Source organism: Geodermatophilus sp. URMC 62 (assembly GCF_052931475.1).
Genome location: NZ_JBRFHY010000001.1, coordinates 4,172,308 through 4,284,094, shown reverse-complemented (window position 1 = coordinate 4,284,094; position 111,787 = coordinate 4,172,308). Strand labels below are relative to the sequence as shown.

The following is a 111,787-nucleotide window of genomic DNA, read 5'->3' as shown; positions in this document are numbered from 1 at the left end:
CGACGGCGACCAGGGCGAGCAGCGACCCGGCCGCGGTCGCCAGCACCACCGGGCTGCGCCGTCCGGCCCACGCGGTCTGCCCGAGCTGGGTGCTGATGAGCGCGGCGAGCCCCATCGTGCCGGCGCGGCGCCGGCCGGTCAGCCGCCCGGTGGCCCACGCGCCGGTGGCCCCGGCCGCCGTCGCCACCCCGCGGACGGCCACCAGCTGCCGCACCGACGCGGTGAACCCCCGCTGCGGGCCGGCCAGCAGGACCGGCGCCAGCGGGTGCCCGGCGAGCGGGCCGTCGTCCGAGGTGGTGGCCGGGCTGCGCGGCGCGGCGACGGCGACCGCCAGCGCCGGGAACATGTCGGTGAGCAGGTTCACCAGCAGCAGCTGGCGGGTGCCCAGCGGCGCCCGCCCGCCGAACGCGGTGCCGAGCACGGTGAACGACACCTCGCCGGCGTTGCCGCCGACGAGGATGGCCACCGCGTCGCGCACCCGCGACCACAGCGCCCGCCCCTCGGCCACGGCGTCCACCAGCCGGGTGAGGTCGCAGTCGGTGACCACCAGGTCGGCCGCGCTGCGGGCCGCGGGCGACTCCGCGCCGGCCACGCCCACGCCCACGTCGGCCAGCCGGATCGCCGCGGCGTCGTTGACGCCGTCGCCGGTCATCGCCAGCGTCGCCCCCGCGCGGCGCAGCGCACCGACGAGCAGCACCTTCTGCTCCGGGGAGAGCCGGGCGAACACCGCGGCGTCGGCCACCAGGCGGGCCCGCTCGGCCTCCGAGGCGCGCGCCAGCTGCGCGCCGGTGACCACCCGGTCGGCGTCGGGGATCCCCGCCTGCGCCGCGATCGCCGCGGCGGTCTCGGGGTGGTCGCCGGTGGCCACGAGCACCCGCACCCCGGCGGCGCGCAGCTGCTCGACCGCCGCCGCCGAGGAGGGCCGCACCGTGTCGGCCAGGCCCACCAGCCCGCGCAGGGTCAGCCCGTCGGCGGCCGCCTCGAGGTCGTCGGGCCGCCCGTCGACGGCGCGGTCGGCGACGGCGAGCACCCGCAGGCCGGCGCAGGCCAGCTCCTGCACCCGCGCGGCGGCGTCGCCGGCGTCGGCGCACCGGCGCAGCACCACCTCGGGGGCGCCCTTCACCACCAGCCGGCCGGAGCGCAGCGCCGCGGAGAAGCCCCGCCCGGTGGCGAAGGGGACGCTCGCCTCGGCCTCGCCCTCGGCGGCCACGCGGCGCTCGCGGGCGGCGGCCACCACGGCGCGGTCGGTCTCGTGCGCCTCGTCGTCGCCGGCGCCGACGGCCGCCGCGGCCAGGCCCAGCAGGTCGTCGTCGGCCAGGCCGTCGCCGGCGAGCGGGACGAGCCGGACCACCTGCAGCCGGTTCTCCGTCAGCGTGCCGGTCTTGTCGAAGCAGACGGTGTCCACCCGGCCCAGCGCCTCCAGCACCCGGGCGCTGCGGACGACGGCGCCCCGCTTCGACAGCCGCCGGGCGGCGGCCTGCTGGGCGACGGTGGCCACCAGCGGCAGGCCCTCCGGGACGGCGGCGACCGCCACGGCCACGCCGGCGCCGACCGCCTCGCGCAGCGGGCGCCGCCACAGCACGCCGAGCGCGGTGACCGCACCCCCGCCGGCCAGGGTCAGCGGCAGCACCGACCGGGTGAGCTCGGCCAGCCGCGCCTGCACGCCGGCCGGCGGGGCGCCGGTCCCGGCGGCGCGCGCCGCCCGCCCGGCCTGCGTCGCCGACCCGACCGCGACGACGACGGCGCGCCCGCAGCCGGCCACGACCGTCGTCCCGTCGAAGAGCATGCAGCGGCGGTCGGCCACCTCGGCGCCCGGTGTCGCGGGCACCGACTTGGCCACCGCCAGCGACTCGCCGGTCAGGCTGGACTCGTCGACCTCCAGGTCGTCGGCCTCGAGCAGCCGGGCGTCGGCGGCGAGCACGTCGCCGGAGGAGACGGTGACGACGTCGCCGAGCCGCAGCTCGCCGCCGACCACCTCCTCCACGCCGCCGTCGGCCTCCCGGCGCACCCGCACGTCCTGCTCGAGCAGCAACGACTCCAGCGCCGTCTCCGCCCGCATCCGCTGGAAGGCACCCAGCAGCGCGTTGCCCACCGTCACGCTGCCGACCAGGACGGCGTCGGCGCTCTCCCCGAGCACCGCGGTGGCACCCGCGCCGGCACCGAGCACCGGGGTGAGCGGGTCGGCCAGCTCCGCGGAGACGGTGCGCACGAACCGGGCCGGGCCGCGCAGCAGCGCCGCGCCGGGCACCGCCCGCCGCACCCGCGGCCGGGGTGCCTCGGGCAGCGCGGCCAGCCGGCGCACGACGTCGTCGGGGTCGAGCGCGTGCCACGGCGTGTGCACCGACGGGGCGGGATCCGGCCGGCGGGCGACCCGCAGCGCCGTCCACGTGCCGTCGAGGATCGCGGCGACCGTCGCCGTCTTGCCCGGCGTCGTGGCCTTCCGCTGGCCGTACAGCGGCGAGCCGACGGCGGCCAGCAGGGTGCCGAGGACGTTGCCGGTCAGGCCGGTCTGCACCGACCGGCGGCTCACCGCGCGGGCGTCGGCTGTGGCGGCGACGACGCGGCAGACCGTCGCCAGACCCGATCCGGTGAGCAGGTCGGCACCCCAGGCCGGGGTGGCGCCCGTGCCGACCGGCGCCACGCCGACGTCGGCGGCGAGCAGCCCGGCGGGGTCGGCCGCCGAGACCAGCAGCACGCCCCGCCCGTCGGCCTGCAGCCGGCGGACGACGTCGGCCGTCCGCTCCCCCGCCGGCGCGACCTGCCCGGCCATGCCCGCGACCTCCCGGGTGCCGGCGTGCGCGGTGAGCACCAGCAGGTGCCCGGCCGCGGTCGCCGCACCCAGCAGGGCCTCCGCGTGCGGGTCGAGCTCCCGGGCGACGACGACCGTCCCCACCCGGCGTCGGCCCGCCAGTAGCGTCCGCACCTGCGCGCCGGGCGCCTCCGGCGTCTCGCGCGGCGGTCCGAGGCGGGTGCCGCCGTCGGCCCCGTCCGCGCCGAGGAGGCGGGAGGCCGCCGTCCACACCCGCGCGTCGTCCCAGTCCGCGGCCTCCGCGGTGGCCTCCAGCACCACCGGCGGGCCGGTGCACAGCGTGGCGCCGTCGACCACCACGCAGTCGACCCGGTCGAGGCGGCGGTAGACCGACCCGTCCATGGGCACGACCCCGGCGCGGCACATCAGCAGGTCCAGCGTCGCGGCGAAGGACTCCCGCCCCTGCAGCGCGGCCCTGGGGCTGAGCGCCTTGACCAGGTCGGCCGACCGTCCCGGCCGGCGGGTGAGCGCCAGGACGGCGAGCGCGGCGGCCGTCGTCGCCGGGCCCAGCCGCGCCTGGTACCGCTCGAGCACGCCGGGCGGCAGCGGCACCGGGCGCGGACCGACGTCCTCGACCCCGGCGGGCTCGTCGTCGCCGGGGTGGGGCCGGCACAGCTCCTCCTCGCGGCGGCACCAGACCTGCCGCCGGGCCCGCGCCTCCAGCGCCCGCTGCACGGAGGTGACGGCGTTGAGCGCCGGGATCGTGGAGCTCTGGGTGAGCGCGTGCAGCAGCGCGGAGAGCGCGTCGAGGGCCAGGCCGGTGCCGACCCCGCCGATCCGGCGGGTGAGGGCGCGGGTCAGCCAGTCCTGCGCGTCGAGCAGCGGGATGACGAGGGTGGCGTGCCGCGAGAGCGCCGGCACGGGCAGGGCCCGGCCCGCGGCGGCCACGCCGACGGCGAGGAGGTCGACGGAGGCCGACACCAGCGCGGCGAGCACCGGCTCGAGGTCGGCGGGGTGGTCCTCCCGCTCGGGCAGCCCGGCGTCGCCGGCGACCGCCCGGTGCAGCGCGCCGACGGTGTCGACGACGTCGTCCACACCGACCCGCCGCTCGTCGACGGCGACCAGCACCCGGCCGACGACGTCGTTGACCGCCGCCCACCGCACGCCCTCGAGCCGCTCGAGCTGCTCGCGCAGGCTGCGGCCGGCGTCCGGCGGCGCGTCCGGGCCGCGCTCGGGGACCTCGACCTGCACCACGCCGGGAGCGGCCCAGACGCGCGGGGTCCGGCGGGCGCCGGGCGGCTCGAGCATCCCGCGGGCGACGTCGGCCAGCTCCCGGACGTGCCCGCTGGGCATCGGGTCGGCGCCGGTGACCAGCGTGCCGACGGCACGGACGCCCGGCCGGGCCACCGCCCGGGCGAGGGAGACCGACCGGCCGCTGACCGCGGAGGCCAGCTGGGCCGACGTGCGCGTCGAGGCGCCGAGCAGGTCCGCGGTGACCAGGGCGGGCACGGCGGCCAGCGTCGCGCCGGTGACCGCCACGCGGACCGTGGCCGTCACGGCGGCCCGGGCCACCCCGAACCGCGGCAGGAGGCTCATCGTCATCGCCGACCTCCCCCCTCCTCGGGCTCATCGTGGACGGTCCCGTCCGGATGCGCACCCGCTGCCCGCGCGCCGCTCCCGTCAGCCGGCGGCCCCGCGCCAGCGGAGGACCTCCAGCGCCGCGGCGACGCCGAGGACGTCGTCGGCCAGCGGCCGCGGGAGCAGCTCGTCGGCGCGGGTCAGCCGGCGCAGCACGGTGTTGCGGTGGGTGTAGAGCCGGGCGGCCGTGCGCGAGGCGTTGCCCAGCTCGCGCACGTAGGTGAGGACGGTCTCGCGGGTGTCGGCGTCGGCGGTGAGCAGGCCGCCGAGGGTGTCGGCGAGGAACTCGTCGACCGCGGTGGGCTCGCTGGTGAGCAGCGCGACCAGCTGCACGTCCTCGAAGCGGGCCACCTGCTGCGGCGAGGTGAGGCGGGCCAGCATCCGCTGGGTGGTGGCGGCGTCGAGGTGGCTGCGCCGGAAGCCCTCGACGTCGCGCCCCGGCCGGCCGACGGCCACGCGGACGTCGGGGGCGCCGGCCAGCTCGGCGGCGAGGTCGGCCGGGCGGGGCGCGGTGCCGACGGGCAGCCACACCCACAGCGCCGCGGCGCTGGCGACGACGGTGAGCCGGTGCGGGGCGCCGCCGGCCCGCACCGCCGCCTCGGCCGCGGCCTCGAGCTGCTCGGGAGCCGCGCTGCCGGAGCCGCTCCACACGATCGCCGCCGTGTGCGGCCCGGCGAGGCGGTAGCCGAGCTGCGCCTCGGCGCGGGCCCGGCCCAGCGGCGCGCCCTCCAGCAGCAGCGTCACCGCGGCCCGCCGGTCGGCGTGCGCCCCGCGGGTGAGCTCGGCCCGCTCGGCGAGCATCCGCTCCGACACCGCCGCCACGGTGTCGTCGACGAAGGTGCTGATCGACAGCGCCGAGACGTCGAGCAGCTCCCGCAGCTGCCCGGGGTCGCGGGTGAGCCCGAAGCAGATCTCCATCCACCGGCGCCAGGCGACCCCCTGCGCCGTCCGGTAGGCGTCCAGGCCGCTCTGGTCCAGCCCGCGCCGCACCAGGTCGCGCGCGGCCTCGAGCACCTCCGGCCCGAGCGCGACCGGCACCCGGACGGCCGGGTGCTGGACGTTGGCCGCGGCCCAGTGCAGCAGGTTGGCGAGGGTCGACCGACGGGTCGCCGCGGCGAGGACCGGGTCCTCCGCCACCGGCCGCATGCGGCTGCCGCCCAGGGCCGCCGCGTGCACCTCCTCCACCCAGGCGGCGCGCGGGTCCAGCGCCACCTCCGCACCCCGCCGGAACAGCTCGCGCACCGCTGGGGAGACGGCGGGCCAGTCGTCGCTCACGCGGGCAGTGTGCACCACGGCCGGGGGATGCTGGTGCACGTCGTCCTGGCGGTCGGTGACCCCGGCCCGGATCGTGGAAGGCGGTGTCCCTCGCAGTCCCCTCTCCTGGAGCCTCCGTGACCTCTTCCGCGACGCCGGTCGAGCACCTCGACGTCGTCATCGTCGGTGCCGGCATCTCCGGCATCGGTGCCGCCTACTACCTGCAGCGCGACCACCCGCAGCGCTCCTTCGCGCTGCTCGAGGCCCGCGGCACCTCGGGCGGGACGTGGGATCTGTTCCGCTACCCCGGCATCCGGTCGGACTCCGACCTGCACACCTTCGGCTACGAGTTCAAGCCGTGGCGCGACCGGCAGTCCATCGCCGACGCCCCGCGGATCCTGTCCTACCTGCGCGAGACGGTCGCCGAGAACGGCCTGGAGGAGCGGATCCGCCACCACCGCAAGGTGGTCGGCGTCTCCTGGTCCTCGGCCGAGGCCCGCTGGACCGTCGACGTCGAGCACACCGACACCGGCGAGCGGAGCACGCTCACCGCCGGGTGGGTCTTCGTGGCCGGCGGCTACTACCGCTACGACGAGGGCTTCACACCGCACTTCGAGGGCCGCGAGCGCTTCCGCGGCCCGATCGTCCACCCGCAGCACTGGCCGGCCGACCTCGACCACACCGGCAAGCGGGTCCTCGTCATCGGCAGCGGCGCCACCGCCGTCACCCTGGTGCCGGCCATGGCCGGCACCGCCGCGCACGTCACGATGCTGCAGCGGACGCCGAGCTACGTGCTGCCCGTCCCGCGCGAGGACAAGATCGCCCCGCTGCTGCGGAAGTGGTTCGGCGAGGAGCGCGGCTACGCGCTGACCCGCCGCAAGAACATCGCCCAGCAGCGGCTCATCTGGAGCTTCTGCCAGAAGCACCCGAAGGCCGCCCGGAGGCTCATCCGGAAGATCAACACGAAGATGCTGCCCGAGGGCTACGCCGTCGACGAGCACTTCAACCCGCCCTACGACCCGTGGGACCAGCGGATGTGCGCCGTCCCCGACGGCGACCTGTTCCGCGCCATCCGCGCCGGCGACGCCTCGGTGGTCACCGACCGGATCGCCACGTTCACCGAGAACGGCGTGCTGCTGGAGTCCGGCCGCGAGCTGGAGGCCGACGTCATCGTGACGGCGACCGGGCTCAACGTGCAGGCCTTCGGGGGCCTGCGGCCGGTGGTCGACGGCCGGCAGGTCGAGCTGTCGGAGACCGTCGCCTACAAGGGCATGATGCTGTCCGGCGTGCCGAACCTCGCCTTCGCGATCGGCTACACCAACTCCTCCTGGACGCTGAAGGTCGGCCTGCTCTGCGAGCACTTCTGCCGGCTGCTGCGGTACATGGACGAGCACGGCTACGACACCTGCACCCCCGAGCCGGCCGACCCGGACATGCCGACCCGGCCGTTCCTCGACTTCGCCGCCGGCTACATCCAGCGCGCCGTCGACGCCCTGCCCCGCCAGGGCGACCGCATGCCGTGGCTGACCTCCGTGCACTACCACTCCGACGTCAAGCTGCTCCGGGCCGACAGCGTCGCCGACCCCGAGCTCTCCTTCACGCGTGCCGCCGTCCCCGCCGCGGCGGTGTCCGCGTGACCGCGACCGGGCAGGCCTCCGTCGGCGTCGACGAGGACCGGTTCGTCGACCTCCCCGCCGGTCCGCGCCTCTGCCACCGCGTCGACGGCCCGGCCGACGGCGAGCCGCTCGTGCTGATCGCCGGGCTGGGCATCGACCTCACGTCCTGGCCGCAGCCGATGGTCGACGGCCTCGTGGCGCGCGGCTTCCGGGTCGTGCGGTTCGACAACCGCGACGTCGGCCGGTCCAGCTCGATCGGGACGCCGCCGCCGGGTCGGCTGCGGCAGCTGCTCGCCCGCCCGCGGCCCGGCGCCTACGACCTCGCCGACATGGCCGCCGACACCGTCGGGCTGCTCGACGCGCTCGGCCTCGGGCGGGTGCACCTGGTCGGGATGTCGATGGGCGGGATGATCGCGCAGGTGGTCGCGGCGAGGCACCCGGACCGCGTCGCCACCCTGACGTCGATCTTCTCCACCACCGGCTCGCGGCGGGTGGGGCAGCCGGCCCGCTCGACGATCCTCAGGCTGGCCGCCCGGGCCCCGCGCAGCGTGGAGGAGTCGGTGGCCCGGCACCTGGCGATGCTCGGCCACATCGGCTCGACGACGTTCCCGCCCGACGACGAGCTCGAGCGGGCCTGGGCGGCCGGGCTGTGGGAGCGCGGCGGCGGCGCCGTCGCCCGCGCCGGGGTGGCCCGGCAGATCAGCGCCATCCAGGCCTCCGGCGACCGGACCGCCGAACTGCGGCGCATCACCGCCCTGACGCTCGTCGTCCACGGCGACCGCGACCCGATGGTGCACCCGACCGGGGGGCGGGCCACCGCCGACGCCGTCCCCGGCGCGCGGCACGTCGAGATCGCCGGCATGGGCCACCACATCGCGCCGGGCGTCGTCGACCGGCTCGTCGCGCTCGTCACCGACCACGCCCGCACCACCACGACAGGAGCAGCCCGATGAGCAGCGTCCACGGCAAGGTCACGGGCAAGGTCACGGGCAAGGTCGCCGTCGTCACCGGCGCGGGGTCCGGCATCGGCCGGGCGCTGGCCTTCGAGCTGGCCAAGCGGGGGGCGCGGCTGGCGCTCTCCGACGTGGACGAGCTCGGGCTGACCGAGACCGCCGACCGTGCCAAGGCGCTGGGCGCCGAGGTGCACACGGCGCGGCTCGACGTGGGCGACCGCGCCGCCGTCCTCGCCCACGCCGACGCGGTGGCCGGGCACTTCGGCGTCGTGCACCAGGTCTACAACAACGCCGGCATCTCCGGCGGCGGCACGGTGCTCGACAGCGAGTGGGAGGTCTACGACCGGGTGCTGCGGGTGAACCTCTTCGGCGTCATCCACGGCACCAAGGCGTTCCTGCCGCACCTGGTGGCCTCCGGTGACGGGCACGTCGTCAACATCTCCAGCCTCAACGGGTACCTGGCCCAGCCGTCGCTGTCGGCCTACTGCACCAGCAAGTTCGGCGTCCGCGGGTTCACCGAGACGCTGCGCGGCGAGATGCTCGCCGCCGGGCACCCGGTGCAGGTCAGCGTGGTCCACCCCGGCGGGGTCAGGACCGACATCGCCAACGCGTCGCTGCGGCAGGCCGAGGAGCTCGGCCACGAGGTGACCGAGGAGCAGCGCGCGCGGGTCCGGACCTACAACGAGAAGCTGCTGCGGATGCCGGCCGAGCAGGCCGCGACGATCATCGTCGACGGCGTCGAGGCGGGGCGCCCGCGCATCCTCGTGGGCAACGACGCCAAGGTCATCGACCGGCTGGTGCGGCTGTTCCCCCGCCGCTACCCGCGGCTGTTGGTCCGCCTCGAGCGCCGCTTCTCCGGCTCCTGAGGCCCGGGGAGGAGGGCGCGGCCGCGCTACCGTCCGGCCGTGTCCTCCTCCCCTCCCCCGCTGCTCACCGGCGAGCTCGATCGGCTGCTCGCCTTCGCCGCGGGCGCCCGCCGGGACGACGGCGGCTTCGGCTACCTGGCCGCCGACGGGTCGCTCGACCCCACGAAGCCCCGCGAGACCTACGTGACGGCGCGGATGACGCACGTCTTCTCGCTGGCGGTGCTGCTGGGCCGGCCGGGCGCCGCCGACCTGGCCGCGCACGGGGTCGCCGCGCTCACCGGACCGTTCCGCGACGACGCGCACGGCGGCTGGCCGGCCTCCCCCGACGGCGACGACACCAAGGCCGCCTACGTGCACGCCTTCGTCGTCCTCGCCGGGGCGAGCGCGGCGGCCGCCGGCGTGCCGGGCGGCGCGGCCCTGCTGGCCGAGGCCCTGTCCGTGTGGGACGAGCACTTTTGGGACGACGCCGCCGGGATGGCCGTCGAGGAGTGGGACGCCGCCTGGACGACGTGCGCCGACTACCGCGGCGTCAACGCGAACATGCACGGCGTCGAGGCGGCGCTGTCCGCGGCCGACGCGCTGGAGGACGCGCTGGACGACGCGTCCCGGGCCGACGAGCTGCGGCGCCGCGCCCTGCGGGTGGTCGAGCGGGTCGTGCACGGCGAGGCCCGCTCGCGCGACTGGCGGCTCCCCGAGCACTTCGACGCCGCGTGGACCGTGCTGCCCGAGTACAACGCAGACTGCCCCTCCGACCCGTTCCGGCCCTACGGCGTCACGGTGGGCCACCAGCTGGAATGGTCCCGGCTGGCGCTGCACACCCGCGCCGCGCTCGGACCGGCGGCTCCCGAGTGGCTCCTCGCGGACGCCGCGGCCCTCTACGCCGCCGCGGTCGACCGGGGGTGGCGGGCCGACGGGCACGACGGGTTCGTCTACACCCTCGACTGGTCCGACCGCCCCGTCGTCGCCGCCCGCATGCACTGGGTGCTCGCCGAGGCGGTGGGCGCGGCCGCCGTCCTCGCGCGGGTCACCGGCGACCCGCGGTACGACGCCGACCTCCGCCGCTGGGACGAGCACGCCACGCTCTTCCGCGACGACGCCACCGGCAGCTGGCACCACGAGCTGACCCCCGAGGGGCAGGTGGGGACGACGACCTGGTCGGGCAAGCCCGACGCCTACCACGTGGCCCAGGCGCTGCTGCTCCCCCGGCTGCCGGTGCGCGGGAGCGTGGCCGCCGGCGTGCGCGCGGCGCTGGCCGGAGACCAGGCCAGGTCATAGCGGCCGTCGTCGGTATCACGGCCCCGGCGCGGGGATTTCACGGCCACGCCGGGGCCGGTTGGTCCCTGAGTGCCCGCTGGGAGTGGCCTCAACCACACTGTGCAGAGAGATCTGCGCAGAGAAGCTGGCGGGCGGGGCGCACCCGGGGTCGTCCCCGGGGCCCCGCCCGGCCTCAGCATGCGGGTCTCGGAACAGCGCCGCAACAGATGTCTCAGACGTCTACCCCGGTGGGCGCCGCCGGACCGCAGCCGACCCGAGCGAGCGCGGTCGTCGGCTCGTCCGGCGGCACCGGTCAGGGGCGCCACTCCTCCCGGTAGTCGGGGTGGCCGGCATAGGGCAGGGCCAGCAGGGCGAGGGTCAGCGCGGCAAGCTGGTGGACGTCGGTCGGGGTGAGCGGGAAGTCGGGCAGCCCGCCCGGACGGGCACCGAGGAAGGCGGTGTCCGGCCGCACGTCGCGGCATGCCTGCACCATCCACCGCTTGGCGGCGCACTCGTCGAGCACCCGCGCCGGGCCGAAGCGGGCGACGTGCTCGGCGGCCGCGGAGTGCAGGGCGGTCGCGGCGGCCGGACCGGACCCCGACCGCGACGGCGCCCGGTCCGCGAGGTCCCCGGCGCGCGCCGCGCCGAGGCCGTGCTCGTCGGCGGCCCGGGCGGCGATCCGCTTGTCCTCGGCGATGCGGGCCATGACGAACTCGTCCAGCTGCGGCGTCATGTCCGGTGCGAGCCCCGACTCGAACTCCATGCGGGGATCCTCCCGCCGACGAGCCCCCGGGAGGGCACTCCCCGGCACGGGCGACGGCGGCCGCACGGACGCCGGGCCGGGTGGACGCCGGGCCTCTAGCGTCGGCGCATGGCTGTCATCCACCGCGCCGAGCTGTCCCCCTCCAAGATCGAGCTGGTGAGCGGCTGGGTGGGCAGCCGGCCGTGGGGGCGCGGCGCCGGGGCCGACCTGCAGCGGGTGGCGGCCTACCGGTTCGACGACCCGGACGGCGAGGTCGGCATCGAGGCCCACCTGGTCCGCGGCGCCGACGGCCGGCTGCTGCACGTCCCGCTCACCTACCGCGGCGCCCCCGCACCCGGCCAGGAGGCGCACCTCGTCGGCACGCTGCAGCACTCGGTGCTCGGCCGGCGCTGGGTCTACGACGCCTGCGGTGACCCCGTCGCCGTCGCGGCGTACCTGCGCGCCGTCGTCGAGGGCGGCACCGGCGCCGAGGAGCAGGTGGTGACCGACGACGGGTTCGCCCCGCGGGCCACCGACGCCGCCGTCGTCGGCAGCGGCGCGCCGGGCCTGCACCTCGGCCCGCTCGACGGCCTGTCCGTCAGCGACTCCGGCAACGCGACCACCGTCCGCACCGGGCCGCTGACCCTGCTCGTGCACCGGGTGCTCGACCCCGCCGCCGAGGCGGCCGGCGCCGTGCTCACCGGCACCTGGGCCGGGCAGGCCGCCCCCGTCGTCCTGGCGACGGTCCAGCCGCTCACCTGACCGGCGTCAGCGGCGGGCGGCCAGCCAGCACCGCGGCCGCGTTGGCCACCGCCAGCCGGCACATCTGGCTGCGGGTGACCGACGCCGCGCTGCCCAGGTGCGGCGTCAGCACGACCTGCTCGAGCTCGAGCAGCCGCGGGTCGACGGCCGGCTCGTCCTCGAAGACGTCGAGCGCAGCCCCGCCGATGCGCCCCTCCCGCAGCGCGGTCACCAGCGCGCCGGTGTCGACGACGCCGCCGCGCGCGGTGTTCACCAGGAGCGCGTGCGGCTGCATCAGGGCCAGCGTGTCGGTGCCGACGAGGTGCCGGGTCTCCGGCGTGAGCGGGCAGTGCAGCGAGACGACGTCGCTGCGCCGCAGCAGCTCGGGCAGCTCGACGAACTCCGTGGCCGCGCGCTCGTCGTCGTCCAGCTCGGCGCGGGTCGGCGTGGCCACCACCCGCAGGTCGAAGGCCCGTGCCCGGCGGGCGACGGCCCGACCGATGCGGCCGAAGCCGACGATGCCGAGCGTCGCACCGGCCGAGAGGTCGAGCCCGACCATCATCCGCGGGCCCCAGACCCACGGCGTCCCCCGGCGCAGGAACCGGTCGCCCTCGGCGATCCGCCGCGCCGCGGCGAGCACGAGCCCCATCGTGAGGTCGGCGGTGGCCCGGTCCAGCACCCCCGGGGTGTTGGTGACGACGACGCCGCGCGCGCGGGCCGCGTCGACGTCGACGTTGTCGAAGCCCACGGCGGTGTTGGCCACCACCAGCAGCTGCGCCCCGGCCGCGTCGAGGACCGCAGCGTCGACCCGCTCGGTCAGCGTGCAGACGACGGCGGCCGCGCCCGCGACGCCCTCGAGCAGCTCCTCGCGGCCCGGCGGCTCCTCCCGGCCGACCCGCAGCGGGCGGTCGAGGGCGGCCAGCTCGGCCATCGCGTCGTCGGTGAGCAGCCGCGGGACGTAGACGTGCCCGGTGTCCATGGGCGCCATCCTGCCGGGGCGCCGGGCCGGGCCCGGCGGGTGACACTGGGACGGTGACCTCCCCCAGCGACGGCCTGCGGGCGGCGCGGGGTGTCGTCCGCCTGCTCAACACCGCCGGTGGCGGCGTGCTGTGCCTGGCCGGTGCGGTCGACGACGCCGCCGTCGCCTCCTTCCACCGCCGCTACGGCCGCGAGCCGGCGCGGGTCGAAGTCATCGACGCCCGCTCGGTGACCTCGCTGTCCCCGCCGGTGGTCGAGCTGCTGGTCGAGCACCTGGCGGCCGGGTACCGCGCCGGGCGGCCGGTGCTCCTGCGCCGTTCCGTCCCGGTCGCGCAGGCGCTCGCCGCTGCCGCGCCGGGCCCGTGCTGAGCATCACGGGCCTCGTTCACGACGCGTTCACCCACACTCCACCCCGGCGCCACGGGCCTGGTTACCGTGGGAAGAGGCTGCACAGCAGCCGACGGACGACGACGTCCCCTCACGACCGCACACCCGAGGAGACGACATGACCTCCCGTACCACCACCCGCACCCGCACCTGGCTGCGCCGCCTCGACGCCTACACGCTCGAGGTCTTCAACCCCGGCCTGCCCTACCGGCCGCGCCGGGACCGCCTCTCCGCACAGGGCTGACCCCGGCCGGCGAGGGACTTCCACAGGGCCGTACGGCGGCCGCCGCGACCACGTCGCCGTCGACACCCACGGCCACCGAGCACCCCGCACCTCGCGGTGAGCACCCGCTCGAGCCGATCGTCGCTGCGGGCGGTGCTGCCCGCGACGTCGGCCCGGTCGTCGTCCGGACGAGGCGTGGGAGGAGCGGCGTCCGTCTAGTCCCTTCAGCCGGCCACTGCGGTGACCGGGAGGCACGCGGCGAACGGACCCGCGGTGCGGGGCGACCGGGTCCGCGCTCACTGCGTAGTGTGCACGGACCCCTCGGCGCCGCTGGTGCGGCCGTTCTGGCGCAGCGAGTCTTTGCTGAGCAGCACCGCGGCGGCTTCCACCGTCCTCGGCTCCGCCGGGCGAGCCGGCGCGACGGGAGGCGTCCCAGGAGGTGACGGCGCGGCCGCAGACGGTGTTTCACCTGGCTGCGATCCCTGTTGCAGGAGGCGGCCCGGAGTGCCGGCCGGCCCGCCGGGCACGCTGGCCGGGTGCGCGGCACCCCACTGACGCTCGACGTCGTCAAGCAGAGCCTCGAGGTAGGACCGCAGCTGGACGCGGCACGCCTGGCTGAACGCCTGTAGGTAGACCACCTGCTCCTGCAGCTCTGCAGCGGTCCGGGAGTCCCCGGCCGCGCTGTGGGCGGCGCCCTGGACCGAGATGCGCGCGGCCGCCTCCTGAGCCCCCTGGATCATCGCGCCGACCTTCTCGCGGGCCTGCCGCACCTGCTCCTCGTAGTGCTCGCGGGCTTCGGTGGTCATCACCCGGCTGAGGGCCTCGGCCTCGGCCACGTACTGGTCGGCGGTCTGCTGCGCGGCCGCGAGGATGCCCACGGCCTGCGCCGAGGGCGCCTCTGGACGGGACTCGCCGTCGACCCGGGCCTGCAGGGCGTGCACCCGATCGCGCAGCTCGGCCTTTTCTGCGTGCAGCTTGTCCAGCTCCTCCCCGACGCGGTCGAGGAAGCGGTCGACCTCGGTGTCGTCGTACCCGTGGCGGAAGACGGAGGACCGGCTGAACCGCACGTCGCGGACGTCCGCCGGGGTCAGCCGCCGGCCACCGCTCCACGCGGTGGACTCGGTGGTCGTGATCATGAGGTCACCTTTCCCTCGACATCGGGCCCCGGGCGGCTGGGACTGAACACCTCGGAGCGGATGCGGTTGCGGGGCAGACCGTGCTCGAGCAGGCGCCCGACGGTGTCGTCGACCATCGCCGGAGGACCGGCGACGTAGGCCTCCCGGCTCGCCCACGGCCCGGAGCGTGCGACCACGTCGCCGACGTCTCCGTGCGCCAGCCCCGAGTCCCCGTCCTCGGAGACGGCGAGGGTGACGGTGAGCCACGGGTGGTCCTGCTCCAGCCGCGCGAGGTCTGCCCGGTCGTAGAGGTCCTCCTCGAGCCGGGCGCCGACGAAGAGGTCCACCCGCCGTGGCGGGCCGTTGCGGGCGACGTGGTCGACGATCGCCTTGAGCGGCGCCAGTCCCGTCCCGCCCGCCACCAGGAGCAGGTCGCGGTCGGAGTCGGGGTCGAAGCGCAAGGAGTCCACCGGGGGTCCGAGGCGCAGCATGTCCCCGACGTCGACCTGCCGCACCAGCGCGGTGCTGACAGGCCCGCCGGGCTGCGCCCGGGCGTGGATCTCGAGCTCACCGTCGGGCCGTTCGGCGTTGGCCGGCGAGTAGTAGCGCCACAGCCGCGGCCGCCGCTCCGTCTCCAGCGAGATCGACGCTCCCGGGCGGTGGGACAACGGGACCTTGGGTCGCAGGCGCAGGACGGCGGTGTCGACGCTGCGCCGCTCGTGCGCGACGACCTCGGCGTCCCACCAGGGCGGCTGGTCGGCCATCTCCTCGGCGGCCTGGACCATCACCGAGGCAACCAGTTCGTAGGCCGCCGTCCAGTCTGCGGCCAGCGCGTCGTTCCACTCGTCATCGAAGTGCTTCAGGGTGGCCAGCAGGCTCGCTCCCACCGCCGGGTAGTGCTCGGCCACCGTCCCGAACTTGCGGTGGTCGCGGCCCAGCTCCTGCAGGATCGGCACGAGGGAGTCTAGGTCGTCGACCCGTGCCACCACCTCACCGAGGGCGGCGAACAGCCGGTCGCGCTGGTGTGCCATCGAGACCGGGAACATCTGCCGCGTCTCGGGGTGGGCGATGAAAAGGTGCGAGTAGAACCACAGCGGCGCCTCGTCCCCGGCGGCCGCGGCCTTGGCGAAGTTCGCCCGCATCGCGGAGATGTCCACGCTCGCCCCCCCCGTGAGCCGTTGGTCCTCGTCCCGCCGCCGCGTCGTCCCGCCGCGGGCTACCGCTCGGTGAGAACCGCTCCTGGCCGCTGTGCTCGGGGCTCCGACGAGCGGACGACGAGTGGTCCCGGCGCGCACTCTAGCCATGTCCCGCCGGTACCGACTAGGTGTACCCAGCCAGGACGTTGGTGACGGCGGACTGGGCTTGAAGGAAGGAGAACCTCCGAGTGGGGTGTGGCTTGTCGAAGGCCCAGTCCCTGCTCGGAGGTTCTCGTGTCCCACGCTAATGCCCGCACCACCGTGCATGGCCGGCTGCTGATCGTCGAGCGGTGGCGCAACGGCTGGAAGAAGGCGCACATCGCGGCGGCGATGGGGATCTCGCGGAAGTGCGTGCGGACCTGGCTCACCCGCTACGCCGAAGAAGGCGAGGCCGGGTTGGTCGACCGGTCCTCCCGCCCGCACAGCAGCCCGCGGCGCACGGCTGCCGAGGTGGAGGACCGGATCGTCGAGCTGCGTGAACGGGAGCGGCGCGGGCCGGCGTGGATCGGTGCCGAACTCGGGGTGCCGGCGCGCACCGTCTCCCGGGTCCTGGTCCGCCGCGGGCTGCCGCGGCTGGCCGCGCTGGACCCGATGACCGGTCACGTCATCCGCGCCTCCAAGGCCACCGCGGTGCGCTACGAGCGGTCGGCGCCCGGCGAGCGGGTGCACATGGACGTCAAGAAGCTGGCCCGCATCCCCGACGGCGGCTGGCGTGCCCACGGCCGGGCGGCCACCGCCGACCACCGCCACAAGTCGGTGCCGACCGGCTTCGACTACGTGCACTCCCTCCTCGATGACCACTCCCGGCTGGCCTACGCCGAGATCCTCCCCGACGAGAAGGGCGCCACCTGCGCGGCGTTCCTGACCCGCGCGGCGGCCTACTTCGCCGGCCACGGCATCGACCGGATCGAGCGGGTGATGACCGACAACGCCTGGGCCTACAAGTGGTCCCTGCGCGAGGTCATCACCGCACTCGGCGCCCGGCAGAAGTTCATCAAGCCCTACTGCCCCTGGCAGAACGGCAAGGTCGAACGCCTCAACCGCACCCTGGCCACCGAGTGGGCCTACCGGCAGGCCTTCACCAGCAACGCCCAGCGCGCCGCCGCTCTTGCTCCGTGGCTGAAGCACTACAACACTCACCGCCGCCACTCAGCACTCGGCGGGCTCCCACCGATCAGCCGCCTGGCACCAACCTGATGGCCGAGTACAACTAGGCCCTGTTTGAAAGGTCGCGCAGCCAGATGTCGATGTCGCTGATCTGGACGGTGGCCTCGTAGCGGACGGCGAGCTTGTCGTAGCGGGTGGCGAAGCCGCGGTGCTGTTTGTGCAGGTTGATGCCGCATTCGACGGCATGCCGCTGCCGGTAGCGGGCCGGGTCGAACGTCGGCGGTCGACCGCCGACGGAGCCCTTCTTGCGCCGGTTGGCCTGCTGGTCGGCCTTGACCGGGATGGTCGCCGGGATGCCGCGGCGGCGCAGATAGGCGCGGTTGGCCCGGCTGGAGTAGGCCTTGTCGGCCAGCACCCGATCCGGTCGGGTGCGCGGGCGACCCGGACCGGTGCGGTGTGGCACCCGGATCCGCTCGAGCACGGTGGTGAACTGCGGGCTGTCGGCCGCCTGCCCGGGGGTGAGCGCGGTGGCCAGCGTCTTGCGGCCGGCCTCGACGGCCAGGTGCACCTTCGTCGACAAGCCACCGCGGGAGCGGCCCAGCGTGTGATCGGGCGGCTCCCCGGCCGGCGGAGTGCGTTGGGCTTCGGGATGGCGGCGGGCGCCGGCGGCGTGCTGATGCGCCCGGTTGACCGTGGAGTCCACCGACACCACCCACTCGATTCCTCCGGCCTCCTCGCCCAGCGCCCGTAGTCCGGTGAGGATCGCGGGCCATCGGCCGGCCAGCTGCCAGGCGCGGAACAGGCCGTAGATGCTCTGCCAGGTGCCGTAGCGCTCGGGCACGTCCCGCCAGGGACAGCCGGTCCGGGTGCGGAAGCGGATGCCGTCGACGAGCTGGCGCAGGGTCCATTTCCGGGGTCTGCCGGGCTTCCTGCCGACCGGGAGCAGCGACTCCAGCAGCGCGGCGAGGATCGCCCACTGCTCGTCGGTCAGGTCATGGCGGGCACCGGCGGGTAGGGTGCCGTCCACGAGGTCTCCGTGGTGAGGGTCTTCTTGGTCGTTGATCCCTCTACCGGAGACCTCGCCTTTTCTCCGGCACCGACACGCCGCCCCCGGCCCCCGAGCGACTTCTCAAACAGGGCCTAGGGCGCGTTATGTGGGTTGGGTTACGCCAGCCTGAGGTCGGTGGAATGAACGCGTAGCAGGGTGTGCGCGGCGATGGTGGCGGCGGTGCGGGTCAGCAGGCCCCAGAAGGTGTGGGCGCCGTGGCGGGCCAGCTCCATCCGGTCGGTGAGCTCGCCGAAGGTGACCTCGATGTGGTTGCGCCAGCGGGCGATCACCTGGCGCAGGGCGCTGGGCATGTTCGGGCGCTGGGCCTTGGTGGGCGGGGTGAGCACGGCGGTGCCGCGGGCGGCGCAGGCGGCGGTGAAGGCCCGACCGGTGAAGCCCTTGTCGACCAGCAGGTCACGCGGTGCTGGCCCGGCGGCGAGCAGATCGGTCGCGACGTCGCGTTCGTTGACCGCGGCGGGCACGATGCTCCAGGCGCGCACCAGCCGCGATCCCAGATCGGTGCGGACGGCCAGCCGGAAGCCGTAGAACCACTCTCCGTGCGCGCCGTCGCGGCCGAAGCCGGCGACCAGCTCGTGCGGGCCGACCCAGCCATCGGGGCCGCGGACCCGGGAAGGGTGCTTGACCGGCAGCGCGCTGGTGTCGATCTGGGCGCAGTCATCGAGCGGGCACCGGGCCACCAGCGCGGCGCGCAGCTGCTCGAAGGCCGCCCACAGCCAGCGGATGCGCCGGTTGGCCTCCGACTGGTGGGGCAGCCGGGGAAACAGGTGCGCGAAGTCGCGGGCGACCTCGGCGAGGAACCCGGCTTCGCTGCGCCGGCCCAGCAGATGGCGCACCAGCGCGATGGTGAGCAGTTCGGCGTCGCTGCAGGCCGGCGCCGGACCCGGCCGCACCGGAATGGTCACTTCTGCGGCGGCGATGGCGTCGTCGACGAGCACGTAGACGTGGACGAGGAGGTTCTCGGTGGGCAGCATGAGAGGCGCCTCTGCGGACGAGGGGTCTTCGACAACCGCCACGTTCCGCAGAGGCGCCCTCATGTCAAGCCATCAGTTGCCGCGGGCAACCCACATAACGCGCCTAGGAGCCTGCTGAACAAGCAGGGCCTTTTAGCCGGGTCGGCGCGGCGGGACGATCGGGGTCGTGCAGGGGACTTCCCACCCTGAGCATGTGGTGATGGATGCCGAGTCGGTGTCGGGTCACCTATTGCCCTCGGGCAGTGTGTTCGCGTTCTTGGCCGAGCGTCGCCGGGCGCTGTTTCCCGATGCGATGTTCGCCGACCTGTTTCCCTCGCCGCTGGGCCGGCCGAGCGTGCCGGCGGACGTGGTGGCGACGGTGCTGGTGCTGCAGGCGCTGCAGGGGCTCTCGGATCGGGAGGCGGCCGAGGCGCTGACGTTCGATCTGCGGTGGAAGGCCGCGACCGGGTGGCCGATCGCGGCGGCTGGGTTCCACCCGACGGTGTTGACCTACTGGCGGCGGCGGCCGGCCCGTTCGTCCCGGCCGAACCGGGTCTTCGATGCGGTGCGCGAGGTCATCGCGGCCACCGGTGCTCTGGCAGGAAAAATGCGGCGGGCGCTGGACTCCACGGTGCTGGAGGATGCGGTCGCCACGCAGGACACCGTGACCCAGTTGATCGCGGCGATCCGCCGGGTCCGCCGGGAGGTGCCCGGCGCGGCGGAGGTGATCGCCGCGCAGTGCACCGGGCACGACTACGACGACCCGGGAAAGCCGGCGATCGCCTGGGACGACGCGCAGGCTCGTGCGGCGCTGGTCGACGCCCTGGTCGGTGACGCGCACCGGCTGCTGGGGCATCTGCCCGACCAGCAGCTGGGGCCGCCCGCCGCCGAAGCGGTGGCGCTGTTGGCGCTGGTCGCCGGGCAAGACGTCGAGCCGGCCGAGGACAGCGACGGCACCGACGGGCGGTGGCGCATCGCCCACCGGGTGGTCGCCGACCGGGTGATCTCAGTCGTGGACCCCGACGCCCGGCACGCCCACAAGACCGTGGAACGGCGCATCGACGGGTGCAAGGCTCACCTGGTGGCTGAACCAGACACCGGCCTGATCACCAACTGCGCGCTCACCAAGGCCAGCGGCGCGACGACCGGGGACGGGGCCGTCGGTTTGGAGCTGCTCACCGCTGACCCGACGATCGCAGAGCCGGTCGAGGTGCTGGCCGACTCGGCCTACGGCACAGGGGCGATGCTTGCCGGGCTGGCCGCCGCCGGGCACACCGCAGTGATCAAGCCCTGGCCGGTTCGCACGCTGATCGCCGGCGGATTCAGCACCGCTGACTTCCTCGTCGACACCGCCGCCGACACGCTCACCTGCCCCGCCGGACACACCGTGGCCCTCGCCCCGGTCAAGCGCAGCGCCCACTTCGGCGACCGGTGCGCCGACTGCGGCCAGCGCGCTCGCTGCACCACCAGCCCACGCGGGCGCACCGTGGTCCTCAGCGAGCATGACGCCCTCCAACGCGCGCACCGCGCCCGAGCCGCTGACCCCGGCTTCCAGGCCGACTACCGCCGGCACCGGCCGATGATCGAGCGCAGCATCGCCTGGCTGACCCGCGGCAACCGGCGAGTGCCCTACCGCGGAGTGGCCAACAACGACGCCTGGCTGCATCTGCGCGCCGCAGCCCTCAACCTCCGCCGACTGCTCGCCCTCGGACTCACCGACATCAACGGCCACTGGGCACTGGCCCCTTGACCCACCTCATCACCGGCGCCACGGTGAACAGCGGGCAGGGCGACCTCCGTCGCACCCCCGGGTGCTGACACCCACTGCAGCGAGACTGCCGCGAGGCGCCCTGCCCCCTTATTCAGCAGGCTCCTAGGCGTACCGACACCGTTCCGGTCGACGTCTGGAGCCTCTCCTGGCAGGGTCGGTCGCCGCGGAGTGCCGGTCGCGGCCGACTCCACCTCCGGCCTCCCGGGACGGGCGGGCGCGGTCGCGAGGGGCTCCCCGCGGGACGACAAGCGCGGCGTCCATCGACCGTCCGAGGAGGCACGATGCTCTCGAACCGTTCCCGCCCCGTCATCGAGGCGACCCTGCCGGTGGTCGCCGACCACGTCGGGGAGATCGCGAAGCGCTTCTACGCGCACCTGTTCGACGCCCATCCCGAGCTGTTCGACGGGGTCTTCAACCGCGGCAACCAGGCCGAAGGCACGCAGCAGGTGGCGCTGGCCGGCTCGGTCGCGGTCTTCGCGAGCGCGCTGGTGCAGACCCCGGAGCAGATCCCCGATCGCCTGCTGTCCCGGATCGCGCACAAGCACGCCTCCCTGGGCATCACCCCGGCGCAGTACGACGTCGTCCACGAGCACCTGTTCTGGGCCATCGCCGACGTCCTGGGCGACGCGGTCACACCGGAGGTGGCCGCCGCCTGGGACGAGGTCTACTGGCTGATGGCGTATGCGCTCATCAACCAGGAGCGCGGCCTCTACAGCGCCCGGGGGGTGCGCCCGGAGACCGTGTGGCGCGAGTGGGAGGTGATCGAGCGGGTCGAGGAGACCCCCGAGGTCGTCACCTTCCGCCTGAAGCGGACCGACGACCGGCTGGTCAAGACCTCGCTGCCCGGCCAGTACGTGACGGTCCAGGTGCCGATGCCCGACGGCGTGCAGCAGCCGCGCCAGTACAGCCTCACCCGGGCCGACGACGGCGAGCACCGCCAGTTCTCGGTCAAGCGCGTGCGCGGCGGGGACAAGCCGGACGGCGAGGTCTCCAACCACCTGTGCGACCGCGTCCGGGTCGGCGACCGGCTGACCATGTCGCTGCCCTTCGGCGACGTCGTCCTCGACGACTCCGGCCGCCCGGTCGTCTTCGCCAGCGCCGGCATCGGCGTCACGCCGATGGCCGGGATGCTCTCCCACCTGACCGCCGCAGGGTCGCACCTGCCCATCACGCTGCTGCACGCCGACGTCGACGAGGAGTCCTTCGCGCTGCGCCGGCAGGTGCTCGAGGACGTCCGGCGGCTGCCGGGCGCCCGGGTGCACACCTTCTACGAGCGGGGCGCGTACAGCACGCTCCCGGTCGACGGCTTGCACGCCGGCGTCATGGACCTCGACGCGGTGGACCTGCCCGAGGGCGCCGTCTACTACCTCTGCGGCCCGCTGCCGTTCCTGCAGGCCGTGCGGAGCGCGCTCCTCGACCGCGGCGTGCCCCCGCGGGACGTCCAGTACGAGGTCTTCGGCCCCGACCTGTGGCAGGCCGACTCGCAGACCGAGCCGATGCCCGACGCGGTGCACGCCGGGATGGCCTGACCACGTGGGCCGGGGCCCGGTCCGCCCTACCGGCCGCACCCGCGGCCGGTGGGGCGGCCCCGGCCAGCGCCCCCGAGGATGCGGTGCGGGTCGGTGGCCGAGGCGAGCGCGGCCAGCCGGTCACGGACGGCCGACGTCGGGGTCCGTGCGAGGACGTCGGGCGACCGGCGCCAGCCGTGCGCGGGCTCCCGTCCGCCGGTGTCCGCGCCGAGGGCCGCGGCGAGCTCCTCGACGCAGGCCCGGGTCGCCGCCCGCTCCTCCGCGCCGGCGCCCCCGACCACCCGCACCGCCAGCCGCGCGTCGCGGTGGCACACCGCGCTGGAGCGCTCGGGCACCCAGCCGACCGCCCCGCCGAGCAGCCGCAGCTCCACCGTCCGTGGCGCGCCCCGGCCGGCGGCCCGCAGCAGCAGCCCGGCGCCGTGCTCCGACAGCCGGTCGAGCAGCAGCGAGGACTCCACGCCCGAGGCCGGTCCGGCGGCGTCGACCGGCCGCATCGGACCGCGGACGCCGACGTCGTCGCGCACCGGTCGTACCAGGGTCCGCAGCCCGTCGAGCACGGCCGCGCCGTCGCCCGGGTCGCCGGTCCAGTCGAAGCGCACCGACAGGGCCGGCTCTCCTCCCGGCGGCCGCTGCAGCACCAGCGACGTCCCGGCCTGTGCGGGCAGCGTCGCCGACCACCCCCGCCAGCCCTCCACCACGGCGGCCGCGTCGTCCGCCGCCCACGACAGCTCCCCCGCGTAGGGCGACCCCGCGGCCAGCAGGTCCAGCTCCACCGCGGTGACCACCCCCAGCGCCGCGCCGCCGCCGCGCACGCCCCAGAACAGCTCGGCGTCCTCGTCCGGCGCGGCCCGGCGCAGGACGCCGTCGCCGGTGACCAGCTCCACCGCGCGCACCCGGTCCGACGCCGGCCCGTAGGTGCGCGCGAGCAGGCCCAGTCCCCCGCCAGCGACCCCGTCGGCGACCCGTTCGTCCCCCGACGCGCCTTGCACCGGCGCCAGTCCGTGCCGCGCGGCCGCCGCGGCCAGCTTGCGCCACCGCACCCCGCCGCCGACCCGCGCCCAGCCCCCGGCCGACACGACGAGCTCGCCGAGCCCGTCGACGTCGACGGCCAGCCCGCGGGAGGCGTCCCCGTGGGCTCCCGCCGTCAGCGCCACCCCGTGCCGGCCGGCCAGCCGCACGGTGGCGACGACGTCGGCGGCGTCGGTCACCGACACCACCGGCCCCCGGACGGCGGCGCCCGCCGACAGCCGGTCGCGCAGGGAGGCGCCCAGGTCGGGGGGCAGGACAGGGGGCGCGGACAGCGGTGGAGGGGACATCACGGGCTCCCGACGGGAGGGGACGGTGCCCCCGCAGCCTGCGCGCGCGGCCTTGCCGTGACCTTGTCGCGGACTTGGGGAACCGGAGGGGTCCACAACGGGTCGCGGGGCCCTAACCTGCGTCCCGATGTCCGCGACCTCGTTCCGCGTCCTCGGGCCCGTCGAGATCTGGCGGAACGGCCGCCTGCTGGCGCCCTCGTCCCCGCGTCACCGCGCCGTCCTGGCCGCGCTGCTCGTCGACCCGGGACGCACCGTCCCCGTCGACCTGCTCGTCGACCGCGTATGGAGCGGCCGGCCGCCCACCGCCGTGTCCGCGACGCTGCAGTCGATCGTGTCGCGGCTGCGCCGCGAGCTGGAGCCGGACACGACGAACGGCCGGTGGACGCTGCTGGTCACCCGCGAGCCGGGCTACCGGCTCGACGTCGCGCCCGGCGACGTCGACGCCGTCCGCTTCGTCCAGCTGCTGCGCACCGCCCGCGACCTGGCCGCGCGCGACGACGTCGAGCCGGCGCGGGCGGCGGTCACCGAGGGGCTGGCCCTGTGGCGCGGTCCGGCCTACGCCGACGTGTCGGCCACCTTCGCCGCAGAGGAGTCCGAGCGCCTCGAGCAGCTGCGCCTGGCCGCCCGGGAGCTGGCCGCCGAGCTCGACCTGCGGCTGGGCCGGCACGCCGAGATCGTCGACGACGTCCGCGAGCTGCTGCGGGCCGAGCCGCTGCGGGAGGGCCTGCGGGCCTCGCTGGTGCTGGCGCTGTACCGGTGCGGCCGGCAGGCCGAGGCGCTGGAGGTCTACGCCGAGGGGCGCCGGCTGCTGGCCGACGGGCTCGGCGTCGACCCCGGCCGGCCGCTGCAGGAGCTGCACGAGCGGATCCTGCGGCAGGACCCGGCGCTGGCCACGCCGGCGTCCGCGGTGACCTCCCCGGCTCCCGGGGTACCGGCGCCCGCGCCGCCCGCGCCGCCCGCGCCGCCCACCGCCCCTCCGGTGCGACCGCTGCCGCTCCCGCTCACCGCCTTCGTCGGCCGCACCGGGGAGCTGGACGCCGTCGCCACGGCACTGGGCGGCCGCCGGCTGGTCACGCTGGTCGGCCCCGGCGGCGGCAAGACCCGGCTGGCCCTGGAGGCGGCCCGCCGCCGGCCCGCTGGCTCCCCGCCGGCCGCCCTGGTCGAGCTGGCCGGCGTCGAGGACCCCGACCTGGTCGCCGCACAAGTGGCCACCGTGCTCGAGGTCAGCCTCACCGCCGGGGACCCCGTCGGCGCGGTCGCCACCGCGCTGCAGGACCGCCCGCTGCTGCTGGTCCTCGACAACTGCGAGCACGTGGTCGAGGCCGCGGCCGCGGTGTGCGCCGACCTGCTGCCCCGCTGCCCCGACCTGCGGGTGCTGGCCACCTCGCGGGAGCCGCTCGGGCTGCCCGGTGAGGCGGTGCTGCCCTGCGGGCCGATGCCGGCCGGCGCCCCCGGCAGCGACGCCGAGCAGCTGTTCCTCGACCGCGCGCGGCTGGTCGCCCCGCACCTGGCCGACCCCTCGGCGGAGGAGCTGGGGCGGGTCCGCGAGCTCGTCGCCGCCCTCGACGGCCTGCCGCTGGCCGTCGAGCTGGCCGCCGCCTGCCTGACCACGCTGCCGCTGGCCGAGGTCGCCGCGCGGGTCGACGACCGCTTCACACTGCTGGCGGGCGGCTGGCGCACCGCCGTCCCCCACCAGCGGACGCTCGCGGCCACCGTGCAGTGGAGCGTCGACCTGCTCACCCCGCCGGAGCTCGCCGTCTTCCGGGCCGTGTCGGTGCTGCCCGGCAGCTTCGGCGCCGACGCGGTCGAGGCGGTCGCCGGACCGGACGTCGACGGCGGCGCGCTGGAGCTGCTGCGGGTCCTGGTGTCCAAGTCGCTGGTCGAGCTCGACCACGCCGCGGGCCGCTATCGCGTGCTGGAGACGCTGCGGCAGTACGCCGAGCAGGGGCTGGACCAGGGGTGGTCGCGGCAGCTGCGCGACCGGCTGGCCGGCTTCGTCGTCGCCCTCACCGAGCGGCTGGAGCCGACGCTGCGCCGTGCGGAGTGGACGCGCAGCGCCCAGCGGCTCGACGCCGAGCAGCCGGCCGTGCGCGCGGCGCTGGCGCACGCGCTGGCCACGGGTCAGGGTGAGCCGGCGCTGCGGATCGGCGCGGCGCTGTCGTGGTGGTGGTACCGCCGCGGCCACGTGCAGGAAGGCCGCCGCTGGCTGTCGGCCGCGCTGGAGGCCACCCCGGACGCGTCGCCACGGGTCCGCAGCGGGGCGCTGCTGGGCGACGCGCTGCTGGCCTACCTCTCCGGCGACGTCGCCTCGATCTGGGCGCGCACCAACGAGATCGTCGGCGCGGCCCCCGGCGAGCGGGACGAGGTCCTGGCGCTGGCGCTGGTCCTGCGCGGCTTCGTCCGGGCGATGCTGGGTCAGGCCGACCCCGGCGGCGAGACCGCCCGCGACATCGCCCGCGGCCTCGAGCTCGCCGAGGCCTCGAGCATCGAGTGGGTGCAGGCCGAGATCGCGATGACGCTGGGCCAGTTCGCCCGGGTGGCCGGTGACGCCGAGGGCGCGCTGCAGCACCTGGCGCGGGCCGAGCGGCTCGCCCTGGGCCTGGGCCACTCCTGGGCCTCCTCGTCGGTGCTGTGGATCCGCGCCCAGGTGCTGACCGAGCTCGGCCGTGCCGACGAGGCGCTGGGCGACCTGTGGCGCATGGTCGACCTCACCCACCGCGAGGGCGATGCCACCGGCACCCTGGCCGGGCTGCTCACCGCGGTCGGCGCGGCCACCGCGGCCGGGCGCGCCCGCGACGGCGCCGTGCTGCTCGGCGCGCTGCGGACCGGCGCCCGGCTGGTCGGCTACGACCCGCTGCGGATGGACCCCACGGACGGGCAGCGCTACGTCACGGCCGTCGAGTCCGCCCTCGACCCCGGTGAGCTGGCCGCGGCGCTGGCCGAGGGGTCCGTCCTCGACACCGGAGACGCCGTCGCGCTGGTCGGTCAGCTGGCCGTGGAGGCCCGAGCGCTGCCGGCGGGACGCTCACCCCCACCGGACCGGGCGGACGGCTCAGCCCGGTGGCTCCCGCAGCCGGCCGTAGAGCCGGGCGAGGTCCGGGAGCTGGTGGTGGGCGTTGAGGCCGCTGGGGTTGGGCAGCACCCACGTCCGCGCACCGCCGAGCCGGTGGTCCTGCCGGCCCCACCCGGCCCGGGCGCGGCCGGTCGCCAGCCGCCAGGCGGTGATGCCGAGGACCGCCACCACCCGCGGGCGGTACCGCGCGACCAGCTCCTCGAGGGCGGCCACGCCGTCGCGCAGCTCCTCGGGCGCGAGCTCCGCCGCCGTCCGGGTGGGCCGGTCGACGAGGTTGGTGACCCCGAGCCCGTACCGCGGCAGCTCCCGGTCCTCCTCCGGCGCGAGCCGGCGCGGGGTCAGCCCGGCCAGGTGCAGCGCGGGCCAGAACCGGTTGCCCGGGCGCGCGAAGTGGTGCCCGCGGGCGGCCGACAGCAGTGACGGGTTGATGCCGCAGAACAGGACGTCGAGGTCGGGGGCGACCACGTCGGGCAGGGGCTTGCCCGGTCGGCCGCCGTCGGTCGCCGTCTCCACGACCCCCAGTGTCGGGCAGCCGGTCGGCGGCGGCACCGGCGCGGTCTTGTGCCGGCCGGTGGCGCTCCCTAGCCTCCGGACGTCCCGTGACCGCGGTCACCACGCGCAGGGCCGAGACCAGGAGCCCCCGGTGAAGAAGCTGCTCAACGACCCCGCCGACGTCGTCGCCGACGCGCTGCGCGGCATGGCCGCCGCCCACCCGGAGCTGCGGGTCGACCACGAGAACCGGGTCGTCTTCCGCCGCGACGCGCCGGTGCGCGGGAAGGTCGGGCTGGTCTCCGGCGGCGGGTCCGGGCACGAGCCGATGCACGCCGGCTTCGTCGGCCCCGGGATGCTCGACGCCGCCTGCGCCGGGGAGGTGTTCACCTCACCCGTGCCCGACCAGGTCGTGGCCGCGACCCGGGGGGTCGACGGCGGCGCCGGGGTCCTGCACATCGTGAAGAACTACACCGGCGACGTCATGAACTTCGAGATGGCCGCCGAGCTGGTGGCCGCCGAGTCCGACACCGAGGTCGCCACCGTCGTCACCGACGACGACGTCGCGGTGCAGGACAGCACCTACACCGCAGGCCGGCGCGGCGTCGGCGTCACCGTGCTGCTGGAGAAGCTGGCCGGCGCGGCCGCCGAGGAGGGCCGGCCGCTGGCCGAGGTCGCCGAGGTCGCCCGCCGGGTCGACGCCACCGGCCGCAGCATGGGCATGGCGCTGACCTCGTGCACGGTGCCCGCGGCCGGGCGGCCGACGTTCGACCTGCCCGAGGACGAGATGGAGATCGGCATCGGCATCCACGGCGAGCCCGGCCGCCGCCGGGTGCCGCTGGCGCCGGCCCGCGAGGTCGCCGAGATGCTCGTGGAGCCGATCCTCGCCGACCTCGACCTCACCGGCGGCGACGGCGTCATCGCCTTCGTCAACGGCATGGGCGCCACCCCGCTGCTGGAGCTGTACCTGATGTACGCCGAGGTGGTCGCCGTCCTGGACAAGGCCGGCATCGGCGTCGCCCGCAACCTGGTCGGCTCGTACATGACCAGCCTGGACATGGCCGGCTGCTCGGTCACCCTGCTGCGGGCCGACGACGAGCTGCTGCGGCTGTGGGACGCACCGGTGCGCACCCCGGCACTGCGCTGGGGCGCATGAGCGCCGTCGACGCCGCGGGCCTCACCGCCTGGGTCACCGAGTTCGCCCGGCTGGTGCACGAGCAGCGCGACGAGCTGACCCGCCTGGACGCGGCCATCGGCGACGCCGACCACGGCGCCAACCTCGACCGCGGCATGACCGCCGTCGTCGCCGCCCTGCAGGCGCAGCCGGGTGACGACCCCGCCGCCGTCCTCAAGACGGTGGCCACGACGCTGATCAAGACCGTCGGCGGCGCCAGCGGACCGCTCTACGGCACCTTCTTCCTGCGGGCCGCGGGCGCGCTCGACGGAGACGACGGCCGCTCCCTCGCCGCCGCGGTGCGCGCCGGGTACGACGGCGTCGCGGCCCGCGGCAAGGCCGAGCCCGGGGACAAGACGATGCTCGACGCGCTCGGGCCGGCGTGCGACGCGCTGGACGCCGCGCTGGCCGACGGGCGCGACCTGGCCGACGCGCTGCGGGCGGCCGCGGAGGCGGCCGCGGGAGGACGGGACGCCACGGTGCCCCTGGTCGCGCGCAAGGGCCGCGCGAGCTACCTCGGCGAGCGCAGCGCCGGCCACGCCGACCCCGGCGCCACCTCGGCGGCGCTGCTGGTGCAGGCCGCGGCGACCGCGCTGGCCGGCGGCTCGTGACCGTCGGGCTGGTGGTCGTCTCGCACAGCCGCGCGCTGGCCGAGGCGGCGGTGGAGCTGGCGCGCGGCATGCTGCCCGGTCGCGAGCTCGCCGTCGGCGTCGCCGCCGGGGACGTCGACGGCGGGCTGGGCACCGACGCGACGGCGATCGCCGACGCGGTCACCGCCGCGGACGGCGGGGACGGCGTGGTCGTGTTCATGGACCTCGGCAGCGCCGTGCTGTCGGCCGAGACCGCGCTGGAGTTCCTCGACGACGACCTGCGGGCGCGGGTGGTGCTCTCCCCCGCGCCGCTGGTCGAGGGCCTGGTCGGGGCGGCGGTGGTGGCGGCCACCGGGGCGTCCCGGGACCGGGTGGCCGCCGAGGCGCTGCGGGGGCTGGCGCCCAAGCAGGCCCACCTGGGCGGCTGACCGGCCGCTCAGCCGCGGGACGCCGTCGCGCCCGGGCCGCCCAGCCGCGCCTGCAGGTCGTCGACGAACCGGTCGACCGGGCGGGCCTCCTCACCGGGGCCGAGGGGCTCCTGCGGGACCAGCACCCACAGCAGCAGGTACAGCAGGACGCCGACGCCGCCGGCGACGGAGAGGCCGACGAACCCGACCCGCCACAGGACGGGGTCGGTGCCGGTGTGCCTGGCCAGGCCACCGCTGACGCCGCCCAGCACCGCGTCGGTGCGGCTGCGCCGGAGCTCCGGTCGCGCGGACGGCGGGGGGACGGCCTGCGGGGGGACGGAGTAGGGGGTGGAGGACGGGGTCGATGTCATGCACCGAGCCTGGCGCCCCCGGGTCGCCCGGGACATCGGGGACCGCCCGGAACCGACCCTGGTCCTGCGGCCTGGACCGGTCCGGGGATCCCCTGCCAGGCGTACCGGACGGGAGCGTGCCGCCGTGCGGGAGCCGGAGCACACTCCCCCCATGGCGGAGGTGCGCGGCCTCGGGTCCGTGACGGGGAGACCACGGCGGAGCGACGCGGCGCCGGACGACGCGGTCTCGCCGCACCGCATCTCGCTGCGGGGCTGGTGGCGGGTCGTGCGGCGCTCGGTCGTGCACGCGCTCGACGAGCGGCTGATGGCGCTGTGCGCCGCGGTGGCCTTCTTCGCCATCCTGTCCATCGCCCCGGTGCTGGTGACGGCGCTGTCGATCTACGGCGCGGTCACCACGCCCGCGGAGGCGCTGGAGCAGCTGTCGGCCGTGGCCGGGATGCTGCCGGAGGACCTGCGGCCGCTGGTGGCCGACCAGCTGACCACCATCACGGCCGCCTCCGGCCAGGTGCTCACCTGGCGTGGCCTGGCCGGGCTGGCCGCGGCACTGTGGACGGCGACCACCGCGGCCACCTACCTCGTCGACGCGCTCACCCTCGCCTACCACGAGCAGGAGACCCGCAGCTTCCTGCGCCGCAGCGGGCTCGGCCTGCTGCTGGTCCTCGGCGGCGCGGTGCTGCTGGGAGCGGTGATCACCGTCGCGGGCCTGGTCTCGGACGCGCTCGACGGCGCGCCCGGTCCGGTCCGCGCCGTCGCGCCGGTGGCCGTCTGGCTCGGCCTGGCGCTGCTCATGACGGCGGTGCTCGCCGTCCTCTACCGGTGCGCCCCCGACCGGAAGGACGCGCGCTGGCGGTGGATCAGCGGCGGCGCGGCGCTCACGACGGTCCTGTGGCTGGCGACGTCGGCCGCGCTGTTCGCCTACGTGCAGAGCCTCGGCAACTACCAGGCCACCTACGGCTCACTGGCCGGTGTGGCGATCAGCATGGCGTGGCTGTGGCTGAGCGTGTTCCTCGTCGTGCTGGGCGCGGTGGTGAACGCCGAGGCCGAGCGGCAGACCGTCCGGGACTCCACGGTCGGTCCGGAGCGGCCGCTGGGCGAGCGGGGCGCCGTCGTGGCCGACGACGCCCCGCCCTTCACGGGTGAGGGGTGACCCCGGTCGGTCGGCGAGCGGCGTCGTGCCGGACACCGGCGCGCGGCGCGGCTCCGCCCTCGGGTGCGCGGGCGTGCGGTCAGCGCATCGCGCGGATCGCCAGCGCGGCCGCCCCGTAGACGGCGGAGCTGGTGACCGCCCGCACCGTGGTGGCCCGGCCCGACCCGCGGGCCGCCCCCAGCGCGGTGAGCACGTCGAGCAGGTTGGCGGCGGCGACCAGGGCCAGTCCCCGGTCGACCTCCTCCTCGGTGCGCGCGGTCAGCGCCGTGGCCGACAGGGCCAGCGCCCGGCTGCCGAACAGGCGCTGCAGCTGCAGGCCCTGCGGCGTCGGCGGGACGCCGTACCCGGCGGCCACCACCCCCGGGGCGAGGACGCTGAGCGCCCCGAACGCGGCTCCCGCGGCGCCCAGCGCCCGGGCCAGCGTCTGCTTCGACGTGCCTGCGATGGTCCTGGCCACGGCCTTCTCCCCTCGGCGACCCCGGCGGCCGGCCTGCTCGGGCCGCCTGCCCGGAGCCAACCAGGCACCCGCACGCCGCGCACCCGGGAGCCGGCGCGGCCACACTGGCCTCGGTGCGGGCCGCCCGGGTGCGCCCGCCGTGGGGTCGTCCGGAGGTGCCCGCTGTCGACGGAGCCGGCGACGACCGACCGCGAGACCCCCTTCGGGCGGGTGCGCAGCCGGACGGTGGGCCGGCCGCGGGACGGCGTCGCCGAGGTCGTCGTCGTCCAGGGCATCGGGGTGGCCGACTACCTCGTCCCCGGACTGCGGGCGCTGGGGACGTGGACCCGCGCCCACCTGGTGGAGCTGCCGGGCTTCTCCGGCAGCGGCGAGCCGCCGCACGAGCTCGACGTCGTCGAGTTCGGCGACGCCGTGGTGGCCTGGCTCGGGGCCGCGGGGCTGGACCGCGTGGTGCTGGCCGGGCACTCCGGCGGCACGCAGGTCGCCGCGCGCGCGACGCTCCGGCGTCCCCCCGGCGTGCGGGGACTGGTGCTGGCCAGCCCGACGGTCGACCCCCGGTTCCGCAGCCTCGGCGGCGTGCTGCGGGCCTGGTACCGCGACCACCGGCTCGAGCCGCCGGACCTCGACGAGGCGCACCGGCCGGAGCGGCAACGGGCCGGGATGCGCCGGGTCGTCCACGCCGTGCGGGCGCACCTGGCCGACCGGCTCGAGGACGTCGTCCCGCAGGTCCGGGTCCCCGTGCTGGTGCTGCACGGCGAGGACGACCTGCTGTGCACGGCGCAGTGGGCCCGCTCGCTGGCCGACCTCGCCCCCGACGGCCGGTTCGCGTCCGTGCCGGGAGCGCACAGCTTCCCCTGGACCGCGCCCGCCGCCTGGTCCGACCCGGTCCGCCGGCTCGCCGAGGAGGTGGGCTGAGCGGCCCGTTCGCCGCGGTGCGGCGGCCGGTCAGCCGACCACCCAGTCGGCCGCCTCCCGGGCCACCTCCGGAGGCACGACGTGGCCGCCGTCGAACTCGCGGTAGGTGACGTCGTACCCGTCGTCGCGGAGCGCGGGCACGATCTCCCGGCTGGTCTGCCCGATCGGCAGGACGTCGTCGGCGGTCCCGTGGGAGACGAAGACGAGCGGCCGGCCGGTGCGCCGCCCTGGCAGCACGAAGCCCGGGGAGAAGGCGACGACCCGCCGGAACAGCCGGCCGTTGGCCAGCCCCAGGCCGAGGGCGTAGGACCCGCCGTCGGAGAAGCCCGCGACGGCCACCCGCTCGGGGTCGACCGGGACGGTGGCGAAGACCTCGGTCAGCGCCCGGTCGACCACGGCCGCGTCGGAGCCGGAGCCGCCGGTGACGGCGTCCCAGGTCGACCCCCGCGACGCGGGCGCCAGGAGCAGCAGCCCCCGCTCGTCGGCCGGCGCCCGCAGCAGCGCGAGCCCGGACTCGGCGTCCCCTCCCGCGCCGTGCAGCACGACGACGAGCGGGGCCGGCCCCGCCAGGCCCGGAGCCGGCACGTGCAGCAGGGGGTCTCGGGTCTCCTCCAGGCCGAGCGGGGAGGTGCCCGGCGGCGGGAGCGGGGCGTCGGCCGGCGGCTCTGCCGGGCGCGCGGTCAGGACGGCCGCCTCCCCGGTCGCCGGCAGCCGGAGACCGCAGCCGGTCAGCAGGCCGGCGGCGGCCAGCCGGCCGGCCGCCGCGAGGAGACGGCGCCGGGTGAGCACGGCCCCGCGGTACCCGTTCCGGGGGCGGTTCCCGCCCGGGTCAGGCGCTGACCTCCTCGTGGGTGTCGACGCCGGGGATCCGGCGCACCGAGCCCCCGCCGAAGCGCACCCAGGCGACCAGCAGGGCGGCCCCGACGAGGGAGCCCCGGGTGTCGCGCACCAGGTCGCCGTTGGTGTCGTCGTTGCCCTCCGACAGCCGGGTGCCCAGCCACGCGTCGGACCGCCACTCGTAGACCTCCCACAGCGCGCCGATCGAGATGCCGCGGGCCAGCGTCACGACCCCGATGCCGACGTGGTGCCGCAGGTGGGTCTCGTCCCGGGGGTCCGGGACGACGTCGAGGCGGGCGAGCGCGATGGACACGACGGGCGCGGTGAGCATCGGCAGGGCGACGTGCACGAGGTCGTCGAAGCGGACGAACTCGTCGTAGGCGCCCAGCGTCTCGCCGAACCCCTGCAGCGCCATGCCCACGGTCAGCGCCAGGTCGTGGACCCGCGGCACGTCCACCAGGCGGGCGACCACGGTGACCGCTCCCGGCACCAGCAGCACCGCGGCGGCGCCCGTCCGCCCCGCCGCTGCCCCGCCGTCGGCCGCTCCCCGCGGTCGAGACGGCGGTCGTTGCCGCCGACACGGCAGGAGACGCCGCCCCGAACGGCCACGTGCCTCCGCGGCGGGCGGAGCCGGTGTCGGCGGCGGCTGCCAGCATGTCCGCGTGCTGCTCGCCGACGTCGTCGCCGCCTCCGCCGCCGTGGCGGCGACCCGATCGCGCACCGCCAAGGCACGGGCCGTCGCCGACGCACTGCGCGCCGCGGCGCCGGAGGACGTCGGGCCGGTGACGGCCTGGCTGGCCGGCGATCCGGTGCAGAGCCGGCTCGGCGTGGGCTGGCGGACGCTCACCCGGCTCGCGCACGACCCCGCGGACACGCCGGCGCTCACCGTGGCCGACGTCGACGCCGTCCTCACCGCGCTGGCCGCGACCTCCGGCGCCGGGTCCGCGGCACGGCGCGACGAGCTCCTCGGCACGCTGCTGCGCGCCGCGACGGCCGAGGAGCAGCGCTTCCTCGTCGGGCTGCTGACCGGTGAGCTGCGGCAGGGCGCGCTCGAGGGCGTCGTCCTCGACGCGGTGGCCGCCGCGGCCGGCGTGCCGGCCGACCTCGTCCGCCGCGCCGCGATGCTGTCGGGCTCCCTCCCGGCGACCGCGGCCACCGCGCTGGCCGGCGGTGCCGGGGCGCTGGAGGCGGTGCGGCTGCAGGTGGGCCGCCCGGTGCGGCCGATGCTGGCCAGTCCCGGCTCCTCGCTCGACGCCGCCCTCGCCGACCTCGGCGCGGAGGTGACGGTCGAGCACAAGCTCGACGGGGCGCGCATCCAGGTGCACCGCGACGGGGACGACGTCCGGGTCTGGACCCGCACACTGCGCGAGGTCACCGGCGTCGTCCCGGAGCTGGTGGCGTGCGTCCGCGCGCTGCCGTGCCAGACCGCCGTCCTCGACGGCGAGACCCTGGCGCTGGACGACGACGGCGCGCCGCGGGCCTTCCAGGACACGATGAGCCGCTTCGGCAGCGAGACGCCCGACGCCGCCGTCGCGCTGAGCCCCTTCTTCTTCGACCTGCTGCACCTCGACGGCCGCGACCTGGTCGACGAGCCGCTGTCGGTCCGCCTCGACGCGCTGGCCGGGCTGCTGGCCGCCGACGAGCACGCGCCCCTGCGGATGCCCGGCGTCCGCCGGCCGACGCCGGAGCAGGCCGCCGCGGTGCTCGACGGCGCGCTGGCCGCCGGCCACGAGGGCGTCGTGGTCAAGGCGCTGGACGCGCCGTACGCCGCCGGCCGGCGCGGCCGGGCGTGGCAGAAGGTCAAGCCGGTGCACACCCTCGACCTGGTGGTGCTCGCCGCGGAGTGGGGCTATGGCCGGCGCACCGGGAAGCTGTCGAACATCTCCCTGGGCGCCCGCGACCCCGACGGCGGCGAGCCGGTGATGGTCGGCAAGACGTTCAAGGGGATGACCGACGAGCTGCTGGACTGGCAGACCCGGACCTTCCCCGGGCTCGCCGCCGAGGAGACCTCGTGGGGCGTGCGGCTGCGGCCGGAGCTGGTGGTCGAGGTGGCCCTCGACGGGGTCCAGCGCAGCCCCCGCTACCCGGGCGGGGTCGCCCTGCGCTTCGCCCGCGTCGTCCGGTACCGGCCGGACAAGACGGCGGCCGAGGCCGACGACGTCGCCGCCGTCCGGGCCCTCCTGGCCGGGAGCTGACCCCTCGCGCCTTCCGGAGTGACGCTCTAGAGTGCCGCTCCATGAGCGGACGCGGGGCGGCCCGGAGCCTGATCGTCGAGGCGGCGCTGTCCAGCGCCCGGGAGAGCGGCTGGGACGGGACCTCGATGCAGGACGTCCGGCTGCGCGCCGGGGTCAGCAACGGCAGCCTGTTCCACCACTTCCCGACCCGGCAGGACCTGGAGTCGGCCGTGGTCGCCGCCGGGCTGCTCGACCACGACGCGGTCGTGCTGGCGGCGCTGGCCGCGGCGGCCGGGGCGCCGGAGGGGGTCCGCGCCGTCGTCCACCGGCACCTGGGCTGGGTCGCCGACAACCCGCGAATCGCGCTGCTGCTGCTGTCGGCGCGTCCGGCCGCGCTGCGGGAGGCGGTGCCGGCGGCGGTCACCGAGGACAACCGGCGGCTGTTCGCCGAGGTGGCCGGCTGGCTGCGGCGGCACGGGTGGACCGGCGAGCCGGCCCTGCCGGTCGTCACCGCGCTGTGGCTGGGGCCGGCGAACGAGGTCGCCCGCGGCTGGCTGACCGCGGACGGCGCGGAGCCCACCGGCGCGGTGGCCGCCGTCGTCGCCGACGCGGCCTGGCACGCGCTGCGGCCGCACCTCGGGGAGCGGGCGTGAGCACCGCGCGCGACCGGTACCTGCGGGCGCTCGACCGGGTGGACGGTGTCGTCGCCGGCGTCCGGCCCGACCGGTGGGGGCTGCCGACACCGTGCTCGGCGTGGGACGTGCGCGCGCTGCTCGGCCACCTGGTCGACGGCCAGGTGCAGGTGACCGCCCTGCTGCGCGGCACTCCTCCCCCCGCCCCGACGACCGAGCCTGCCGACCTGGCCCGGCTGGCCGGACCCGACCCCGCGGCGAGCTGGCGGCGGGCCCGGCAGGAGGCGGCCGCGGCGCTGGCGGCGGTGCCCGACGACGCGGTCGTGGCCAGCCCGATGGGCGAGGTGCCGGTGGCGGTGCTGCTGGGTACCGCCGTCGTCGAGCCGCTGCTGCACGGGTGGGACCTGGCCACCGCGCTCGGTGTCGCCGCCGACCTCGACCCCGAGACGGCCGAGGTGACCTTGGCCGGCGTCCGCGCCCTCGGCCCGCAGCTGGCCGCCACCGGCATGTACGCCACCGCGCTGCCCGTGCACGACGGCACGAGCGCGGCGGGGCAGCTGCTGGCCCTCACCGGGCGCCGGGCCGAGGGTTAGGCGTCCGCCACCCGGGGGGCGACCTCGGTGCCCAGCAGCTCGATGCCGCGCAGCAGGTCGGCGTGCGCCAGCCGCGGGTTGGTCATCTGCAGCGAGATGCGCTGCACTCCACCGAGCTGCTCCGACACCCGCCGCAGCTTGGCCGCGATGCTGTCCGGGTCGCCCATGAAGAACGCCCCGTTCGGGCCGCTGGTGGCGTCGAACTGGGCGCGGGTGGGCGGGGCGAAGCCGCGCTCGCGGGAGATCTTGGCGAACATCTCGTGCCAGCCCGGGTAGATCGTGTCGGCCGCGGCCTGCGTGCTCTCGGCGACGTAGCCGAACACGTGCAGGCCCACCTGCAGCGTCTCGGGCGCGTGCCCGGCCTGGGCGCCGGCGCGGCGGTAGAGGTCGACCAGCGGCGCGAACTGCCGCGGCTCGCCGCCGATGATCGCCACCATCAGCGGCAGGCCCAGCAGCCCGGCCCGGATGAACGACTCCGGCGAGCCGCCGACGCCCACCCAGATCGGCAGCGGGTCCTGCACCGGGCGGGGGTAGACGCCCTGTCCGGTCAGCGCCGGGCGGTGCCGGCCCGACCAGGTCACGGTCTCGGACCCGCGGATGCGCAGCAGCAGGTCGAGCTTCTCGTCGAAGAGCTCGTCGTAGTCGGCCAGGGAGAGGCCGAACAGCGGGAAGGCCTCGGTGAACGAGCCGCGCCCGACGACCCAGTCGATGCGCCCCTTCGAGATGAGGTCGAGGGTGGCGAACTGCTGGAACACCCGGACCGGGTCGGCGGCCGACAGGACGGCGACGGCGCTCCCGAGCCGGATGCGGGAGGTGCGGGCGGCGGCCGCGGCGAGGATGACCGGCGGCGCCGAGTCGTAGTACTCGGGCCGGTGGTGCTCGCCGATGCCGAAGGAGTACAGGCCCACCCGGTCGGCGAGCGCGATCTCCTCCAGCAGGTGCTCCATGCGCTCCGCCGGACCGACGACGCGGCCCGTCGAGGGGTCGGTCACCGCCGCCACGAAACTGTCGATGCCGAGGTGCACGGCGCTCCCTCCGGGTCGCGGGCGCCGGGGCCCGCCTGTGGTCAAGCGTTCAACGGCCAGTGAACCAGGGGGAGCGGTCGCGCTTCCCGGCCGTGCCGGGCCTCCTGCGGGGACGCGGGCGGGACCGGTTCCTCCGCCCGCAGGGGTGCACGCGGCAGTGCCCCCCGCGGCCGGGCCGTGGGGGGCGCTGTCGGGTGTGCGTCAGGCCGCGGGGGCGACGTCCTCGCCGGCCTGCCGGGCTGCCGCCGCGCTGCCGCGACCGGTCCTGAGGCCGGCGAGGTACCAGGCGGTGCAGTCCGGGCAGCTGGCGATCCAGACGTGCCGGGGGTGACGCAGGCACGTGGTCGGGTGGGTGGTCGGGCGGGTGGTCGGACGGTGGGTCATCGTGGTGCTCCCTGCCGCCTGTCGTGGCGGCTCGTGACGTTCGGTGCGCTGGTGCAACGCCGTCGCCCGGTCCGGCCATCCGGCCCGGTGGGGTGAGCCCCGTCGCGGTCGCCGGCCCCCGTCACTCGGCCAGCGGCACGACGTCGCGCGTGCAGAACATGCACACCGAGGCGTCCACCGGGATGAAGCTCCTGCAGTGGTCGCACTCCCGGTTGCCCTGGGCGCCGGCGGTCTCGCGCCCGGTCGCCCGCCGGATCGCCTGCACGAGGAACATGATCGTCAGCGCCAGCAGCAGGAAGGACACGAACGCGGTGAGGAACGAGCCGTAGCGGATCTGCGAGCCGTTCACCGTGAGCACGAGGGCGTCGAAGTCCGGCTGCCCGAACAGCGCGGCCACCAGCGGCAGGATCACGTCGCCGACCAGTGACTCGACGACGCCCGCGAAGGCCGCGCCGATCGCCAGGCCGACGGCGAGGTCGACCAGGCTGCCGGAGAAGGCGAAGTTCCGGAAGTTGGTGAACAGCTGACGCACGGGGGTCCTCCTCGCTCGGCGGTGGGCGGGAGCCTAGGGCGGGCGGCGGCCGGCGGCGGAGCAGGCAGGTCGGTGTCGTGGACACCTGCCAAGGGCGGTGGTCGCACTTCGTCGATGCTCGCCTCGCAGCTCCCGCGGCGGGTCTGCCGATCTGGGATGCATGTCCGCTCGACTGGTCGCGGCCGGCACCGGCGCCGCTCCGCAGCAGGTCTCCTGGCCGTCCGCCCCGGGGCAGCTCCCCGAGGACGCGTGGTGGCGTTCGGCCGTCGTCTACCAGGTCTACCTGCGCTCGTTCGCCGACGGCAACGGCGACGGCATCGGCGACCTCACCGGCCTGCGGGCGCGCCTGCCCTACCTGTCGTGGCTGGGCGTCGACGCGCTGTGGATCAACCCGCACTACCCCTCCGGCGGCGCCGACGGCGGCTACGACGTCGTCGACTACCGGGCGGTCGACCCCGAGTACGGCGACGTGTCCGACGTCGAGGCGCTGGTGGCCGACGCCCGGCAGCTGGGCCTGCGCGTCGTGCTCGACGTCGTCCCCAACCACACCTCCGACCGGCACCCCTGGTTCCAGGCGGCGCTGGCCGACCCCGACTGCCCCGAGGCGTCGCGCTACCACTTCGCCCCGCCGTCGGAGGAGCCGCCCAACAACTGGCGCTCGCTGTTCGGCGGCCCGGCCTGGTCGCGCACCCCCGACGGCCGCTGGTACCTGCACCTGTTCGCCCCCGAGCAGCCCGACCTCAACTGGCGCGACCCCACCGTGGCCGACGACTTCGAGCGGACCCTGCGCTTCTGGCTCGACCGCGGGGTCAGCGGCTTCCGCGTCGACGTCGCCTACGGCCTGTACAAGGACGCCGGCCTGCGCGACAACCCGGGCAGATACTCCCCCACCCTGTTCGGCCACGGCCCCGAGCAGGCGATGACCTGGAACCAGCCCGAGGTGCACGACGTGTGGCGCCGCTGGCGGTCGGTGTGCGACGAGTACCCCGGCACGATGCTGGTCGGCGAGGTGTGCCTGGCCGACCTCGACGAGGTGGCCCTCTACTCCCGGCCCGACGAGCTGCACCAGTCGCTGTCGTTCCGGCTGCTCAAGTCGCGGTGGGAGACGGCGGCCTTCGCCGAGGCGATCGGCAGCGCGCTGGAGGCCTTCGGCCGGGTGGGCGCGCCGGTGTCGTGGGTGCTCGGCAACCACGACAAGGACCGCATGGTCAGCCGCTTCGGCGGCGGCGACACCGGCCTGGCCCGCGCCCGCGCGGCGGCGCTGCTGCTGCTCTCGCTGCCCGGCTCGGCCTACGTCTACGCCGGCGACGAGCTCGGCCTGCCGCAGGCCGACGTCCCCGACGAGGCCAAGCGCGACCCGATCTTCTTCCGCAGCAACGGCGAGCGCGCCGGCCGCGACGGCTGCCGCGTGCCGATGCCGTGGAACGCCTCGGCCGGGGTGGGCTTCTCCCCCGCCGGCTCGGCCCGGCCCTGGCTGCCGGTGCCGTCGGCCTGGCGCCAGCACGCGGTGTCGAGGCAGACCCGCGACTCCGGCTCGGTGCTGCACCTGTACCGCCAGGCGCTGGCGATCCGCGCCGAGCACCCGGCGCTCGGCACCGGCGAGGCGACGGTGAGCACCCGCGGCGACGTCCTCACCGTCCGCTGCACCGGCGGCGGCCGCACGGTCCGCTGCGTGGTCAACCTGGGCGCCGACACCGTCCTCGTCCGCTCCCGTGGCGAGGTGCTGCTGGCCTCCGGCCCGGGCGTGCACGCCTCGGCCCGCTCGGTGGCCCTCCCCGCCGACACCGCCGTGTGGATCGCCGACGACCAGGGGTGAGACTGCGGGCATGGCCCCGCGACGCTGTCCCTGCGGCACCGGGCTGCCCTACGCCGAGTGCTGCGGGCGGCTGCACGACGGGACGGCGGCCGCCGCCACCGCCGAGCAGCTGATGCGCTCGCGCTACAGCGCCTTCGCCGTCGGTGACGCCACCCACCTGCTGGCGACGTGGGACCCGGCCGCCCGCCCCCGGTCGCTGGAGCTCGACCCCGCGGTGCGCTGGACCGGGCTGGAGGTGCTGGCCACCACCGGGGGCGGCCCGTTCGACACCGAAGGCACCGTCACCTTCCGCGCGCACTCGCGGGTGGGCGGCGAGGAGCACGTGCAGGCCGAGCGCAGCCGGTTCCGCCGCCTGCAGGGCCGCTGGGTGTACGTCGACGGCGACCTCGGCTGAGTCCTACCGCCAGCGGTACTCCAGCTCCGGGCGGCCCGCGCCGCCGTAGCGCGGCACCCGGTCGACCAGCCCCGTCTCGGCGAGGTACTCCAGGTAGCGGCGCGCGGTGATCCGCGAGGCGCCGATCAGCTCCGCGGCCTCCGCGGCCGACACGCCGGACCCGCCGCGGACGGCGGCGACGACGGCGTCCAGCGTCTCGCGGCCCATGCCCTTGGGCAGCGCCGCCGAGCGGGGCGGGCGGACGGTGCCCAGCACGCGGTCGATCTCGGCCTGCCCGGCCGCCTCGCCGCCACCGGTCAGCCGCGCCCGGTACTCGGCGTAGGCCACCAGCCGGTCGCGCAGCCCCGGGTAGGTGAACGGCTTGAGCAGGTAGCCGACGACGCCGTGCACCGCCGCGGCACGCACGGTGGCGAGCTCCCGCGCGGAGGTGACGGCGAGGACGTCGACGTCGGCGCCCGCCGCCCGGATCCGCCGGCAGAGGTCCAGGCCCGAGGCGTCGGGCAGGTGCAGGTCGAGCAGGACGAGGTCGACCGCCGTGCGCCGGAGGGCGTCCAGCGCCGCCGCGCCCGTGCCGGCGACGCCGACGGTGACGAACCCGTCGGTGCGGTCGACGTAGGCGCGGTGCGCCTCGGCCGCCACCGGCTCGTCCTCCACCACGAGCACGCGGATCACCGCGCCCCCTCCTGCGCCGGGATCGCGGCGGGCACCGCGAGCGGCAGGGACACGCGGAACTCCGCGCCCGGCCCGGGCCGCACCGTCACCGTGCCGCCGTGCCGCCGGACCGCCTGCTCCACCAGCGCCAGCCCCAGCCCGCGGCCCAGCCCCGCCGGGGCGCCGTCGGGGTCGGTCTTGGTCGACCAGCCGCGCCGGAAGGCGTGCCGCGCCTCCTCCTCGGTCAGCCCGGGGCCGCTGTCCTCCACGCGGATCTCCAGCCGGTCGCCGTCGGCCCAGACGCCCACCTGCACCTCGCGCGGCGGCTCACCGGCCAGGGCGGCGTCGATGGCGTTGTCGAGGAGGTTGCCCACGATCGTCACCAGGTCGCCGCCCGGCAGGCCGGTGACGCCCACCGACGTGCCGGGGTCGACGTCGAGGTGCACCCCGCGCTCGGCGGCCGTGGCGGCCTTGCCGAGCAGCAGCGCGGCGAGCACCGGCTCCTCGACCGCGCCCACGACCCGGTCGGTGAGCTGCTGCGCCGAGGCCAGCTGCGCCGTGGCGAACTCGACGGCCTCCCGGCTGCGGCCCAGCTCCACGAGCGAGACGGTGGCGTGCAGCCGGTTGGCCGCCTCGTGCGCCTGGGCGCGCAGCGACTCGGCGAAGGCCCGCACGCTGTCGCGCTCGCCGGTGAGCGCCTGCAGCTCGGTGTGGTCGCGCAGGGTGACCACCGAGCCGGCCGCCCGCCCCGAGGCACGCGTGGGCGAGCGGTTGACCAGCAGCACGCGGGTGTCGGTCAGGTGCACCTCGTCCACGCCGCGCTCCGGGCCGGCCAGCGCCGCGGCCAGCTCGGGAGGCAGGCCCAGCTCGTCGAGACGACGGCCGGCGGGGTCACCGTCCAAGCCGAGCAGCCGCCGCGCCTCGTCGTTGGCCAGCCGCACCCGCTGCTCCCGGTCGAGCAGCAGCAGCCCCTCCCGGACGGCGTGCAGCACCGCCTCGTGGTGCTCGAGCATCGCGGCCATCGTCGTCGCGTCCAGGCCGCCGGTCTGCCGCCGCAGCCGGCGGCTGACCGCCCAGCTGCCCAGCGTGCCGACGGCCAGCGTGACCGCCGCCGTGCCGAGGATCCCCGGCACCGCCGTGGCGAGGTCGGCACCGACGACGTCGACGGTGAGGCCGGCCGACACCACCGCCACCACGGCGCCGCCGGCGTCCAGCACCGGGCCGGTGGTGCGCACCGAGGGGCCGAGCGTCCCGGTGTAGGTCTCGGTGAAGGTCTCCCCGGCCAGCGCGGGCGCGATCGTGCCGACGAAGGGCCGGCCGATCTGCGCCGGGTCGGGGTGGGTGAACCGGGTGCGGTCGGGCGCCATGACGGTGATGAACGACAGCCCGGTGTCGGCCCGCACCTGCTCGGCGAAGGGCTGCAGGACCGCGGTCGGGTCGGGCCCCGTCACGGCGTCCACCACCAGCGGCGAGTCGGCCAGGCTCTCGACCACGGCGGTCGTGCGCTGCCCGGCGGCCCGCTGGACACCCTCGCGGGCGTCCAGGTAGGCGACCACCGTCGCCGTGGCCACCACGGTGAGCAGGACGAGCGCCTGCAGCCACATCAGCTGGCGGGCCAGGCTCGTCCTCGTGCGGGCCCGCGCCCGTCGGAGGAGGATCGGCACGCTCCGCAGTGTCCCCGCCCGGCGGCCCGGCACCGACCCCTCTCCATCCCCGTGAACGCAATGAACGCATGCGTGACCCCCGTCACGGCGTCCGGCCCACTGGGAGCGACCACCGCCCGCCCTCCGGGCGCCGTCCCCACCCACCAGGAGCACCCATGGCAGCTGGCACTGCGGCCGGCAAGCGTGACCGCACGCACTGGCTCTACCTCGCCGTCATCGCCGCGGTGGCCCTCGGCATCGCCGTCGGCTTCGCCTTCCCCGAGTTCGCCACCGGCCTCAAGTGGCTGGGGGACGCCTTCGTCGCGCTGATCCGCATGCTCATCGCACCGGTCATCTTCTGCACGATCGTGCTGGGCATCGGCGCCATCCGGCAGGCGGCCAAGGTCGGCCGGATCGGCGGCCTGGCCCTGGGCTACTTCCTGCTGATGTCCACCGTCGCCCTGGCCATCGGCCTGGTCGTCGGCAACATCCTGCATCCCGGTGGCGGCCTGCAGCTGTCCGACGAACTGCGCGGCGCCGGCGCCGACCTGGCCGACACCGCCCACGAGAGCGGCGGGACGACCGAGTTCATCGTCGGGATCATCCCGACGACCCTGGTCTCCGCGCTGACCGACGGCTCGGTGCTGCAGGCGCTGTTCGTGGCCCTGCTCGTGGGCTTCGCGATCCAGGCCATGGGCAGGGCCGGCGAGCCGGTCCTGCGGGGCGTCGGCCACTTCCAGAAGCTGGTCTTCCGCATCCTCGCCATGATCATGTGGGTGGCCCCGATCGGTGCCTTCGGCGCCATCGCCGCCGTCGTGGGCGAGACCGGCCTCGACGCGCTCAAGAGCCTCGCGATCATCATGCTGGGCTTCTACGCCACCTGCGCCATCTTCGTGTTCGTCGTCCTCGGCCTGATCCTGCGGTTCTTCGCCAAGGTCAACATCTTCTCGCTGCTGAAGTACCTGGCCCGCGAGTTCCTGCTGATCGTCTCCACCTCGTCCTCGGAGACGGCACTGCCGCGGCTGATCGCCAAGATGGAGCACGCCGGTGTCAGCGCGCCGGTCGCGGGCATCGTCGTGCCGACGGGGTACTCGTTCAACCTCGACGGCACCGCCATCTACCTGACGATGGCCTCGCTGTTCATCGCTGAAGCCCTCGGCGACCCGCTGTCGATCGGCGAGCAGATCGGCCTCCTGGTCTTCATGATCGTCGCTTCCAAGGGTGCCGCGGGCGTCACCGGGGCCGGCCTGGCCACCCTCGCCGGCGGCCTCTCGGCCCACCGCCCGGACCTGCTGGACGGCGTCGGGCTGATCGTCGGCATCGACCGGTTCATGTCCGAGGCCCGCGCGGTGACCAACTTCGCCGGCAACGCCGTCGCCACCGTCCTGATCGCCAACTGGACCAAGGAGCTCGACCGCGAGCAGCTCTCGAGCGCGCTGTCCGGCGAGTCCCCGTTCGACGAGGCGAGGATGATCGACGACCACGGCGGCCCGTCCGAGGCCGAGCTGCCAGCCGACGCGACCAACGCCGGCCCCGGTCAGCGCGATGCCGGCGACGCGCTGAGCAAGGCGGCGGCGGGCTCTCCCCGCTGACGCACACCCCTCCGGTGCCCGTCGTCCCCCTCGGGGCGGCGGGCACCGTCGCGTCCGGGGCCGGGAGTGCGCGGCCGCGGCGGGTGTGGTCGGCTGCGGCGGTGCCCGCCGCAGCCGACGTCGTCGTCGCGGGGGCCGGACCGGCGGGGCTGTCGGCGGCGGCCGCCTGCGCCGCCGCGGGGCTGCGCACCACGCTCGTCGCGCCGTCGGTGCAGGTCTGGCCGGCCACCTATTGCCTGTGGGCCGACGAGCTGGAGCGGGCGGCTCCGGCGCTGGGCCTCGATCCGGCCGCGGTGGCCGCGACGTACGCGCCCACCGTCGTCCGCACCGCCGCCGGCGGCGAGCGGCGGCTGACCCGGCGGTACGCGCGGCTGCGCAACGACGTCGCCCACGCCGCCCTGCTCGACCGGCTGCGCTCCGCCGGCGGGGAGGTCGTGCCCGGCCGGGTGACGGCGTTGCGCGCCGAGGGTGGGCGCGAGGTCGCCGTCCTGGCCGACGGGCGCGAGCTGGCCGCAGAGCGGGTGCTCGACGCCCGCGGCGGCGGCCCCGGCACCGCGCAGCAGCGGGCCTGGGGCGAGGTGGTGGCCGGCCCGGTGGAGGACGTCGTCCCGGCCGGCGGGGCGCTGCTCATGGACTGGGCGGCGCTGGCCGACCCCGCGCTGCCCCCGGCCTTCCTCTACGGTCTGCCGCTCGACGACGGCACGGTGCTGCTCGAGGCGACGTCGCTGGCCGCCCGCCCGCCGGTGCCGCCGGCCGACCTGCGCGCCCGGCTGGCCGCCCTCCTCGAGGCGCACGGCCTGCGGCCCGCCGGCGAGTCCGAGCGCGTGGCCATCCCGCTCGACGCCCCGCCGCGCGCCGCCGGTCCCGGCACGCCGCTGGGCGCGGGGGGCGGCCTCGTGCACCCGGCCACCGGCTACAGCGTGGCCGCCTCGCTGCGGCTGGGCCCGCGCGTGGCCGCGACCCTGGCGGCGGGGAAGGACCCCCGGCCGGTGCTGCGCGCGGCCCGCCCCCGGACGACGGCGGCGCTGCTCGGGCTGGGTCTGGAGGTGCTGCTGCCGCTGGACACCGCGGCCACCGACGCGTTCTTCGCCGCCTTCTTCACCCTGCCCGAGCGGACGTGGGCGGCCTACCTCGACGTCGGCTCCTCCCCCGCCGCGGTGGCCGCGGCGATGGGCCGCACGTTCGGCGCCCTCCCGCCGGGGCAGCGCGCCCACCTGCTGCGCACCGTCGCCCGGCTCGGCGCGCGCGGGACCGCGGCGCGGCTGTCCCGCCGCCCGCCCGCCGTGCGCTGACCCCGTCCTCGGCAGGACGTGCGGGGAGCCGGGTCAGGGGCGCCCACTGTGGCGGGCCAGCCGGTGCAGCCACGGGTGCCGCCGCTCGGTCGGCGCCTCGTGCGCGGGGGTGGCGTCGGCGGGCGGGCCGTCGGCCGGTGTGTCCTCCGCGGGGCGGGTCCGCTCGCCCGGCGACACCTCCCCCGGCCACTCCCGCGACGCGCGGGGCTCCGACGGGTCCACGTCCCTCTCCCCTCGACCGGCCCGGGGCCGGCCCGGGCGTCCTCGGTGCAGGCTGTGCGCCGGCGCCGGCTCAGGCGCGCACCCCTCCCGGCCGGCCGGGTCGCGGCGCGGCGCGGCGCCCGACCGCACGACGGTCACCGGGCAGTGCGCCACCCGCAGCACCGAGGAGGCCACCGAGCCCAGCGGCCGCCCGTGCGCACTGCCCCGCCCTCGTGCGCCCACGACCAGCAGGTCGGCACCGGAGGAGGCGGCGACGAGCGCGTCGACCGGGGCGCGGTGCTCCGCGCGGCAGTCCACGGCCAGGCCCTCCGGCAGCGCCGCCGCGGCGACGTCCTCGGCCAGCGCCTCCCGCACCGCCCGCTCGTACTCACCGACCGGCGGCACGTAGCCCGGCTCCCAGCAGTCCGGCCGCGGCGCCGTCGGGATGCTCCACGCCCGCACCACGGTCAGCGGGAGGCCGGCGCGCCCGGCCAGGACCCCGGCCCAGGCCAGCGCCGCCCGCGCGCAGGCCGAGCCGTCCACCCCGACGACGACCCCGCCGTCGCGCTGCGCCCCTGGAGTGGGCTCCACGGCGCGACCTCCTCCGTCACCGGTCCGGACGGCCGGCTCGCCCCCATCCAGGCAGCAGGACCGGCCGGCGGGAAGGGTCCGAGGTCCCCGGTCCCGAGCGCGCCGTCAGTGGGCGAAGCCGAGCACGTCGCCCACCGGACGGCGGTTGGTGGACGGGGTCCGGTCGCCGACGGGGTACCCCAGCCGCAGCAGCATCTGCGGGTGCCCGGCGAGCGACAGCCGGGAGCGCAGCTGCGCCCGCGTGGCCGGCCAGTCCAGCGCCTGGGTGAGCGGGGAGGCCGCCAGCCCGGCCGCCGTGGCCTCCAGCAGCACCCGGCCCAGCGCCCGGCCCGCGGTCAGCCAAGCCGACCGGTCGTCGGCGTCCGTGCCCAGCAGCACGACGGCCGGGCGCTCCACCACCGGAGGCGGGGCGTCCGGGTCCGGGTCGTGCCCGTGCGGCCGGTCGGCCGGCCGCGACCCGACGACGAAGTCCCGCACCAGCCAGTTCGACGGCCGGGTCGCCGGGTCCTCGCCCGGGACCGCCTCGACCGGGATCCCGTCGACGGCCGCGGGGTCGGTGCGCATCCACCGCTCCAGCTCGGCGAGGTACTCCGGCTCGCCCCGCTCGATCTCCTCCGCGCGGGAGATGAGGAACACCGTGGCCACCTCCTCCTCGGACCCGCTGACCGGCCGCAGCCACACGCGGAAGGCCCCGGCCGTCGCCTGCAGCCGGTCGAGGAGCTCGTCGGGCACGGCCCGGGGCAGGAACGGCGCCCGCTCGGTGTGCCGGGCGGCGATCGCCTGCCCGAGCACCCGGTCCTCCTCGTCCGGCTCGTGCCGGCCCGGGACGGCCACGGTGGCCAGCAGGTCGGGGTCGGCGGCGTCGGGCAGCACGTCGACCTCCGTGGCGTACCCGGCCGCGGTCAGGGCGACGACGGCGAACTCCACGGCGACGCCGCAGCTGAGGACCCGCTGGCGGCCGCTCGGGTCGAGGGTCGGCAGCGCCCGCGCGGGATCGGTCCACACCTCCAGCCGGTCGCCGTCCACGCGGAACAGCCACGGCTGGGTGTTGTGGATCGACGGCGCCCGCGTCGCGGCCTCCACGACCCGGGTCCACTCCTGCTGGTCCATGCCGGTCCCTCCTGTCCTCGGTCGGGTCGGCCCCGTCCGCGTGAGCGGAGCCGCCCCGGGGCCGCGGGTCCCGCGGACGCCGGACGCACCGTCCCGCCTGACCGTCCCGGGCCGCTGGCAGCATCGTGCCCCGTGACCGTCCCCGAGCGAGGGATGCCCCCGCTGGCCGCCGACGAGCGGGCGACCCCGACGGCCCCGACGGCGGCTTCGACCTCTCCGACGACGTCTCCTCCGCCGAGGCCACCGCCGTGTGGCAGCGCGAGGTCGACGCCGCGCGCAGCGCGGTGGCCGGCCGGGATCTCGGCTCCCGCAGCCCCCTCGCCGGCGCCGAGGTCACCCTCCGCTGGATCCACTCCCACACGGCCGCCGAGCACGCCCGGCGCTGCGGGCACGCCGACCTCCTGCGCGAGCGGATCGACGGCGCCACCGGCGTCTGACCCCGCACGCCCGGGCTCAGACCTCCTCGGTCGCCAGCCCGCCCACCGACCGCTGCAGCGAGCCCGCAACCACGACCGCGACGGCCAGCGCGGCCAGCGCACCGACCACGACGACGGCCGGCAGTTCGAGGAGCACGTCGAGCAGGGCGATCGCCGCGGCGGCCACCGGCCAGTACCAGCCGCGGCGCGCGTCGCCCGTCATGGCCGACGCCGTGAGGCTCGCCGAGACCAGATAGGCCGCCACCCCGCCGGCCACGAGCAGCCGGGTCCCCGCCGGCACCTCGCCGGCCGCGGCCTCCACGACCGCGAGCTCGACCCCCGCACCGACGGAGGCCAGCGCGAGGGTCAGCGGGAGGTGCCCGAAGACGTAGACGTCGTGGGAGTACGCGCTGTTGGACTCCCCGGCCTCGCCGAGCAGCCGCTTGGCGCGTGCCCCGGCCAGGTCGAAGTAGCTCCACCACAGCGCCGCGGCGAGGACGAAGGCCAGCACCGCCACCGGCAGCGCCGAGCCCGACCAGTCGGCGTCGTAGAGCCCGTGCGCCACCCCGGCCACCGGCTCGCCCAGCACGAGGATGACGAACAGCGCGAACCGCTCGGGCAGGTGCTCGACGTGCAGCGGGACGTCGGCCGAGGACCGCGTGGCCAGCAGCGGGACGAGCGCCTCGACCAGGACCGCGGCGGCCCACAGGGCGAACGCGGCCGGCCGGGGCACGACCAACGACACCGCCCAGAGCACCGCCCCCGCCGCCGCGCCGGCCAGGTAGAGCCGGGTGAGGGGCCGCGCGTGGGGCACGTGCCGGTGCGCCCGGTGGTACTGCAGGAGCAGCATCAGCCGCAGCAGCACGTGGCAGACGGCGAAGGCGGCGAACCGCTTTCCGGTCGCCTCCGACGCCGAGGCCGCCAGCCCCACGACGGCGGCCATGCTGCCGAGCTTGTACAGCCGGTAGACGACGTCGTCGTGGTCGAACCGGTTGGCGTACAGCGTCGAGCTCACCCACGACCACCAGACCGTGGCGAACAGCCCCGCGAAGACGGCGAAGCCGTGCCAGGTCACGTCCTCGCGCAGCGCGATGGCCAGCTCCGCCACGACCAGGACGAAGGCCAGGTCGAAGAACAGCTCCAGGCGGGAGGCCGAGCGGCCCTCGTCGGTGCGCAGCTCCGGCGCCCGGACCGCGTCGCCCCGCCCGGGGAGGACGTCGGCGAGCCGCCGGGCGAGCCCTCGGTCTGCCACGCGTCCCCCAGGTGCCGCTCCCCCGTGCCGGGTGGTCCTTACCCCGGCCGGTGCGGTCCACGCGGAGCGGCCCGGTTCAGGGGACGCGCGTCGGCTCCGGTATCGGCGTCGACCGGGACAGCCGCCGCCAGATCCAGCTGGTCGGCACCTGGCGCCCGGTGACCAGGTACTCCACGACGCCGTCGACCAGGAACGTCGTCTCCAGCGCCCGGCGCGTCGAGGCCCGCCCGGCGCACAGCAGCTGGTCGTCCGGTGCGAGCACGAGGTCCCCGCCCGGGGCGAGCAGGGTCTCGTCGTCGCGCAGCACCAGCAGGGGCACCACCGCCAGGGGCTCGTCCCGCTGCCCGGGGCTGCGCAGCAGGTCGCCGAGCTGAAGCCGCCTCGCGGTCAACCAGGGCCAGAGCGCCGGTGCCTCGGTCGCGGTGAGCCGCACCTTCCACAGCGGCTCGAGGTGCGTGCCGCAGGCGTCGACCAGCCGGTCGACGACCCCGGCCGACCACTCGTCGGTCTGCCCCGGCAGCTCCCGCAGGAAGCGCCACAGCAGCGGCGTGCTCAGCCGGGCGTAGGCGTCGTGGGCGACCACCTGGGTGGGGACGAGCAGCGCGTCGGGCTCCATGGCCGCGAACAGCGCCGCGTTGGTCGGCTGGTTCTGCCGCGCGGCGATGAACAGCTCCCGGTTGGCGCGCCGCGCCTCGGCGACCAGGGAGAGGTTGGTGGTGTCGTTGTCGGTGCCGGCGACCAGGCCGACCGCGGTCACGAGGTCGGCCCGCCGGATCACCTCGGGCTCCGACGCGTCGCCGACCACCGTGGCCTCGTCGTCCTGCGGGTCGACGGTGGTCACCTCCAGGCCCTCGGCGCTCAGGTCGGCGGCGAACTGCCGGCCGAACCGGCCGTAGCCGCACACCACCCACCGGCCGGGGGCCGGGGCGTCGGCACGCGGCGGCAGCTCCGCGCCGGGACCGCTCTCCAGCCAGGTGGTGAGCTGGTAGGACGCCGGGGCGCGCAGGGCCAGTCGCAGGTGGTCACCGAACCGGTCGAAGGGGTTGATGACCGTCGGCCGGCCGAAGGTGCGCATCCGCTCGGCCACCACCGACGAGGTCGTGCGGGTGACCACGGTCAGGTCGGGGCGCAGCAGGGCCGCCGCCATCGTGACCGCCAGGTTCGCCTCGTCGTCGTTGGTGAGGGCCAGCACGCCCTCGCAGTACGGGTGCCCGAGGCCGGCGACGCCGAGCACGTGCGCGTCGCGCGCGTCGCCGACTAGGCCCGGGACGTCGGCGTGGGAGGTGTTGAGCTCGAGGGCGTCGATGCGGGCGTCGGCGATGTCGACGACGGTGAACCGTCGGCCCAGCGTGTCGAAGGAGCGCCCGAGGGTCTCCCCGGTCTCCCCGTAGCCGGCGATGAGCAGGAACGGCTCCCGCAGCGCCGTCACCTTGCGCGAGACGTGCCGCAGCGCCAGCGCGTGCCGGAACGCCCGGTCCTGCAGCAGCGCCAGCAGGGCGCCGATCGCGTAGGCCCAGCCGATGACGCTCAGGTAGATGGTGACGGTCACCCACATCCGCTGCGCGTAGGAGAACGCGTTGGGGATCTCGCCGAAGCCGATCGTCGTGGCCGTGTAGCTCATGACGTAGAAGGCGTCGAACACGCTCATCCGCGCCGGCTGCCCCTCGGCGTCCACCCCCGGGATCAGCGACAGGCCCAGCACGCTGACGGCGAAGATGACGATGAGCGTGATGAGCGGGGCGCGCATGCGCCGCAGGACCACGAACACCGTGGCCGACCCCTCGGCCCGCGGCACGACCGGCATCCGCCGTCGTCCGCGCCGGCCGGCCCGCGCTGCGCTGGCCACCGGTCAGTGCCGCTGGAAGGAGACGGTCTCCACGACCAGCAGGACGATGGAGACGACGTTGGCCAGCAGCGCACCGCCCGAGAGCGAGACCATGCTGGCCGTCGCCCCGGCGGTCAGCCCCTCGCTCGAGATGTACTGCGCCCAGGCCCAGGTGAGCGAGGCCGCGATCAGCTGCAGGTCGGCCACCAGGCTGGTGGCCAGGTGGACGGCGCCGATCTGCGTCCGGTCGCCGAACTTGAGCACCGTGGCGATCAGGTTGACCACCACCGCGGCGAACAGCTCGTAGACGTTGTGCAGCTCGGGGTCGGAGATGTCACCGATGAAGAAGCCGAAGTTCAGCGTGGCGGCGAGCACCACGAAGAACCCGAAGACCACCTTCTCGAGGTTCATGCGACTCCCGCGGCTGGCTGGCGACCGGCCGACAGTATCGCCGCGCAGGACTCGGCGCCGTCGGTGCGGCGAGCACCGGCGCCGGGGGGCGCGACGTCCCCCCGGCACCGGGCGGCTCACCGGGTGTGGTGCACCTCCTGCAGGCCGTGCACCGGCGTCGGGATGCCGGCGTGCCGGGCCTTGAGCTGCAGCGCCAGGTAGAGCGAGTAGTGCCGCGACTGGTGCAGGTTGCCGCCGTGGAACCACAGCGCCTCCTGCTGGGTGGGCTTCCACATGTTGCGCTGCTCGCCCTCCCACGGGCCGGGGTCCTTGGTGGTGTCCGACCCCAGGCCCCACACCTTGCCCACCCGGTCGGCGACCTCCTGGCTGATCAGGTCGGCCGCCCAGCCGTTCATCGACCCGTAGCCGGTGGCGTAGACGACGAGGTCGGCGGGCAGCTCGGTGCCGTCCTCGAGGACGACGGCGTCCTCGGTGAGGTGGTCGACCTGCCCGTGCGCCAGCTTCACCTCGCCGTTCGCCACCAGGTCGGCGGCACCCACGTCGATGTAGTAGCCCGAGCCGCGGCGCAGGTACTTCATGAACAGGCCCGACCCGTCGTCGCCCCAGTCGAGCCAGAAGCCGGCGTCCTCCATGCGGCGGTAGAAGTCGGCGTCGCGCTCCTTCATCTGCTCGTAGAGCGGGATCTGGAACTCGTGCATGACCCGGTACGGGATGGAGGCGAAGACCAGGTCGGCCTTCTCGGTGGTGACGCCGTTGGCCACCGCCTCCTCGCTGTAGAGCGCGCCGAGGCCGATGTCCATGAGGCTGTCGCTCTTGACGATGTGCGTCGAGGTGCGCTGCACCATCGTCACGTCGGCGCCGTGCTCCCACAGCGCGCCGCAGATGTCGAAGGCGGAGTTGTTGCTCCCGACGACGACGACCTTCTTGCCGGCGTACTCGTCGGGGCCCGGGTGGGCCGAGGAGTGGTGCTGCTCGCCGCGGAACACGTCCTGCCCGGGGATCACCGGCACGTTGGGCTTGCCGCTCATCCCGGTGGCCAGCACCAGGTGCTTCGGCCGCAGCGTCAGCGGCTGCCCGTCGCGCACCAGCTCGACGGTCCACTCGCCGTCCTCCGGCGAGTACTGCGCGCTGCGCACCTCGGTGCTGCCCCAGTAGGGCACCTCCATGACCTTCACGTACGACTCGAGCCAGTCGCCGATCTTGTCCTTGGGGGCGAACACCGGCCAGTTGTCGGGGAAGGGCAGGTAGGGCAGGTGGTCGTACCAGACCGGGTCGTGCAGGCACAGCGACTTGTAGCGGCTGCGCCACTGGTCGCCGGGGCGGGCCCGCTTGTCGACGACGAGCGCGGGGACGTCGAGCTGCCGCAGCCGCGAGCCCAGGGCGATGCCGCCCTGCCCGCCGCCGACGACGAGCACGAAGGGCTGGGTGGTGACGCCGAGCTCGGCCGCCTCGCGGGCCCGGCGCTCGGCCCAGGTCTGCCGCTCGCGGTTGACGCCGTGCTCGGCGCCCTTGGGCCGGCCCGGCCCGCGGGGTTCCTCGTGGCCCTTGAGCTCGTACAGCGTGGTGAGGAACGTCCAGGCCCGGAGCCGGCCGTCCTCCTCGACCAGCCGCGCCAGGCCCCGGCCGCGGCCGACCGCCGTCTCGAAGGTGAACCAGGCGGTGGTGACGCCGTCGGCCTCCTCGGGCTCCTCGCTGACCGCGAAGCCCGACGGGTCGGTGCGGTCGAGGGTGGCGGTGAGCAGGTCGGTCACGCCGGCGGGGTCCTCGACCGTGGTGATGTTCCAGGTGAACGCCACCAGGTCGCGCCAGAAGCTGGTGCGCGCGAACATCCCCGCGGCGCGGGCGACGTCGCGGGCGCGCAGCGCGTCCTCGAAGCCGGTGAACCAGTCCCGTGCCCGCTGGGCGGCGCCGGTGGGCGGCGCGTCGAGCGTCTGCGTCATGGAGGTGGCCTCCTCGCCGTCGTCCTGACCTGCGGTCGTGCGCACGGCACTCGCGCACGTGGTGTGATGGGGAGCACAGCGCACCACCGCTGCAGGCGGGAGCGTTGCAGCGGATTGCACGGAGGTGCTGGTGACCGGCTGGTCGGCGGTCTCACCCGGGACGGACCTCTCCCGGCACGCCCGGGTCCTCACCCGCGTGCACGACGCGGTCATCGGCGGCGGCCGGCCCCCGGTCGCCCCGCGCCGGGTGGTGCAGCGCTCCTGGTCCCGGGTGCTCGGCATGGGCCTGGACCCGGGCCGGCCGAACGCCCGCGACCCGCTGTCGGCGGACGCGGTCGAGGCCCGGCGGCGCCGGTCGGCGCTGTCGCTCGTGGTCGACGAGCTGCGGCAGGTGCTGGTCAGCGTCGCCGACGCCTCGCACTTCCTCGTCGTGGTCACCGACGCCGACGGCGTCGTCCTCTGGCGGGAGGGCGCGGCCGCCACCCGGCTGCGCGCCGACCGGCTGGGCTTCGCCGAGGGCGCCACCTGGACCGAGGCGGCCGTGGGCACCAACGCCATCGGCACGGCCCTGGCCGAGGCCGCGCCGGTGCAGCTGTTCTCCGCCGAGCACTTCGAGCAGGCGCAGCACCCGTGGTACTGCAGCGCCGCGCCGATCCACTCGCCGGTCACCGGGGAGCTGCTCGGCGTCGTCGACGTCAGCGGCCCGGCGCTCACGCTGCACCCGGCCATCGGCGCGCTGGTCGAGACGTCGGTGCGGCTGGCCGAGTCGCGGCTGGCGCGGCGGCACGAGCAGCGGCTGGAACGGCTGCGGCGCAGCGCCGACCCGGTGCTGACCGGCGTCCGCGGGCCGCTACTGCTGGTCGACGACGACGGCTGGGTGGCCCACGCCTCCGGCGTCGCCGTCCGGCCGCGGGTGGCCGCCCCGCGCGCCGACCGGGTGATGGCCGTCGCCGGACTGGGACTGTGCACGCCCGAGCGGCTCGCCGAGGGCTGGCTGGTGCGGCCGCGCGGCGCGCGCGAGCCGGTGGCCGCCGAGCTCGACCTCACCGGCTCCCCCGTGCTGCGGGTGCGCGCCGGCGGAGCGCCCTGGACGGCGGCGCTGACCCGACGGCAGGCGCAGGTGCTCGTCCTCGTCGCCGACGCCGGCCGGGCCGGGTTGTCGGCCGGCGCGCTGAGCCGGGGCCTGTTCGGCGACGACCAGCACGTCGTCTCCGCCCGCGCGGAGGTGTCGCGGCTGCGCCGGGTGGTCGGCGACCTGGTCGGGACCGCGCCCTACCGGCTGGCCGACGGGGTGACCCTCACGGTGGCGCGCCCCGGCTGAGCCGCGCGGGGCGGGGTCCCGCGCGGCTCCGTCCCGGAGGTCAGCTCGGCGGCGCGGGCGGCGTCCCCCCGGCCGGCGGCGTCCCCCCGGCCGGCGGCGTCCCCCCGGCCGGCGGCGTCCCCCCGGACGGCGGCGGTCCGCCGGGGCCACCGCCCGGCGGCGCGCCGGACGGGGCGCCGTCGCCGGAGAGCTGCCCGCCGGTCGGCGTCGTCGTCGCGTCCACGGCGACGGCGAGGGACACCGCGTAGCCGCCGCGGACGTCGCCGGTCACGGTGGCCAGCTGGCTCGCCCCGCCGTCGTCGCCGAAGACGTTGTCGCCGTCGAGGCTGACGGCGGCGAGGTTGCCCCCCGAGGCCTCGTAGCCGGTGGTGGCGTAGACGGCGTCGCAGGCGTCCTGCGGCAGCGCGACCTGCGAGGTGGCGAGGGCGCTGGTCGAGTCGGTGATCGACGCCTGGTCGGGGTAGACCTCGAAGTGGACGTGCGGCCAGCGCCCGGTGTAGCAGGCCGGGAAGACGCTGGTGAAGCGGACCTTCCCGTCGGCGTCGGCCACCTGGACGCCGCGCAGGTAGTTCTGGTCGGTGATGCCCTCGGAGTACAGCGAGTAGCCGCCCTTCCGGTTGCAGTGCCACACGTAGACCGCCACGCCCTCGAACGGCGCGCCACCGTTCGCCAGGTCGCTGATCGTGAGCTCGAGGGTCATCGGGACGCCCTCGGCCGTGCCGCTGGCGCTGCCGAAGCTGGAGCGGATGTCGCTGCGGACGATGCCGCTCTGCTCGAGGACGTCGGGGCCGTTGGAGCCGTCGCCGGGGTAGGGGCCGGCCGTCTCGTCGGGGATCTCGCTGCCCGCCGCCGTCGCCCCGGCGCCGGAGCCGCTGCTCGTGCCGGCCGTGCTGCTCGCGCCGCTGCTGGTGCCGCTGTCGGCGCCGCAGGCGGCCAGCCCGACGGCGGCGGCGCCCAGGCCGAGCCAGCGCAGCACCTGGCGGCGGTCGACCACGGTGCCGAGGTCGAAGGCCAGGCCCTGGTCGACGACCTCGTCCGCCGGCCGCGGCAGGGGCCGCCCCTCGTACGTGGCGTGCTGCTCGGTCGTCATGCGGCTCCCCCGGGGTCGGTGCGTGCGGGTCTCCATCCTCGCTGCTGACTCTGGGTACCCGCTGGGTGACCCATGGCAATACCGTGGCCGAGGGGACGACGGCGGTGCGGCACGGGCCGGCGACCACGGAGTCGCGGTGGCGACGCGTCGTCGTCCACCGGCGTGTCGCCGCGCCGGCTCCGTGATCGGCCGGGTCAGTCCGGCGGCTCTCGGTGCGGAACCGGGCAGTAGTCGGCACCGCGCTGCACGAAGTTGGGCCGCCGCTCGTAGTCGGGCGGGTCGAACAGCCGGTGGAAGGTGGGCGTCGTGCTGGCCGACATCGGCGGGTTCACCCACGACCACTCGGTGGGGACGTCGCGGCCGGCCCGGTTCTCGCACTCGACGTGCCGTACGAACTGCGCGGCCACGGTGTGGTGGTCGACCATCCGCACGCCGGCCTGCTGGTAGCTGTGCAGCACCGCCCGGTTGAGCTCGACGAGCGCGCGGTCGCGCCACAGCGTCCGGTTGCCGGAGGTGTCCAGGCCGAGCACCCGCGCGACGGCGGGGAGCACGTCGTAGCGGTCCCGGTCGGCCAGGTCGCGCGCCGCGACCTCGGTGTTGACGTACCACCCGGAGAACGGCGCGGCCGTGTACCGCAGCCCGCCGACCTCCAGCACCGCCGACGACACCGCCGGCGTCGCGTGCCACCGCAGCCCGAGGTCGGCGATGCCCGGCACCTCCGGGTGCTCGATGGCGACCTCCAGCACGCAGTCGGCCGGCACCTCCTCGAGGTGCACCGACCCGTCGGGCAGGTCGACGACCAGCGGCAGGACGTCGAACGGCGTCCCCGCTCCGCGCCACCCCAGTGCCTGCGCCTGCTCGGTCAGCCCCACGTGCGCCGGGTCCCCGACGACACGGGCGCCGGCGCGGTGGCCGGCGTACCGCACCAGCTGCGGGTTGCGGATGGACAGGCACCGGCCGTCGGGCGCCTCCGGGGCGAACGCGGTCAGCACCGTCCGGATGGCACCGCCGTTCGTCGACTCGCGCAGGTGCCGCCAGCACGCCGCGGCGACCTCGGGACCCGTCCTCGCGTCCCGGGCGTCGATCAGCGTCAGCGCCCGCCAGTGCCGCCGTCCCACGCACCGCACGTGGTTGCGCCAGGCCAGCTGCGCCCCGACGAGCAGCTCGGCCGCCGTCTGCGCATAGGTGCCCGTGCGGGCGATCTCGTCGAGCACCGCGTCGAGCCGCCGGCCACCGGGGTCGAGCGCGCGCACCTCCGGCAGCCGCTGGAACTCCGCGGCGGCCGCGGCGGTCCGCTGCGCGTCCGGTGCGTGGGCCGGCGGGCCGGCGTCGGCAGCGGTGGTCACGGCAACGGTCACGGCGAGCTCCCCCCGTCGCCTACCGACGGCGATGTGCCCGGCACCGTACGCACGCGGGATCCGCGCCGTCGCCCGCGTTCCGGGCCGTCGTCCCCCGCGCCCGCGCGTCGCCACGCCGGGACGCGGGGAGTCGTCACACGGCACGCTGGGCCGGTGACCGACACCTCGCAGCCGATCAGCCGCTTCCCCGTCGCCGACCCCGCCGACCTGCCCGGCGACCTCGCCGAGCGCTACGCCGACGTGCAGGAGCGCTCGGGCTTCCTGCCCAACGTCTTCGGCGCGCTGGCCTGGCGGCCCGCGGAGGCGCGCGCCTTCTTCACCATGCACGACGCGCTGATGGACAAGGACACCCCCGGGCTGTCCACCGGCGAGCGCGAGCTCATCGTCGTGGCCACCAGCGCGGCCAACAGCTGCGCCTACTGCGTCGTCGCGCACGGCGCCATCGCCCGCATCCGGATGCGCGACCCACTCCTGGCCGACCTGGTCGCCGTCGACTGGCGCAAGGCCCCGCTCGACGACCGGCAGCACGCGATCCTCGACGTCGCCGTCCGGCTGTCCACCGACCCCGCCGCGGTGACGCCCGCCGACCTCGACCGGCTGCGGGCGCACGGCCTGACCGAGGACGACGTGTGGGACGTCGGCGCGATCACCGCGTTCTTCGCGCTGTCCAACCGGCTGGCGCACTTCGCGGCGATCCCGCCCAACCCGGAGTTCCACCTGCTGGGCCGCCTGCCGCGCTGAGCGGTCCCGTCCCCTCCCCGGACTACCGTTGGCGCGTGAGCAGCACGGACGGCGCCGCCGACGACCCGGCGATCGCCGACGCGGACTTCGACGGGTTGGTCGCGCTGGTCCGCACGCTGCTCGACGTGCCCACCGCGCTGGTGACGCTGGTCGGCCCCGACGAGCAGGTCTTCCCCGGCGCGGTCGGCCTCCCGCCGCCGTGGCAGGCCCGCCGCCGCACCCCGCTGTCGCACTCGTTCTGCCAGTTCGTGCGGCAGAGCGCGCAGCCGCTGGTGGTCGGCGACGCCCGGCGGGTGGAGGTGCTGGCGGACAACGGCGCCGTCGCCGACCTCGGCGTGGTCGCCTACTGCGGCGTGCCGCTGCTCGGCCCGGACGGCGAGGTCGTCGGCGCGGTCTGCGCCATCGACGGCCGGCCGCGCGCCTGGACCGAGACCGACGTCGCCCTGCTCACCCAGGTCGCCGGCCTGGCCGCCTCGGAGCTGCGGCTGCGCGCCGCCACCCGGGACGCCGAGGCGGCGCGCCGGACCGCCGAGCAGGCCGGCGAGCAGAACCGCCTCCTGCTGCGCTTCGCCGAGGCCCTGGCCGACGCGGTCACCCTCCCCGACGTCGCCGCCGCCGTCACGTCGGCCGCCACGGAGGTCCTCGGCACCGCGTGGAGCTACGTCGGGCTGGTCGACCCGCGCACCCGGCGGCTGCGGCTGGTCCCCGTCGCCGGGCGCCCGGGCGACGGGGACCGCGACGGGGACGAGGAGTGGCTGTCGCTGCCGCTCGGGACCGACCACCCGCCGACGGCGGCCCTGGCGACGGGCCGCCCGGTGTTCCTGCCCGACGCCGGCACGACGCTCGCGCGGTTCCCCGCCACCTGGTCGGTGACCGAGGGGCCGGTGCACGTCGAGGCGTCGGCGCACCTGCCGCTGAGGGTGGCCGGCGACGCACCCGGCACGCTCAGCCTGGTCTGGGACCGGCCCCGCACTCCCACCCCCGCCGAGGAGGGCCTCGTCCTGGCCCTCGCCCGGTACACGGCGCAGGCCGTCGCGCGCGCCGTGCTGCTGGCCGAGCAGGAGTCGGTCGCCACCACGCTGCAGCGGGCCCTGCTCGGCGAGCTGCCCGCCCCGGCCGGGCTGGAGCTGGCCGCCCGCTACCTGCCCAGCAGCGCCGGGGCGCAGGTGGGCGGCGACTGGTGGGACGCCTTCGAGGACTCCGACGGCGCCCCGGTGCTGGTCATCGGCGACGTCACCGGCCACGACGTGCGCGCCGCGGCGACCATGGGCCAGCTGCGCGCGATGCTGCGCGGCTTCGCCTTCGAGGCCGGCGAGCCGCCCGCCCACGCGCTCGGCCGCCTCGACGCCGCCGTGGCCGGGCTGCGGGTCGGCGCGCTGGCCACCGCCGTGGTGGCCCACGTCGACCCCGGGGACGACGGCGGCCGGGTGCTGTCGTGGAGCAACGCCGGCCACCCGCCGCCGCTGCTGCGCTCCCCCGACGGCACCGTCGAGGTGCTCGCCTCTCCCCCCGACCTGCTCGTCGGCCTGGACCCCGCCCGCCCGCGCTCCACCTGGCGGACGCCGCTGCCGCCGGGCAGCACCCTGCTGCTCTACACCGACGGGCTGGTCGAGCGCCGCCGCACCGACCTCGACAGCGGCATCGCCCAGCTCGCGGGGGCGCTGGCCGGGGACGACCGGGGGTCGCTGGACGACCTGCTCGACCGGCTGCTCGCCGGCGTGCGCGGGTCCACCGACGACGACGTCGCGCTGCTGGCCCTCCGGGTGACGCCCGGCCGCTGAGCCGCCAGCAGCCCGCTTCGCCCGGCGCGCCCCCGCCGGCCGTTGCGGGCAGGATCGCACCCATGCCCGCCCCCGGTACGCCGCTCGAGCAGCTCGGCTTCCTGACCATCGGCACGTTCGACCCGGCCGACCCCGCCGCCGGCCACGAGACCACGCTGCGGATGGTGGAGCTCGGTGAGCGGCTCGGGTTCGACAGCGCCTGGCTGCGGCACCGGCACCTGCAGTACGGCATCTCCTCGCCGGTCGCCGTCCTCGCCGCCCTCACCCAGCGGACCTCGCGGATCGCGCTGGGCACCGCGGTGACCCCGCTGGGCTGGGAGAACCCGCTGCGGCTGGCCGAGGACCTCGCCACCGTCGACGTGCTGTCCGGGGGCCGGCTGCAGCCCGGTGTGAGCGTCGGCCCGCCGATGCACTGGGACGACGTGAAGGAGGCCCTCTACCCCGACACCGCCGAGGTGGAGGACTTCTCCTACGGCCGGATCGAGCGGCTGCTGCGCCTGGTCGCCGGCGAGCGCGCCAGCACCTTCGCCGGGCGCGAGGGCGTCGTCGAGGAGTTCTCCGACCGGGTGCAGCCGCACTCCCCGGGCCTGCGCTCGCGCCTGTGGTACGGCGGCGGCAGCACCCGCTCGGCGCAGTGGGCCGGGCAGGCCGGCATGAACCTGCTGACCAGCAGCGTGGTGCGCGCCGAGCACGGGTCGACCGACTTCGCGCAGATCCAGGCCGGCCAGATCCACGCCTACCGGGAGGCCGGCGGCACCGGGCGGGTGTCGCAGGGCCTGGTGGTCGTGCCCACCGACACCGCGACGCCCGCGCAGCGGGAGCGCTACGCCGCCTACGCCGCCGCGCGGGCCCCGCGGGTCGGCGTGCCGCAGGGGCCGGGCCGGATGCTGTTCGCCCCGGACCTCGTCGGCAGCTCCGAGCAGGTCGCCGAGGCGCTGTACGCCCACGCCGGCTTCCGGGAGGTCACCGAGGTGGTGTTCGCGCTGCCCTTCAGCTTCGCCGAGGAGGACTACGAGCAGATCCTCACCGACACGGCCGAGCGCCTCGGCCCGCTGCTGGGCTGGTCGCCCCGCGGCTGAGGGCGGCTCACGCGGGCACGGGCACCGACCACGCTGCGGGCGCCACCCGCCACGTGCGCGCGTCCACCGCGGGCTGCAGCTCGCCGTCGGCGTCGAGCTCGACCGGCTCGCCCTCCACCGTCACCTCCCGCCCGCGGACGACGACGACGTCGTCGCGGGCGGGGTGGCGCCCGGTGAGCAGGGCCGCGGCGAACGCCGCCCGCGCCGCCGGCCCGGTCGCGGTGCTGACCACGACGTCGGCCAGCCCGTCGCCGGGGTCGGCACCGGGGCCAGCGCGGTGCCCCCGCCGATCGTCGGGCCGTTGCACACGCCGGCCACCAGCACCGGGGTGTCCCCGTCGGTCACCACCGCGCCGTCGACGGTGACCCGGAGCCGCCAGCCGGCGGTGGTGGTGCCCGCGACGGCGGCGCCCACGGGGTAGGCCAGCGCGCCGAGCCGGTCCTTGAGGCGGGCGGCCCGCGCTCCGGCCTCGGCGCCCACGCCGGCGTGGACGGCGTTGACGACGACGCCGCCCGCGTCGTCGCGCAGCAGGTCCAGCGCCCGCGGCACCCCGTCGAGGACCACCCGGGCGGCCGCCGCCGGGTCCAGCGGCAGCCCGAGCGCCCGGGCGAGGTCGTTGCCGGTCCCCAGCGGCAACACCCCGAGGGGCCGGTCGAGCGCCCCGGCGCGGTCGAGGGCGGCCACCGCGGCGTGCACCGACCCGTCGCCGCCGGCCACCACCGGCCCGCGGCCGTCGAGACCGGCCAGCACCCGGTCGAGCTCGCCGGCGTCGGCGGTGGCGGCCACCTCGACGTCCGTGCTCCCCCGGAGGACGGCGAGCGCGGAGTCCAGCGCCTCGTCGTCCGCCGTGCCGGCCGACCGGTTGACCACCAGGAGCAGCGCCATGCCCGGATCGTCGCAGCCGGGCAGGATCGGCACGTGGCCGACGACCTCATCGAGCGACTGCGCGCACGCGGCGGGCTGAAGTGGACCCGCCACCCCGGCGCGCTCGGCGCGTGGGTGGCCGAGTCGGACCTCGGGACGGCGCCGGCGGTGACCCGCGCGCTGCACGAGGCGGTCGACCGCGGGCTGCTCGGCTACCTGCCCGACTGGCTGGCCGAGGACATGGCGCGGGCCACCGCCGGCTTCCTGCTCGACCGGCACGGCTGGGCGGTGCCGCCGGAGCGGGTGCGGCCGCTGCCCGACGTGCTGGCCGGGCTGGCCGCCGCGATCACGCACCTCTCCCGCCCCGGCTCGCCGGTCGTGCTGCCCACCCCGGCCTACATGCCCTTCCTCGAGGTGCCGCCGGCGCTGGGCCGGGAGGTGCTCGAGGTGCCGATGGCCCGCGACGGCGACCGGTTCGTCTACGACCTCGACGCGCTCGACGCCGCCTTCGCCGCGGGCGGGCACCTGCTGGTGCTGTGCAATCCGCACAACCCGGTCGGCCGGGTGCTGGAGCCCGCGGAGATGCTGGCCGTCGCCGAGGTGGTCGACCGGCACGGCGGGCGGGTGTTCGCCGACGAGGTCCACGCGCCGCTGGTCTTCCCCGGGCACCGGCACGTGCCCTACGCGTCGCTGGGCGAGGTGCCCGCCCGGCAGGCGGTGACGGCGACCTCGGCGTCCAAGGCGTGGGACCTGCCCGGGCTCAAGTGCGCGCAGCTGGTGCTGACCGACGACGCCGACGCGGCGCTGTGGGCCGAGGTCGGCCACCCGGTCGAGCACGGCGCCTCGACCCTGGGCGCGGTCGCCAACACCGCGGCCTACACCGACGGCGTGGACTGGCTCGACGAGCTGCTCGTCGTCCTCGACGGGCACCGCCGCCTGCTCGCCGACCTCGTCGCCACGCACCTGCCCGGCGTCCGGTACACCCCGCCGGAGGGCACCTACCTCGCCTGGCTGGAGGGCCTCGGCACCGAGCCGGGCGACCTGCTGCTGGCGCGGGCCGGGGTCGCGGTGGTCGACGGCGCGCGGTGCGGCACGGCCGGCACGGGCGCGGTGCGGCTGAACTTCGCCACGCCGGCGCCGGTGCTCGAGCAGGTCGTCGAGCGGATGGGCGCGGCGCTCCGCTGACCGGTCAGCCGCGGGTGTCGGCCTCCACCGCCTCGAACGCCTTGCGGGCGGCGATGAGCACCGGGTCCCACACCGGCGCGAACGGCGGGGCGTAGGACAGGTCGAGGGAGAGCACCTCGTCGACGGTCATCTCGTTCCAGATGGCGATGGCCAGCGCGTCGACCCGCTTGGCCGCGCCCTCCCGGCCGACGACCTGGGCGCCCAGCAGCCGGCCGCTGCGGCGCTCGGCGATCATCTTGACCCGGATGGGGCTCGCGCCCGGGAAGTAGCCGGCCTTGGTCGTGGAGTCCACCGCGGCGGTCACGTAGGCGTACCCGGCCGCCTCCGCCTCGGCCTCCGACAGCCCGGTGCGGGCGGCCTCGGTGGCGCAGATCTTGGTGATCGCCGTCCCGATGACGCCGGGGAAGGTGGCGTACCCGCCACCGATGTTGATGCCGGCCACCCGGCCCTGCTTGTTGGCGTGGGTGCCGAGCGCGACGACCACCCGCTGCCTGGACAGGCGGTGCACCGACTCGACGCAGTCGCCGGCCGACCACACCCCGGGCACCTGGGTGCGCATCCGCTGGTCGACCGCGACACCGCCGGAGGTGCCCAGCGGGATGCCGGCCTCCCGGGCCAGCCGCACGTTGGGCCGCACCCCGAGGCCGAGGACGACGAGGTCGGCGGGCAGCTCGCGGCCGCTCTGGGTCACCACCGCGCGGGCCCGGCCGTCGGGGCCCACGTCGATGGCGGCGACGCCGTCGGAGAGCACCAGCTCGATGCCCTCGCAGCGCACCGCCTCGGCGATCACGGCGCCCACGTCGGGGTCGAAGGTGCCCACGGGCTGCGCCGAGAGGTCGACGACGGTCACGTCCAGCCCGCGGATCCGGCAGGCCTCGGCGATCTCCAGCCCGATGTAGCCGCCGCCGACGACGACCACCCGCTGCACCCGCCCGCTGTCGAGCTCGGCGCGCAGCGCGACGCCGTCGTCGAGCACCTGCACGCCGTACACGCCGTGCGCGTCGATGCCCTCGACCGGCGGGCGCATCGGCACGCTGCCGGTGGCGTAGACCAGGTCGTCGTAGGGCTCGGTGCCCTCGGCGCCGGTCTCCAGGTCGTGCCAGTGCACGACCCCCTTGTCGACGTCGATGCCCACCACCTCGGTGCGCATCCGGACGTCGAGGCCGGCGGCGCGGTGCTGCTCGGGCGTGCGCGCGACCAGCTGCGCCTCGCGCTCCACGGTGCCGGCGATCCAGTACGGGATGCCGCAGGCCGAGTACGACGTCGCCCGCCCGCGTTCGAACAGGACGACGTCCAGGTCGGGCTGCCGCTTCTTGGCCTGCGACGCCGCGCTGCCGCCGGCGGCGTCCCCTCCGATGACGACGAGGCGCTTGCTCACACTTCGGAGGCTATGCGCTACAGGCTCACCGCGACGGTCGCGGCGAGTTCGCGGACGGCCTCGAGGTCGTCCTTCGCCGGCGCGCCGGTGAGGGACAGCGGCGCGGCGACCTGCTTCCAGCGCAGCGCGCCGGTGATGGTGGCGATGGCCTTGAGCGCGCCGGCGGTGTCGTCGCCGCCGTGCACCCAGACGCCGTAGGGCAGGCCGACGGTGGCGTCGAGGCACGGGTAGTAGACGGTGTCGAAGAAGTGCTTGAGCGCGCCGCTCATGTAGCCGATGTTGGCCGGCGTCCCGAGCAGCACGCCGTCGGCGGCGAGCAGGTCGGCCGGCCCCGCCGACAGCGCCGGCCGCTCGACCAGCTCGACCTCCTCGACCATCGCCACGCCCTCGCGCGCGGCTTCCAGCACCGCCTGCAGGTTCGGCGACGGGGTGTGGTGGACGACGAGCAGCTGCGGCATGCCGCCATCCTGCCCTGCCGGCGCGGCGCGCCCTGGGGGCTCAGTGGCCGGCCGGCTCGGCCCTGCGCCGGCGGAGGGCGAGGGTCACGACCAGCACGACGACCGCGCCGACGACGAGCCCGACGAGTGCGCTGGCCAGCGTGTTGACCAGCCACCCCACGACCCCGCCGAGGGCCCCGGTGGCCTCGTGCGCCGCCTCCTCCAGGTGGTGCACGACGCCGTACACGGCGTGCAGCCCGAGCTCGTCGCTGCCCACCAGCAGGATGTGCCCGCCGACCCACAGCATCGCGGCGGTGCCGACCACGGTGAGGGCGGTGAGCAGCCGGGGCATCCCCTTGACCAGTCCGCGGCCGAACCCGGCCACGCCCTTCGCCGACGAGCGGGACAGCCGCAGCCCGGCGTCGTCCATCTTCACGATGAGCCCGACGACGCCGTACACCAGGATCGTGATGAGCAGGCCGACGACCGCGAGGATGACCGCGCGCGCCCAGAAGCCCTCCCCGGCCACCTCGTTCAGCGAGATCACCATGATCTCCGCGGACAGGATGAAGTCGGTGCGCACGGCCCCGGACACGATGGTCTGCTCGTCGGGCATCGCCTCCTCGCCGGAGGCGTGGTCGTCGTGGTGGCCGCTGAGCCGGTGCCACACCTTCTCCGCGCCCTCGTAGCAGAGGTAGGCGCCGCCGACCATGAGGATCGGGGTGAGCAGCCAGGGCAGGAACTGGCTGAGCAGCAGGATCGCGGGCAGGATGATCAGCAGCTTGTTGCGCAGCGACCCCACCGCGATGCGCCGGATGATCGGGATCTCGCGGTCGGCCGACAGACCGCGGACGTACTGGGGCGTGACGGCGGTGTCGTCGACCACCACGCCGGCGGCCTTCACGCCGGCCCGCCCGGCGGCCGCCCCGACGTCGTCGATCGAGGCGGCAGCGGCACGCGCGAGCAGCGCGACGTCGTCGAACAGGGCTACGAGTCCACCGGCCACGGGACGTCCTCTCGGTTGGTCAGCACTCGTGTGCAGTCTCGGTGATCGTGGCCGGTCCGGCCGTCTCGTGCGCGACCGCCGGCCCGGCGTCCCCCGCGTGGTACCCGCCCGCGGCCGCCGGACGCGCGGGTGTCCCGATCGTCCCGGGTCAGGCGGGACCGCGGTGGGCGGACCACAGCTCCGCGGCGCGGGCGGCGGCCCCGGACACCAGGGCCGCCAGCTCCGCCCGGTCGGGGACGGGGAAGGACACGTAGGCGCCGCGGCCACCGGCGGTCGGCCGGCCGTAGGCCTTCGCCGCGAGGTGCCCGTCCGGCAGGAGCCGGACGTTCAGCGTGGTCAGCAGGAACTCCTCACCACGCCGGGTGTCGGTCCAGCGCAGCGCCTCCGGGACGACGACGTTGACGGCCAGGGCGGTCACCTCGACGTCGACCTCGCTGCTCATGCCGCATGGTGGCACGGCACCGGCTGCGGCCGGGTCGCTCCCGGGGACGGGACGGCCGGGTGGTGCCGGCCGGAGGGCACTGGTCTCATGAGCGGCGTGTCGGGAGCAGCGGGCAGGGTCCTCGTCGGCAGCGTCTGGGCGACGCTGGACGGGCGCGTCGCCGACGCCGGCGGGGACCTGGACTGGGTCGCACCGCACGCGCGCAGCGGCGCCGTGCTCGACCAGCGGGAGCGGCTGCACACCGCGGCGACGACCGCCCTGATGGGCCAGGAGGAGTTCGAGCGCTCCCGCGCGGCGTGGCCCCCGGTGGCCGGAGACCCGACGGCCGATCCGCGCGACCGCGCCTACGCCGGCTGGGTCGACGCGGTCGAGAAGATCGTCCTGTCCACCACGATGACCGACCCGGGGTGGCGCAACAGCTGGGTGCTCGAGGTCGACGCCTCCCAGGTCGCCGCCCACCTGCGCCGGCAGCGCGGCGGCGACGTCCTGGTCCTCGGCGGCGGCGTCGTCGCCCGGCTCCTGGCCGCCGACGCCCTCGACCGGCTGGCCGTGGTGTGGGTTCCCGAGGTGCTCGGCGGCGGCGCGCGCCTGTTCGACGACGGCCTGCCCCGTTCCCGCTGGCTGCCGACCGGCAGCGCCGTCTCCGACACCGGCGCCACCTGCACCACCTACGACCGGGTGCGTTGACCCGGCCGGCCGGGTCAACGGCGCTGCTGTCGCTGCGCGTGGGCCGTCCTGCCGGAGCCGCGGCGCACGGCGACGTGCACCTCCGCACCGAGCAGCTCGGTGAAGCGGTGCACCAGGCCGGCGGCCCTCGGACCCACCTCGCTCAGTCGAGGAGGACGAGGCCGCGGACGTTGGTGCCGGCGCGCATGTCGGCGTAGCCCTCCGCGACCTCGTCGAGCGAGTAGGTCCGCGTGACGAGCTCGTCGAGCTTAAGCGTGCCCGCGGCGTACTGCCGGAGCAGGTTCGGGACGTCCCACCGCGGGTTGCACCCGCCGAACAGCGCTCCCTGCAGCCGCTTCTGGAAGACCGTGAACATCGTCGGGTTGATCGGGATGCCCGCCGAGCGCATCCCCCCGGTGCCGGTGAGGACCACCGTCCCGGCCTTGCGGACGGAGTCCACCGCCTGGGCGATGTGCTCCCCGGTGACGACGCCGACGGTGACGACGGTCGCGTCGGCTCCCTGCCCGTCGGTCATGCTCCGGGCGAGGGCGGTGCCCTGCTCGATGGTCTCGGCGGTGTGCGTCGCGCCGAGGTCCAGGGCGGTCTTCCGCTTGAGCTCGACCGGGTCGACGGCGATGACCGCGCGCGCCCCGATGGCCCTGGCGGCCTGGACGCTGTTGATGCCGACCCCGCCGACGCCCATGACGATCACCACGTCGCCGGGCTGCGCGTCGGACATGTGGACGACCGAGCCCCACCCCGTGGCGACGCCGCAGCTGACCAGCGCGGCCCGCTCGAGCGGCACGTCAGGGTCGATCCGCACCGCCGAACGGGCGTCGACCACGGTGTGCTCGCTCAGCGCCGAGACGCCGTGGGCCTGCACGACCGGCCGGCCCTGGTAGGTCATCCGGAAGCTGGTGGGGTCGTCGATCCGCCCGCCGGAGAACAGCCGGCCACCGAGGTCGCAGAGGTTCTGCCGTCCGGTCGAGCACATCCGGCACTCCCCGCAGACCGCGGTGAACGTGAGGACCACGTGGTCGCCCTCGGCCCAGCCCGGGGTGTCGGGGCCGACGCCGACGACCACGCCGGCCCCCTCGTGGCCGCCGGCGATGGGCAGCCGGAAGGCGGGGCTGTCACCGACCGCGACGTGGTCGTCGGTGTGGCAGAGCCCGACGGCGACCATCCGCACCAGCAGCTCCCCCCGGCGGGGCTCGTCGAGGTCCACCTCGGTGACCTCGTACTGCCCGGGCTGGGTGTGCAGGACGGCGGTGCGCGTCTTCACGGCTGTTCCTCTCGTCGGGTCCGCGGTGGGCGGGAGGGGGCGCGCTGCTGCAGGACGACGGTGCTGAGCCGCAGGGTATCGACGGGCACCCCACAGCCTGCTCCTCGTCGTGATCAGCTCGTGACCAGACCGTGACCGTGCCGTCACACGGCGACCGGCGCGGCGGTCATCCACCGAGGGCGGCCAGCAGCTCGGCGCGGGCGGTGGCCAGCGAGGGGCCGTACCAGGTCAGCGCGCGCCCGGAGACCAGCACCGACCGCAGCCCCGGGAAGGCCTCGGGGCCGTCGTCGGCGGTGAACAGGTAGGGCTCGTCGGGCAGCAGGACGACGTCGGGGGCCGCCGCCACGACGGCGGAGACGTCGACGTGCGGATAGCGGTCCTCCCCCGATCCGAACACGTTGACCAGGCCGAGGCGGGTCAGCACGTCGCCGGTGAAGGTGCGCGGGCCGACCACCATCCACGGGTCCCGCCAGATCGGCACGGCCACGCGGCGGGACGGCGCCGGCGCGGGTCGCGACCACTCGGCGGCCGCGGCCGTCAGCCAGGAGGGCTCCCCGACCGCGAGCACCTCGCCGAACAGCCGGCGCATCGAGGCCAGCGCCTCGTCGACGGTCTCGATGACCGTCACCCACACCGGAACGCCGGCCGCGCGCAGCCGGTCGACGTCGAGCTCCCGGTTCTCCTCCCGGTTGCAGACGACGAGGTCGGGCGCCAGCGCGGCGATCGCCGCCCGGTCGGGGTTCTTCGTCCCGCGCACCCGGGCGACGTCGAGGCCGGCCGGGTGGGTGCACCAGTCGGTGGCGCCCACCAGCCGCTCGGGGACCGTCTCCGCCAGCGCCTCGGTGAGCGAGGGCACCAGCGACACCACCCGCCGCGGCGGCCGGGTCAGGTCGACCGGCGTGCCGAGATCGTCAGAGGTGACGTGCTGGAACGGCCCCGCTGCAGGGTCCCGCCGCGAGCGGGGCGAGTGGAAGGGGGCAGCGGGGTCCTTCGTCAATACACGACCAGCCCGGCCGAGACGTTGAGGTCCTCCCCGGTGATGGCGGCCGCGCGGTCCGACGCGAGGAAGGCGACGGCGTGGGCGACGTCGTCTGCGTCGACCAGCCGCTGCAGGGCGGCGCCGCCGGCGAACTCGGCCCGCGCCTGCTCCACGGTGATCCCGCGGGAGGCCGCCTGCTGCTCCAGCACCCAGGCGATCCGCGGGCCCTCGACCCCGCCCGGCGACACCAGGTTGACCCGGACGCCGGACGACCCGAGCTCCCACGCCAGCGTGCGGACCAGGCCGACGAGCGCCGTCTTCGACGCGGCGTAGGGCGTCCGGTTGACCAGCGGCCGCTTGCCGGTCACCGATCCGATGACGACGACCGAGCCCGAGCCGCGGGCGATCATGCCCGGGAGGAAGGCCCGGCAGGCCAGCATGGTGCCGGTCACGTTGACCCGGAGGGTGTCCTCCCACTCCTCCAGCGGCATCTCCACGAGCGGAGCGCTGGGCCCGCCGATGCCGCTGTTGTTGACCAGCACGTCCACCCGGCCGAACTCCCCGACCGCCGCCTGCGCCGCCGCGTCGACCGACGCCGGGTCCCGCAGGTCCATCGCGACGACCAGGGCCCGCCGGCCCGCCGTGCGGATCTGCTCGGCGACCTCGTCCATGCGGTCGGTCGACCGCCCGGCGAGGACGACGTCGGCGCCCTCGGCCGCCAGCCGCAGCGCGATCGCCCGGCCGATCCCGCTCCCTGCGCCGCTCACGGCGGCGACCTGACCGTTGAGCAGCATGGACACCCCTTCCGGCTCCCTCGGCCCCGCTGCAGGGCCCCGCCGTGAGCGTGCGAGCGGTGGGGGGCAGCGGGGTCCTCCCGTCAGACGTTGCGCCGGTACTGGCCGCCCACCTCGAAGAACGCGTCGGAGATCTGGCCCAGCGAGCACGAGCGGACGGCGTCCATCAGCGCCTCGAACACGTTGCCGCCCGAGGTGGCCGCCTCCTGCAGCCGGGCCAGCGCGGCCGGCGCCTCGTCGGCGTGCCGGGCCTGGAAGTCGGCCAGCCGCTGCAGCTGCGACTGCTTCTCCGCCTCGGTCGCCCGCGCCAGCTCCACCGGCTTGGGCGGGGCGGAGTCCGAGCGCGGGTCGAGGAACGTGTTGACGCCGACGATCGGCAGCGACCCGTCGTGCTTGCGGTGCTCGTACAGCATCGACTCGTCCTGGATCTTGCCGCGCTGGTAGCCGGTCTCCATCGCGCCCAGCACGCCGCCGCGCTCGGCGATCCGGTCGAACTCGGCCAGCACCGCCTCCTCGACCAGGTCGGTGAGCTCGTCGACGATCGCCGAGCCCTGCAGCGGGTTCTCGTTGCCGGCCAGGCCCCACTCCTTGTCGATGATCATCTGGATGGCCAGCGCCCGGCGCACCGAGTGCTCCGAGGGCGTGGTCACGGCCTCGTCGTAGGCGTTGGTGTGCAGCGAGTTGGCGTTGTCGTAGATCGCGCACAGCGCCTGCAGCGTCGTGCGGATGTCGTTGAAGTCCATCTCCTGCGCGTGCAGCGACCGGCCCGACGTCTGCACGTGGTACTTCAGCTGCTGCGAGCGGGCGTTGGCGCCGTAGCGGTCGCGCATCGCCACCGCCCAGATCCGGCGGGCCACCCGGCCGATCACCGTGTACTCGGCGTCCATGCCGTTGGAGAAGAAGAAGCTCAGGTTGGGCGCGAAGTCGTCGATCGCCATGCCGCGCGCGAGGTAGGCCTCGACGTAGGTGAACCCGTTGGCCAGCGTGAAGGCCAGCTGGCTGATGGGGTTCGCCCCGGCCTCGGCGATGTGGTAGCCCGAGATCGACACCGAGTAGAAGTTGCGCACCGAGTGCTCGATGAACCAGGCCTGGATGTCGGCCATGCAGCGCAGCGCGAACTCGGTGGAGAAGATGCAGGTGTTCTGGCCCTGGTCCTCCTTGAGGATGTCGGCCTGGACCGTGCCGCGGACGGTGGACAGCACCCAGGCGCGGATCTCCTCGGCCTCGGCGTCGTCGGGCTCGCGGCCCTCGTCCTCGCGGAACCGGTCGAGGCGCTGCTCGATCGCGGTGTTCAGGAACATCGCCAGCACCGCGGGCGCGGGGCCGTTGATGGTCATCGACACCGACGTCGTCGGGGCGCACAGGTCGAACCCGTCGTAGAGCACCCGCATGTCGTCGAGCGTGGCGATGGAGACACCCGAGGTGCCGACCTTGCCGTAGACGTCGGGGCGCGGGTCGGGGTCGCGGCCGTAGAGGGTCACCGAGTCGAACGCCGTCGACAGCCGGGTGGCCTCGTTGCCCGCCGACAGCACGCGGAAGCGCCGGTTGGTGCGGAACGCGTCGCCCTCGCCGGCGAACATCCGCGCCGGCGCCTCGCCGGCCCGCTTGAACGGGAAGACGCCGGCGGTGTACGGGAAGGCGCCCGGCAGGTTCTCCCGCCGCAGGGAGCGCAGCAGCTCGGCGGCGTCCTGCGTCCGCGGCAGCGCCACCCGGGGCACCTTCGTGCCCGACAGGGTCTCGCGGGTCAGCGGCGTGCGGATCTCCTTGCCGCGCACCGTGTAGACGTACTCGTCGCCCGAGTACTGCTCCACCCGCGCCGGCCACTCCTCCAGCAGCGTGCGCACCTCGGGCAGCAGCTCCCGGGCGGCGGCCTCCGCCGCCGCGCGTGCCGCGTCGGCGGCGGCACCCTCGCCAGTGCCCTCGAGCACCTCGGCGGCGGTGGTCAGGTGCTGGCGGCGGCGGACGACGGCGGCCTGCTCCTCGGTGACCCGGTGGTGGCCGCGCACCGCCTCGGCGACGTCGGCCAGGTACCGGGCCCGCGACGAGGGGACGACGCTGGTCAGCCCGGTCGAGGCGCGCACGTCGACCCGCGGCAGCACCCCGGCGCCGGCGGGCAGGCCCTTGTCGGTGAGCAGGCCGAGGAGGTGCTGGTAGAGCGCGGTGACGCCGTCGTCGTCGAACCGCGCGGCGCTGGTGCCGAACACCGGCATCTGCTCCCACGGCTGCCCGAACGCCTCGCGGTTGCGCACCATCTGCCGGGCGACGTCGCGGCGGGCGTCCTCGGCACCCCGCCGCTCGAACTTGTTGATCGCGACGACGTCGGCCAGGTCGAGCATGTCGATCTTCTCGAGCTGGCTGGCCGCGCCGAACTCCGGCGTCATGACGTAGAGCGAGACGTCGCTGAACGGCACGATCGCCGCGTCGCCCTGGCCGATGCCCGGCGTCTCCACGATGACGAGGTCGAAGCCGGCGGCCTTGACCGCGGCGAGGACGTCGTCGAGGTGCTCGGGCACCTGCGCGCCGGGGGTGCGGGTGGCCATCGAGCGGAAGAAGGTGTGCGAGCCCTCGCCGGACTCCAGCGCGTTCATCCGGATCCGGTCGCCGAGCAGCGCGCCGCCGCCGCGGCGGCGGCTGGGGTCGATCGCGACGACGGCGACCCGCAGCTTGTCCTCCTGGTCGCGGCGCAGCCGGCGCAGCAGCTCGTCGGTGAGCGAGGACTTGCCCGACCCGCCGGTGCCGGTGATGCCCAGCACCGGCACGGTGCGCGCCGCGGCGGCCTCGCGCACGCGGGCGGCGAGCGCCTCGTCGGCCCCGGCCTCGAGCACGCTGATCGCCCGGGCCAGCGCCCGCGGGTCGCCGGTGAGCAGCGCCTCGACGTCGGGGCCCTCGGCGGCGAGGTCGACGTCGCAGGCGCGGATGAGCTCGTTGATCATCCCCGGCAGGCCCAGGCGGGCGCCGTCCTCCGGGCTGAAGATCCGCACTCCCCTCTCCCGCAGCGCGGCGATCTCCTCGGGCACGATGACGCCCCCGCCGCCGCCGAAGACCTTGACGTGCGACGCGCCGGCCTGCGCGAGCCGGTCGACCAGGTAGCCGAAGTACTCGACGTGCCCGCCCTGGTAGGAGGAGATGGCGACGCCCTGCACGTCCTCCTCCAGCGCCGCCCGGACGACGGCGTCGACGGAGCGGTCGTGACCCAGGTGCACGACCTCCGCGCCCTGGCTCTGCAGCAGCCGCCGCATGACGTTGATCGCCGCGTCGTGCCCGTCGAACAGGCTCGCCGCCGTGACGAACCGGACGGGGTGGACGGGCACGTGCAGCTCGCGCGAGGCCATGGGTGCACGGTAGGCCCCAACTAGTAGGACGTCCAACCATCTCTCCTGGCCTGCGGCGTGTCCCAGGAGTGCCGGCCGGGCGGCGGCGGCAGGCCGGCGGCCCCGCACCGGAGGAGGCGGCCCGTGAGTCCGGACGACGTCCGCGCGGTCCTCGAGGACCCGCGGCCCTGGAGGCGCACCCGGGCGGTCGCGCTGACGATCGACACCGGCCCCCCGGCCCGGCCGCCCAACGTGCTGCTGGTCCGCGGGACGGCGGCGGTCTCGTTCGTCGACGGGGTGTTCCCCGAGTACGTCGACGGCGCCCGGGAGGTGACCCCGGCCGAGGTGTTCGCGCAGTGGGAGCAGGGCGTGCACGCGCTCCACGACCGGATGGCCCGCATCGACGTCACCCCGGCCTGGGCCCGGGTCCACGACGTCGAGATCCGCTCACCCCAGGCGGTCGAGGACCTCGTGCGCGCCCGGGCCGGCGGGGCCTGACCGGCGGCGCGCGGAACCCTCCCCGCCGCCCGCGCGTGGTGCCAGAGTGCCCGCCGTCCCCGATCCGAACGGAGCACTCCTCCCATGGCCTTCCGCAACCTGATGGCGAAGCTCGGCGCCGGCAACGCGAGCGTCGACACCGTCCTCGACTCCCCCGTGACCACGCCCGGCGGCACGGTCACCGGCACCGTGCACCTCTCCGGCGGCACGGTCGCCCAGGACATCGCCGAGTGCCGGGTGTCGCTGCAGGCCCGGGTCGAGGTGGAGAGCGGCGACTCCGAGTGGCGCGAGGACGTCGTCTTCGGCACCGCCGTGGTGGCCGGCGCTGGCCGGATCGAGCCGGGCGTGAAGGCGGCCGTGCCGTTCAGCTTCCCGGTGCCGTGGCAGTGCCCGTTCACCGCCGTCGACGGGTGGACGCTGCGCGGGGTCTCCATCGGCCTGCGCACCCGGGTCGACATCCCCGGCGGCAGCGACCCCGGCGACCTCGACGCGGTCGTCGTCGAGCCGCTGCCGGTGCAGCGCACGGTCATCGCGGCGCTGTCCGGCCTGGGCTTCGCCTTCCGCGGCGCCGACGTCGAGAAGGGCCGGCTCGCCGGCAGCGACCTGCCCTTCTACCAGGAGGTCGAGTTCGCGCCGCCGTCGTCGCTGCGCGGGCGGGTCAACGAGCTCGAGGTGACCTTCCTGGCCTCCCCACAGGGCGTGGAGGTCGTGCTGGAGGTCGACCGGCGAGGCGGGCTGTTCACCGAGGGGCGCGACGTCGGCGGCCGGCTGCACCTCGCGCACGCCGACACCGACGTGTCGGCGGTGGCCGCGCAGCTCGACGCCGCGGTCCGCGCGCTCGGCGCGCGACGTGGCTGGCTCTGACCGACGATGACCGGGTGCTGACCCGGGAGACGGTGGCCGCGCGGCTGCGGGACCTCCCGCGGCGCGCGGCCGACCGGCCCGAGCTCAAGGCGGCCGCCGTCGCCGTCTGCGTCACCTACACCGACGGCGTCACGGCGCTGCTGGTCACCCGCCGGGCGGCCGGGCTGCGGGCGCACGCCGGCCAGTGGGCGCTGCCGGGCGGCCGGCTCGACCCGGGCGAGACGCCGGTGCAGGCGGCGCTGCGCGAGCTGGAGGAGGAGGTCGGCCTGGTGCGCGGGCCCGACGACGTCCTGGGCCTGCTCGACGACTACGTGACCCGCTCCGGCTACGTGATGACCCCGGTGGTCGTCTGGGCCGGCGCCACCGGGGAGCTGGCGCCGGCCGAGGCGGAGGTGGCCGCGGCCTACCAGGTGCCGGTGGCCGACCTCGACGTCGACCCGCAGCTGGTGTCCATCCCGGAGTCCGACGCCCCGGTCATCCGGCTGCCGCTGCTCGGCGGCTGGGTGCACGCCCCCACCGCGGCGGTGGTGTACCAGTTCTGCCAGGTGGTCTGCCGCGGGCTGCACACCCGCGTGGCCCACCTCGAGCAGCCGGTCTTCGCCTGGCGGTAGCTCAGCGGCGGTGCCAGCGGGCGGCGCCGCAGGCGGCCAGCGCGAGCACGATCCCGGACAGGACGGCGCTGCGCCGGGCCACGTCGCCCTCGGCGCGGGAGGTCCACACCGCGGCGGCGTCCAGCGCGGTGAGCAGCAGCGTCACCTCGGTGGTGCGGCGGGCCTGCGGCGCCGGGGTGACCAGCAGCGCGGCGCCCATGGCGATGTTGCGGGCCGCGGCGAGCCGCACCAGCAGCGGCAGCGCGACGTCGCCGCGGGCGGCGTCGGGCCGCACCCCCAGCGCGCCGGCGATCCACCGCGGCGCGAACAGTGCCGCCGTACCGATCCAGATCGACAGCGACCCGACCGTCGTGCGGGTCCCGTCCCACTCGCTGCTGCTCACGCCCGGCCCTTGCCCGCGAACTCCCTGGTCGAACCGGCGGTCAGCACGAGCACCAGCGCCAGGAACGGCAGCGTCACCCAGCTGGCCACCACGTCGCTCACCGTCGCGACGGTGAACGCCGCCGCCGACGGCGCGTCGAGCGGGCCGAGCACGCCGTCGGCCCCCAGGGCGGCGATCGAGGGCGGCAGGGTGATCAGCGCCGACACTCCGCCGCCGAGGACGACGCCGGCGAGCACCGCCGCCGGGGAGGTGCGCACCGCCCGCAGCGCCGTCGCGAACCCGCGGGCGAAGGCGCCGGCGGTGCGGATCCGGCCGGTGCGCGGCACGTCGGTCAGCGCGCCGGTCAGCCAGAGCTGCGCGAGCAGGCCGGTGGCGAAGCCGACGACGTCGACCAGCAGCGCGTCGAGCAGGCTCGGGTCGCGGTACACCAGCAGCTGGCGCGCCACGTCGGGGACGGTGTTGACCAGGGTGATCGCCAAGGAGGTCGCGTAGACGCGCAGCGCGTGCCGGCGCAGCAGGGCGAGCGCACCGCGGACGATCCCGCCGGCACCGGGGGTGGCGCTCACCTGCGGGTGGCGACGGCCTGGACCCACCGGTCACCGGCGGCCCGCCGCAGCCGGCCGGTCGGGACGTCGAAGCCGGCGCGGCGCAGCTCGGCGACCAGCTCGTCGGTGCCGAAGCGGTCGGCGGGGTGCCGGGACACCGCGCGCAGCCACGGGGCGTCGACGAAGCGGGCGGTCATCTCGGTGAGCGCCAGCAGCCCGCCCGGCTGCAGGACCCGCGCGGCCTCGGCCACCGCGGCCCGCCAGTCCTCGATGTGGTGCAGCGCGTGGAAGTCGACGACGAGGTCGACGCTGCCGTCGTCCACCGGCAGCGCGGTGGCGTCGCCGACCCGGAAGGTCACCCGGTCGCCGAGGTCGGCGCAGGCCATCCGTGCCCGGCCGACCGACGCCGGGTGCACGTCGAAGGCGGTCACCGACGTCGCACCGAACAGCTCGACGGCGCACCGCGCGCCCAGCCCGCGGCGCCCGGTGCCGATCTCCACGCAGCGGGTGCCGCGCGCGCCCAGCCGCTGCAGCACCCGCCCCTCCACGCGGCGGCCGATCTCGTAGCGGACCCGGCTGTCGACCCAGAGCCGGTTGGCGTCGACGTAGGTGGGGGGCACGGTGCTGGTGCCGCGCTGGTCGGGAGACATGCCGCGCGGCTACCCGATCCCCCGCGCGGCACTCACGGCGCGAGCGCCGCGTAGACCTCGCGCGCGTGGTCGAAGACCAGGAAGTGCCCCTCGCCGGACAACCAGTGCGCCGAGACCCGCGGCAGCATCGCCGCCAGCGCCCGGCCCAGGGCCACCGGCACCTGCCAGTCCTGGGTGCCGTGCCAGACGTGCACCTGCTGGCGCACCTCACCGACCGGGAAGCCCCACGGCCGGAACAGCAGCGCCCGGTCCTCGGCCAGCACCGCGGTGCCCTGGCGCAGCCCCTCGGTGAAGGTCGTGGCCAGCACCCGGCGGACGGCGGGGCGGCCGATCACCCGGCGGTCGGCGGGGTTGAGCCGCACCTGCAGGTAGCGCGGGATGAGCTCGGGTCGGACGGCGAGCGGCGCGAACACCGGCCGCAGCAGCGCGGTCGCCGCCGGGGTGGGCCGGTGCGTGGCCGCGCGCAGCGGACCGTGCAGCCAGCCCGGCCACGGCCACGGCACGTCCGGGGGCGGGGCCCCGCCGAGGACGCCGACCGTGTGCACCCGGTCGGGCAGCGCGTGCGCGCACGCCAGCGCGTAGGCCGCGCCGCCGGAGAGGCTCAGGGTGGCGAACCGGTCGACGCCCAGGGAGTCGAGCAGCTGGACGACGTCGGCGGGCCAGTCGGTCACCGACCGGCCCGGCTGCGGGTCGGAGCGGCCGAAGCCGGGCCGGTCGGGGACGATCAGCCGCACCCCCCAGCGCCGGTAGGCGCCGGGGTCGTCGACGTGCCGCTCCAGCCGTGAGCTCGGCGACCCGTGGCAGCCCAGCACCGGCCGGCCGTCGGGGTCGCCCCACTCGGCGTAGGCCATCGTCCGGCCGTCGCGCAGCTGCAGGCGGCCCTCGCGGGGCCCGTCGGCGGAGTCGGTGTGCCCAGCGTGCATGTCCCGGGGCTACCCCGGGCGTCGCGGGCTCAGCCCCGACCGGGGAGGTGCACGTACAGGGACGCCTCGACGGCGCCGTCGTCGGTGGTGACGGTGACCAGGACCCGCTCGTAGCCGAGGCCCTTGAAGTCGTCGAGGCGGGACCACTGCGCCGATGGGTCGGCGGACTCGAGGACCTGGACCTCGACCACCGGGCCCTCGGGATCGAGGACCAGCGCGGGGACGCCGAGGGCCGCGCCCCGTGGACTCCGCCGGCGGCTAGCCCGAGACCACCTGCCGCTCGGGCTCGATCCAGATGGTCACCCGCTCGGTGGTGATGGCCTCCTCCGGGTAGGGCCGGCCGCCGTACTTCTGCGACAGCTCGTCGATCTGCGCGCGGGCCTCGGGGCCGGTCGAGGTCTCGGCCACCCGGCCGCGCACCTCGGCGAAGCGGTAGGGGTTGCTCTCGTCCCGGATGGCCAGGGTCACCCGGGCGTCGCGCTTGAGGTTCTCGAACTTGCGCCGCCCGGTCTCGGTGTTGACGTAGAGCCGCTGCCCGTCGGTGCCCACCCAGATGTACTGCGTCTGGATGCGCCCGCTCGGCAGCAGGGTGCTGATCGCCGCGTAGTTGGGGCCCTCCGCGAGCTCGCGGGTGACCGGGTGCAGTTCGGGACCGTCCTGGGAGTTCGCCACGGTCCGCGCGTACCCGCCGCGACGCCGGGCACGCGTTCCCCCGCCGTCCGGCCCGGTCGGGTCCGGACGTCCCGGTGGCGCGACCCGACGTGTCGGACGGCCGGGACCCCGACGGGCAGGGTGGCTCCGTGGGGACCCCTCCGGGCTGGCCGGCCGACGCCGCGGCCCTGCGCGCCGTGCAGGACCGGCTGGCCGCACGGGAGCCGCCGCCCTGGCGCCCGCGCGGCGGCCCGCTGCTCCTCGCCGCGGCCGCCGCCGTCCCGGGGCCGGACGGGCGGCTGGTGGCCGCGGCCGTGCTCGTCCGCGGGGACGACGTCCTCGCCGCCGCCGTCGTGCCCGGGAACGCCGGGGGAGACTACGAGCCGGGGCTGCTCGCGCTGCGGGAGGGGCCGCTGCTGGCCGGGGCGCTCGGCCGCCGACCCGACGTCCTGCTGCTGGCCGCCGCCGGCCGCGACCACCCGCGCCGGGCCGGCCTGGCGCTGCACCTGGGCGCCGCGCTCGACCTGCCGAGCGTCGGGGTCACCGACTGCCCGCTGGCCGCGACGGGCGGGGAGCCCGGGCCGGCCCGCGGCGACACCGCGCCGCTGCTGCTCGACGGCGCGGAGGTGGCGCGGGCGGTGCGCGTCGTGCCCGGCGTCCGGCCGGTGGTGGCCTCGGCCGGGTGGCGCACCGACGCCGCGACGGCGGCCGCCGTCGTCCTGGCCACGACCACCGGCGTCCGGACGCCGGAGCCGCTGCGCGAGGCCCGCCGCCGGGCCCGCGCCCTCAGTCGCCGGAGCCGGTGAGGCCCTCGAGGACGGCGGCCATGTCGACCGCGGCGGGGTCGCCCACCCGCTCGGCGGCGGCCTCCATCGTCGCCAGGACCGCGGCCGTGAGCCGGTCGGAGACGCCGGCGCCCTGCAGCGCCGCGCGGATGAGCCGGGCGTCCTTGGCCGCGCCGCCGAGCGCGAAGCTGGGCGGGTAGTCACCGGCGATCATCAGCCCGCCCTTGACGTGGGCGTAGGGCGAGTCGACCGGGCCGCCCGCGATGGCGTCGAGGAAGCGCTGCGGGTCCAGCCCCAGGCCGCGGGTCAGCGCGACGGCCTGCGCGGTGCCGGTGGTGAGCATGAACAGCCACGAGTTGCAGGCCATCTTCAGCCGGCTGCCGGCGCCGGCCTCGCCCAGCCACACCGTCTTCGAGCCCAGCGCGTCGAACACCGGCGCCAGCCGTTCCCGGGCCTCCTCCGGGCCGGAGGCGAGCAGGGTCAGCGCGCCGTTGGCGGCCGGCTCCTTGGTGCCGAGAACGGGGCAGTCGACGAGGACCAGGTCGAGGTCGCGGGCGGTCGCCACGGTGCGGTCGGCGCCCTCCACGCCCACCGTCGAGCACTGCAGCCACGTCGTCCCCGCCGCCGGGGACGCCTGCGTGACGACGTCGACCACCGCGTCGGCGTCGAGCAGCATGGTGAGGACGACGTCGGCGCCGTCGGCCGCCTCGGCCGGTGTCGCGGCGGCCTGCGCGCCGGTCCCCGTGAGCGCCTGCGCCTTGGCGGGGTCGCGGTTCCACACCCGCACGGGCAGGCCGGCCCGCCGCAGCGAGGTCACCATCCCCGCGCCCATCGTCCCCGCGCCGAGCACCGCCACCGTCACGTGCGCCATCCCCCGATCCTGCGCGGTCGGCCCGGTCCCCGCAGGTCAGCCGTGCCAGGCGTGGCTGTGGCTGTGCACGCCGTCGGGGCCGTGCCGCTCGTCGGGCACCGGGGCGCCGTCCGCCGCCGCCTCCGGCGGCGGCTCCCGGTCCCGGCGCCGCTCGCGCCGCAGGTCGACGACGGCCAGCACCAGCGCCGCCAGCGCACCGAGCACCGAGACCGACAGGCCCGCCGCGGCGGCCACCGGGTAGTCCTCGCCGGTCGCGGCCAGCACCAGGTAGAAGAGGCCGGGCAGGGCGGCGGTGCCCACCGAGGCGCCGAAGCGCTGGGCGGTCTGCAGGCCGCCGCCGGCCGACCCGGCCATCGCCACCGGCACCTCGCGCAAGGTCATCGTGATGTTGGGCGAGATGACGAAGCCGCCGCCGATGCCGCCGAGCAGCAGCGACGGCGCGATCGCCCAGCCGGCCGACGAGGGCGGCACCAGCAGCAGCACGACGGCGGTCGCGGCGAGCCCGAGGACGACGCCGGTCAGGCCGAGGACGGTCAGCCGCCGTCCGTACCGCTCGACCAGCCGCCCGGCGACGACGGCCGCGGTCGCCGAGCCGAGCGCGAACGGCGTCACCGCCAGGCCCGACTGCAGCGGGGTGTAGCCCAGGCCGGTCTGGAAGAACAGCGCGAACACCAGCCAGATACCGCTGAAGCCGACGAAGTAGACGGTGCCCAGCGCCGCGCCGATGCCGTAGCCGCGGGTCTGGGTGACCAGCCGCGGGTCGAACACCGGCTGCCCGTCGCGGGCCACGACCCGCCGCTCCCAGCCGAAGAAGACGCCCAGCAGCACGGCACCCACGCCGAACAGCCACCACAGCTGCGACAGGCCGCCGGACTCCGCCTGCACGAGCGGGTACAGCACCGCCAGCGCGCCGGCGCCGAGCAGCAGGACCCCGACGACGTCGATCCGCCCCCGGCCGCCGGAGCCGCCACGGGGCAGCAGGCGCCGCGCGAGCAGGAACGCGACGACGCCGATCGGCACGTTGACGTAGAACAGCCAGCGCCAGCCGTCCGGGCCCGACGCCAGGCCCAGGATGGCCCCGCCGGCGACCGGTCCGACGGCGGTGGAGATCCCGACCGTGGCGCCGAAGAGGCCGAACGCGCGCCCGCGCTCGGCACCCCGGAACAGCTGCTGGATGAGCGCGGAGTTCTGCGGTGCCAGGCACCCGGCGGCCAGCCCCTGCGCGAGGCGGGCGACGATCAGCCAGCCGGCCGACGGCGCCGCGCCGGCCGCTGCGCTGCAGAGGACGAACCCGGCCAGGCCGACGAGGAACAGCCGCCGCCGGCCGAAGGCGTCGCCGAGCCGGCCGGCGGGCACCAGCATCAGCCCGAAGGTGAGCGCGTACCCGGACACGACCCACTGCACGGTCGACGGCGCCGCGCCGAGGTCGGACTGCAGCGAGGGCAGGGCCACCGACACGATGCTGACGTCGAGCAGGGTCATGAAGCCGACGACGAGCGTGACCGACAGCGCCTGCCACCGCTTGGGGTCGGGCCGGTACGCCTCCGGCTCTCCGGTCGCGGTCCGGGGTGCGGCGTCGGCCGCGGCGCGGGGTGGCACGGGGGGGTCCTCCGGGGAGCAGGCGGGCGAGGCGCGGCGGGCCGTGCGCGCCGGTCTCGGAGGGAGGCCGCCGTCCCCGACGGCCGCACCCTCCGGCCTACCCGGTGGCGTCGCGCCGACACCCGCCGGGACCGCAAGAACGGTCGGGCGCCGGGAGCCGCCGGCTCGCCAGACTGGCGCGGTGACCGCTCCCCTCCCCGGCCGCGACCGGCTGCGCGAGCTGCTCGACGCCGTCCTCGACGAGGACAACCGGTCGCTGGCCGACATGGCCGGCGACGCGTTCGCCTCGCCGTTCCACTTCAGCCGGCAGGTGTCGGGCGGCGCCGGCGAGGCCCCCGTGGCGCTGCGCCGACGCGTCGTCCTCGAGCGGGCGGCCTGGCAGCTGCGGCAGGGCGCGAGCGTCACCGAGGCCGCCTTCGCCGCCGGCTACGAGTCCGTCGAGGGCTTCAGCCGGGCCTTCGCGCGCGCCTACGGCCGCACCCCCGGCAGCCTCGGGACCGACGACGCCGGCCGGCCGCACACCCGCGACGAGCACTGGCTGCCCGCGCCCAACGGCATCCACTTCCACCCGCCGTCGTCCTTGTGGGTCAGCGACGAGCCGGTGCGGCGCGGCGGCGACGAGGTGACCGCGCTGCTGGTGCACCACGGCGTCGAGGACACCCGGACCCTGCTCGAGCTGGCCAAGGGGCTGCCCGCGGCCGAGTACCGGCGGGTGCGCTCACCCGACCTGACCGTGCTGTCCTGGGACGGCCCCGAGGTGTCGCTGGCCGCCGTGCTCGACCACCTGGTCTGGACCCTCGAGGTGTGGGTGGCCTCCATCGAGGGCGCCGACACCCCCGCCCACGGCCCCGACGACCCCGCCGCGCTCGTCGACCGGCACGACGCCGTCGCCCCGCGGTGGCTGGCGGCGGTGCGCGGCATCGCCCGGCGCGGCGCCTGGAACGACCGGCTGGTCGACGCGCTGTGCGAGCCGCCGGAGAGCTTCGTGCTCGCCAGCGTCGTCGCGCACGTCCTCACCTTCTCCGCGCACCGCCGCCTGCTGGCGCGGCACTGGCTGCGCGAGGCCGGCGTCGCCGTCGACGCCGGCGACCCCATCGAGTGGTACTCCCGGAGGGACCGATGACCCGCACCGTGTACTACACCGCCACCTCGCTCGACGGCTTCGTCGCCGACCGCGACGACTCGCTGTCCTGGCTGCTGTCGCGGCAGAGCGACCAGGAGGGCGCCATGGGCTTCGAGCCCTTCGTCAAGGGTGTCGGGGCGGTGGTCATGGGCGCCACCACCTACCGCTGGGTCCAGGACAACGGCGGGCCCGACGCCTGGGACCGCTCCCGCCCCGCCTGGGTGCTCACCCACCGGCAGCTGACCTCCTTCCCCGACGCCGACATCCGCTTCACCGCCGCGGACACCCGCGAGGAGCTGCTGGCCGTGCACGGCGAGCTGGTGGCGGCGGCCGGCGACCTCGACGTGTGGGTGGTCGGCGGTGGTCCCGTGGCCGCGCAGTTCGCCGAGGCCGGCCTGCTCGACGAGGTCGTCGTCTCCATCGCGCCGGTCACGCTCGGCGGCGGGGCGCCGCTGCTGCCGGCGCGGGTGGAGCTGCGCACCCGCGAGGTCGCGCAGAACGGCGAGTTCGCCTGCGTGCGCTACGACGTCGTCCGGCCCGGCTGACGGGTCGCGTCCGCCCGGGCGGGTACCGGCCCGCGCATGGGCGAGCGGGTGACGGCGGACCTCGTGGTGGAGCGGCTGCGGGCGTGGGGCGTGCCCCGCGTGTTCGGCTACTCCGGCGACGGCATCAACGCGCTGATGGGCGCGCTGCGCCGGGCCGGGGAGCCGGAGTTCGTGCAGGCCCGCCACGAGGAGGCCGCGGCGTTCATGGCCGTCGGGCACGCCAAGTACACCGGCGGGGTCGGCGTCGTCACCTCCACCCAGGGACCGGGCGCGGTGCACCTGCTCACCGGGCTCTACGACGCCAAGCTCGACGGCGTCCCGGTGGTCGCGCTCATGGGACAGCAGGAGCGCTCGGTGCTCGGCTCGCAGTACCAGCAGGAGATCGACCTGCAGACCCTGGTGAAGGACGTCGCCGCCCAGTTCGCCGCGACCGTGAGCTCCCCCGAGCAGCTGCCGATGGTGCTCGACCGGGCGTTCCGGGCCGCCCTGGCCACCCGGTCACCCGCCGTCGTCGTCCTGCCGCACGACGTCCAGCAGGCGCCGGCGCCGGAGCCGGGACAGGAGCACGGCGTCGTCGTCACCGCGCCGACGTGGCGCCCGGCGCGGGTGCTGCCGCACGAGGAGGACCTGCGCGCGGCAGCGGCGGTGCTGTCGTCGGGGCGGCGTCCGGCGCTGCTGGTCGGGCAGGGCGCCCGGCACGCCTGGGGCGAGGTGGTCGCCGTCGCCGAGCGGCTCGGGGCCGGGATCGCCACCAGCCTGCTGGGCAAGCCGTGGGCCGACGAGGGCCACCCGCTCGCCGCCGGCGTCATGGGGCACCTCGGGACGACGGCGAGCGCCACCGTGCTCGGCGGCTGCGACACGCTGCTGCTGGTCGGCACCAACGACCCGTGGACGGAGTTCTACCCGCCGCCCGGCCAGGCGCGGGCGGTGCAGGTCGACCTCGACGGCCGCCACCTCGGCGACCGCTACCCGGTGGAGGTGGCGCTGCACGGCGACGCCGCCGAGACGCTGCGCGCGCTGCTGCCGCTGCTGTCCCCGCCGGCCGACGGGGCGTGGCGGGGGGAGGTCGAGGACGCCGTCCGGTCGTGGCACGAGCTGGCCGCCGAGCGCGCGGCGACGCCGGCCGACCCGGTGAACCCCGAGCGCGTCGTCGCCGAGCTGACCCCGCGGCTGCCGGCCGACGCGCAGGTCGCCGTCGACGTCGGGTCGGTCACCTACTGGTACGCCCGCCAGCTGCGGCTGCCGCCCGGGGTGCCGGCGCACCTGTCGAGCACGCTGGCCTCGATGGGCTGCTCCGTGCCCTACGGGCTGGCGGCCAAGCTGGCCGCACCCGACCGGCCGGTGGTGGCGCTGTCCGGCGACGGCGCCATGCAGATGCTGGGCAACGCGGAGCTGGTGACCGTGGCGCACCGCTGGCGGTCGTGGGCCGACCCGCGGTTCGTCGTCTGCGTGCTGGTCAACCGCGACCTGGCCGAGGTGACCTGGGAGCAGCGGGAGACGGAGGGCGACCCGCGCTTCGACGAGAGCCAGTCACTGCCGGAGTTCCCCTTCGCCGGGTACGCCGAGCTGCTGGGACTGACCGGGATCCGGGTGACCGACCCCGGCGAGCTCGGCGGCGCGTGGGACCGTGCGCTGGCGGCCGACCGGCCGGTCGTGCTCGAGGTGCTCACCGACGCCGACGTCCCGCTGCTGCCGCCGTTCCCGGCCGGCGAGGCCGCGCTGCCGTCGTTCACCGCGGCGCTGGAGCAGGAAGGTCCCGCCGGCGCCGGCGCGCGGCAGCTGCTGGAGACCTACGCCGACCAGGAGCGCCGCCGCTCCTGACGCTCACCACCGCCCCACCTCGTCGCGCGCCCGGGACGCCGACACGTCGACGCGGCGACAGGTCGACACGGAGACACCTCGGCTCGGGGACACGGCGACACGGGGACACGTCGCCACGGGGACACGTCGCCACGGGGACACGGCGACACGGGACGGTGCCGGCGCGGCCGGTCAGGCGCTGCGGATCACTGAGACGTCGAACTCCACCTGGATGCGGTCGCTGACCAGCACGCCGCCGGTGTCCAGCGGGGTGTTCCAGGTCAGGCCCCAGTCGCTGCGCTTGATGGCCAGCGCTCCCTCGAAGCCGACGCGGGTGTTGCCGAAGGGGTCCTTCGCCGAGCCGGTGAGGGTGAACTCCACCATCACCGGCCGCGTCATGTCGCGGATGGTGAGGTCGCCGGACACCTCGTAGGTGTCGTCCTCGACCTGCTCGACGTCGGTGGAGCGGAACACGATCTCGGGGTAGCGCTCGACGTCGAGGAAGTCCGGCGAGCGCAGGTGCGCGTCGCGGTCGGCCTGACCGGTGTCGATGCTCGCCGTCCGGATGCGGATGGTGACCCGGCTGGCCTCGGGGTGCAGCACGTCCAGGTGCGCCTCGCCGGCGAAGTCGGTGAACGCGCCGCGCACCGTCGTCACCATGGCGTGCCGCGCCCGGATGCCGATCCGCGTGTGCGCCACGTCGATGGTGTAGTCGCCGGTGACGTCGACCAGCGCGGTCGTCGCCGCGTCGAAGTCCGTGGGACCGCCCTCAGGCGCCCGGTGCTTGGCCACGTGTCCGTCCTCCCCCTCGCCGGTCCCCCATCCTGGTCGATCCTCCGGCCGGGGCTCCGCCCGGGTTCCCCGGTTCCCGCCGGGGCACCTGACGGGCCCGACCGGCGGCCCGGAGCACGCCCTGGCGGCGCCTCCTCCCCTCCGGCGGCGTGACGGAGAGTCCTGGCGTGCCGGCCCACCTGTGAGCGTGGCCACACTCTAGGGGAGGGCGCGCACGCGGCACCGGCCGGTCAGCGCCCGGGGCGGAAGGGGTTGCGGCCGGGCCGGAACAGCGTCTCCTGGGTGAGGCTCGCGGCCAGGACGCCGTAGCGGGTGGTGAGGGACCCGGTGTACCAGCCGCGCCCGCCCGAGACCGTGGCCGGCACGAGGTCCACGAGCACCCACTCGTCGAGCCGGGCGGGCCGGTGGAACCACAGCGCGTGGTCCAGCGTCGGCCCGGGGGCCGCCTCGTCCTCCGGCAGCGCCGACAGCCCGGTGCCGATGTCGGAGAGGTAGGTCAGCGCGCAGGCGTGCAGCAGCGGGTCGTCGGGCAGCGGCACCGTCGTCCGCGCCCAGAACCGGGTCGGCATCGCGGCCGTCGCGTACGGCTGGGCCGGCCGGCGGCTCTCCACGGAGAACAGCCGCGGCAGCGTCAGCGGCGGGCAGTCCTCCGGCGCCTGCACCGCGGGCGCGTCGGCCACCTGGACGTCGGGCCCCGCGCCGGGCGCCTGGAAGGACGCCGACATCGACAGCACCACCTCCCCGCCCTGCACCGCCACCACCCGGCGGGCGGAGAAGGAGCCGCCGTCGCGGTCGCGGTCGACGTGGAAGACGGTGGGCCGGGCGGCGTCCCCGCTGCGCAGGAAGTAGCCGTGCAGCGAGTGCGGCAGCCGGTCGGGGGCCACGGTGCGACCGGCGGCCAGCAGCGCCTGCGCGGCGACCTGGCCGCCGTAGAGCGGGAACGGGTCGGTGAACAGCAGGGTGCTGCGGTAGAGGTCGCGGTCGATCTCCTCGAGCGTGAGGACGTCGGTCACCGTCGGCTGCCGCGTGCCGTCCCCTGCCGTGTCCCCTGGTGTCTCCCCTGCTGTCGCGCTCACGACCGGCGAACGTAACGGGGCCGGCGACCGCCCCGGCGGGCGGCCCCGGCAGCGGCGGCCGTGCGGCACCCCCTTGACAGGCAAGCGACGACTTGCCTATGACTGTGCCCGTGGACGCGGACGCCGACCTGTACCGGGCCATCGGCGACGCGACGCGGCGCACCATCCTCGACGAGCTGACCGAGAGGGACGGTCAGACGCTGTTCGAGATCTGCGGCCGGCTGACGGTGAAGCACGGCCTGGCCTCCTCGCGCCAGGCCGTCTCCCAGCACCTCGCGGTGCTCGAACAGGCCGGCCTGGTGCACACCCGGCGGCAGGGCCGGTACAAGTTCCACCACCTCGACACGAGCCCGCTGCGCTCGATCGTCGAGCGGTGGCCGATCGACCGAGAGGGACCGAACCCGTGATCCGCATCACCGTGACCAGTGTGTTCGTCGACGACCAGGCCAAGGCGCTCGCCTTCTACACCGACAAGCTGGGGTTCACCAAGAAGACCGACGTGCCGGCCGGCGAGTACCGCTGGCTCACCGTGGTCTCCCCCGCCGACCCCGACGGCGTCGAGCTCCTGCTGGAGCCCGACGGCCACCCGGCGGCGGGCCCGTTCAAGGAGGCCCTGGTCGCCGACGGCATCCCGTTCACCCAGTTCGCCGTCGCCGACGTGTACGCCGAGGTCGAGCGGCTCAAGGGGCTGGGCGTGGAGTTCACCCAGGACGCCACCGACCTGGGGCCGGTGGTCACCGCCGTCCTCGACGACACCTGCGGCAACCTGATCCAGCTCGCCACGCTGAAGTAGCGCACCCGCTGCGCGGTCCGGTCCCAGGACCCCCCGTGCGGCGGAGTCCTGGGACCGGGTCTCAGAGCAGCTCGAGGATGGTGGCGTTGGCCTGGCCGCCGCCCTCGCACATCGTCTGCAGGCCGTAGCGGATGCCGTTGTCGCGCATGTGGTGCACGAGCGTGGTCATGATCCGCGCACCCGAGCCGCCCAGCGGGTGGCCCAGCGCGATCGCGCCGCCGTTGGGGTTGAGCGCCTTGGCGTCGGCGCCGAGCTCGGCCAGCCAGGCCAGCGGCACCGGCGCGAAGGCCTCGTTGACCTCGAACGCGCCGATCTCGTCGATGCTCAGGCCCGAGCGCTGCAGCGCCTTCTGCGTCGCCGGGATCGGCGCGGTCAGCATGATGACCGGGTCGGCGCCGGCGAGCACCGCCGTGTGCATCCGCGCGATGGGCCTCAGGCCCAGCTCGGCGGCCTTCTCGCTGGTGGTCATCAGCAGCCCGGCCGACCCGTCGGAGATCTGCGAGGAGTTGCCGGCGTGGATGACGCCGTCCTCCTTGAACACCGTCTTGAGCGTGCCGAGCTTCTCCACGGTCGACTCGCGGATGCCCTCGTCCTGGCTGACGACCGTGCCGTCGGGCGTGGTCACCGGCGCGATCTGGGCGTCGAAGCGGCCCTCGGCCCGCGCGGCGGCGGCCTTCTCGTGGCTGGCCACCGAGAACTCGTCGCACTGCTGGCGCGACAGCCCCCACCGCTCGGCGATCATCTCGGCGCCGACGCCCTGGTTGATGTGCACGCCGCCGTAGCGCTGCCGGAACCGGTCGCCGAAGGGATCGGCGCCGGCCTTGGCGGTGCCCATCGGCACCCGCGACATCGACTCCACACCGCCGGCCACGACGACGTCGTACTGCCCCGAGACCAGGCCGGCCGCCGCGAAGTGCACCGACTGCTGCGACGACCCGCACTGCCGGTCGACGGTCACCCCGGTCACCGCCTCCGGCCACCCGGCCGCCAGCACCGCCGTCCGGGCGATGTCGAAGGTCTGCTCACCCACCTGGGACACGCAGCCCCAGATGACGTCGTCGACCTCGGCCGGGTCCAGCCCCGCCCGCTGCGCCAGCGAGGTCAGCACGTGCGCCGACAGGTCGACCGGGTGCACCCCCGACAGCCCGCCGTTGCGCTTGCCCACCGGCGTGCGCACCGCCTCCACGATCACCGCGTCCCGCACGTCCCGCTCCTCACGCTCGACTGTGGCGCCCGGCACACCGGGCCCGTCCGCACAGTAACCCGCCGGTCGCGACGGCCGGGGGGACCGGTCGGGGCGCCGTGGCGCCGGCCCCTCGACCGGGTCGGGCCTGGGGGGTGACGCGGGTCAGCGGCCCCGCCACACCGGCGGGCGGCGCTCGGCGAAGGCGGTGGCACCCTCGCGGGCGTCCTCGGAGGAGAAGACCGGGTCGATCAGCTCCTGCTGCCGCGACCAGCCCTCCTCGGCGGTCCAGTCGGCGGTGTTCCGGGCGATCTGCTTGGTGGCCGCGACCGCCAGCGGGCCGTTGGCGGCGATCACCCCGGCCAGCTCGACGGCGGCGTCGAGCGCCCCACCCTCGTCGACCACCCGGTTGACCAGGCCGACCGCGGCGGCGCGCTCGGCGTCGATCGGCTGGCCGGTCAGCAGCATCTCCATCGCGACCGCCTGCGGGATCCGGCGCGGCAGGAACAGCGCGGCGCCGGCCGCGGCCACCAGCGAGCGGGTCACCTCGGGCACCCCGAAGCGGGCAGAGCGCCCGGCGACGACGAGGTCGCAGGCCAGCACCAGCTCGAACCCGCCGGCCAGCGCCCAGCCCTCGACCGCGGCCAGCAGCGGCTTGCGCGGCGGGGTCTGGGTGATCCCGCACAGCCCGCGACCCTCGACCGAGGGCCGCTCGCCGCGCAGGAACGCCTTGAGGTCCATGCCGGCGGAGAAGGTGCCGCCCGCCCCGGTGAGCACGCCGGCGCGCAGCCCGCCTTCGGCGTCGAGCTCGTCGACGGCGTCGGCCACCCCCCGGGCCACCGCCGCGTCGAGGGCGTTCCTCGCCTGCGGCCGGTTGATGGTGATGACCTGGACGGCGCCCCGCCGCTCCACCAGCACGCTGTCGTCGGACACGGATGCCTCCCCTCCGCGGCGGCGCCGCGGTGCCTGTGCGTCCCCGGTCAGCGGGAGCGCGACCACTCCTCCAGCACCGCCGTCGCGTCGGCCGGGCCGGGCGGGACGGACGCGGCCGGGCCGGCCGGCGTTCGCGAGAACCGGGGTGCCGGCGCGGCCTGCAGCACGCCGTCGACCTCGACGAGCGTGCCGCGGGCGGCCAGGTGCGGGTGCGCCGCGGCCTCCGCCGGCTCCAGCACCGGGGTCACGCAGGCGTCGCTGCCGTCGAACACCGCCTCCCAGTGCTCCCGCGGCCGGGCGGCGAACGCCGCCGTGAAGGCCGCGCGCAGGCGCGGCCAGCCGGCCCGGTCGTGCTGGGCGGGCAGGCCGGCGTCGGCGAGCCCGAGGCCCTCGAGCAGCGCGGCGTAGAACTGCGGCTCCAGCGCCCCGACCGCGACGAAGCGGCCGTCGGCGCAGCGGTAGACGTCGTAGAAGGGGGCGCCGCCGTCGAGCAGGTTGGTGCCCGGGTGGTCCGACCACAGCCCCTGGCCGCGCAGCGACCACATCGGCTGGGAGATCAGCGCCACGCCGTCGACCATGGCGGCGTCCACCACCTGCCCGCGGCCCGACCGCGACCGCTCGTGGAGCGCGGCGAGGACGCCGACGAGCACGAGCATCGAGCCGCCGCCGTAGTCGGCGACGAGGTTCATCGGGAAGCGCGGCGCCTCACCGGGGCGCCCGAGGGCGGCCAGCGTGCCGGTCAGGCCCAGGTAGTTGACGTCGTGGCCGGCGCGGTCGGCCCACGGGCCGCCCTGCCCCCACCCGGTCATCCGCGCGTAGACCAGGCCGGGGTTGCGGGACAGGCACTCGTCGGGACCGAGGCCCAGCCGCTCGGCCACACCGGGGCGGAAGACGTCGACCAGCACGTCGGCCCGCTCGACCAGGCCCAGGACGAGGTCGTGCCCCCCGGGCGTCTTGACGTCGGCGGCCACGGAGCGCCGCCCGCGCATCACCGCGTCCGGGCCGCCGGAACCCACGCTCAGCCCCCCGGAGGGCCGCTCCACGCGGACGACGTCGGCACCGAGGTCGGCCAGCACCATCGCCGCGTGCGGTCCGGGGCCGATGCCGCCGAGCTCGACGACCCGCAGCCCGTCGAGCGGGCCGCTCACGCCGCGCTCCGCAGGTGCCGGTCGAAGAAGCGCAGGATCCGCCCCCAGGCGTCCTCGGCCGAGGGTTCGTGGAAGGACAGGCCGGCGAGCCGCTCGAGCGGGGAGAACGGCCCCGCGCTGTGCCGGTTGAGGAAGGAGTGCCCGGCGTCCGGGTACTCCCGCACGTCGTGGTCCACGCCCAGGGAGGTCAGGGCGGCCTCCAGCCGGTCGGCCGCCCCCCTCAGCGCGACGTCGCGGCGGCCGTAGCTGGCCACCACCGGGCAGGCGCCGCGCAGCACCTCCTCCAGGTCCGCGGGCAGCGGGCCGTAGTTGGGGGCCGAGACGTCGAAGCCGCGGGTGGCGCCGTACAGCGCGAACTTCCCGCCCATGCAGAAGCCGAGCACCCCGACCCGGCCGGTGCAGTCGGCGCGCCCGGCGAGCAGGCGCCGGGCCGCCTCCAGGTCACCGAAGGCCGGGCCCTCCCCGCGGGAGAGGGCCCGGAACGTCGTGCGCAGGCAGCGCACCGCCCCGCCGGCGCTGAACAGGTCCGGGGCGAGCGCGAGGTAGCCGGCGGCGGCCAGCCGGTCGGCGTGCTGGCGGACGTCGTCGGTCAGGCCGAAGACCTCGTGGACGACGACCACGCCGGGCCAGGGTCCCTCCCCCACGGGCGGGACGGCGAGGTGGGCTCGGAGTTCGGGCGCGCTCGCGCCGCCGGGTATCACGGTGCTGGGCAGGGGGACCTCCCGGGTCGCAGCGGCAGCCGGCACCGCCGACGCTAACCCGCAGGTGTGTCGGCCGTCCCAGCGGGCCGTGCGCTCGCCGGTGCGGTCGGCACCGCGGCGACCTCCCGCGGGCCGGCGAGGTCGTGCCCGGCCGCGCAGCGCAGCGCCAGCGACACCGGCTCCCCGCAGTCGCGGTGGGTCAGCTCCAGCGGTGGGGCCCCGTCGTCGGCCAGCCACCGGTCGCCCCACTGCATCAGCGCGACCAGCGCGGGGTGGAGGTCGCGGCCCTTGTCGGTGAGCCGGTACTCGTGCCGCTGCCGCTCGCCCTCGGCGCGGTAGGGCACCCGCACCAGCAGGCCGGAGGCGACCAGGGAGTTGAGCCGGTCGGTGAGCACCGCCCTCGGCGCGCCGAGCGCCCGCTGCAGGTCGGCGAAGCGACGCACGCCGAGGAACGCCTCCCGCAGCACCAGGAGGCTCCACTTCTCCCCCACCACGGCCAGGGTGCCGGCGACCGAGCAGCGGGACCGGTCGTACTCCCCAGGCGGCGTGGCGGCGGTCACCGCCGCAGCGTAGGTCACGCTGGGTTCGCTTGACGAACCAGGCGGCCGAGAGGATGGTTGGAGATGCAGACCCAGCAGGTGAGAGCCGAGATCGGCGTCGCACCGAGGGGTCTGCCGGCGAGGGCCGGACACGGCCGCCGCCGTCGTCCGACGTCCCGGAGGACCCGCCATGACCCGCCTGCGCACCGCCCTCACCCACGCCCGCGCCACCCGCGCCCGCCGCCGCGACGACCGTGAGATCGCCCGCGCCCTGGCCGCGGCCCCGACCCTCGAGTCGGCGCACGAGATCGAGGCGCTCGCGGCGCGCCGCTGAGCAACCGCCCGGCGGCGCGCCGGCACGCGCCCGGAGACGTGGCCCCGCGGTCCCCGACCACGGGGCCGCGTCGTCCCCGGGGGACCGTCCGCCTGTGTGGTCCGGGCAACACCCGCGCCGCTAGGGTGTGGCACTCAGTGCCAGCCGGGTGGGCCCCGGCGGACCCGACCGGGACGGAGACGACGGTGGCGAACGCGTGGTTCGAGACGGTGGCCGAGGCACAGCGGCGGGCGAAGAGGCGCCTGCCCAAGGGCGTGTACGGCGCCCTGGTGGCGGGGTCGGAGAAGGGCCTGACCGTCGAGGACAACCTGCGGGCCTTCGACGAGCTGGGTTTCGCACCGCACACCGCGGGGTTGTCGAACAAGCGCGACATGGCCACCACGGTCATGGGCCAGGACGTCTCGATGCCGGTCCTCATCAGTCCGACCGGCGTGCAGGCCGTGCACCCCGACGGCGAGGTCGCCGTCGCCCGGGCCGCCGCGGCCCGCGGGGTGGCGATGGGCCTGTCCTCCTTCGCCAGCAAGCCGGTCGAGGAGGTCGTCGCGGCCAACCCGAGGACGTTCTTCCAGATGTACTGGGTGGGCACCCGCGAGGAGATGCTCGCCCGCATGGACCGGGCCAAGCGGGCCGGTGCCGTGGGCATGATCGCCACCCTCGACTGGTCGTTCGCCTACGGGCGCGACTGGGGCAGCCCGTTCATCCCGTCGAAGATCGACTTCGAGGCCGCCCGGAAGTACGCGCCGCAGGTGCTCCTCCGCCCGCGCTGGCTGCTCGACTTCGCCCGCACCGGCCGCATCCCCGACCTCACCGTGCCGAACATGGTCACCACCCCCGGCGAGACCCCGCCCACCTTCTTCGGCGCCTACGGCATGTGGATGCAGTCGCCGATGCCGTCCTGGGAGGACGTCGCCTGGCTGCGCTCGCAGTGGGACGGGCCGTTCATGCTCAAGGGCGTCATGCGCGTCGACGACGCCAGGAGGGCCGTCGACGCCGGCGTCACCGCGATCTCGGTCTCCAACCACGGCGGCAACAACCTCGACGGCACCCCGGCCTCCATCCGCGCGCTGCCGGCCGTCGCCGAGGCCGTCGGCGACCAGGTCGAGGTGCTGCTCGACGGCGGCATCCGCCGCGGCAGCGACGTCGCCAAGGCCCTGGCCCTCGGCGCCAAGGCGGTCATGATCGGCCGCGCCTACCTGTGGGGCCTGGCGGCCAACGGCCAGGCGGGTGTGGAGAACGTCCTGGACCTGCTGCGCGACGGGCTGGGCTCGGCGCTGACCGGCACGGGGCGCGAGTCGGCGGCCGACCTCTCCCGCGACGACGTCGTCGTCCCGCCCGGCTGGGAGCGGCGCCTCGGTGCCGCCGAGCCCGACGCCCCGGTGGAGACGATCACCGGCCGCAGCCGCACCGCCTGAGACAGGACCTCCCCGCGGGGAGGGCGCACCGGGAATCCTCCGGGGCGGGTCGTGTTGCACCCGGCAACGAACGTGCGCCGCCCCGGAGGTACCCCGTGCAGATCCCGCTGTCCGTCCTCGACCTGGCCCCCGTCGCCTCCGGCGAGACGGTGGCCAGCAGCATCGCCGCCAGCGTCGCCCTGGCGCAGCGCGCGGAGGAGACCGGCTACCGCCGGGTCTGGTACGCCGAGCACCACAACATGCGCCACATCGCCTCGTCGGCGACCAGCGTGCTCATCGCGCACGTCGGGGCGCACACGCAGACCATCCGGCTCGGCGCCGGCGGCGTGATGCTGCCCAACCACTCGCCGCTGACGATCGCCGAGCAGTTCGGCACGCTGGAGGCGATGTACCCCGGCCGCATCGACCTGGGGCTGGGCCGCGCGCCGGGCTCGGACCAGAACACGATGTACGCCCTGCGCCGCGACGCGAACTCCGCCGAGCGCTTCCCGCAGGACGTCCTCGAGCTGCAGGGCTACCTCACCGGGCACTCCCGGGTGCCCGGTGTCGACGCGATCCCCGGCAAGGGCAGCGACGTGCCGCTGTACGTGCTCGGCTCGTCGATGTTCGGCGCCGGCCTCGCCGCGGCGCTCGGCCTGCCCTACGCCTTCGCCTCGCACTTCGCGCCGCAGGCGCTCGAGCCCGCGGTGGCCGCCTACCGCCGCGACTTCCGCCCGTCCGAGCAGCTCGACGCCCCCTACGTGATCGCCGGGGTCAACGCCATCGCCGCCGACACTCCCGAGGCCGCGCAGGCGGCGCGGGAGGCGACCCGGAAGCGCCTGGCGGTGAGCCTGTTCGGCCAGGGCCGCGACCTGACCGACGACGAGGCCGGGCTGCTGCTGGCCTCCGGCGCGGGCGTCCACGTCGACCGGATGCTCACCCACACCGCGGTCGGCACCCCCGCCGAGGTGCGCGAGCAGCTGGCCGCCTTCGCCCGGCTGGCCGACGCCGACGAGCTGATCGTCGCCCACCAGGCGCCGGGCACCGAGGAGCGGCTGCGCTCGGTCACGCTGGTGGCAGAAGCGGTGCAGTCCCTGACCGTGTAGCCCGCCCCGTGTAGCCCGCCCGGTCCTCCCCGGCGGCCGACCGGCCGTCGGGGAGGATGACTCGGTGCACGCCGAGACCGTCCTCCTGCTCGCCCTGGCCGCGGTCGCGGTGATCGTCGCGGCCCGCGGGCTGGCCGGCCGCACCGGCATGCCGGCGGCCGCACTGCTGACCGTGACCGGGCTGGTCTACGCGCTGCTGCCCGGCCCGAACCTCACGCTCGACCCCGAGGTCGTCCTCACCGTCCTGATCCCGCCACTGCTCTACAGCGCCGCACTGGACTCCTCGCTCATCGCCATCCGGGCCAACCTGCGCACCGTCGTCGGCCTCTCGGTGCTGCTCGTGCTGGTCACCGCGCTGGTCATCGGCGCCGGCTTCGCGCTGTGGGTGCCCGGCGCCACGCTGGCCGCCGGCATCGCGCTCGGCGCCGCGGTCGCGCCCCCGGACCCGGTGGCCGCGCTCGCCGTCGGCCGGCGGGTCGGGTTGCCCCCGCGGATCGTCACGCTCATCCAGGGCGAGGGGCTGCTCAACGACGCCACCGCCCTGACGCTGCTCACCGTCGCGGTCGCCGCGGCCTCCGGGGACGGCTTCTCCACCTGGGGCGCGCTGGGCCAGTTCGTGCTGGCCGCGGCCGGCGGGGTCGCGGCGGGCCTGGTCGTCGCCTACGGCGTCCGGCCGCTGCGCCGGCTGCGCCGCGACCCGCTGACGTCCAACGCGATCTCGCTGGCCACCCCGTTCATCGCCTACCTGCTCGCCGAGTCCGTGGACGTGTCCGGCGTGCTGGCCGTCGTCGTCGCCGGGCTGGTCATCGCGCACAACGCGCCGTACTGGCAGTCGGGGGCCACCCGGCTGCAGACCGACGCGGTCTGGCGGCTGGTCGACTTCCTCCTCGAAGGTGTGGTGTTCCTGCTCATCGGCCAGCAGCTGCCCGCGGTGATCAGCAACCTGGGCCAGTACGCACCCTCGACGGTCGTGGTCGCCTCGGTCATCACGGTCGGGGCGGTGCTTCTGGTCCGGCCGCTGTGGCTGTGGCTCACCGAGCACGCGCCGCAGGCGCTGCACATGCGCCTGGGCGGCTCCCCGGTCGAGGCCGAGTCCATCCCGCCGGGCGGGCGCTCCCCCGCCGCGCCCCGGCTGTCCGGCCGGGAGATCGCCGTGCTGAGCTGGGCCGGCACCCGCGGCGTCATCAGCCTCGCCGCCGTCTTCACGATCCCGCGGGTCACTGACGCCGGTGCCCCCTTCCCCGACCGCGACCTGCTGCTGTTCTGCGCCTTCCTCGCCGTGCTGGTCACGCTGGTCGGCCAGGGCGCCACCTTCGCGCCGCTGGTCCGCCGGCTGGGCCTGCGCGCCGACGCCGCCGACGCCGCCCGGCTGCGCAACCAGGCGCGCGCCGCCGCCGTCGAGGCGGGGTTGACCCGGCTCGACGAACTGCAGGCCGAGCAGCACGACCACGTCGACGACGCGGCCATCGAGGCGATCCGCGGCGCGCTGAGCACGCGACTGGACCGCTACCGCCGGCGGCTGGAGGCGCTTGAGGACGCCGAGGGCGCGGTGCCGCTGTCGCCGCAGTACGAGGCGGCGCTGCGGGTCCGCCGCGCCGTCATCGACGCCGAGCGCCAGGAGCTGCTGCGCTGGCGCGACCTCGGCCGGCTGCCCGACGAGGGCCTGCGCACCCTCGAACGGGAGCTCGACCACCAGGAGAACCTGCTGCCCACCCGCCCGACCTGAGCCCGCCGGCCGCCGCGGTCAGCCGGCCGGGCTGCGGTGGGCGTCGAGCCAGGCGACGACGTCGGCGAGGACCTCGTCCTTCTCCGGCTCGTTGTGCGGCTCGTGGTACAGCCCGTCGTAGACCCGCACGGTGAGGTCCGGCGAGGCGGCGTGCTGCCGGACCACCTCGCTGGCCGAGGGCGGCATGAGCCGGTCGGCGCCGCCGTGCAGGACGAGCAGGGGCAGGGTGAGGCTCCTCAGCCGCGCCGGCATCCCGGCCGCCCCGAGCATGATCGCGGTACCGGTGCGGGCGACCATCCTCCCGGTGTGGTTGAGCGGGTCGCTGCGGTAGGCGGCGACCACCTCGGGATCGCGGCTGACCGTCTCGGGGTCGAGGGTGAGCACGCCCAGGCCCGGCGCCAGCCGCGAGAGCAGCGGCGCCAGCGCCCGCTGCACCGGCGTGGCCGTGCTCGTGTCCAGCGCGGGGGCCGAGACGACGCCGCCGGCCACTCGCTCGTGCGGCGTCCCGGTGAGGTACTGCAGGGCGACCAGCCCGCCGAGGCTGTGCCCGTAGACGAACAGCGGCACCCCGGAGTGCCGGCCGGCGGCGGTGCGCACGAGGGTGGCCACGCCGTCGACGGCGGCCTCCAGGCCGGTGATGTCGCCGCGCCGGCCGGGCGAGCGGCCGTGCCCCGGGTGGTCGGCCGCACAGCTCGCGTACCCGGCCGCGCCGAGCCGCTCGGCCACGTGCGCGTACCGGCCGCCGTGCTCGTGCGCCCCGTGGACGAGGACGACGACGCCGACCGGGGCGGGCGGCGTCCAGCCCTGCCAGTACAGCCCCGAGGGCAGCCTGCCCTCCTCGTGCGCGAGCGCGCGGCCGGTGTCCTCGGTCATGCGTCCTCCCCAGCTCGCCCGGTGCCCCGGCGCGGCAGCATGCCACCCCGCGCGGCGGGCAGGTCGGCGCGGCCCGGACGGCGCCGGCCGGGATCGCCCGTCGCCGGCAGTCGCGCCCGTGACGGGACGGTCCGGGCCCGACCTGCGAGGACGCCGGGTCGCCCCCGCCCGACCCCTCCGGGCCGCCGGATCCGCACTCCGAGACCCGGGCGTGTCGCCCAATCCGGTGGCACACTCCATGCCGAGCAGTCGCCGACTCTGAGTAACCGCACCGGCGGCGCCACGAACGTCGGGAGCAGACCCGGCCAGGAGGTCTCGCCGTGCGTCCAGCGATGACGACGACCGTCCCCGGTCCCCGCCCGTGCCCGGACCCCGCCGGCTGGCTCGCCGCCGCCGCCGCCCGGTGGCACGCCGCCGGGGACCTCGTCTCCGCCGTCCGCGCCGTGGTGACCGACACCGCCGGCCTGCTGGCGGAGGGCGCCACCGTGTCGGTCACCCTGCTGGCCGCCGGCCGGCGTCCGCGCGACCCGGTGGCCAGCGACGCGGCGGCCGCCTCGCTCGACACCCTGCAGGTCGGCAGCGGCGAGGGGCCGCTGGTCGCGGCCCTGGCCGGCACACCGGACGGCAGCCCCGACCTCGCCCACGACCCGCGGTGGCCCTGCTTCACCGGGCACGCCGCCGCCGCGGGGGTCCGGGCGGTCACCTGCCTGCCCCTGGACACCGGCCGCGAGGTGGTCGGCGCGCTGTCGGTGTACGGCCCCGGCCCCGGCGCCCCGGCCGACCCCGCGGCGCTGGCCCCGGTGGCCGGGCACGCCGCGCTCGCGCTGCGGGCCGTGCAGCGCATCGAGCACCTGACGACGGCGGTGGCCAGCCGCGACGTGATCGGTCAGGCCAAGGGGGTCCTCATGGAGCGCTACCGGATCACGTCCGACGCCGCCTTCGGCATCCTCGTCCGCGCCTCCCAGGACACCCACCGCAAGGTGCGCGACGTCGCCGCCCTGGTCACCGAGACCGGGGAGGCCCCCGGGACCGCCGGGTACGCGGACGTCGACCGGTGAGCCGGGGACGGCACGACTGGGTCGTCCTCGACAGCGAGGAGGCCCACGCCCAGGTGGTGGGCGACTTCGTCGCGGAGGGGGTCCGGCGCGGCGAGTGCGTGCTGCTCACCGGCCTGGGCGCCCGCGAGCAGCGGCTGTGGACGCGGCTGCGCCGGTCCGGCGTCGTCCCGGAGACCTGGCAGCCCTCGGCGTCGACGGCGGTGCGGGTCCTGCCACCCGACCCCGACCGCCTGCCCGGAGCCGTCGCGGCGGCCCTCGCCGAGGGCTACTCCGGTGTGCGGTTCAGCGGCGCGCTGACCGCGGCCGGCGACAACCCGTTCGAGGCGGTGGTCAGTGACCTCACCGAGGACGCGCCCCTCACCGTGCTCTGCCCGTACTTCCGCGGCCTGCTGCTGCCCGGCCAGCGGGAGACACTGGTGACCTGTCACGACTCCGAGCACGACGCCACCGCGGAGTTCGACGACGGCGTGTTCCGGCTGACCTGGTCCGGCGACGTGCTGCGCCTGGCCGGCGAGCTCGACTCCGGCAACGCCGACGGCCTGCGCGCGGTGCTCCAGGCGACGTTGCGCGACGACGGGCGGCCGACCACCTGGGACGTCGTCGACCTGCGCTTCCTCGACGTCGGTGCCGCCGACTCCCTGGTCGCCGCGGCCGCCGGGCCCCCGGGGCTGACCCTGGTCGGCGCCTCGCGGCTGACCTCGCGGCTGGTCCGCCTGCTCGCCGACCGGCACCCCGGCCGCTCGGTGCAGTTGGCCGACGTCTCCGGCGGAGGGACCAACCGGTGACCACGCCACCCGGTGGAGGGACGAGCCGGTGAGCGCGACGACCGTCGTGCCGGTGCACCGGTGCGCCTTCCACGACGGCCCGGAGCAGGCCGGGGAGATCGCGGCGGAGCTGACCCGGCGGGCGATGGTCGCCGGTTCGCCGGTGGTGGCCTACGTCGACGACGTCGTCCGGCAGGTCCTCGTCGAGCGGGTGCCCGACGCGCCGGTGACCTTCGCGCCCCCGCGGATCCTGGTCGACGTCCCGCTCCCTCTCCTGGCCGAGGACTGGGCCCGGCACCTGGGCCCCGGGCACGGCGGGCTGGTCACCGTCCTGTGCCAGCGGCCGGTCGCGCTCGACCCCGACGTCGAGCGGTGGCGCTGCGCGGAGCAGGACACCACGGACGCGGTCGCCGCCCGGCCCCTCACGGTGACCTGCCTGGTCGACACCACCTACGGGCCCCCGGACGGCGTGGCCATGGCGCGCGGCGCCCACCCGGTGCTGTGGTTCGACGGCCTGGACCTGCCCAACCCCGACCTCCGCCCACCGACCGTCCTGCGGGCCCGGAGCGGCCCGGTGACCGAAGCGGTCCTCGACCCGCGGGCGGCGGCCGCCAACCGCCGGTGGTGGCACGGGCGGCTGGCCGCGGCCGGGATGCCCGAGGGACGGCGCGAGGAGCTGGTCCTCGTGCTCCACGAGGCCGTCACCGTCGCCGCCGCGCTGGACGGCGACCCGGCGGCCATCCGCGTCCGCCTCACCGTGGCCGGGGACGCCGCGTCGGGGACGACGGTGACCGGCGAGGTGGTCACCCGCACGCGGTGCGAGACGCTCACACCCTCGACCGTGCCGTCGGACCGGCGGCTGCTGATGCTCTGGCTGGCGGAGAAGGTCTCCCCCGCGGTGACGCTGGCGGTGCTGCCCGAGGCCGACGGCGCCCGGTTCCTGGTGTCCGCACAGCCGCCCGACCGCGCCTGAGGTCGGACGGGGTCACGGCTCGGCAACGGCGCGCGGGCCCGCGCACCCCCGGGGGGTGTGCGGTCGTTGGACCCGGAGGGGTGGTCGTGCGGTGACCGGCAGCGAGGGCGAGGGCGAGGGCGGGGGCGTCGCCGGAGGAGGCGCCGGCTCCGCCGACGTGGACCGGCCGGCCGAGGCACGGACGTGGGTGCGGACGTGGGCCGAGGCCGCCGGCTGTCCCGCCGCCGTCGTCGAGGAGCTCGTGCTGCTGGTGTCGGAGGTGCTGGTGGCCGACGCCGCCCGGGCGGGTGCGACGCACGGGCCGCGGCGGCTGCGTGCCGTCCCGAGCGGGGGCGGCCTCGTGGTCGAGGTGGAGCTCCCGGCGCCGCTGCTGCCGCTGCCGGAGCAGCCCGCCGCCGACGACCCGCGGGCCCGGCTGGCGGTGGCGGCCGCGGCGGCGCTGTCCGTCGCGGTGGACGCCCGGCCCGCCGACGACGGCGGTCAGTCGGTGCGGATCCAGACCCGGGCGTAGCCGGTCCGGCGCCCGAGAGCGCCGGACCGGCGACGGCACGTACTCAGCTGGGCAGCAGCCGCCCGAGCAGGCCCTTGACCGTCGACCCGAGCCGGTAGGACTGCACCAGCCAGGCGTTGCACACGATCACCGCACCGGCCAGGGCCGGGACGGCGCCCTGGGTGACCCGCTGCCGCGCCTGCCACTTCTTGATCTCCGCCGGGGTGCCGGCCGAGGGCAGCGTGGCGTCCTTGACCTCGAGGCTCCCGTCGCGGGCGGCCTGCTCGGCCAGTTTCCCGATCTGTGCGCCCGAGTAGGCGGCGTAGGCGGTGGCGCCCGCCCCGGCCACCGTGAGCGCCGCCTTGAGCGTGCCGACGGACGCGTAGCCCTTCTGCAGCGCCAGCCGTTCCTTGTTCGAGCGGGTGAGCTGCAGGCCGGTGACCAGCGTGGCCAGGATGCCGCCGAACTGCGCCGGCTGGAACCGCGACCAGGCGGAGCTGGCCACCCGTACCTTGTCGATGCCGGCGGTCAGGTCGCTGCCGGACTTGTTCACCCCCGCGATGCCCATGACCGAGCCGCCGAACCACAGGGCGGTGCCCAGGTCGTGCACCGACTGGGCCAGGAAGTGGTTGTCCGTCGTCTTCGTCACGAGTGCTCCCGTCCGGGTGCCCGCCGGGAGCGCGGCACCGCGTCGAACCGTCGTCGGCGTCCCCGCTGCTCAGGGGCCGGTCGGTCGTGCCGGGTCGCTACCCCGCCCGGGCGCGCCGGGAAACAGCGCGCCCGGACGGGAGCGGCTCACTCCGACGCGGTGGCGGTGTCGCCCTGCGCCTGCTCGCTGCTGCGCGGGCCGATCCACACCGTCTTGGCGTTGGTGAACTCGTACATGCCGAGCTCGGTGAGCTCCCGGCCGTAGCCGCTCTGCTTGACCCCGCCGAAGGGCAGCTCGGGGTAGCTGGTGACCATCCCGTTGACGAAGGCCATGCCCGACTGGACGTCGCGGATGAAGGTGGCCCGCTCCTGCTCGTCCTCGCTCCACAGGTTGCTGCCCAGGCCGTAGGGGTGGCTGTTGGCGATCTCGATGGCCTCCTCGAGGGAGTCGACCGTCCACAGCGCGGCGACCGGGCCGAAGACCTCCTCGTCGTAGAGGTCCATCTCCGGCGTGATGCCGGTGAGCAGGGTCGGCTCGTAGAACCACCCCGGCCGGTCGGGCCGCTTCCCGCCGGTGACCACGGTGGCGCCCTTGTCGACGGCGTCCTGCACGTACTTCTCGACGTCCTCCCGGCCCGACTCGGTGGCCAGCGGGCCGACCTTCGTGTCCTCGGCCATGGGGTCGCCGACGGTCAGCGCGGCGAGCTTCTCGGCGAACAGCCGGGTGAACTCCTCCGCGATGTCGGTGTGCACGAAGAAGCGCTTGGCCGCGATGCAGCTCTGCCCGTTGTTCTGGCAGCGCGCGGTGACCGCGACCTCGGCGGCGCGGTCGAGGTCGGCCGAGGGCATGACGATGAACGGGTCGCTGCCGCCGAGCTCGAGGACCGTCTTCTTCAGCACGTCGCCGGCGATGGAGGCCACCGACTGCCCGGCCGGCGCACTGCCGGTGAGGGTGGCCGCGGCGACGCGGTCGTCGCGCAGCACCCGCTCGATCGCCGAGGAGCCGACCAGCAGGGTCTGGAAGACGTCGGCGGGGAAGCCGGCCTTGCGGAACAGCTCCTCGATGTAGAGCGCCGTCTGCGGCACATTGCTGGCGTGCTTGAGCAGGCCGACGTTGCCGGCCATGAGCGCCGGCGCGGCGAAGCGCATCGCCTGCCAGAGGGGGAAGTTCCACGGCATGATCGCCAGGACCACGCCGATCGGCTGGTGGACGACGTAGGCGTCGTCGGCACCCACGGCCCCGGCGTCGGCGGGCCGCGGTTCGAGCATCGCCGGGCCGTGCTCGGCGTAGTAGCGCAGCCCCTTGGCGCACTTGCCGACCTCGGCCTTCGCCGCGGCCAGCGTCTTGCCCATCTCGGTGACCATGAGCTCGGCCACGGCGTCGGTGTCGCCGTCGAGGACGTCGGCAGCGGCCCGCAACCAGCCGGCCCGCTCCTCGGGCACGGTCAGCCGGTAGGAGCGGAACGCGGTGACGGCGCGGTCGAGCCGCTCGTCGACGGCCTGGTCCGACAGCGCCTCGTAGGTCTTGAGCGTCTCGCCGGTGGCCGGGTTGATCGTCGCGATCGCCATGTCGGTCCCTCCCGTCGTCGGCGTGCGGGGTGCACGCCTCTCCGGCAGGAGGCCCTACCCGGCCGGGCGCGGGTCATCCGCGATCACCCGACGGGCAGCCCGGCCAGGCCCGCGGCCAGCCCGAGGACGGCGCAGACCCCGAGCGTGCGCAGCACCGACCACCGCACCCGGAACAGCAGGACGGCGGCGACCGCGGCGATCACCCACGTCACCGGCCGCACGCTGGCGGGGACGGGCAGCTCGAGCGCCAGCGGCCCGGCGGTCGTCGTCTCGGAGAACAGGGTGTGGACGGCGAAGTAGACGCCGAGGTCGGCGATCACGCCGACGACGGCGGCGGTGATCCCGGCCAGCGCCGCCGACAGCGACCGGTTGCCGCGCAACCGCTCCATGTACGGGGCGCCGAGCAGCACGAACAGGAAGCTCGGCACGAAGGTCACCCAGGTGACCAGCAGCGAGGCCAGCACCGCGGCCACCCACGGGTCCAGGGCGCCGGGGTGGCGGTGGGCGCCGAGGAAGGCGACGAACTGCACGACCATGATCAGTGGGCCGGGAGTGGTCTCGGCCAGTGCGAGCCCGCGCACCATCTCCCGCGGGGAGAGCCAGCCGTAGACCTCGACGGCCTGCTGCGCGACGTAGGCCAGCACCGCGTAGGCGCCGCCGAAGGTGACCACCGCGGCGCCGGAGAAGAACAGGCCCTGCTGGGTGAGGACGCTGCCCGCGCCCGTCAGCAGGGCGACCGCCGCGATCGGCACCCCCCACACGAGCAGCCCGACGAGCAGCACCGTCACGGTGCGGCGGACGGTGGGCGCCTCGTGGTGCAGGACGTCGTCGGAGACCACCGGAGGCGGGCCGGCGTCGGGACCCTCGGCGGCCTTCCTCCGCGGCAGCGCGGAGGGCCGCCAGCGGCCCAGGGCCCAGCCGGCGACCCCGGCGAGGGCGACGACCACGGGGAAGGGCACGCCGAACAGCGCCAGCGCGAGGAAGGACGCCACCGCGAGCGCGATCAGGGCCCGGCTGTCCAGCGCCCTCCTGGCGACGCGGACGACCGCCTGCACGACGATCGCCAGCACGGCCGCGGCGAGCCCGGCGAACACCGCGGTGACCACGGCCGTGGTGCCGAAGGCGACGTAGACCGCCGAGAGCACGAGCAGCGCGACCACACCGGGCAGGACGAACAGGCCGCCGGCGACCAGGCCGCCGCGGGTGCCGTGCAGCAGCCACCCGACGTAGGTGGCCAGCTGCTGGGCCTCGGGTCCGGGCAGCAGCGTGCAGTAGTTCATCGCGTGCAGGAACCGGCGCTGGCCGATCCAGCGCCGCTGGTCGACCAGCTCGCGCTGCATGACCGCGATCTGCCCGGCCGGCCCGCCGAAGGTCTGCAGCGAGACGAGGAACCAGGCCCGGACGGCGTCGCGGAAGGGCGGCACCGCGGTGGCCTGGACGGGGGCCGCCTGCGGGGTGGGCTCGGACATCGGGTCTCCGTCGGGGTCAGGCCGGCTCGCGGCCGAGCAGCAGGCGGCGGCGGACGTACTCGTACAGCCCGTCGAGGAGCGGGCCGGAGACGGCGAGGGTGCGCTCGTCGTCGCCGGTCATCGACAGGCCGCGCAGCAGGACGTCGAGGCCCGGGGCCTCGGGGGCGTCGAAGCGGCCGTCGTCGAGGTCGGCCTCGTGGACGATCTCGCCAATCCGTTCGAGCACGGGGTCGGCGAGGCCGTGGACGTGCAGGATCGTCTCGAAGGAGCAGCCGCCGCCGACGTGGCCCAGTGCCACCCCGCGCATGTCGAACGGCGTGGCGTCGGGCGGGACGTCGGCGGGGTCGGTGACGAAGACGAACTCCGCGTCGGGGTCGACGAAGCGGCGGATCAGCCAGGCGCATGCGGCGCGGTCGACGTGGATGCCCGCCCTCGTCGCCCACCTCACGAGCGCCGCCCCCTGGCCACGGGCTCTCCCACCGCGGCGGCCAGCACGCGGAGGGCGGCCCCGGCGGCGTCCCGCTCGGGCGGGGGGAAGAAGTCGCGCCGGCCGATCGCCCGCCACTCGCCGCGCAGCCGGCGCAGCGCCCGGACCCGCCCGTCGTCGGGACCCTCCAGCGCGGCGGTGCACTCTGCGATGAGGGCGCGGTACTCCTCGGCCCGGGCCGCAGCCATGCCGGCCGCGAGCTCGCGCTCCTGGGCGGCGGTGGCCGGCCGGGCGGTCCAGGTGCCGGCGGTGCCGCCGGCGGCCAGGACGTCGTCGGCGAGCCACTCGAGCGCCTCGCGGGTGCGCGCGTCGGCCGGCAGTGCGACCACGCCGTCGGCGAGCTGGGCGACGCCGAGCCGCCGCAGCCGCCGCCACAGCGTGGTCCGCGGGCCCGAGGGCTCGCGCGGCAGCCGGTAGGAGAGCAGCACCCACTCCCCGGTCGCCGTCACGCGCAGATGCAACCACGGTTGCAGAGTGGTCGTCCACCGGTCCCCCTGCGGCCAGAACCTCGCCGCCGCGCTGCAGGTGCCCGACGCCGACGCCGGTCGTGCGCCGACATGGGTGGGAGCCGTGACAGTGCGGACCCGCGAGGAACAGCGCGCCGCTGTGTGCGCACGACCGACCTCCTCGCCGGATGGGCGAGGAGGTCGTCCTGTGCAGGGGTGAGCGGCGCCCACGGTCGTCCTCAGGCGGCGGGTTGCAGTCCTGCGCCGATCAGGATCTCGGTGCCGTCAGGTCGCCAGGTGCGCCAGCGCCCATCCGGTTGTCGCTCCACGCGGAAGCCGGAGTGGACCTTGGCGTGGTGCCGCTCGCACAGCAGGGCGGAGTTGTCCAGGGTGGTCTCGCCGCCGTTGAGCCAGTGCACCAGGTGGTGCACCTCCGCCCACCAGGTCGGTGCGCCACAGCCGGCGAACACGCAGCCCCCGTCGCGCAGCTCGACCGCCCGCCGCGCGGCCCCTCCGCAGGGTCCCGCCGCGAGCTTGCGAGTGGTGGGGGGCGGAGGGGTCCTTCAGCCATCACGACCCGGGAGACGGTGGCGTCGCAGGCGATCCAGCGGGCGCGGGCAGCCGAGATGACTGCGCCGAACCCCATCCGGGCGGTGGCCGGGCCGGTGGCGGGGTCGGCCAGGTCGTCGAGGTCGATGCGCACCGCCACGTGCGGCTTGACGGTGCGCAGCACCGGCAACGATCCCGACGCCAGCCGGTTGTCGCACAGCTGCACCAGCGCATCCGCCAGCCGCTGGGCGCGGGTGCGCTCGTCGCCGGCGGGACGGTCGGCCTGCACGTGCGACTCCAGCGCGGCCTGCACCTTCTCCCCGCCGACTGGGTCGAGCTCGCCGCGGATGGTGAGCGACCCGTCGCCGTGCTTGACGATCGTCAGCCGCCGCCCCTCGGTGGGGTCGGGCTCGGGGCCGTCGGGATCGAGGCGGGCGAGGTAGCCGGCCACCACCTGGGCGAGCTCTCGGTGCGGCTTGACCGTCGCGACGACCGCCATCCCGGCGTCGACCTCGCCCAGGTCCACACCCTGTGCGGCGGCGGCCGCGGCGTTCTCCGGCGCCACCACTCTGGCGATCTCGGCGACCTGCGCGGCGGTCACCGCTCCGGCGGTGAACGCCGCGGCGACGGCCGGCAGCTGCTCGACGGCCCGGCCGGTGCGGACCAGCCGGGCGGCCTCGGCGTCGGAGAGGTGCCCGTGCCCGCGCAGCCACGACTGCATCGACTTCAATCCGTCGTGCTCGGCCGCTCCGGCCAGCTCACCCTGCCGGACGGCACGGGCGAGGTGGGCGTTCAGCTTGTTGGCCGCGGCCAGCAGGCTCCGGATCCGCTCGTTGAGCTGCGGGCCGAACATCGCGGTCAGGTCGTCGTCGGCGAGCGCTTCGATCGCTGCCATCAGCTCGTCCACGACACCTCCCACCACCTCGATCACTTGTTCGAAGTTTACCGCGCGACATGTCCGGCGGCGACCTATATCCGCAGCTCAGTGCCCTGTCCACAGATCTCGAACAGGCCTTGACGGGCCCTCGTGAGCCGCCGGACCTCACGTCCACGGGCGGGACGGATGCGGCAGCAGCCTGGGGAGCTACGCGGTGGAGGAGCGCAGGCGGCGAGCGGCGCACCTGGGACGAGCGGGCCGGCCAGGACCGTCGTCAGGCCGGGGAGGAGCGGCGGGAGCGGAAGTCGCCGCGGCCGGTGTCGCGCCGCCAGTCGTCGAAGGACTCCCCGGTGAGCTCCTCGAGCAGCGCGATGTCGGGCAGCAGCGGCGCCAGGACCTCACGTCGCACCTCGACCGGCATCGGCGGCCGCGGCGCCCGGCCGGCGTGCAGCGCGGCCAGCAGCGGTCGCGAGACCTGCCGCCACACCTGCGGCGGCGCGTAGGCACCCAGCGCAGCACCGGCCCGGGCGGCGGAGGACAGCAGCCGGTGCCGGACGCCGTCGGCGACGTAGGGCTTCACGTTCTCCGGCGCCACGGTGTGCGCGATCCCGGGCTCCACGCCGAGGAACCCGCTGACCCGGTCGAGCGTCTCGCGCGGGCTGTCGACCAGCTGCCGGTACCGGAGCAGCAGCACCTGCGACCGCGGCAGCACCCGGTAGAGGTCGCGCAGCTGCTCGCCGTAGCGGCCCAGGCCGCGGTAGTGCCAGAACGGCGCCCACCCGTCGGCGATCCGGGCGGCCTCCGACCCGACCGCGGCGGCGAAGTCGGCCTCGGGCTCCAGGCCGTCGGCGCGCAGGTGCACCCAGTTCGACCACGCCCGGTCCACCGGGTCGCGCACGATCGCGACCACGCGCACCCCGGGCACGTCGGCGGCCAGCCGCTCCTGCGCCGCCCGGTCGTAGAGGTAGAACGGCGTGCTCTCCCCGCGGACGGCGCCCGAGGGCGCCCCGTCGAACAGCCGCAGGTAGTCCTCGCGGCGCCAGACCCACTCCCGGGCGCTGTGCGCGTCGCCGGGGCCGCGCTGACCGCTGCGCGGCGGGGGGCGGCCGCCGGTCAGGTAGTACTTCGGCTCCTTGACCGGCGACAGGTAGAGGCCGGGGTGGGTGGCCAGCGCCGCGTGCAGCGCCGTCGTCCCGGCCTTGGGTGCGCCGGCGATGACGAACTGCGGCAGCCGGTCGGCGTCGGTGGTCATCGGTGGTCCCCTCCAGGTCGGTCGTCGGTCGCGGTGTACACACGGGGAGGCCCGTCCCCCACACCGAAGGGAGCCGTCGCGTGACCGCGTCCGCCCCCCGCCCGCCGGCGCCCGACCGCTTCTGGGCCGACGCCGAGGTCGTCGTCGAGCCCGAGGACCCGCGCCCGGGCTCGTGGGCCGGCGGCCCGTCCGCGCAGCTGGTCGACGGCACCTGGTGGCTGGCCTACCGGCTGCGCCGCCCGGTCGGCGAGGGGCGCGGCTTCGGCAACGTGGTCGCCCGGTCCGAGGACGGCGTGCACTTCGAGCCGGTCGTCGCGCTCGGCAAGGACCGCTTCGGCGCCGAGTCGCTCGAGCGCCCGGCGCTGGTGCACACGCCGGAGGGCCGCTGGCGGCTCTACGTCAGCTGTGCGACGCCGGGGACGAAGCACTGGCGGGTCGACCTGCTCGAGGCCGCGACCGTCGCGGACCTGGCCAGCGCCGAGCCGCGCACCGTCCTGCCCGGCAGCGCCACCGAGGCACCCAAGGACCCGGTGGTCCGCTGGGACGGCGACCGGTGGCACCTGTGGGCCTCGGTGCACCCGCTCGACGACCCCGACGCCACCGACCGGATGAGCACCGAGCACGCCACCAGCCCCGACGGCGTCACCTGGACCTGGCGCGGCACCGCCCTGGCCGGGACACCCGGCGACTGGGACGCCCGCGGCACGCGGTTCAGCACGGTGGTGCTCGACGGGTCGCGCACCTGGGCGCTCTACGACGGCCGGGCCACCGCGGCGGAGAACTGGGAGGAGCGCACCGGTCTGGCCGAGCACGACGGCGAGGGCGGCTTCCGCGCCGTCCCCGGCGGCCCGCACCTGCAGAGCCCGCACGCGCCGCACGGGCTGCGGTACGCCGACGTGGTGGCACTGCCCGGCGGCGGCGCGCGCTGGTTCTACGAGGCCACCCGCGCCGACGGCGCCCACGAGCTGCGCACCGTCCTGCTGCCCGGCTGAGCCGGTCCCGGCAGCCGGCAGGCCACACCGCGGAGCGGGGACCGGAGGCGCCGACAGGTGCACCCCGACACGATATCCGCACCAAGTCGATGGACTTGACAGAGACATCCGTGGCGGGGTCACATGGCCCCGTGGTCCCCGCCCTGACGCTCACCCGCCGGTCCGCCGTGGACCTGCTGCGGGTGGCCAGCGCGCTGTGTCGGGCCGGCTGAGCACCCGACACCCGCCACCCCTGCGCGCCCGCCCCCGGGAGGGGGCCCCGCGCGCCTGCCCCCGGAGAACCCATGACCCCCCGCTCCGCCCTGCTGTCCCCTGCCCCGCTCGGGATCGGCGCCGTCCACCCCGGTACCCCGGCCGCCGGCACCGACGCCGTGACCCGTTCGACCTCCGCCACCGCGCTGGCCGCCGCGCTGCTCGCCGCCGCCGACGCGTGGGCGCCGCTGGTCCGCCACCGCCCGCACAGCCGCTGGACGCAGCTGCTCCCGGCCGAGGACGCCGCCGCTCTGGTCGACCCGTCCCTGGCCGCCGACCTGGCGGCCGCCCAGGTCTGGCTGCTGTCCTGGCTGCCCGGCCAGGGCACCCCGCTGCACGACCACGGCGGCTCCGCCGGTGCCTTCGCCGTCGTCGGCGGGATCCTCACCGAGGACGTCGTCGGCGGCCGGCCGGGTGCCGTCCGCGCGGCCGCCACCGAGCTGTGGGCCGGGCGGGTGCGCCCGTTCGGGCCGCACCACGTGCACCGGGTGACCAACCGGGGCACCCGTCCGGCCGTGAGCGTGCACGTCTACACCCCCGGCCTGTCCACCATGAACCGCTACGAGCTCGAGGACGGCGAGCTGCGGCACCTGTCCACCGAGCGCGCGGGCGTCGACTGGTGAGCGGGCAGCGCCCCCCGGGCGCCAGGAGCATCGACCAGCTGCTCGCCGAGGCCCGCTCGCGGATCACCCGGGTGACGCCCGCGGAGGCCGCGCAGCGGGTGGCCGGCGGGGCGGTGCTGGTCGACATCCGCCCGCAGTCGCAGCGCGCCGCAGAGGGCGAGGTGCCCGGCGCGCTGGTGGTCGAGCGCAACCACCTGGAGTGGCGGTTCGACCCGGAGAGCGACGCGCGGCTGCCGCAGGCCACCGGGTACGACGTCGAGGTGGTCGTGCTCTGCCAGGAGGGCTACACCTCCAGCCTGGCCGCCGACGCGCTGCGCAGCCTCGGGCTCGAGCGGTCCAGCGACGTCATCGGCGGGTTCCGCGCCTGGGCCGCCGACGGGCTGCCCACCACCGGCGGCGCCTGAACCGGTCCGGGGACGGCGGCGCGCGACGGAGGCCGCCGCCGTCCCCGCACCACCCCGGTCAGGTCTTGCTCTTGCCCTGCGCGGACGAGTGCTCGTGGCGGTCGTCGCCCGAGCGGACGTGGTGTGTCTGCTTCGAGGCGCCGGTGGTCACCCCGGCCTCGCTGGGCGACATCCCCTGCTTCTTGGCCTCGCGGGCGGCGGCGCGCTGGGCGTCGGCGTCGTTGTTCTTGCTCATGGGCCCGCGGTACCCGAACGCCGGGCCGCCACGCCGGACAGGACGGCGAAGGTGCGCCGCGCCATCAGGTCCGCGCCGAGGTCGCGCTCGGCCCGGGCACGCGCCCGTGCGCCGAGCAGCGCGCGGGCCGCGGGGTCGGTGAGCAGCCCGCGCAGCGCCGCGGCGAGCGCGCCGGCGTCCTCGACCGGGACGACGACGGCATCCTCCCCCACGGCCCGCCGCACGTCGCCGACGTCGGTGCTGACGCACGGCAGGCCCTCGGCCATCGCCTCCAGCAGCACCAGCGGCAGCGCCTCGACCCGCGAGGACAGCACGAACAGGTCCAGCCCGGCGAGGAAGCCGCGCACGTCGGTGACCCACCCGGGGAAGGTCACCGGCAGCCCCTCGGCCGCCGCGCGCAGCCGCTCGCCGTCGCGGCCGGTCCCGCCGACGACGGCCTCGAACGGCACGTCCAGCCGGCGCAGGGCGGCCAGCAGCACGTCGAAGCCCTTCTGCGCGGTCAGCCGGCCGAAGGCGCCGATCCGCGGCACCGCGTGCCCGGCCGGGCCCGCGGGGTCGTCCGGGACGTCGACGCCGTTGGGGACGACGTGCACCCGCGCCGGGTCCAGGCCGAGGTCGGCCAGCAGCTGCTCGCGGCCCTGCGCCGACGGGCTGACGGCCCCGGCCAGCCGGCGGTAGAGGGCGGCGAGCGCGGCCCGCTCCTCCCCGGTCCGCGTGTCGCCCACCAGGTGCAGCACGCCGACCGTCGGCGCCACGTCGAGCGCGGCGGCCACCGCGGCGGTGTTGGAGGCGGGGTCGACCAGGTTGACCACGACGACGTCGGGGCGCTGCGCGGCCAGCGCGTCGCGGGTGGCCGGGGCGGCGGCGGTGTGCCGGGTCAGCGGGACGACGGCCCGGTCGACGGCGAGGCCCGTGAACCCGCCCGCCACCGGCTCGGCGCAGACCAGCGACGCCGTCGCGCCGTTCCCGGCCGCCCGGCGCAGGTGGTGGGTCAGCCACACCTCGGCCCCGCCCCAGCCGTCGGAGTCCGAGACGAAGGAGACCCTCACGTCGCCGCCAGCTCGCGCGCGGCCCGCGCGACGGCGGCCGGCTCGATGGTCAGCGCGCAGCGGAACTCGATGGGACAGACCAGGTGCGGGCACGGCGCGCACGCCA

At 76.3% G+C, this 111,787-nt stretch carries 111 protein-coding genes and 3 pseudogenes (2 of these 114 running past the window's edge); 50 read left to right on the top strand and 64 right to left on the bottom strand.

Going from position 1 to position 111,787, the window contains the following annotated elements; genetic code table 11:
• Together ACU616_RS20785 and ACU616_RS20780 are read right to left on the bottom strand one after the other, a co-directional pair.
• Nucleotides 1–4,351, bottom strand: partial view of an HAD-IC family P-type ATPase gene (locus ACU616_RS20785; protein ID WP_446760313.1) — the 5' portion only. 167 nt of this gene lie to the left of the window's left edge; 4,351 of the gene's 4,518 nt are visible here — the first part of the coding sequence; the start codon lies at nt 4,349–4,351; its stop codon lies beyond the left edge, outside the window.
• 78 nt (nt 4,352–4,429) lie between these two features.
• Nucleotides 4,430–5,662 (bottom strand): PucR family transcriptional regulator, encoded by a 1,233-nt coding sequence (locus ACU616_RS20780; RefSeq protein WP_446760312.1) that lies wholly within the window; start codon nt 5,660–5,662, stop codon nt 4,430–4,432.
• 116 nt (nt 5,663–5,778) lie between these two features.
• Between ACU616_RS20780 and ACU616_RS20775 the strand changes: the two genes are divergently transcribed.
• The 4 genes from ACU616_RS20775 to ACU616_RS20760 are packed head-to-tail and all read left to right on the top strand — an operon-like array spanning nt 5,779 to nt 10,351.
• Nucleotides 5,779–7,278 carry a flavin-containing monooxygenase gene (locus ACU616_RS20775; RefSeq protein WP_446760311.1) on the top strand — a complete coding sequence of 500 codons (1,500 nt, stop codon included), beginning with the start codon at nt 5,779–5,781 and terminating at the stop codon, nt 7,276–7,278.
• Nucleotides 7,275–8,210 carry an alpha/beta fold hydrolase gene (locus tag ACU616_RS20770; RefSeq protein ID WP_446760310.1) on the top strand — a complete coding sequence of 312 codons (936 nt, stop codon included), beginning with the start codon at nt 7,275–7,277 and terminating at the stop codon, nt 8,208–8,210. Before ACU616_RS20775 ends, ACU616_RS20770 begins: the two co-directional genes overlap by 4 nt.
• The gene (locus ACU616_RS20765) at nt 8,207–9,076 is read left to right on the top strand and encodes an SDR family NAD(P)-dependent oxidoreductase (protein WP_446760309.1); all 870 of its coding nucleotides are present in this window, start codon (nt 8,207–8,209) and stop codon (nt 9,074–9,076) included. Before ACU616_RS20770 ends, ACU616_RS20765 begins: the two co-directional genes overlap by 4 nt.
• A 39-nt stretch (nt 9,077–9,115) precedes the next feature.
• Complete coding sequence (locus ACU616_RS20760) at nt 9,116–10,351, top strand: AGE family epimerase/isomerase (protein WP_446760308.1); 1,236 nt, start codon at nt 9,116–9,118, stop codon at nt 10,349–10,351.
• 292 nt (nt 10,352–10,643) lie between these two features.
• Here the strand turns inward: ACU616_RS20760 and ACU616_RS20755 are convergent, their stop codons facing one another.
• A complete protein-coding gene (locus tag ACU616_RS20755; RefSeq protein ID WP_446760307.1) occupies nt 10,644–11,093 on the bottom strand; it encodes a DUF6221 family protein in 450 nt (149 codons plus the stop codon).
• Between the two features lie 108 nt (nt 11,094–11,201).
• On the opposite strand from ACU616_RS20755, the gene ACU616_RS20750 reads away from it, so the two are divergent.
• Complete coding sequence (locus ACU616_RS20750) at nt 11,202–11,834, top strand: CG0192-related protein (protein WP_446760306.1); 633 nt, start codon at nt 11,202–11,204, stop codon at nt 11,832–11,834.
• Here ACU616_RS20750 and ACU616_RS20745 read toward each other — a convergent pair.
• Nucleotides 11,827–12,792 carry a 2-hydroxyacid dehydrogenase gene (locus tag ACU616_RS20745; RefSeq protein ID WP_446760305.1) on the bottom strand — a complete coding sequence of 322 codons (966 nt, stop codon included), beginning with the start codon at nt 12,790–12,792 and terminating at the stop codon, nt 11,827–11,829. The two genes, ACU616_RS20750 and ACU616_RS20745, sit on opposite strands and share 8 nt — an antisense overlap.
• Nucleotides 12,793–12,845: 53 nt before the next feature.
• Between ACU616_RS20745 and ACU616_RS20740 the strand changes: the two genes are divergently transcribed.
• Nucleotides 12,846–13,160, top strand: coding sequence for a hypothetical protein (locus tag ACU616_RS20740; protein ID WP_446760304.1), 315 nt, complete (start codon nt 12,846–12,848; stop codon nt 13,158–13,160).
• Between the two features lie 136 nt (nt 13,161–13,296).
• Entirely contained in the window at nt 13,297–13,422 is a 126-nt protein-coding gene (locus ACU616_RS20735; protein ID WP_446760303.1) for a hypothetical protein, read from the top strand.
• Nucleotides 13,423–13,697: 275 nt separating this feature from the next.
• Here ACU616_RS20735 and ACU616_RS20730 read toward each other — a convergent pair whose 3' ends face one another.
• Nucleotides 13,698–14,537 (bottom strand): DivIVA domain-containing protein, encoded by an 840-nt coding sequence (locus tag ACU616_RS20730; RefSeq protein ID WP_446760302.1) that lies wholly within the window; start codon nt 14,535–14,537, stop codon nt 13,698–13,700.
• Complete coding sequence (locus ACU616_RS20725) at nt 14,534–15,673, bottom strand: globin domain-containing protein (RefSeq protein ID WP_446760301.1); 1,140 nt, start codon at nt 15,671–15,673, stop codon at nt 14,534–14,536. Before ACU616_RS20725 ends, ACU616_RS20730 begins: the two co-directional genes overlap by 4 nt.
• A gap of 273 nt (nt 15,674–15,946) precedes the next feature.
• Between ACU616_RS20725 and ACU616_RS20720 the strand changes: the two genes are divergently transcribed.
• Nucleotides 15,947–16,909, top strand: a complete 963-nt coding sequence (locus tag ACU616_RS20720) for an IS481 family transposase (protein WP_446760300.1) — start codon at nt 15,947–15,949, stop codon at nt 16,907–16,909.
• 13 nt (nt 16,910–16,922) lie between these two features.
• Here ACU616_RS20720 and ACU616_RS20715 read toward each other — a convergent pair whose 3' ends face one another.
• Nucleotides 16,923–17,846: an IS5 family transposase gene (locus tag ACU616_RS20715; RefSeq protein WP_446759551.1), complete on the bottom strand. Its 924-nt coding sequence runs from the start codon at nt 17,844–17,846 to the stop codon at nt 16,923–16,925.
• Nucleotides 17,847–17,983: 137 nt separating this feature from the next.
• Nucleotides 17,984–18,859, bottom strand: coding sequence for a transposase (locus tag ACU616_RS20710; protein ID WP_446757353.1), 876 nt, complete (start codon nt 18,857–18,859; stop codon nt 17,984–17,986).
• A 166-nt stretch (nt 18,860–19,025) separates the two neighbouring features.
• On the opposite strand from ACU616_RS20710, the gene ACU616_RS20705 reads away from it, so the two are divergent.
• Both ACU616_RS20705 and ACU616_RS20700 read left to right on the top strand, forming a co-directional pair.
• Nucleotides 19,026–20,588 (top strand): IS1182 family transposase, encoded by a 1,563-nt coding sequence (locus ACU616_RS20705; protein ID WP_446760299.1) that lies wholly within the window; start codon nt 19,026–19,028, stop codon nt 20,586–20,588.
• A 302-nt stretch (nt 20,589–20,890) separates the two neighbouring features.
• Nucleotides 20,891–22,138, top strand: coding sequence for a globin domain-containing protein (locus ACU616_RS20700; protein WP_446760298.1), 1,248 nt, complete (start codon nt 20,891–20,893; stop codon nt 22,136–22,138).
• Between the two features lie 26 nt (nt 22,139–22,164).
• Here the strand turns inward: ACU616_RS20700 and ACU616_RS20695 are convergent, their stop codons facing one another.
• The gene (locus ACU616_RS20695) at nt 22,165–23,454 is read right to left on the bottom strand and encodes an FAD-binding oxidoreductase (protein ID WP_446760297.1); all 1,290 of its coding nucleotides are present in this window, start codon (nt 23,452–23,454) and stop codon (nt 22,165–22,167) included.
• A 127-nt stretch (nt 23,455–23,581) separates the two neighbouring features.
• Between ACU616_RS20695 and ACU616_RS20690 the strand changes: the two are divergent.
• Nucleotides 23,582–24,313: pseudogene (locus tag ACU616_RS20690) on the top strand (AfsR/SARP family transcriptional regulator); the annotation flags it as partial.
• 2,193 nt (nt 24,314–26,506) lie between these two features.
• Here the strand turns inward: ACU616_RS20690 and mug are convergent.
• Nucleotides 26,507–26,992, bottom strand: coding sequence for a G/U mismatch-specific DNA glycosylase (mug, locus tag ACU616_RS20685; protein WP_446761508.1), 486 nt, complete (start codon nt 26,990–26,992; stop codon nt 26,507–26,509).
• Between the two features lie 178 nt (nt 26,993–27,170).
• On the opposite strand from mug, the gene dhaK reads away from it, so the two are divergent.
• From dhaK to dhaM, 3 genes are read left to right on the top strand one after another with little or no spacing between them, the layout of a single operon-like run.
• Nucleotides 27,171–28,172 carry a dihydroxyacetone kinase subunit DhaK gene (gene dhaK, locus ACU616_RS20680; RefSeq protein WP_446760296.1) on the top strand — a complete coding sequence of 334 codons (1,002 nt, stop codon included), beginning with the start codon at nt 27,171–27,173 and terminating at the stop codon, nt 28,170–28,172.
• Nucleotides 28,169–28,801 (top strand): dihydroxyacetone kinase subunit DhaL, encoded by a 633-nt coding sequence (dhaL, locus tag ACU616_RS20675; RefSeq protein WP_446760295.1) that lies wholly within the window; start codon nt 28,169–28,171, stop codon nt 28,799–28,801. The genes dhaK and dhaL overlap by 4 nt, the downstream gene beginning before the upstream one ends.
• Nucleotides 28,798–29,208 carry a dihydroxyacetone kinase phosphoryl donor subunit DhaM gene (gene dhaM / locus ACU616_RS20670; RefSeq protein ID WP_446760294.1) on the top strand — a complete coding sequence of 137 codons (411 nt, stop codon included), beginning with the start codon at nt 28,798–28,800 and terminating at the stop codon, nt 29,206–29,208. Before dhaL ends, dhaM begins: the two co-directional genes overlap by 4 nt.
• An 8-nt stretch (nt 29,209–29,216) precedes the next feature.
• Here dhaM and ACU616_RS20665 read toward each other — a convergent pair whose 3' ends face one another.
• The gene (locus ACU616_RS20665) at nt 29,217–29,558 is read right to left on the bottom strand and encodes a PspC domain-containing protein (protein WP_446760293.1); all 342 of its coding nucleotides are present in this window, start codon (nt 29,556–29,558) and stop codon (nt 29,217–29,219) included.
• Between the two features lie 151 nt (nt 29,559–29,709).
• Here ACU616_RS20665 and ACU616_RS20660 point away from each other — a divergent pair, with 151 nt between their 5' ends.
• Nucleotides 29,710–30,705 carry a YihY/virulence factor BrkB family protein gene (locus tag ACU616_RS20660; RefSeq protein ID WP_446760292.1) on the top strand — a complete coding sequence of 332 codons (996 nt, stop codon included), beginning with the start codon at nt 29,710–29,712 and terminating at the stop codon, nt 30,703–30,705.
• A 79-nt stretch (nt 30,706–30,784) separates the two neighbouring features.
• Here the strand turns inward: ACU616_RS20660 and ACU616_RS20655 are convergent, their stop codons facing one another.
• Entirely contained in the window at nt 30,785–31,162 is a 378-nt protein-coding gene (locus ACU616_RS20655) for a hypothetical protein (RefSeq protein ID WP_446760291.1), read from the bottom strand.
• Between the two features lie 210 nt (nt 31,163–31,372).
• Between ACU616_RS20655 and ACU616_RS20650 the strand changes: the two genes are divergently transcribed.
• The gene (locus tag ACU616_RS20650; protein WP_446760290.1) at nt 31,373–32,077 is read left to right on the top strand and encodes an alpha/beta fold hydrolase; all 705 of its coding nucleotides are present in this window, start codon (nt 31,373–31,375) and stop codon (nt 32,075–32,077) included.
• A 30-nt stretch (nt 32,078–32,107) separates the two neighbouring features.
• Here the strand turns inward: ACU616_RS20650 and ACU616_RS20645 are convergent, their stop codons facing one another.
• Both ACU616_RS20645 and ACU616_RS20640 read right to left on the bottom strand, forming a co-directional pair.
• A complete protein-coding gene (locus tag ACU616_RS20645; RefSeq protein ID WP_446760289.1) occupies nt 32,108–32,866 on the bottom strand; it encodes an alpha/beta hydrolase in 759 nt (252 codons plus the stop codon).
• A gap of 40 nt (nt 32,867–32,906) precedes the next feature.
• Complete coding sequence (locus ACU616_RS20640) at nt 32,907–33,404, bottom strand: hypothetical protein (RefSeq protein ID WP_446760288.1); 498 nt, start codon at nt 33,402–33,404, stop codon at nt 32,907–32,909.
• A gap of 172 nt (nt 33,405–33,576) precedes the next feature.
• On the opposite strand from ACU616_RS20640, the gene ACU616_RS20635 reads away from it, so the two are divergent.
• From ACU616_RS20635 to ACU616_RS20625, 3 genes are read left to right on the top strand one after another with little or no spacing between them, the layout of a single operon-like run.
• Nucleotides 33,577–35,109, top strand: a complete 1,533-nt coding sequence (locus ACU616_RS20635; RefSeq protein WP_446760287.1) for an ATP-dependent DNA ligase — start codon at nt 33,577–33,579, stop codon at nt 35,107–35,109.
• 41 nt (nt 35,110–35,150) lie between these two features.
• On the top strand, nt 35,151–35,741 hold the full coding sequence (locus tag ACU616_RS20630; RefSeq protein ID WP_446760286.1) for a TetR/AcrR family transcriptional regulator: 591 nt from the start codon (nt 35,151–35,153) through the stop codon (nt 35,739–35,741).
• Nucleotides 35,738–36,313 (top strand): TIGR03086 family metal-binding protein, encoded by a 576-nt coding sequence (locus ACU616_RS20625; protein WP_446760285.1) that lies wholly within the window; start codon nt 35,738–35,740, stop codon nt 36,311–36,313. Before ACU616_RS20630 ends, ACU616_RS20625 begins: the two co-directional genes overlap by 4 nt.
• Here the strand turns inward: ACU616_RS20625 and ACU616_RS20620 are convergent.
• The 3 genes from ACU616_RS20620 to mscL form a co-directional block, all read right to left on the bottom strand.
• On the bottom strand, nt 36,310–37,338 hold the full coding sequence (locus tag ACU616_RS20620) for an LLM class flavin-dependent oxidoreductase (protein WP_446760284.1): 1,029 nt from the start codon (nt 37,336–37,338) through the stop codon (nt 36,310–36,312). The two genes, ACU616_RS20625 and ACU616_RS20620, sit on opposite strands and share 4 nt — an antisense overlap.
• 201 nt (nt 37,339–37,539) lie before the next feature.
• The gene (locus ACU616_RS20615; protein WP_446760283.1) at nt 37,540–37,722 is read right to left on the bottom strand and encodes a hypothetical protein; all 183 of its coding nucleotides are present in this window, start codon (nt 37,720–37,722) and stop codon (nt 37,540–37,542) included.
• A 121-nt stretch (nt 37,723–37,843) separates the two neighbouring features.
• Nucleotides 37,844–38,254 carry a large conductance mechanosensitive channel protein MscL gene (mscL, locus tag ACU616_RS20610; protein WP_446760282.1) on the bottom strand — a complete coding sequence of 137 codons (411 nt, stop codon included), beginning with the start codon at nt 38,252–38,254 and terminating at the stop codon, nt 37,844–37,846.
• A gap of 160 nt (nt 38,255–38,414) precedes the next feature.
• Here mscL and ACU616_RS20605 point away from each other — a divergent pair, with 160 nt between their 5' ends.
• Both ACU616_RS20605 and ACU616_RS20600 read left to right on the top strand, forming a co-directional pair.
• A complete protein-coding gene (locus ACU616_RS20605; protein WP_446760281.1) occupies nt 38,415–40,070 on the top strand; it encodes a glycoside hydrolase family 13 protein in 1,656 nt (551 codons plus the stop codon).
• Nucleotides 40,071–40,080: 10 nt separating this feature from the next.
• A complete protein-coding gene (locus tag ACU616_RS20600) occupies nt 40,081–40,464 on the top strand; it encodes a YchJ family protein (protein ID WP_446760280.1) in 384 nt (127 codons plus the stop codon).
• Between the two features lie 3 nt (nt 40,465–40,467).
• On the opposite strand, the gene ACU616_RS20595 is transcribed toward ACU616_RS20600, so the two are convergent.
• Complete coding sequence (locus tag ACU616_RS20595; RefSeq protein ID WP_446760279.1) at nt 40,468–41,136, bottom strand: response regulator; 669 nt, start codon at nt 41,134–41,136, stop codon at nt 40,468–40,470.
• Nucleotides 41,133–42,779 (bottom strand): sensor histidine kinase, encoded by a 1,647-nt coding sequence (locus tag ACU616_RS20590; RefSeq protein WP_446760278.1) that lies wholly within the window; start codon nt 42,777–42,779, stop codon nt 41,133–41,135. The genes ACU616_RS20595 and ACU616_RS20590 overlap by 4 nt, the downstream gene beginning before the upstream one ends.
• Nucleotides 42,780–42,934: 155 nt before the next feature.
• Between ACU616_RS20590 and ACU616_RS20585 the strand changes: the two genes are divergently transcribed.
• Nucleotides 42,935–44,350 (top strand): cation:dicarboxylate symporter family transporter, encoded by a 1,416-nt coding sequence (locus tag ACU616_RS20585; RefSeq protein WP_446760277.1) that lies wholly within the window; start codon nt 42,935–42,937, stop codon nt 44,348–44,350.
• A 101-nt stretch (nt 44,351–44,451) separates the two neighbouring features.
• The gene (locus ACU616_RS20580) at nt 44,452–45,642 is read left to right on the top strand and encodes a lycopene cyclase family protein (RefSeq protein WP_446760276.1); all 1,191 of its coding nucleotides are present in this window, start codon (nt 44,452–44,454) and stop codon (nt 45,640–45,642) included.
• Between the two features lie 33 nt (nt 45,643–45,675).
• Here ACU616_RS20580 and ACU616_RS20575 read toward each other — a convergent pair whose 3' ends face one another.
• Together ACU616_RS20575 and ACU616_RS20570 are read right to left on the bottom strand one after the other, a co-directional pair.
• Nucleotides 45,676–46,434: a universal stress protein gene (locus tag ACU616_RS20575; protein ID WP_446760275.1), complete on the bottom strand. Its 759-nt coding sequence runs from the start codon at nt 46,432–46,434 to the stop codon at nt 45,676–45,678.
• 105 nt (nt 46,435–46,539) lie between these two features.
• Entirely contained in the window at nt 46,540–47,544 is a 1,005-nt protein-coding gene (locus ACU616_RS20570; RefSeq protein WP_446760274.1) for an Acg family FMN-binding oxidoreductase, read from the bottom strand.
• 125 nt (nt 47,545–47,669) lie between these two features.
• On the opposite strand from ACU616_RS20570, the gene ACU616_RS20565 reads away from it, so the two are divergent.
• Nucleotides 47,670–47,981: a mycothiol transferase gene (locus tag ACU616_RS20565; protein ID WP_446760273.1), complete on the top strand. Its 312-nt coding sequence runs from the start codon at nt 47,670–47,672 to the stop codon at nt 47,979–47,981.
• 16 nt (nt 47,982–47,997) lie between these two features.
• Here the strand turns inward: ACU616_RS20565 and ACU616_RS20560 are convergent, their stop codons facing one another.
• The 4 genes from ACU616_RS20560 to ACU616_RS20545 all read right to left on the bottom strand — a co-directional run bounded on the left by ACU616_RS20560 (nt 47,998) and on the right by ACU616_RS20545 (nt 53,388).
• Complete coding sequence (locus ACU616_RS20560; protein ID WP_446760272.1) at nt 47,998–49,212, bottom strand: low temperature requirement protein A; 1,215 nt, start codon at nt 49,210–49,212, stop codon at nt 47,998–48,000.
• A gap of 76 nt (nt 49,213–49,288) precedes the next feature.
• Nucleotides 49,289–51,016, bottom strand: a complete 1,728-nt coding sequence (locus tag ACU616_RS20555; RefSeq protein WP_446760271.1) for a potassium channel family protein — start codon at nt 51,014–51,016, stop codon at nt 49,289–49,291.
• A 45-nt stretch (nt 51,017–51,061) separates the two neighbouring features.
• Nucleotides 51,062–51,448 carry a DUF6394 family protein gene (locus ACU616_RS20550; protein ID WP_446760270.1) on the bottom strand — a complete coding sequence of 129 codons (387 nt, stop codon included), beginning with the start codon at nt 51,446–51,448 and terminating at the stop codon, nt 51,062–51,064.
• Between the two features lie 116 nt (nt 51,449–51,564).
• Nucleotides 51,565–53,388, bottom strand: coding sequence for a flavin-containing monooxygenase (locus ACU616_RS20545; RefSeq protein ID WP_446760269.1), 1,824 nt, complete (start codon nt 53,386–53,388; stop codon nt 51,565–51,567).
• Nucleotides 53,389–53,518: 130 nt separating this feature from the next.
• Between ACU616_RS20545 and ACU616_RS20540 the strand changes: the two genes are divergently transcribed.
• Nucleotides 53,519–54,709: a GAF domain-containing protein gene (locus ACU616_RS20540; protein ID WP_446760268.1), complete on the top strand. Its 1,191-nt coding sequence runs from the start codon at nt 53,519–53,521 to the stop codon at nt 54,707–54,709.
• 40 nt (nt 54,710–54,749) lie between these two features.
• Here the strand turns inward: ACU616_RS20540 and ACU616_RS20535 are convergent, their stop codons facing one another.
• Both ACU616_RS20535 and ACU616_RS20530 read right to left on the bottom strand, forming a co-directional pair.
• Nucleotides 54,750–55,799: an intradiol ring-cleavage dioxygenase gene (locus ACU616_RS20535; protein WP_446760267.1), complete on the bottom strand. Its 1,050-nt coding sequence runs from the start codon at nt 55,797–55,799 to the stop codon at nt 54,750–54,752.
• 194 nt (nt 55,800–55,993) lie between these two features.
• On the bottom strand, nt 55,994–57,157 hold the full coding sequence (locus ACU616_RS20530) for a nitric oxide synthase oxygenase (RefSeq protein WP_446760266.1): 1,164 nt from the start codon (nt 57,155–57,157) through the stop codon (nt 55,994–55,996).
• A gap of 153 nt (nt 57,158–57,310) precedes the next feature.
• On the opposite strand from ACU616_RS20530, the gene ACU616_RS20525 reads away from it, so the two are divergent.
• From ACU616_RS20525 to ACU616_RS20515, 3 genes are all read left to right on the top strand, one after another.
• Nucleotides 57,311–57,898: a peroxidase-related enzyme gene (locus ACU616_RS20525; protein ID WP_446760265.1), complete on the top strand. Its 588-nt coding sequence runs from the start codon at nt 57,311–57,313 to the stop codon at nt 57,896–57,898.
• Nucleotides 57,899–57,933: 35 nt separating this feature from the next.
• A complete protein-coding gene (locus tag ACU616_RS20520; RefSeq protein ID WP_446760264.1) occupies nt 57,934–59,679 on the top strand; it encodes a GAF domain-containing SpoIIE family protein phosphatase in 1,746 nt (581 codons plus the stop codon).
• Nucleotides 59,680–59,741: 62 nt separating this feature from the next.
• Nucleotides 59,742–60,758 (top strand): LLM class flavin-dependent oxidoreductase, encoded by a 1,017-nt coding sequence (locus ACU616_RS20515; protein WP_446760263.1) that lies wholly within the window; start codon nt 59,742–59,744, stop codon nt 60,756–60,758.
• Between the two features lie 7 nt (nt 60,759–60,765).
• Here ACU616_RS20515 and ACU616_RS20510 read toward each other — a convergent pair.
• A pseudogene (locus tag ACU616_RS20510) lies at nt 60,766–61,643 on the bottom strand (diacylglycerol/lipid kinase family protein).
• 33 nt (nt 61,644–61,676) lie between these two features.
• On the opposite strand from ACU616_RS20510, the gene ACU616_RS20505 reads away from it, so the two are divergent.
• A complete protein-coding gene (locus tag ACU616_RS20505; RefSeq protein WP_446760262.1) occupies nt 61,677–62,807 on the top strand; it encodes a MalY/PatB family protein in 1,131 nt (376 codons plus the stop codon).
• A 4-nt stretch (nt 62,808–62,811) separates the two neighbouring features.
• Here the strand turns inward: ACU616_RS20505 and ACU616_RS20500 are convergent, their stop codons facing one another.
• From ACU616_RS20500 to ACU616_RS20485, 4 genes are all read right to left on the bottom strand, one after another.
• On the bottom strand, nt 62,812–64,185 hold the full coding sequence (locus ACU616_RS20500; RefSeq protein ID WP_446760261.1) for an FAD-dependent oxidoreductase: 1,374 nt from the start codon (nt 64,183–64,185) through the stop codon (nt 62,812–62,814).
• Nucleotides 64,186–64,202: 17 nt separating this feature from the next.
• On the bottom strand, nt 64,203–64,643 hold the full coding sequence (locus ACU616_RS20495) for a flavodoxin family protein (RefSeq protein ID WP_446760260.1): 441 nt from the start codon (nt 64,641–64,643) through the stop codon (nt 64,203–64,205).
• A 40-nt stretch (nt 64,644–64,683) separates the two neighbouring features.
• Nucleotides 64,684–65,628, bottom strand: a complete 945-nt coding sequence (locus tag ACU616_RS20490; RefSeq protein WP_446760259.1) for a DUF808 domain-containing protein — start codon at nt 65,626–65,628, stop codon at nt 64,684–64,686.
• A gap of 148 nt (nt 65,629–65,776) precedes the next feature.
• On the bottom strand, nt 65,777–66,070 hold the full coding sequence (locus ACU616_RS20485; RefSeq protein ID WP_446760258.1) for a hypothetical protein: 294 nt from the start codon (nt 66,068–66,070) through the stop codon (nt 65,777–65,779).
• Between the two features lie 87 nt (nt 66,071–66,157).
• Between ACU616_RS20485 and ACU616_RS20480 the strand changes: the two genes are divergently transcribed.
• On the top strand, nt 66,158–66,757 hold the full coding sequence (locus ACU616_RS20480) for a dihydrofolate reductase family protein (RefSeq protein WP_446760257.1): 600 nt from the start codon (nt 66,158–66,160) through the stop codon (nt 66,755–66,757).
• Between the two features lie 14 nt (nt 66,758–66,771).
• Here ACU616_RS20480 and ACU616_RS20475 read toward each other — a convergent pair whose 3' ends face one another.
• From ACU616_RS20475 to icmF, 5 genes are all read right to left on the bottom strand, one after another.
• Nucleotides 66,772–66,894 carry a hypothetical protein gene (locus ACU616_RS20475; protein WP_446760256.1) on the bottom strand — a complete coding sequence of 41 codons (123 nt, stop codon included), beginning with the start codon at nt 66,892–66,894 and terminating at the stop codon, nt 66,772–66,774.
• Between the two features lie 5 nt (nt 66,895–66,899).
• Nucleotides 66,900–68,018: an NDMA-dependent alcohol dehydrogenase gene (locus ACU616_RS20470; protein ID WP_446760255.1), complete on the bottom strand. Its 1,119-nt coding sequence runs from the start codon at nt 68,016–68,018 to the stop codon at nt 66,900–66,902.
• 166 nt (nt 68,019–68,184) lie between these two features.
• Nucleotides 68,185–68,886: a helical backbone metal receptor gene (locus ACU616_RS20465; protein ID WP_446761507.1), complete on the bottom strand. Its 702-nt coding sequence runs from the start codon at nt 68,884–68,886 to the stop codon at nt 68,185–68,187.
• Nucleotides 68,887–69,011: 125 nt separating this feature from the next.
• On the bottom strand, nt 69,012–69,791 hold the full coding sequence (locus ACU616_RS20460) for an SDR family NAD(P)-dependent oxidoreductase (protein WP_446761506.1): 780 nt from the start codon (nt 69,789–69,791) through the stop codon (nt 69,012–69,014).
• An 83-nt stretch (nt 69,792–69,874) separates the two neighbouring features.
• The gene (gene icmF / locus ACU616_RS20455; protein ID WP_446760254.1) at nt 69,875–73,123 is read right to left on the bottom strand and encodes a fused isobutyryl-CoA mutase/GTPase IcmF; all 3,249 of its coding nucleotides are present in this window, start codon (nt 73,121–73,123) and stop codon (nt 69,875–69,877) included.
• Nucleotides 73,124–73,246: 123 nt separating this feature from the next.
• On the opposite strand from icmF, the gene ACU616_RS20450 reads away from it, so the two are divergent.
• The 3 genes from ACU616_RS20450 (at nt 73,247) to ACU616_RS20440 (ending at nt 75,075) form a co-directional block, all read left to right on the top strand.
• A complete protein-coding gene (locus tag ACU616_RS20450; RefSeq protein WP_446760253.1) occupies nt 73,247–73,600 on the top strand; it encodes a hypothetical protein in 354 nt (117 codons plus the stop codon).
• 84 nt (nt 73,601–73,684) lie between these two features.
• Complete coding sequence (locus tag ACU616_RS20445; RefSeq protein WP_446760252.1) at nt 73,685–74,464, top strand: sporulation protein; 780 nt, start codon at nt 73,685–73,687, stop codon at nt 74,462–74,464.
• Nucleotides 74,465–74,478: 14 nt separating this feature from the next.
• Nucleotides 74,479–75,075: an NUDIX hydrolase gene (locus ACU616_RS20440; protein WP_446760251.1), complete on the top strand. Its 597-nt coding sequence runs from the start codon at nt 74,479–74,481 to the stop codon at nt 75,073–75,075.
• A 1-nt stretch (nt 75,076) separates the two neighbouring features.
• On the opposite strand, the gene ACU616_RS20435 is transcribed toward ACU616_RS20440, so the two are convergent.
• The 6 genes from ACU616_RS20435 to ACU616_RS20410 are packed head-to-tail and all read right to left on the bottom strand — an operon-like array spanning nt 75,077 to nt 78,247.
• On the bottom strand, nt 75,077–75,457 hold the full coding sequence (locus ACU616_RS20435) for a DUF4267 domain-containing protein (protein ID WP_446760250.1): 381 nt from the start codon (nt 75,455–75,457) through the stop codon (nt 75,077–75,079).
• Complete coding sequence (locus ACU616_RS20430; protein ID WP_446760249.1) at nt 75,454–76,023, bottom strand: hypothetical protein; 570 nt, start codon at nt 76,021–76,023, stop codon at nt 75,454–75,456. The genes ACU616_RS20435 and ACU616_RS20430 overlap by 4 nt, the downstream gene beginning before the upstream one ends.
• Nucleotides 76,020–76,652: a class I SAM-dependent methyltransferase gene (locus ACU616_RS20425; RefSeq protein ID WP_446760248.1), complete on the bottom strand. Its 633-nt coding sequence runs from the start codon at nt 76,650–76,652 to the stop codon at nt 76,020–76,022. Before ACU616_RS20425 ends, ACU616_RS20430 begins: the two co-directional genes overlap by 4 nt.
• A 32-nt stretch (nt 76,653–76,684) precedes the next feature.
• Nucleotides 76,685–77,575 (bottom strand): alpha/beta fold hydrolase, encoded by an 891-nt coding sequence (locus tag ACU616_RS20420; protein ID WP_446760247.1) that lies wholly within the window; start codon nt 77,573–77,575, stop codon nt 76,685–76,687.
• Between the two features lie 29 nt (nt 77,576–77,604).
• Complete coding sequence (locus tag ACU616_RS20415; RefSeq protein WP_446761505.1) at nt 77,605–77,790, bottom strand: hypothetical protein; 186 nt, start codon at nt 77,788–77,790, stop codon at nt 77,605–77,607.
• Between the two features lie 43 nt (nt 77,791–77,833).
• The gene (locus ACU616_RS20410; RefSeq protein ID WP_446760246.1) at nt 77,834–78,247 is read right to left on the bottom strand and encodes a TIGR03618 family F420-dependent PPOX class oxidoreductase; all 414 of its coding nucleotides are present in this window, start codon (nt 78,245–78,247) and stop codon (nt 77,834–77,836) included.
• A gap of 128 nt (nt 78,248–78,375) precedes the next feature.
• Here ACU616_RS20410 and ACU616_RS20405 point away from each other — a divergent pair, with 128 nt between their 5' ends.
• A complete protein-coding gene (locus tag ACU616_RS20405) occupies nt 78,376–79,032 on the top strand; it encodes an endonuclease V (protein ID WP_446760245.1) in 657 nt (218 codons plus the stop codon).
• Here ACU616_RS20405 and ACU616_RS20400 read toward each other — a convergent pair.
• Both ACU616_RS20400 and ACU616_RS20395 read right to left on the bottom strand, forming a co-directional pair.
• The gene (locus tag ACU616_RS20400; protein ID WP_446760244.1) at nt 79,013–79,882 is read right to left on the bottom strand and encodes an NAD(P)-dependent oxidoreductase; all 870 of its coding nucleotides are present in this window, start codon (nt 79,880–79,882) and stop codon (nt 79,013–79,015) included. The genes ACU616_RS20405 and ACU616_RS20400 overlap by 20 nt on opposite strands.
• Before the next feature lie 36 nt (nt 79,883–79,918).
• Nucleotides 79,919–81,481, bottom strand: a complete 1,563-nt coding sequence (locus tag ACU616_RS20395) for an MFS transporter (RefSeq protein ID WP_446760243.1) — start codon at nt 81,479–81,481, stop codon at nt 79,919–79,921.
• Nucleotides 81,482–81,662: 181 nt separating this feature from the next.
• Between ACU616_RS20395 and ACU616_RS20390 the strand changes: the two genes are divergently transcribed.
• The 3 genes from ACU616_RS20390 to ACU616_RS20380 are packed head-to-tail and all read left to right on the top strand — an operon-like array spanning nt 81,663 to nt 84,970.
• Entirely contained in the window at nt 81,663–82,604 is a 942-nt protein-coding gene (locus ACU616_RS20390; RefSeq protein WP_446760242.1) for a helix-turn-helix domain-containing protein, read from the top strand.
• Nucleotides 82,601–83,149: a dihydrofolate reductase family protein gene (locus ACU616_RS20385; protein ID WP_446760241.1), complete on the top strand. Its 549-nt coding sequence runs from the start codon at nt 82,601–82,603 to the stop codon at nt 83,147–83,149. Before ACU616_RS20390 ends, ACU616_RS20385 begins: the two co-directional genes overlap by 4 nt.
• Before the next feature lie 36 nt (nt 83,150–83,185).
• Nucleotides 83,186–84,970, top strand: a complete 1,785-nt coding sequence (locus ACU616_RS20380; RefSeq protein WP_446760240.1) for a thiamine pyrophosphate-requiring protein — start codon at nt 83,186–83,188, stop codon at nt 84,968–84,970.
• A gap of 171 nt (nt 84,971–85,141) precedes the next feature.
• On the opposite strand, the gene ACU616_RS20375 is transcribed toward ACU616_RS20380, so the two are convergent.
• Nucleotides 85,142–85,741 (bottom strand): YceI family protein, encoded by a 600-nt coding sequence (locus ACU616_RS20375; RefSeq protein WP_446760239.1) that lies wholly within the window; start codon nt 85,739–85,741, stop codon nt 85,142–85,144.
• 230 nt (nt 85,742–85,971) lie between these two features.
• On the bottom strand, nt 85,972–86,817 hold the full coding sequence (locus ACU616_RS20370; RefSeq protein WP_446760238.1) for an acyl-CoA thioesterase: 846 nt from the start codon (nt 86,815–86,817) through the stop codon (nt 85,972–85,974).
• Between the two features lie 104 nt (nt 86,818–86,921).
• Here ACU616_RS20370 and ACU616_RS20365 point away from each other — a divergent pair, with 104 nt between their 5' ends.
• Both ACU616_RS20365 and ACU616_RS20360 read left to right on the top strand, forming a co-directional pair.
• Entirely contained in the window at nt 86,922–87,224 is a 303-nt protein-coding gene (locus ACU616_RS20365) for an ArsR/SmtB family transcription factor (RefSeq protein ID WP_446760237.1), read from the top strand.
• A complete protein-coding gene (locus tag ACU616_RS20360; RefSeq protein WP_446760236.1) occupies nt 87,221–87,610 on the top strand; it encodes a VOC family protein in 390 nt (129 codons plus the stop codon). The genes ACU616_RS20365 and ACU616_RS20360 overlap by 4 nt, the downstream gene beginning before the upstream one ends.
• A 61-nt stretch (nt 87,611–87,671) precedes the next feature.
• On the opposite strand, the gene ACU616_RS20355 is transcribed toward ACU616_RS20360, so the two are convergent.
• The 5 genes from ACU616_RS20355 to ACU616_RS20335 all read right to left on the bottom strand — a co-directional run bounded on the left by ACU616_RS20355 (nt 87,672) and on the right by ACU616_RS20335 (nt 92,135).
• On the bottom strand, nt 87,672–88,814 hold the full coding sequence (locus tag ACU616_RS20355) for a thiolase family protein (RefSeq protein WP_446760235.1): 1,143 nt from the start codon (nt 88,812–88,814) through the stop codon (nt 87,672–87,674).
• A 144-nt stretch (nt 88,815–88,958) separates the two neighbouring features.
• Nucleotides 88,959–89,726, bottom strand: a complete 768-nt coding sequence (locus ACU616_RS20350; protein ID WP_446760234.1) for a crotonase/enoyl-CoA hydratase family protein — start codon at nt 89,724–89,726, stop codon at nt 88,959–88,961.
• A gap of 47 nt (nt 89,727–89,773) precedes the next feature.
• Nucleotides 89,774–90,874, bottom strand: a complete 1,101-nt coding sequence (locus ACU616_RS20345) for a CaiB/BaiF CoA transferase family protein (protein WP_446760233.1) — start codon at nt 90,872–90,874, stop codon at nt 89,774–89,776.
• Nucleotides 90,871–91,518, bottom strand: coding sequence for a dienelactone hydrolase family protein (locus ACU616_RS20340; RefSeq protein WP_446760232.1), 648 nt, complete (start codon nt 91,516–91,518; stop codon nt 90,871–90,873). The genes ACU616_RS20345 and ACU616_RS20340 overlap by 4 nt, the downstream gene beginning before the upstream one ends.
• A 110-nt stretch (nt 91,519–91,628) precedes the next feature.
• On the bottom strand, nt 91,629–92,135 hold the full coding sequence (locus ACU616_RS20335) for a winged helix-turn-helix transcriptional regulator (protein ID WP_446760231.1): 507 nt from the start codon (nt 92,133–92,135) through the stop codon (nt 91,629–91,631).
• Between the two features lie 169 nt (nt 92,136–92,304).
• Here ACU616_RS20335 and ACU616_RS20330 point away from each other — a divergent pair, with 169 nt between their 5' ends.
• The 4 genes from ACU616_RS20330 to ACU616_RS20315 all read left to right on the top strand — a co-directional run bounded on the left by ACU616_RS20330 (nt 92,305) and on the right by ACU616_RS20315 (nt 96,671).
• A complete protein-coding gene (locus ACU616_RS20330; RefSeq protein WP_446760230.1) occupies nt 92,305–92,448 on the top strand; it encodes a hypothetical protein in 144 nt (47 codons plus the stop codon).
• Nucleotides 92,449–92,633: 185 nt separating this feature from the next.
• Nucleotides 92,634–93,860 carry a pre-mycofactocin synthase MftD gene (mftD, locus tag ACU616_RS20325; protein WP_446760229.1) on the top strand — a complete coding sequence of 409 codons (1,227 nt, stop codon included), beginning with the start codon at nt 92,634–92,636 and terminating at the stop codon, nt 93,858–93,860.
• A 95-nt stretch (nt 93,861–93,955) separates the two neighbouring features.
• Nucleotides 93,956–94,945 (top strand): LLM class flavin-dependent oxidoreductase, encoded by a 990-nt coding sequence (locus ACU616_RS20320; protein ID WP_446760228.1) that lies wholly within the window; start codon nt 93,956–93,958, stop codon nt 94,943–94,945.
• A gap of 64 nt (nt 94,946–95,009) precedes the next feature.
• Nucleotides 95,010–96,671, top strand: a complete 1,662-nt coding sequence (locus ACU616_RS20315) for a Na+/H+ antiporter (protein WP_446760227.1) — start codon at nt 95,010–95,012, stop codon at nt 96,669–96,671.
• An 18-nt stretch (nt 96,672–96,689) separates the two neighbouring features.
• Here the strand turns inward: ACU616_RS20315 and ACU616_RS20310 are convergent, their stop codons facing one another.
• Nucleotides 96,690–97,544 carry an alpha/beta hydrolase gene (locus tag ACU616_RS20310; protein WP_446760226.1) on the bottom strand — a complete coding sequence of 285 codons (855 nt, stop codon included), beginning with the start codon at nt 97,542–97,544 and terminating at the stop codon, nt 96,690–96,692.
• A gap of 332 nt (nt 97,545–97,876) precedes the next feature.
• On the opposite strand from ACU616_RS20310, the gene ACU616_RS20305 reads away from it, so the two are divergent.
• The 4 genes from ACU616_RS20305 (at nt 97,877) to ACU616_RS20290 (ending at nt 100,850) form a co-directional block, all read left to right on the top strand.
• Nucleotides 97,877–98,602, top strand: a complete 726-nt coding sequence (locus ACU616_RS20305) for an ANTAR domain-containing protein (protein ID WP_446760225.1) — start codon at nt 97,877–97,879, stop codon at nt 98,600–98,602.
• The gene (locus ACU616_RS20300) at nt 98,599–99,387 is read left to right on the top strand and encodes an MEDS domain-containing protein (protein ID WP_446760224.1); all 789 of its coding nucleotides are present in this window, start codon (nt 98,599–98,601) and stop codon (nt 99,385–99,387) included. The genes ACU616_RS20305 and ACU616_RS20300 overlap by 4 nt, the downstream gene beginning before the upstream one ends.
• A gap of 28 nt (nt 99,388–99,415) precedes the next feature.
• The gene (locus ACU616_RS20295) at nt 99,416–100,339 is read left to right on the top strand and encodes a hypothetical protein (protein ID WP_446760223.1); all 924 of its coding nucleotides are present in this window, start codon (nt 99,416–99,418) and stop codon (nt 100,337–100,339) included.
• Nucleotides 100,340–100,430: 91 nt separating this feature from the next.
• A complete protein-coding gene (locus ACU616_RS20290) occupies nt 100,431–100,850 on the top strand; it encodes an ATP-binding protein (RefSeq protein ID WP_446760222.1) in 420 nt (139 codons plus the stop codon).
• A 43-nt stretch (nt 100,851–100,893) separates the two neighbouring features.
• On the opposite strand, the gene ACU616_RS20285 is transcribed toward ACU616_RS20290, so the two are convergent.
• The 8 genes and pseudogenes from ACU616_RS20285 to ACU616_RS20250 form a co-directional block, all read right to left on the bottom strand.
• Nucleotides 100,894–101,478, bottom strand: a complete 585-nt coding sequence (locus ACU616_RS20285; protein ID WP_446760221.1) for a hypothetical protein — start codon at nt 101,476–101,478, stop codon at nt 100,894–100,896.
• A 146-nt stretch (nt 101,479–101,624) separates the two neighbouring features.
• Nucleotides 101,625–103,046: an NADP-dependent succinic semialdehyde dehydrogenase gene (locus ACU616_RS20280; RefSeq protein ID WP_446760220.1), complete on the bottom strand. Its 1,422-nt coding sequence runs from the start codon at nt 103,044–103,046 to the stop codon at nt 101,625–101,627.
• Nucleotides 103,047–103,129: 83 nt separating this feature from the next.
• Complete coding sequence (gene chrA, locus ACU616_RS20275; RefSeq protein ID WP_446760219.1) at nt 103,130–104,515, bottom strand: chromate efflux transporter; 1,386 nt, start codon at nt 104,513–104,515, stop codon at nt 103,130–103,132.
• A gap of 16 nt (nt 104,516–104,531) precedes the next feature.
• On the bottom strand, nt 104,532–104,963 hold the full coding sequence (locus ACU616_RS20270) for a chromate resistance protein ChrB domain-containing protein (protein ID WP_446760218.1): 432 nt from the start codon (nt 104,961–104,963) through the stop codon (nt 104,532–104,534).
• A complete protein-coding gene (locus ACU616_RS20265; protein ID WP_446760217.1) occupies nt 104,960–105,451 on the bottom strand; it encodes a Chromate resistance protein ChrB in 492 nt (163 codons plus the stop codon). The genes ACU616_RS20270 and ACU616_RS20265 overlap by 4 nt, the downstream gene beginning before the upstream one ends.
• Before the next feature lie 236 nt (nt 105,452–105,687).
• Nucleotides 105,688–105,867 (bottom strand): hypothetical protein, encoded by a 180-nt coding sequence (locus tag ACU616_RS20260; protein WP_446760216.1) that lies wholly within the window; start codon nt 105,865–105,867, stop codon nt 105,688–105,690.
• Nucleotides 105,868–106,025: 158 nt separating this feature from the next.
• Nucleotides 106,026–106,850: pseudogene (locus ACU616_RS20255) on the bottom strand (DUF222 domain-containing protein); the annotation flags it as partial.
• A 298-nt stretch (nt 106,851–107,148) separates the two neighbouring features.
• Nucleotides 107,149–108,126, bottom strand: a complete 978-nt coding sequence (locus tag ACU616_RS20250) for a sulfotransferase family protein (protein WP_446760215.1) — start codon at nt 108,124–108,126, stop codon at nt 107,149–107,151.
• A gap of 80 nt (nt 108,127–108,206) precedes the next feature.
• Between ACU616_RS20250 and ACU616_RS20245 the strand changes: the two genes are divergently transcribed.
• From ACU616_RS20245 to ACU616_RS20235, 3 genes are all read left to right on the top strand, one after another.
• The gene (locus tag ACU616_RS20245; RefSeq protein WP_446760214.1) at nt 108,207–109,118 is read left to right on the top strand and encodes a hypothetical protein; all 912 of its coding nucleotides are present in this window, start codon (nt 108,207–108,209) and stop codon (nt 109,116–109,118) included.
• A gap of 284 nt (nt 109,119–109,402) precedes the next feature.
• Nucleotides 109,403–109,993 (top strand): cysteine dioxygenase, encoded by a 591-nt coding sequence (locus ACU616_RS20240; protein ID WP_446760213.1) that lies wholly within the window; start codon nt 109,403–109,405, stop codon nt 109,991–109,993.
• Complete coding sequence (locus ACU616_RS20235) at nt 109,990–110,397, top strand: rhodanese-like domain-containing protein (RefSeq protein WP_446760212.1); 408 nt, start codon at nt 109,990–109,992, stop codon at nt 110,395–110,397. Before ACU616_RS20240 ends, ACU616_RS20235 begins: the two co-directional genes overlap by 4 nt.
• 58 nt (nt 110,398–110,455) lie before the next feature.
• Here ACU616_RS20235 and ACU616_RS20230 read toward each other — a convergent pair whose 3' ends face one another.
• The 3 genes in view from ACU616_RS20230 to ACU616_RS20220 are tightly spaced (each overlapping or abutting the next) and all read right to left on the bottom strand, a layout consistent with a single transcriptional unit that may run on beyond the window.
• Nucleotides 110,456–110,632, bottom strand: coding sequence for a hypothetical protein (locus tag ACU616_RS20230; RefSeq protein ID WP_446760211.1), 177 nt, complete (start codon nt 110,630–110,632; stop codon nt 110,456–110,458).
• Nucleotides 110,629–111,681, bottom strand: coding sequence for a glycosyltransferase (locus ACU616_RS20225; protein ID WP_446760210.1), 1,053 nt, complete (start codon nt 111,679–111,681; stop codon nt 110,629–110,631). Before ACU616_RS20225 ends, ACU616_RS20230 begins: the two co-directional genes overlap by 4 nt.
• A protein-coding gene (locus tag ACU616_RS20220; protein WP_446760209.1) for a glycosyltransferase family 9 protein crosses the window boundary here: on the bottom strand, nt 111,678–111,787 show its final stretch. Its footprint extends 970 nt past the window's final position; only the last 110 of its 1,080 coding nucleotides appear in the window; its start codon lies beyond the right edge, outside the window; the stop codon is at nt 111,678–111,680. Before ACU616_RS20220 ends, ACU616_RS20225 begins: the two co-directional genes overlap by 4 nt.

Bases quoted from the DNA above. Each gene is read 5' to 3' on its own strand.
- ACU616_RS20765 (WP_446760309.1), top strand. From the start codon at position 8,207: ATGAGCAGCGTCCACGGCAAGGTCACGGGCAAGGTCACGGGCAAGGTC.
- ACU616_RS20755 (WP_446760307.1), bottom strand. From the start codon at position 11,093: ATGGAGTTCGAGTCGGGGCTCGCACCGGACATGACGCCGCAGCTGGAC.
- ACU616_RS20750 (WP_446760306.1), top strand. From the start codon at position 11,202: ATGGCTGTCATCCACCGCGCCGAGCTGTCCCCCTCCAAGATCGAGCTG.
- ACU616_RS20745 (WP_446760305.1), bottom strand. From the start codon at position 12,792: ATGGACACCGGGCACGTCTACGTCCCGCGGCTGCTCACCGACGACGCG.
- ACU616_RS20735 (WP_446760303.1), top strand. From the start codon at position 13,297: ATGACCTCCCGTACCACCACCCGCACCCGCACCTGGCTGCGCCGCCTC.
- ACU616_RS20730 (WP_446760302.1), bottom strand. From the start codon at position 14,537: ATGATCACGACCACCGAGTCCACCGCGTGGAGCGGTGGCCGGCGGCTG.
- ACU616_RS20710 (WP_446757353.1), bottom strand. From the start codon at position 18,859: ATGCTGCCCACCGAGAACCTCCTCGTCCACGTCTACGTGCTCGTCGAC.
- ACU616_RS20700 (WP_446760298.1), top strand. From the start codon at position 20,891: ATGCTCTCGAACCGTTCCCGCCCCGTCATCGAGGCGACCCTGCCGGTG.
- ACU616_RS20695 (WP_446760297.1), bottom strand. From the start codon at position 23,454: ATGTCCCCTCCACCGCTGTCCGCGCCCCCTGTCCTGCCCCCCGACCTG.
- dhaL (WP_446760295.1), top strand. From the start codon at position 28,169: ATGAGCGCCGTCGACGCCGCGGGCCTCACCGCCTGGGTCACCGAGTTC.
- ACU616_RS20665 (WP_446760293.1), bottom strand. From the start codon at position 29,558: ATGACATCGACCCCGTCCTCCACCCCCTACTCCGTCCCCCCGCAGGCC.
- ACU616_RS20660 (WP_446760292.1), top strand. From the start codon at position 29,710: ATGGCGGAGGTGCGCGGCCTCGGGTCCGTGACGGGGAGACCACGGCGG.
- ACU616_RS20630 (WP_446760286.1), top strand. From the start codon at position 35,151: ATGAGCGGACGCGGGGCGGCCCGGAGCCTGATCGTCGAGGCGGCGCTG.
- ACU616_RS20615 (WP_446760283.1), bottom strand. From the start codon at position 37,722: ATGACCCACCGTCCGACCACCCGCCCGACCACCCACCCGACCACGTGC.
- ACU616_RS20605 (WP_446760281.1), top strand. From the start codon at position 38,415: ATGTCCGCTCGACTGGTCGCGGCCGGCACCGGCGCCGCTCCGCAGCAG.
- ACU616_RS20600 (WP_446760280.1), top strand. From the start codon at position 40,081: ATGGCCCCGCGACGCTGTCCCTGCGGCACCGGGCTGCCCTACGCCGAG.
- ACU616_RS20585 (WP_446760277.1), top strand. From the start codon at position 42,935: ATGGCAGCTGGCACTGCGGCCGGCAAGCGTGACCGCACGCACTGGCTC.
- ACU616_RS20570 (WP_446760274.1), bottom strand. From the start codon at position 47,544: ATGGACCAGCAGGAGTGGACCCGGGTCGTGGAGGCCGCGACGCGGGCG.
- ACU616_RS20555 (WP_446760271.1), bottom strand. From the start codon at position 51,016: ATGCCGGTCGTGCCGCGGGCCGAGGGGTCGGCCACGGTGTTCGTGGTC.
- ACU616_RS20550 (WP_446760270.1), bottom strand. From the start codon at position 51,448: ATGAACCTCGAGAAGGTGGTCTTCGGGTTCTTCGTGGTGCTCGCCGCC.
- ACU616_RS20545 (WP_446760269.1), bottom strand. From the start codon at position 53,388: ATGACGCAGACGCTCGACGCGCCGCCCACCGGCGCCGCCCAGCGGGCA.
- ACU616_RS20535 (WP_446760267.1), bottom strand. From the start codon at position 55,799: ATGACGACCGAGCAGCACGCCACGTACGAGGGGCGGCCCCTGCCGCGG.
- ACU616_RS20515 (WP_446760263.1), top strand. From the start codon at position 59,742: ATGCCCGCCCCCGGTACGCCGCTCGAGCAGCTCGGCTTCCTGACCATC.
- ACU616_RS20495 (WP_446760260.1), bottom strand. From the start codon at position 64,643: ATGCCGCAGCTGCTCGTCGTCCACCACACCCCGTCGCCGAACCTGCAG.
- ACU616_RS20485 (WP_446760258.1), bottom strand. From the start codon at position 66,070: ATGAGCAGCGAGGTCGACGTCGAGGTGACCGCCCTGGCCGTCAACGTC.
- ACU616_RS20480 (WP_446760257.1), top strand. From the start codon at position 66,158: ATGAGCGGCGTGTCGGGAGCAGCGGGCAGGGTCCTCGTCGGCAGCGTC.
- ACU616_RS20460 (WP_446761506.1), bottom strand. From the start codon at position 69,791: ATGCTGCTCAACGGTCAGGTCGCCGCCGTGAGCGGCGCAGGGAGCGGG.
- icmF (WP_446760254.1), bottom strand. From the start codon at position 73,123: ATGGCCTCGCGCGAGCTGCACGTGCCCGTCCACCCCGTCCGGTTCGTC.
- ACU616_RS20445 (WP_446760252.1), top strand. From the start codon at position 73,685: ATGGCCTTCCGCAACCTGATGGCGAAGCTCGGCGCCGGCAACGCGAGC.
- ACU616_RS20425 (WP_446760248.1), bottom strand. From the start codon at position 76,652: ATGTCTCCCGACCAGCGCGGCACCAGCACCGTGCCCCCCACCTACGTC.
- ACU616_RS20420 (WP_446760247.1), bottom strand. From the start codon at position 77,575: ATGCACGCTGGGCACACCGACTCCGCCGACGGGCCCCGCGAGGGCCGC.
- ACU616_RS20400 (WP_446760244.1), bottom strand. From the start codon at position 79,882: ATGGCGCACGTGACGGTGGCGGTGCTCGGCGCGGGGACGATGGGCGCG.
- ACU616_RS20385 (WP_446760241.1), top strand. From the start codon at position 82,601: ATGACCCGCACCGTGTACTACACCGCCACCTCGCTCGACGGCTTCGTC.
- ACU616_RS20380 (WP_446760240.1), top strand. From the start codon at position 83,186: ATGGGCGAGCGGGTGACGGCGGACCTCGTGGTGGAGCGGCTGCGGGCG.
- ACU616_RS20330 (WP_446760230.1), top strand. From the start codon at position 92,305: ATGACCCGCCTGCGCACCGCCCTCACCCACGCCCGCGCCACCCGCGCC.
- ACU616_RS20310 (WP_446760226.1), bottom strand. From the start codon at position 97,544: ATGACCGAGGACACCGGCCGCGCGCTCGCGCACGAGGAGGGCAGGCTG.
- ACU616_RS20305 (WP_446760225.1), top strand. From the start codon at position 97,877: ATGACGACGACCGTCCCCGGTCCCCGCCCGTGCCCGGACCCCGCCGGC.
- ACU616_RS20280 (WP_446760220.1), bottom strand. From the start codon at position 103,046: ATGGCGATCGCGACGATCAACCCGGCCACCGGCGAGACGCTCAAGACC.
- chrA (WP_446760219.1), bottom strand. From the start codon at position 104,515: ATGTCCGAGCCCACCCCGCAGGCGGCCCCCGTCCAGGCCACCGCGGTG.
- ACU616_RS20250 (WP_446760215.1), bottom strand. From the start codon at position 108,126: ATGACCACCGACGCCGACCGGCTGCCGCAGTTCGTCATCGCCGGCGCA.
- ACU616_RS20240 (WP_446760213.1), top strand. From the start codon at position 109,403: ATGACCCCCCGCTCCGCCCTGCTGTCCCCTGCCCCGCTCGGGATCGGC.
- ACU616_RS20230 (WP_446760211.1), bottom strand. From the start codon at position 110,632: ATGAGCAAGAACAACGACGCCGACGCCCAGCGCGCCGCCGCCCGCGAG.